A 113,477-nucleotide genomic window follows, 5' to 3' on the forward strand; every position below is an offset into this window, starting at 1 on the left:
GGCCAGCAGGAATGCCAGCACGTAGATCGGCCACAGCGACCGCGCGCCGAGAGCCAGGTAGGGCACGTACTCCAGCGCGTACACCAGACCTGTCTTGCAGCGCCGACCCGGTCAGGTCGAGCACGAGCAACGGCAGCGCGAGCCGGTATATCCAGGTGCCGAGGGAGGAGACGAGAAACCCGGTGAGCAGCAACCAGGACCTCGTCCCCATGGGCTACCCCTCAGTCAGAGCTCGTCTGATTTCCGGATCGTCGGGCACCAGCCGGGCCGCCCTGGCCAGGTCCTCGTGCGCTTCCGCCGGCCGGCCGCAGGCGCGCAGCGCCACCGCGCGGTTGAAGAGCAGCTCGGCGGACTCGTCGAACTTGAGCGCGCAGGTCAGGTCGGCGACGGCCGCCTCCAGGTCGCCCAGCGTGAAGGCCAGCTCGCCGCGCCCCGCCCAGGCGGCCGCCAGATCGGGCTTGAACCGCAGCGCGGCGTCGAACGCGGCGCGTGCCCGCTCCGGCCGCTCGGCGGCGGCCTCGATCTGGCCGAGCACGCACAGCAGATACGGGTTGTCCCGGTCGAGCGCCAGCCCGCTCCGCACGTCCTGCTCGGCGCGGTCGGCCTCGCCGAGCGCGATCAGCAGCCCGGACCTGTTGACGTAGGCCGGGGCGAAGTCCGGGTCCAGTTCGAGCGCGTAGTCCAGGTCCGCGAGGGCACCGTCGAGATCGCCCTGGGTGTACCTGATCTCGGCGCGGTTGTAGTACGGCTCGGGGAAGGGCGGGCTGAGCCGCATCGCGCTCTCGTAGTCGGCGAGCGCCTCCGCCGTCCTGCCCAGCTTGTGCAGCAGGTTGCCCCGGTCGAGGTAGTAGTCCGGGTAGCCGGGATCGGCCTCCACAGCGCGCGTGTAGTCGGCGAGCGCCGCCTCCGTCGTGCCCAGGAGCTGCGCCCGGTTGCCGAGCAGCACCAGCTTGTGGATCGGGTGCTCGCCGGGCAGGTCGCGCTCCGCCAGCTCGATGGCCTCCTCCACCAGGCGCAGCGCGGCGTCGAAGCGGCGCCGCCGTACCTCGACCAGAGCTTTGGTGTTGAGGTCGAACCCCAGGTGGAAGGCGCGCTCTCGGCGGTCGGGCAGCAGGCTCGTGATGGTGATCGCCTCGTTGATCCAGGCGAGCGCCTCGTCCGGGTCACGCCTGGCCGGGTCGTGGTGGCGCACAGAGAGAGTGGCGAGCGAGCAGGCGACGGTGGCGCGGTTCTTCGGCTCGGTGCCCTCGCGCCTGGCCAGGTGGTAGAGCTCGCAGGCCTCGTCCTCGCGCTCGATGGCCTCCAGCGCGCCCGCCGTCCTGTGCAGCAGCGTCCACCAGCGGTCCGGGTCGTCGTCGTGGCTGAGCCGGTCGAGCGCGTAAAGGCCGGCCTCGGCCATCGCGTGGTGGAAGCCCTCGTCGCGAAAGCGGTCGAAGTCGGCGACCGGTGGTCCCTGGCGCGGCGCGGCCACGCCAGGGACGATCGTCAACGCCGGAACCCTCCGCCTGAGCACCTCGATCAGCTCGACATCCGTCTGGTCCGCCGCGCCCAGGTTGTCGACGGTCAAAGTCAACGGAGCCGCCAGATGGTCGCGGACGAACTCCGCCAGCCCGTTGGCGATCCTGAGCGTGCGGCGAGCCCCGGGGATCAGGATGCGCTGCTCCCGCGGTAGCCGATCGGCCAGCGTGGTCCTCCGGAGGGGGACCACGCCGGCCAGCTGCGGCGCCGCGACCCTGATCTCGATGTCGTGCCTGGCGATCAGGTCCCCCGATGCCTCGGGGACCAGGAGGTCGAGCAGCCCGGCCGCCAGCGTGTACGGCCCGCGCAGGCGTCGGTCGGCGTCGAGGGTGATCCCGGTCACGCACTACCTTCCGTCACGGAGGGGGCCGGCGCCCTGTCCGAAGACGCCGGCCACTCATCTCAGCCCTTGTGCCTCGGCGCAGCAGCACCGGCCGGCTTGACGGTTCCAGGCTTGTGGACGACGACCTTCTTCATGCGTACCTCTTCGCTCATGGCGACGAAAAAGATCGCGAACGGACTGCGTTGCCGCCCGCGATCTAGATGACCGATTCATGTGAACACGGGTCAACCCAGAGATCAATAGCCGGACGGGTAACGGACAATTCCGCATAAATAAGGAAACGCTCCGCAGCAAGCCACGGAGCGCCCTAAACCTTCCTGTATCACTCGCCCAAGATCGCGTCCACGAAGACCTCGGGGTCGAAGGGGGCCAGATCGTCCGGGCCTTCGCCCAGGCCGGCCAGCTTGACCGGCACGCCCAGCTCCCGCTGGACCGAAATCACGATGCCGCCCTTGGCCGTCCCGTCCAGCTTGGTCAGCGCGATGCCCGTGATGTTCACCACTTCAGCGAACACCTGCGCCTGCCGCATGCCGTTCTGCCCGGTCGTCGCGTCGAGCACGAGCAGGACCTCGTCGACCGTGGCCTTCTTCTCGATGACCCGCTTGACCTTGCCCAGCTCGTCCATGAGCCCGGTCTTGGTGTGCAGCCGCCCAGCGGTGTCGACGATGACGACGTCGGCCTTCTCCTCGATGCCCTTCGCCGCCGCATCGAACGCCACCGACGCCGGGTCGCCGCCCTCAGGGCCGCGCACGACCTCGGCGCCCACCCGGTCGCCCCACGTCTGGAGCTGGTCGGCCGCCGCCGCCCTGAACGTGTCGGCCGCGCCGAGCACGACCTTCTTGCCGTCGCCGATCAGCGAGCGGGCCAGCTTGCCCGTCGTGGTGGTCTTGCCGGTGCCGTTGACGCCGACGACCAGCACCACGGCCGGCCGTTCGCCGTGCTTGTCGATGTGGAGGGTGCGGTCGAGGTCGGGGTTGACCTGGATGAGCAGCTGCTCGCGCAGGAGCTTGCGCACCTCCTCCGGCGTGCGGGTGCCCAGGACCTTGACCTTGGTGCGCAGCTCCTCGACCATCGCCCTGGTGGGGGCGACGCCGACGTCGGCGGTGATGAGGCTCTCCTCGATCTCGTCCCAGACGTCGTCGTCGAGGCGGTCGCGCGAGAGGAGTTCGAGCAGGCCCTTGCCGAGCGCGCTCTGGGAGCGGGCGAGCCTGGAGCGCAGCCGTACCATCCGGCCGGCGGAAGGCGGCGGGACCTCGATCTCGGGCTTGACGACGACCGGGGCAGGAGGTGGAACGGTGGTGGTCGCCCCACCCTCCGATTCATCGGCCCCCTGGGGCGCTGCCTCCTGACCGGGAAGCAGCGGCTCCTGGTCCGGGGGCGCGACCGGCGGGGCCGCCCTGCCTCCGGGCCGGAACAGGAAGAAGAGGCCGCCCGCCGCCAGCACGGCGACGACGACCACGATCACGATGATGGGAAGCAAGCTATCCACAAGATGTCAGTTTTCCAGATCATCCCGGGTGCTCAGGACTCAGACGCGCTCGCGCAACCGCTGGCTGACCACCTGGGTGACGCCGTCTCCCCGCATGGACACGCCGTAGAGGGCGTCGGCGATCTCCATCGTGCGCTTGTTGTGCGTGATGACGATCAGCTGCGAGCTCTGCCTGAGCTCCTCGAACAGGGTCAGCAGCCGCTGGGTGTTGGTGTCGTCGAGCGCCGCCTCGACCTCGTCCATGACATAGAACGGCGAGGGCCGTGCCTTGAAGATCGAGATCAGGAACGCCACGGCGGTCAGGGACCGCTCGCCGCCGGACAGCAGTGACAGCCGCTTGACCTTCTTGCCCGGCGGCCTGGCCTCGACCTCGATGCCGGTGGTCAGCATGTCGCTGGGGTCGGTGAGGATCAGCCTGCCGTCCCCGCCGGGGAAGACGCGGCTGAAGATCTGCTCGAACTCCCTGGCCACGTCCTCGTACGCGGCGGCGAACATCTGCTCGACCCGGTCGTCGACCTCCTTGACGACCTTGAGCAGCTCGGTGCGCGTCTTCTTGAGGTCCTCCAGCTGCGAGGTCAGGAACGCGTGCCGTTCCTCCAGCGCGGCGAACTCCTCCAGGGCGAGCGGGTTGACCTTGCCGAGCTGGGCCATCATCCGCTCGGCCGCCCTGGCCCGCTTCTCCTGCTCCTCGCGCACGAACGGGATCGGCGGGTCGCCGGGCACCGGCACCTGCGGGCCGTACTCCTCGATCAGGGTGTCCATCTCGACGCCGAACTCGTCCATGGCCCGCTGCTGGAGCTGCTCCAGACGCAGGCGCTGCTCGGTGCGGGCCACCTCGCTGCCGTGCACGCGGTTGACGAGCTTGTCGAGCTCGCCGCTCAGCTCGCGCACGCGGACGCGGACCTGCTTCAGCTCCGCGTCGATGGCGACCCTGGCCAGGTCGGCCTCGTCGCGCTCGCGCCTGGCAAGCTCGATGGAGGCGGCCAGCGCCCTGAGCACCTGCTTGGCGCCCTTGGCGACGGCCTCGGCGACCACGGCCTGCTTCCTGCGGCGTTCGCGCTGGGCTGCGGCGGTCATGCGCTCCTCGCGCTCGCGCTGGGCGGCGCGCATGAGCCCGTCGGCGCGGCCCGCGATGCCCTTGACCCGCTCCTCGGCGGTGCGCACCTGGAGCCTGGCGTCCATCTCGCTCTGCCTGGCCACGGCGGTGGTGCCGGCCAGCTCGTCGCGCAGCTCGGTGGTGGGCTCGGTCTCCAGCTCCTGGGAGTATTCGGCCTCGGCCAGCCGGATCTCGAGCTCGGCCAGCTCTTCGAGCCCTTCGGCCCGCGCCTCCTCGGCCGCCGTGACGCCGCCGCTCAGGCGGTCGGCCTCGTCGGCCGCCGCCTTGGCCGCGGCTCCCAGCTGGGCCAGGCGCTTGGCTGCCGCGGCGTTGCGCTGGTCGGCTTCGCGCTGGCGGCCTCTGACCTGGTCGAGTGCGCCCTGTGCCGAGCTGACCCCGGACTGTGCGGTGCCTGCGGCCGCCTGGGCCTCGGTCAGGCGTCCCTGAGCTGCCTCCAGGGAGGTTTGGGCGGCTTGCTCCGCCTCCAGTGCCTCTTCGAGTACGGTGGCCGTCTCTTCGGCCTTCTGACGGGTTTCTTCGAGTACGGCTATCGCCTCGTCGAGGGCGGCGCGCACCTGGAGCACGGAACTGCCGCCACCCGGCCCACCTGCTGCGGCCTGGAGCCCCACGAGGTCACCCTCGCGGGTGACCGCCCTGAGCCCTTCCTCCGCCACGGCCCGCGCTTCGGCCAGGTCAGCGACCACCACGACGTCAGCCAGGAGGTAGTCGACCGCGGAGCGCAGGTCATCGGGCACCGTCACGAGCTCGGCGGCCCACTGACCCGCCGCAAGGGGGCGCCGGGAAGCAGCACCCCGGCCACCTGCGATGACGAGGGTCGTGTGACCGGAGTCCGTCGTGCGGAGATGCTCCAGGGACTCCAAGGCGGCGTCGAGGGACTTGACGGCCACGGCCTCCGCGTAGGAGCCGAGCACCGCGGCGATCGCCGCCTCCGCGCCGGGCGTGACGGTCAGGTGGGCGGCCAGCGGCCCGAGCACGCCGGGCAGCGACGCGGCCAAGAGCGCCGCTCCGCCGTCCGCGCCCTTGGCGAGGCCGAGTTCGAGCGCCTCCTGCCGAGCCTGCAACGCCGCCACCGCGCGCTGCGCCTGCTGGTCGGCCGCGCGTGCCGTACCGACACCCGACTTGGCAGCCTGAAGGGCCGCGCGGGGGGCGGCCAGCGCGGCGGTCGCCGCCTCGACGGCGGCCCGCGCCTCGTCGGCGATCTCCCTCGCCTGCGCGACGGCCTCCTGCGCGACAGAAAGCTCCTCGGCCAGCGCGGGGTCGACCGCGGGCTCCTCGCTCTCCTGCAGCTCCAGCTCGTCCTGCGCGCGCAGCGCCCGCTCGCGGGCCTCGCTGACGGCGCGGTTGAGCCTGCCGATCTCCTCCTCCGCCGCCCTGGACCTGCTGCGCGCCGACTCGACCTGCCCGCGCATCCTGGCCAGGCCCTCGCGCCGGTCGGCTGCCGCGCGGGCCGCCATGGCCAGCCGCTGCTCCTCGGCGCGCAACGAGGTCTCTGCCTCCTCGCGCCGCGCGATGGCCGCGTCGAGCAGCTCCTGCGCGGTCTCCAGCTCGGCGCCGAGCATGAGCTCCTGCTCGCGCACCTCGGCCGCCTCGCGCTCCAGCTCCTCGGGGTCGCGCCCGCGGCGCTCGATGGAGGCGGCGTCGAGGGCGTGCCTGTGGCGTTCCGCCGCGAGGTGTTCGAGTCCGGTGATCCGTTCGCGCAGGGAGGAGAGCCGGAAGTAGGTCTCCTGAGCGGCGCTCAGGCGGGGCTGCGCCTCGGCCTCGGCCGTCTCCAGCAGCGCCTCGCGCTGCTGGCCCTCGGCCAGCTCGCTCTCCACGGCGGCCCGCCTGGACAGGATGGCCGCCTCGTCGGCCGCCTCGCGCTGCAGCGTGGCGCGCAGGATGCCGACGTCGTCGGCGAGCAGGCGCAGCTTGGCGTCGCGCAGGTCGGCCTGGATGACGGCGGCCTTGCGGGCGATCTCGGCCTGCCTGCCCAGGGGCTTGAGCTGGCGGCGCAGCTCGGTCGCGAGGTCCTGCACGCGGGTGAGGTTGGCCTGCATCGCGTCGAGCTTGCGAAGCGCCTTTTCCTTGCGCTTGCGGTGCTTGAGCACGCCCGCGGCCTCTTCGATGAAGGCGCGGCGGTCTTCAGGCCCGGCGTGCAGGACGGCGTCGAGCTGGCCCTGGCCGACGATGACGTGCATCTCGCGGCCGATGCCCGAGTCGGACAGCAGCTCCTGGATGTCGAGCAGGCGGCAGGTGTCGCCGTTGATGGCGTATTCGCTCTGCCCCGAGCGGAACATCAGGCGGCTGATCGTCACCTCGGTGTAGTCGATCGGCAGCGCGCCGTCGGAGTTGTCGATCGTCAGCGTCACCTCGGCGCGGCCCAGCGGCGCGCGGTTGGAGGTGCCGGCGAAGATGACGTCCTCCATCTTGCCGCCGCGCAGCGACTTGGCGCTGTGCTCGCCCATGACCCAGGCGAGGGCGTCGACGACGTTGGACTTGCCGGACCCGTTGGGGCCGACCACGCAGGTGATGCCGGGCTCGAAGCGCAGCGCCGTCGCCGAGGCGAAGGACTTGAAGCCGCGCAGGGTGAGGGTCTTCAGGTACAAGCCGCAAGCCCCCTTCTCCCTACCGACTGCGGGAAAGCCTACTGGTCCTCACTGCCCGCCGCTCGCGGGTGCATTACTGTGGCGCTCCATGCAAGGCACTACTCGCCGTAATCTCCTGATCGCAGGCGGTGTCGCGGTGCTGGGCGTGGGCGGACTGTTCGGCAAGGACGCCTACACCGCGGTCAGGTGCGGCACCATGCCGTCCCTGCCCGACGTCACCCCGGGCCTGGTACGGCAGAGCCGACTCGGCACCCGCCGGGTGCTGGTCGGCTACCCCACCGCCGAGGCGCGCAGGCTGCCGGTGACCGTACTCCTCCACGGGGCGGCGGGGAACGCGCGCACGCCGTTCGAGGTGTATGGGATCGCGGCATATCTGGCCGGTATGGGGTTCGCCGTCGCGTCGGTCGACGACTGGCCGGGCGCCGACCTGGCCGGCGACCTCATCCCCCACCTGGCCACGCTGGGCCTGAACACGGCGAGGGTCGGCCTGATGGGCTGGTCGATGGGCGGCGGCGGAGCGCTGAGACTGGCTGCCGCGCTGGGTCCCGATCGGGTGAGCGCCGTGTCAGCGACCTCTCCGGCGATCTCCGCGGCCGAGGCGCCGATGGGCGGGCTGGCCAGGCTGCCGGTGTGGTTGAGCTGCGGCGAGTCCGACCCGCTCGCGCCGGAGACCATCGCCATGCTCGCGAATCTGCGCCGTCGCGGCGCCACAGTCGAGGGCGGGATCTCCCCCGGCTGCCATGACGCCGCGTTCAGAAGGCGGATGCTTGCGAGTCAACTGTCCTTTATGAACAGGTACAAATAACAAGGGACGCCTCTCTGAGGCGTCCCTGGACGTTGCGGCCCGATCTCTCAGGTGAGAGCCGGCTCCCGCTCCTGCAGGCGATTGAATGCCTCATCACGGGTTTGTGCCGCTAGAGCGTCATTCTGGGCCTGGAGCCGGATGAGTTCTGCCTCCAGGTCACGGATCCGCTGCTGCAAACGCCGCATCTCCGAGACCATTCGAGGATCAGGACCGCCGACGTGGCCTAGTAGAGCCTTCGCCATGGTAAAGGGTCCTCCACGCTGAGTGACCAGACTGGTTCGCGCACTTCATATTCCGCGGGAGGGGTGCGCGTGGTACCTAACAAGAGTCGCACCGCCGGTGTGGGCGGTCAAGTCGAACGCACCGCATGGACCCACCCGTGGGCACTCTCGATATACAACTATACCCTATTTGGGTCGTTTACCGGAAGTCCCTTACCTCTCCACAAACTCCCGCAAACTACCTCGTGATTCGCTCCATCGTTCTACTACTCCAGTGACCCTGCCGGGCGTGTCGCAACCCCTGAGCAGGTCGAGGAGCTTGACGCAGGCCTCACGATCACCCTCCGCAACCACCTCGACGCGGCCGTCGTCCATGTTGCGCGCCCAGCCGACGAGCCCGAGCTCCAGCGCGCGGGCCCGCGTCCACCAGCGGAACCCCACCCCCTGCACGTGGCCGCGCACCCAGGCGGTCACCCGTACGGTCTCCATCACGCCGCCACGACGTGAAGGGAGTGGCGCTCCGCCGCCTCGTTGAACGCCCTGACGAGGGCCGTCTCCTCCGACTCCAGCCACGCGAGGCCGAGGATGGAGTCCGGCAGCCCGGTGACCGGCACGAAGACCACGTCGGGACGCGTCTGGCTGGCCGCGGTCGGCGTGCAGATCAGCATCGCGCCCCGGCCGAGCGCGACCTGGGTCAGGCCCTCCTGGCTGGTGGCGACCGTGCCCGCCTGCTCGATCGGGAGGCCGGACGGCGTCGTCGTGGGCGCGATGTGCTCGCGCCACCTGCGCGGGGCCGGGCCGTCCAGCCCGATCAGCGCGACGCCGGCGAGCTCCTCAGCGTCGATCACGCGCCGCCTGGCCAGCGGGTGGCGGGCGGGCAGGCCCAGCCGCATCGGGACCCGGTTGAGCTCGGCCCCCGTCACCACGCCGGGCTCCTCCACCGGCAGCAGCGTGAACACCAGGTCCACCTGGTGGGCGTGCAGCTTGCTGAACGGGTCGGACAGCGGGACCTCCACGAGCTCCACCTCGCAGCCCGGGTAGCGGTCCTCGAACCGCGTGACCGTGCCCGTGACGACGTCGGTCGGCGTGGCGAGGAAGCCGACCCGCAGCAGGCCGGTCACCTCCCTGGCCGCCGCCTTGGCGGTCACCACCGCCCTGGTCAGCCCGTCGTAGGCGGGGCGCAGGTCGGCCAGGAAGTGCTCGCCGAGCGCGGTGAGCCTGACCCGCCTGCTGGTCCGCTCCACGAGCTTGCCGCCGATCCTGGTCTCCAGGGAGCGCACGAGCTGGCTCACCCTGCCCGGCGACAGGTAGAGCCGCTCCGCCGTACGAGCGAAGTGCAGCTCCTCGCTCAGCACGACGAAGCACTCCAGTTCCTTGAACTCCATCCCGCCTCCATCGCTTAGCCCACCTAAACCAAGCCTTCAAACTTCGCCATTGTTCCGTATCCCCGCCGGGGACAAGGTGAGGCCCATGACGACATTGACTGTTGCGCCTGCTCAGGCGCGTTGGCTGGCGGTGACCTCGGTGGCCGTCGGCACCTTCGCCGTGGTGACCAGCGAGATGGTGCCCGTAGGCCTTTTGACATCCATCGCCGCCGATTTGCAGGTTTCTGATGGTACGGCGGGCCTCATGGTCTCCGTGCCCGGCCTGGTGGCCGCGATCTCCGCCCCGGTACTGGCGATCGCCACCCGGCGGCTGGACCGGCGCATACCCCTGCTGGCCATGATGGGCTTGCTGGTGCTGGCCAACGTGCTGTCCTCGGTCGCGCCGACCTACCCGGTGATGCTGGCGGCGCGGTTGCTGACCGGGGTGGCCATCGGCGGCTTCTGGGCGTTCGCCTCGGGGCTGGCGCCCCGGCTGGTCCCCCAGGGGGCGGTCGGGCGGGCCACCTCGGTGATCATGAGCGGGGTGTCCGTGGCGCTGGTGCTCGGCGTGCCCGCCAGCACGTTCCTGGCCTCCTCGCTGGGGTGGCGCGCGGTGTTCCTCATCGTGGCGGCCCTGGCGCTGGTGGTCTTCGCCGTCCTGTTCAGGGCGCTTCCCGCGATGGCGGGCGACGCGGCGGGCGGGGCGCGGGAGCCGTTGACGGGGCGGATCAAGCTGCTGCTCGCGGTCACCGTGCTGGTCATCACCGGGCACTTCTCCGCCTACACCTACCTGGCGCCGTTCCTGGAGCAGGTCTCCCAGGCGGGCCCCGCCCTCATCGGCACCGCGCTGCTGCTGTTCGGCGGCGCCGGCGTGATCGGCACCTTCGTCGGCAGCGGCATCACCGCCAGGCACCCGGGAGCGGCGCTGGTGGTCCGCGCGCTGCTGATCGGGCTGGCCGCGACCGCGCTCGCGCTGTCGGTGACGCCGCTGGTGCCGCTGGCGATCTGGGGCCTGGCCTACGGCGGCGTCGGGGTCGCCCTGCAGCTGTGGATCATGCAGTGGGGCGGGCGCGAGCTGGCCACGGCGGCGTTCGTCAGCGCCTTCAACGTCTCCGTCTCGCTCGGCTCGTTCCTGGGCGGCCGGGTCGTCGACGGGGTGTCGGCTTCTGCGGTGATGTGGGTGGGGGCGGGGCTCGCGCTGGTCAGCGCGGCTTTCGCTGGCATCGTGGGCAGGAGAAGGACGACCGGTTCATGAACGGGTCGCGTCTGATCGGCGTGCCGCAGCGGGAGCACGGCAGGTCGCGCCTGCCGTACGCCTCCAGCGAGCGGTCGAAGTAGCCGCTCTCGCCGTTGACGTTCACGTAGAGGCTGTCGAACGACGTGCCGCCCTGCTGCAGGGCCGAGGCCATCACCTCGCGGACCCCGGCCAGCAGCTCGGCGATCTTGGGCCTGGTCAGCGTGTTGGTCGGTCTGGCCCAGTGCAGCCTGGCCAGCCACAGCGCCTCGTCGGCGTAGATGTTTCCGACGCCGCTGATCAGCGACTGGTCGAGCAGCGCCCGCTTGACCTCGGTGTGCTTGGCCCTGAGCTTGGTCGCGAACACCTCGTCGTCGAAGGCGGGCTCGAACGGGTCGGGAGCGATGTGCGCGATCGGCGCGGGCACCCCGCCCACGAGCTCGGTGTACATCACGTGGCCGAACGTGCGCTGGTCGACGAAGCGCAGGTCGTTGCCGCCGTCGTCGAAGCGCAGCCGTACCCTCAGGTGCTTCTCCAGCGGGGAGTCCGGCGCGACGACCAGGAGCTGGCCGCTCATCCCCAGGTGCGCGAGCAACGCGTCGTCCTGGCCCAGGGGCAGCCACAGGTATTTGCCGCGGCGCGCCGTGGACACGATCGTGCGGTCCTTCAGCCGCGAGGTGAACTCGTCGGCTCCCGGCGCGTGGCGGCGGATGGCGCGCGGGTGCAGCACCTCGGCCGAGGCGATCGTCCGCCCGGCGACCCACTGTTCGAGGCCGCGGCGGACGACCTCGACCTCAGGAAGCTCGGGCATCTTGACTCTCGCGCTTGTCGCGCGCCGCCCTGATGCGGGTCCAGGCGGCCTCGGCGGCCTGCTGCTCCGCTTCCTTCTTGCTGCGTCCGTTGCCGGAACCGTACGACTCGCCGCCCACCCGCACGATGGCGGTGAAGGACTTGGCGTGGTCGGGGCCACTCTCGTCGACGTGGTATTCGGGCACGCCGAGCGCCTCGGCGGCGGTGAGCTCCTGCAGCGAGGTCTTCCAGTCGAGCCCGGCGCCGAGCGAGGCGCTCCGGGTGATCAGCGGGTCGAACAGCAGGTGGACGGTCCTGAACGCCTCGTCCAGGCCGCGGTCCACGTAGACGGCGCCGATGAGCGCTTCGAGGGTGTCGGCCAGGATCGACGACTTGTCGCGGCCGCCTGTGCCCTCCTCGCCCCTGCCCAGGCGCATGAACTTGCCCAGGCCCAGCGTGCGGGCCACGTCGGCGAGGGCGCGCATGTTGACCACCGCGGCGCGGAGCTTGGCCAGCTGGCCTTCCGGCAGGTCGGGGTGGTTGCGGTAGAGGGTGTCCGTGACCACGAGGCCCAGCACCGAGTCGCCGAGGAACTCCAGGCGCTCGTTGGTGGGCAGGCCACCGTTCTCGTACGCATAAGAGCGGTGAGTCAGCGCTCGCTCGAGAATGTCGGCGTCAAGCCTGACTTCGAGTACGCGCTCCAGCTCGTCTCTGGCGACCTCCACGGCCACCGGCTTGGGACCTGCGCCCACGTGCTTCCTCCTCGGACATCTTCACATGGCGCGATGGCTGCAAAGATGCCCGAAAACGTGGTGGGCGTCGGGGTCGTGCCCCGGCGTCCACCACGGCCGCGGGCGAACCGCCACCGCACGCATCTGAGACGGTAACGCCGACCGGGGCACTGTGGCACCCGATCGGCATCGCGTCAACTCAGTTACGACCCCGCCTATGATCCCCACCATCCGCTGAAGGGACCCCAGCCCCTTCTGAGAGCAACCTCTCAAAAGGACCTCAGCCCCACAGATGGGTGGGTTTCACGCGTTCAGCGGGGTGATTCTGCGTGGATCAGGCGGACGGCTCGATGACCTGGCGGCGGTTGTAGGTGCCGCAGGTCGGGCAGGCGATGTGCGACTGCTTGGGCGAACGGCACTGCGGGCAGCTCACCAGGGCGACAGCAGTCGTCTTCCACTGGGAGCGACGGGCGCGGGTGTTGCTCCGCGACATCTTTCGCTTCGGGACGGCCACGTCACTTCTCCTGATCGTTATCGTTCTCGGTAACCAGACCTTGCAACGACGCCCATCGAGCGTCGATCACCTCGTGCCGGTGGTCAGGGCCGGCGTCTGCCAGCCTGACTCCGCACTCCACGCACAGACCCGTGCAGTCTTCACTGCAGACCGGGCTCAACGGCAGTGCGAGCACCACCGCGTCGCGGAACGTCGGCTCGAGGTCGAGCAGCTCTCCGTCGAGCAGTGAATCATCCTCCGAGGCGTCCTCGTCGGAGTAGAAGAAAAGCTCCTGCAGGTTGACCTCGATCTCCGAGGTCAACGGCTCCAGGCAGCGCGCGCACTCGCCCGCGAGCGGGGAGTGTGCGGTGCCGCTGACGAGCACACCTTCCATCACTGCTTCGAGCCGGAGCTCCAGCTCGACTTCGGCGTCCTTGGGGACACCGATCATGTCGACGCCGATATCCGCCGGTGCCGTGAGGGACAGTTTCATCTGGCGCATCAAACCTGGCCGCCTGCCCAGGTCATGGGTGGAGATCACCCACGGGGCGCGGGGGTTGAGGTGCTGAGTCATCTGCTCTCGCTAGGCATGGCGAAACACTCGCCGTCGTACAAGGCCGAAATGAAAGAATACCAGGCGCTGGTCAGCCCCTGAGCCGCTCTATGAGCAGCTTGTGTACCAGATCGGGCACGAGACCCGAGACGTCGCCGCCGTACCGGGCGATTTCCTTGACCCGGCTCGACGACAGGAAAGAGTACTTGGGGTTGGTCGGCATGAAGAGCGTCTCGACCCCGGACAGCTGGAAGTTGAGCTGCGCCATCTGGAGTTCGTAGTCGAAGTCGCTGACGACCCTGATCCCCTTGACGATCGCGGGGATGTCGTTGGCCTTGCAGAAGTCGACGAGCAGGCCGTGGAACTTGGCCACGCGCACGTTCTCGTACTGCTTGGTCACGGTCGAGAGGGTGTCGATGCGTTCCTCGACCGTGAACAGGCTGCTCTTCTCGATGTTGATCAGGACGGCGACGACCACTTCGTCATACAGCCGGGCAGCCCGGCCGATGATGTCGAGGTGACCGTTCGTGATGGGGTCGAATGACCCCGGGCAGACAACGCGGCGCAAAACGCCTCCCCAGGTCTACGGGTTCCCGGCGGCGCGACCGTACCAAACGGACGCTTCGCCGTAGCGACGGACCCTCTCCTCAACGAATCCGGGGGGCCACACCAGGGCATTCCCCCTGGTTTCCCGCTCGAACGCGATGAGCGCATCCTCCGCCAGCCAGCCGTTGTCACGCAACGCCTCCAGGATGGAGTCGTCGGTGAGCGCGTAGGGCGGGTCGGCGAAGACGATGTCGTACGGCTGCGCCGGAGGCTTGGCCAGCACCCGCTCCACCCGATCCACCACGAGCTGGGCGCCGTCGAGCTTCAGGGCGTCGATGTTCGCCTTGATGGTCTTCGCGGCCTTCTGATCGGATTCGACCAGCAAGGCATGGGCGGCGCCGCGCGACAGCGCCTCCAGCCCGACGGCGCCGGAACCGGCGTAGAGATCCACCACCCGGGCGCCGTCCAGCCCGTGCAGCGACTCCAAGGTCGAGAAGATCCCTTCTCTTGCCCTGTCACTGGTAGGGCGCGTCCCCCGCCCCGGAGGGACGGCCAACCGCCGCCCACCCGCGCTCCCCGCGATGATCCGAGTCATGCAGGCCATTCTTACGCATGTCATCGCAGGTCAAGAGTGGACAAGTGTCGGCCTCAAGAGCGCAAGGGTGATTCCCTTCGGCGCTCGGGACCCGCAAGATGAGTTCTGCGGCCTTCGAGGTGACCCAGCTGGAGGCCGACCGGCGTGATCGTGAGCCCTTCCGCACGCCGGTTCCCTCGGCACCTGACCCGAGGGTGGGCCCAGCCGGGGACGGCATTCGGGGGGAGGCCGTCCCCGCGGCTGGGCCCGGGTCACCAACACACGGTGACCCGGGGGCAGACCCCCAAAACCCCTTCCTTGCCTGTACGGCGAGCCTTCCCATGTGCACCGCAACCATGGAACACACAACCGCCGAACGCCTTCCCAGTGGGCTTCCTTGAGGGCCTTTCCCACCGAGGGTCGAAAGCACTGGGCTTAAGGGTCCAAGCGCCCCAGGGCGTGAGGGCGTAGGGGCCTGAGGGTCCATGTGCTCGGGGTTTCAAGCGCCGGGTCGGCGAGGCGTGGTGCGGTGGAGCTCGGCGCAAAGCGTGCGGCGGGCAAGTGCGGGCGCGCGACCGGTCCGCGGGTGACGCTACCGGTGAAAGGCGCGACAACCCAATGGGGTCAGGTCTTCTCCAGGTAGTCAGCCTTCTCGTCCACCAGCAGCCGCACGATCTCAGCACGCAACGGCCGATAGTTCTCCAGCGAAGGATCCTCAGCCAGCAACGCAGCCGCCTCCCCCCGAGCCGTCTCGATCACATCCTCATCACGCAAGAGCTGCAACAACTTCAACGACGACTTCTTCCCCGACTGCGCCGCCCCCAGCACGTCGCCCTCACGCCGCTGCTCCAGGTCCACCCGCGACAGCTCGAACCCGTCCAACGTCGCCGCCACAGCGTCAAGACGCATCCGAGCAGCCGTCCCCTCAGGAAACTCGGTCACCAGCAAGCACAACCCCGGCAACCCACCCCGCCCCACCCGCCCACGCAACTGGTGCAGCTGCGACACACCAAATCGATCCGCATCCATGATGATCATCACCGACGAGTTGGGCACGTCCACCCCGACCTCGATCACCGTCGTCGCCACCAGCACGTCCACCTCCCCCCGAGTGAACGACCGCATGATCGCGTCCTTCTCCTCAGGCGCGAGCTTCCCGTGCAGCACAGCCACCCGCAGCCCGGCCAGCGGCCCGGACGCCAGCATCTCCGCCACCTCCAGCACCGCCAGCGGCGGCCTGCGCTCGTCGTCGGCGACGGTCAGGTCCCCCTCGTCCCCCTCCAGGTCCCCGATGCGCGGGCACACGATGTACGCCTGCCGCCCCAGCCCCACCTCCTCGCGCACCCGCTCCCACGTCCGCTCCAGGAAGTGCGGCTTCTCGGCGGCCGGCACCACGTGCGTGGTGATCGGCGCCCGCCCAGACGGCAGCTGCGACAGCGTCGAGACCTCCAGGTCCCCGAACACCGTCATCGCCACCGTGCGCGGGATGGGCGTGGCCGTCATCACCAGCACGTGCGGCCGCCCGCCCCCCGCCTTCTCCCGCAACGCGTCCCGCTGCTCGACGCCGAACCTGTGCTGCTCGTCGACCACGACCAGCCCCAGGTCGGCGAACTGCACGTGCTCCTGCAGCAGCGCGTGCGTGCCCACGACGATGCCCGCCGTACCTGAGGCGGCGTCGAGCAGGGCGGAGCGCCTGGCGGCCGTGTTCATGGATCCGGTCAGCAGCGAGACGGCCGTGCCGCCGAACATGCCGCCCTGCGCCAGGTCGCCGAGCATCGCGCTGATCGAGCGGTGGTGCTGCTGGGCGAGCACCTCGGTGGGAGCGAGCAGCGCCGCCTGCCCCCCGGCGTCGACGACCTGCAGCATCGCGCGCAGCGCCACCACGGTCTTGCCCGCGCCGACCTCGCCCTGGAGCAGCCGGTGCATCGGGTGGGAGAGCGCCAGGTCGGCCGCGATCTCCTCGCCGACGGCCGCCTGGCCCTCGGTCAGCGACCACGGCAGCCGCGCGTCGAAGTCGGTGAGCAGCCCGGACGACGCGCGCGGGCGCGGCTTGGCGGGCCAGGCCGCCGACGCGTTCCTGCGCTGCAGGAGCACGGCCTGCAGGACGAACGCCTCGTCGAACTTCAGCCGGTCGCGCGCCCGCTGCACGTCGGCGAAGTCCTTGGGCCGGTGGATGGCCACCAGCGCCTCGCCCAGGTCGGTCAGCCGGTGGCGGGAGCGCAGCGCGGCTGGCAGCGGGTCCTCCAGCGGGCCGAGCGTGTCGAGCACGACGCCGATCGCCCGCCTGATCGCCCACGGGGTGAGGTCCTTGCCCGCCGGATAGATCGGCACCGGCGCGGTCGCGAACTCCTCGGCAGAGGCCGCCTCGTCCTCGAACAGCTCGAACTCGGGGTGCGACATCTGCCAGCGCTTGGCGAACAGCCCGACCTTGCCCGCGAACATGCCGCGCTTGCCGGTCTTGAGGCGCGTCTCCGCCACGTGCGAGCCCCTGCCGAAGAACGACAGGTAGATCTTGTTGCGGTTGCCGTCGGTGACCTCGACCTCCAGCCAGGTGCCGCCCCTGTTGCGCATCGGTTTGCGCATGAGCCTGGACACCTCGCCGACCACCGTGACGTGCTCGTCGACCTCCAGCGCGTCGAGCGTGGTCAGCTCGCCGCGCTCGGCGTAGCGGCGCGGGTAGTGGCGCAGCAGGTCGCCGACCGTCTCCAGGCCGAGCACGCTGTGCAGCAACTTGGCGGTCTTGGGGTCCAGAGCCTTGGTCAAGGGCTCGTCGAAACGGCTCACGCCACCTAGTTCTACCGTGAAGGGCCGACAGGAATCACTCGACGCCGATGAGCAGCGGGTAACCGCCCTGCTCCCCTTCGTAGATCACGACCTCGAAGAAGGGCCCGAGGTGGTCGGCGATCTCGGCGGCCAGCCGTACAGGAGCGTCCTTGCCCGTGACCAGGGTGACCAGCTCGCCGCCGCCGGCCACCATCCGGTCCACTATCGAGAAGGCGACGTCGCGCAGCGACGAGCCGATCACCGCGACGTCGCCGCCGATCATGCCGAGCACGTCGCCGGGGTGGCACACGCCCGCGCTGGTGAACGCCTCCCTGTCCGCGACGGTGAGATGTCCGTACCTCGTGTGGCCCGCCGCGTCCGTCATCGCCACCACGTCGTCGTCGAAGCGCCGCAGCGGGTCGTGTACGGCGAGCGCGGCCAGCCCCTGCACCGTGGCGGCCGTGGGCAGGACGCTGACGACCACGCCCTCCTCGCGGGCGATCTCCGCGGCGGCCACGGCCACCGCGCGCACGGCGTCGTCGTTGGGCAGCACAGCCACCTCGCTGCCCGCGTGCCTGATCCCTTCGAGCAGCGCGGGCAGGCCGGGCGTCGTGCCCGGCTCCCTGCGCACCACCACCGCGCCGCACTCCTCGAACAGCGCGGCGATGCCGTCGCCCGCCGCCACCGCCACGATTCCCCTGCCGTCGGCCGCCCTGTGCGTGCGCTCGGGGGCCGCGAGGTAGGTGACCCTGATCCGGTGCGGCCGCCCCGCCCGCATGCCCGCCTCGATGGCCTGACCGGCCTCGTCGCAGTGCACGTGCACGTTCCACAGCCCGTCGCCGCCGACGACCACCAGCGAGTCGCCCATCGCGTCGAGCTCTTCCCTGAGCCGGTCCACAGCCGGATCCTCGGCGTCCAGCAGGTACATCACCTCGTAGCCCGCCCCCGCCTCCGTCATCGCGGCCACCTTGGAGGTCGGCGCGGGCACCTCGTACCGCTGGGTGTAGGAGTCGGTGATCACCGCCACGAGCGCGTCCAGGACGATCGCCAGCCCGGCGCCGCCCGCGTCGACGACCCCGCTGCGTGCCAGGACGTCGAGCTGCTCCGGGGTGCGGCGCAGCGCCGCACGCGCCGCACCGGCCGCCGACCTGGCGACCTCTTCGAGGTCGCCGTCCAGATCGTGTACGGCCAGAGCCGCGGCGGACAGCACGCTCAGCACGGTGCCCTCCACCGGCCTGGCCACCGCGCCCCTGGCCAGCTCGGCCGCCCTGACCAGCCCGGCGGCGAGGTCGTCCGAGGTGCGGAGCACCTCGGCCATGCCGCGCAACGCCTGGCTGACGATCACGCCGGAGTTGCCCCTGGCGCCGACCAGCGCGCCGTACGAGAGGGTCTGCCACATCACGGCAGCGTCGACGTGGTCGGGCAGGTCCTCCACGGCCTCGGCCGCGGAGAGGAGGGTCATGTGGAGGTTCGTCCCCGTGTCGCCGTCGGCGACGGGGAAGACGTTGAGCGCGTCGATCTCCGTCCTGGCCTTGCCGAGCGAGTCGGCCGCCAGCCGTACCCATCGACGGACGGCGGGCGGGTCGAACAGCTGCATGTGGGCTCCGGCTCTGCCTGGATGCGCTACCGTTGAAGTGGAGAATATCCCCATTTCACGGGCAGCAAAGCTGTCCGTTCGCGCCCACGGGTGCGGATCGGATATCCTCGTCTGGCTGGCCGGTTGTCCCGGCATGCCCTCCGCAGGAATCAGCTTCAGCGGACAGGGCTATATCGACTGTTTTAAGGAGCGATACCGTGGCTTCCGTCTGCGATGTCTGCCGTAAGGGCCCGACCTTCGGTAACAACGTGTCCCACTCGCACCGCCGTACCCGCCGTCGTTGGAACCCCAACATCCAGACGGTTCGCGCGGTCATCGGCGGCACGCCGAAGAAGATGAACGTGTGCACCTCGTGCATCAAGGCGGGCAAGGTCTCCCGCTAGTTCTCGACTTTTCGCGAAAGCCCGCCGCACTTCTTGCGCGGCGGGCTTTTGTGCTGCCTAATCTTGATCTCATGGCCACTCCCCTCAGCGTGGGCGCGACCCGCGGCCAGAAGATCTTCATCTCCGTGTTCGCCCTGGTCTTCGTCGCGATCCTCAGCGGCGCGATCTTCATTCTGACGACTTTCATCCTTCCCGGGTTCCTCGGAACCGAGACCGAGAGCGATTTCGGCCCTCCGTCGTGGCTGGTGTACGCGATCGGCGGGTTCTTCGCGCTGGTCTTCCTGACCATCGTGATCGTCTTCGTGACCGTCATCGTGGCCACCTTCCGCCACAAGGCCTCGCTCGACGGCAGCCGCCTCCAGGTGACCGGCGCCTACCGCACCCGCTCCGTCGACCTGGCCACCGCCCGCGCCTGGATCGGCACCCAGCCGGCCCCCGGCGGCGACGAGCCCCTGGCGGCCCGCCGCAGGATCCCCCTGCTGTACGCCCAGGACCAAGGCCGCCGCGTACGGCTGCGCCTGCACGACAACACCGGCTCGCTCCTGCCGCCGGACGAGCTCCTCGCCCTGGCCGCCGCGATGCCCGAGGGCCCCACGGCCGACCAGCTGCGCCACCTCGCCACGGACCCGACCGCCAGGCTCCTCTAACCCCGCCGGCGCCAGGCGTGGTCCACGGGCCCGATGCCGTCCCCCAGCGGGAAGCCGTGCGCGATCGCCCCGGTCACGTACTCCTTGGCCTTCCCCACCGCCTCGGGCAGCTCCAGCCCCAGCGCCAGGTACGAGGCGATCGCCGAGGCCAGCGTGCAGCCCGTGCCGTGGGCGTGCCGGTTGTCGTGGCGCTCCGCCCTGAAGACGTACTCGGCGCTGCCGTCCGTCAGCAGGTCGACCGGCTCGCCGGGCAGGTGGCCGCCCTTGATCAGCGCCCAGCGCGGCCCGAGCGCCAGAACGGCGTCGGCCGCCCTGCGCAGGTCGCCCTCGTCCTCGACCTTCACCGCGGTCAGCTGCTCCACCTCCCACAGGTTCGGCGTCACCACGGTGGCCACGGGCAGCAGCCGCGTCCTCAGCGTGTCGACCGCCTCGGGCGCGAGCAGCGAGTCGCCGTGCTTGGACACGCCCACCGGATCCACCACGATCGGCGCGCCGTACCGGGAAAGCACCTCGGCGACCACCTCGACGAGCACGGGCGAGGCCAGCATGCCCGTCTTGACCGCCTGCGCGCCGATGTCACCGAGCACCGAGTCGAGCTGCGCGCGCACGGCCTCCGGCGGCAGCTCCCAGTAGCCCTGCACGCCCAGCGAGTTCTGCGCCGTCACGGCGGCGATCACGCTCATCCCGTGGACGCCGAGGGCGAGCATGGTCTTCAGGTCCGCCTGGATGCCCGCGCCGCCGCCGGAGTCGGACCCGGCGACGGTAAGGACGCGTGGAGGGGTCAATGAGGTCATACGCCTCATTGAATCAGGCAGTGCCCCCCGACCAGTCCGCAGTTCTCCGGCTGCTGCGGCGCCCCCTTGGCGCTGATGTCCAGCGTCACGGCCTCGCCGCTGCGCACGGCCCCGCTGAGGTCGAGGATGAGCAGATCGCCGTCCTGGGTCCAGTCGGCGCCCTTCACGTCGTACACCTCGCCGCCCACGGGTACGGACAACGTCAGGCTGCGCAGCGTCTTCGCCGAGTCGTTGACCACCACGAGCTCGGCGGTGTATCCGGCGACGAGCTGCTTGGTGACGTCCAGCGTCACGCTCACCGACGGGCCGGCGGAACCTCCGCCCGACTGCGACTCGGTCGTCGGCGACGGCACGGGGTCGGTCGCCGAGCCGGTCGGCGGCACGGACACGTCGTCGTCGGTCAGCGTCTGCGGCTGGGTCTCCTCGGTGGTCGGGGTGTCCGACTGCGTGGGCGTGGGGTCGGGGTCGCTGGTCGGCTGCGCCTTCTTCTTGGTCTTGGTCGGCGTGGGGGTCGGCGTCGCGCTGCGCCTGGGCGCAGGTGCCGTGGCCGTGGCGGTGGGCGTGGGCGCCGCCGCGTCCGCCTCGGGGCTGGCGTCCTCTGTCGGATCCTCCGCCGGTTCCGTCTCCTCGGTCTCCGGGGTGACGCTGAGCGAGATCGACGGGTTCGCGACGCTCGGCGCGGGCGTCTCGCTGGAGGAGCTCATGATCTTCACACCGGCGACGGTGCCGCCGAGGACCACGGCCACCGCTGCCACGCCCAGCAGGGCGAGGCGGGTCCTGCCGCCGGACGTCGGCCGGTCGTTCCACTCGTCGCGGGGCGGGCGCTTGCGTCCCCTGCGCCTGCGTGACGGCGGCTCGCCGCCGTCACCGCCCAGGTCCTCCTGGCCCGACCAGCCGGACGCCAGGAAGCTGGTCTCGGCGTCGGCCCAGGCGGGCATGCGGCCCTCGACGACGGTCGGCTCGCCGTACACCTTGACGTCCCCCGGAGCGGGCGGATCGTCCTGGGGTGGGAGCGCGAAGGCGCCGGTCGTCTCCGGAATGTGCTGCTGTGGTGGTGGTGGGGCTCCGAACGGACCCTGCTGCTGCGGCGGCGCGGCCCACTGGCCCGTCGCCTCTATCTGGTCAGGTGGCAACGGCCAGCCAGGCTGTTCGGCCTCCCCCGCCGAGCCTGGCGCCCAGAACGCCCCTGTGGTGATCGGGTCCTGCGGTACTGCCCACGTCGCTGCGGGGTCGGTGGTGGACCTGAGGTCCTCCTCCTGAGGATCGTCAGACCAGAAATTCCCCCGTTGACGCTCGTTCTCGGATCCACCTGTGCCGTGGCGACCCATGGCTGCCCTTTCTGCCGGGTACAGCGGCCGCCCATCTTCATAACATCTTTAATACGCGTTTGTCACAACTTTCACGAGAGTATCTGCCGAATCAGCAGTAATCTCACCGAAAGTGATCCCACCCACCGGATTTGTACACACGCCCGCTGACCTGCACACCTTCGCCCTCGACAACGTCCCCGACAACGCGCCAATGCGCGGGCAGCCCGTCTTTTGTGGGAAATGTCGCAGCAAGCGAATGATCCTCCCCGCCGGACAGAACCCAGTCGAGTGGATCGGCGCCGAGCTCCTTCGCTGCCGCCAGGAGCGGCTCCCCCACGGCGAACGCGGCCGGGTCGAGGACGAGCCCCACCCCGCTGGCCTTCGCGATGTGGCCGAGGTCCTGGAGGAGCCCGTCGCTGACGTCCAGCATGGCCGTGGCCCCCAGCGCGGCCGCCTCAGGCCCCGAGGTGTACGGCGGGCGCGGCCTGCGATGCCCCTCCAGAGCCTCCTGGAACGCCTCGCCCGACACCCCGGCCTCGTGCAGCGCCCACCCGGCAGCCGCGTAGCCGAGCCTGCCGCTGACCGCCACCACGTCGCCTGGCCCCGCGCCCGAGCGGGTGACCGGGTCCCGGCCCTGCAGATCGCCCAGCGCGGTCACGCCGATGACGACCAGATCGCACCGGGTGATGTCGCCGCCCGCCACGCTCGCGCCGACGAGCGCGCATTCGTCGCGAAAGCCGTCCGTCAGTTCATCCAGCCACGAAACGGGCAGCGTGGGCGGCATCCCCAGCCCGACCACGATGGACGTCGGAACCGCGCCCATGGCGGCGATGTCGGCGAGGTTCTGCGCCGCTGCCTTGCGGCCGACGTCGTAGCCGCTGGACCAATCGCGGCGAAAGTGCCTACCCTCGATCAGCAGGTCCGTTGACACCACGACGCGCCCATCGGGTGCGCTGACCATCGCGGCATCGTCGCCCGGTCCGAGCAGAATGGTCGGCCCTTGCGGCAATCGCCCTGAAATACGAGCTACAACACCGAATTCGCCGAGATCTCCGACTGTGATGACGCACCTCCTGATGCACACAGGGTACGGTGGCCCTTCGGCGCTGATCCAATCGCCCGGGAGGACGCAATGGTGCAGGCCTACATCCTGATTCAGACCGAGGTCGGCAAGGCCGCGAGCGTGGCCCTGGAGATCGCGGCGATCGCCGGGGTCACCCAGGCGGAGGACGTGACGGGGCCCTACGACGTGATCGTCCGCGCGGAGGCACGCAACGTCGACGAGCTGGGCAAGCTGGTCGTGGCCCAGATTCAGGCGGTCGAGGGGATCACACGTACTCTTACGTGTCCCATCGTCCACATCTGAGAGTCCCGACATGCGCGTTGCCGTCCTGCTGCTGGCCGTCCTGACGCTCGCCGGGTGCTCCGGCGGAGCCGTACAGGTCGAGCCGCCCAAGCCGGACGGCGAGGCGGTGGCGATGTGCGACCGGCTGGCCGGGCTGCTGCCGCAGCGGCTCGACGGTGCCGACCGGGCGGAGACGTCCCCTAAGTCGGCCTATGTCGCCGTGTGGGGGGAGGCCGAGATCGCGGTGCGCTGCGGCGTGCGACGCCCGGCCAAGATGGCGGCCACCGACCAGCTGACGGAGATCGACGGGGTGGGCTGGTATCCGGACCCGGACAAGCCCACCCTCTTCACCGCCATCATGCCCAGTGGCTACGTGGAGGCCCTGATCTCCCGCACCCACGACGCCCCCAAGGTGCTGGTCGACCTCTCCACTCCTCTGGCAAAACTCCAATAACCCCCAATGCGAGACCCCCTCCATGAGGGGTGATCTCTCTTTGGGTTTGGTCTGTCGGTCAGCGGAGGCCGGGTGAGCGGCGGAGGGCCAGCTGGATGAGCCGGTCCACAAGCTGTGGGTAAGAAAGCCCCGTGGCCGCCCACAGCTGGGGAGCCACGGAGAGCGACGTGAACCCCGGCATGGTGTTGATCTCGTTGAAGACCAGCTCACCGGAAGGCGTGTAGAAGAAGTCGACCCGCGACAACCCCTCGCAGTCGAGCGCCTCGAACGCCCGCACCGCCATCGCCCGCAGCTCCTCCGCCTTCTCCTCAGGAATGTCCGCAGGCACGGACAACGACATCTGGTCCGGGTAGTACTTCGCCTCGAAGTCGAAGAACTCCTGCCCGCCCTCCACCTTCACCTCACCGGGCAGCGAAGCGGCAGGCGGCTCGTCCCCCAGCGACTCCAGCACCGCGCACTCGATCTCCCGCCCCGAGATCGCCGCCTCGATCAGCACCTTGGGATCGTGCGACCGCGCGAACTCCACCGCCGCCTCCAGCGAAGCCCGGTCGTGCGCCTTGGAGATGCCCTGCGACGACCCCGCCCGAGCCGGCTTGACGAACACCGGCCAGCCCAGCTCCTCGGCCTCCTTCAGCACCCGCTCCCGCTCCAGCCGCCAGTCGCGCTCCCGCACCACGACGTAACGCCCGATCGGCAGCCCTGCGGCCGCCATGACGGTCTTCATGTGCGCCTTGTCCATGCCGACCGCGCTGGCCAGCACCCCGGAGCCGACGTAACGCACCCCGGCCATCTCCAGCAGCCCCTGGATCGTCCCGTCCTCCGCGAACGGCCCGTGCATCACGGGAAAGACGGCGTCGACGGAACCCAGCTCGACCGGGATGGTGCCAGGCTCGAAGGCCACCAGCTCGCCCGACGGCAGCGCCAGCGAGGCGCCCGTGGTCTCCACGACGGGCAGCTCGCCGTCCTCGATCGAGAAGCGCTGACCCGAAGGAGCGAGCACCCACCTGCCGTCCTGGGCGATCCCGATGGGAATCACCTCGTAGGCGGACCTGTCGATCGCATCGAGCACGCTCCCCGCCCCCATGAGGGACACGGCGTGCTCCGAGTTGCGACCTCCGAAAACGACGGCGATACGCGGCTTGCTCATGAGGTCCGAATCTACCGGGAGAGCGCGTCAAGTGCGCGGTTGACATCCGCGATCAGGTCTTCCGCGTCTTCCAACCCCATCGTGAAGCGCACCTCGTCCCCCAGAACCGTGGCCCTGGTGCACGCGCCGCCCGGCGGTCCCTCCTTGATGAGGGTGAGCGCGCCGACGAGTCCCGGGTCGACCGGCGTCACGCTGACGCACGGCCCGAACCTGGTCCCCTCCGGCCCGGAGTCGAACTGCTGCCTGGCCAGCTGGTGCCCCGGATGGTCGGGCAGCCCCGGGTACCCGACCTTGCGCACGCCCGGGTGCCTGGCCAGCGCGGCGGCGAACACCATCGCGGTCGAGCACATCCGCCTGATCCGCAGCGGCAGCGTGTGCAGCCCGTCGCGCAGCCTGGGCACCTCGTCGCAGCAGAGCCCGGCGCCCAGGTCGGCGCCGATCTGCCGCAGCCTGCTGACCAGGTCGGGACGGCCCACCACCACGCCTCCCGCGCAGCCGCCGAGCAGCGCGCCGGAGTGCAGCACCAGGTCGGCGCCGTGTTCGAGCGGACGGCAGACGATCGGCGTGGCGAGCGTGGAGTCGACCACGAGCAGCGCCCCCGCCTGCCTGGCGATCCGGTAGAGGCTGCGGATGTCGGCGACCGTCATCCCCGGCTCCGACAGCGTCGGCACGAAGATGATCTTCGTGGTGGGGCGTACGGCCTGCCGTACCCTCTCCAGGTCGCCGAAGTCGACGAAGTCCGCGCTCACCCCGAAGCGGGGCAGGACGTTCCCGAGGACGCCGGGGGCGTTCGTCGGGGCCACCACGTGGGTGCCGCCGCGCAGGAACGTCATGAGGACCACGGCCAGCGCCGCCTCGCCCGAGGCGAACGCCTGCCCGGCCACGTCGTCCGGCTTGGCGGCGCCTTCGAGCGCGGCCACGGCGTCGGCGAAGCCCTCGCCCGGCAGGTGCGCCGAGCGGGTGTTCTCGCCCGCGCGCCTCACACCCCGTACCGTTCCGGCTTGGGGCTGCGCGACATGAGGAGCACGCCCGCCTCGGCCGGCGGCATGCCGTCGTGCACCACGCCCACGACGACCTCGGTGATCGGCATCTCGACGTCGTGCTTCCTGGCCAGCTCCAGCACCGACTCGCAGGACTTGACGCCCTCGGCGGTCTGCTTGGTGGCGGCGATCGTCTCCTCGAGGGTCATGCCGCGCCCCAGGTTCTCGCCGAAGGTGCGGTTCCTGGACAGCGGCGAGCTGCAGGTGGCCACCAGGTCGCCCATCCCGGCCAGCCCGGCGAAGGTGTGCGGGTCCGCGCCGAGCGCGGCGCCCAGGCGGGAGATCTCGGCCAGGCCGCGCGTCATCATCATCGCGGTGACGTTGTCGCCCATGCCCATCCCCACGGCCACGCCGACGGCCAGGGCGATCACGTTCTTGACCGCGCCGCCCAACTCCACGCCGACAACGTCGGGGTTGGTGTAGGGGCGGAACCAGGGCGGCAGGTGGCACGCCTCCTGGAGCCGCTCGCAGGTGTGCTCGTCAGGGCAGGCCACCACGGTCGCGGCTGGCTGGCCCATGGCGATCTCGCCCACCAGGTTGGGCCCGGACACCACGGCCACCCGGTCCTGGTGCACCTCGGCGACCTCGCAGATCACCTCGCTCATCCGCTTGGTGGTGCCGAGCTCGATCCCCTTCATCAGGCTGACCAGGACGGCGTCCTTCGGCAGGTACGGTTTCCACTTCGTCAGCTCGACGCGCAACGTCTGCGACGGCACGGCGAGCACCACGAAGTCGGCGCCGTCCAGCGCCCGCTCGGGATCGGTCGTCGCGCGCAGCGACTCGGGCAGCGCGATGCCCGGCAGGTAGTCGGGGTTCTCGTGCTCCTTGTCGATCGCCTCGACGATCTCCGCCCGCCTGCCCCACAGCGTGGTCTCCGTACCGGCCTTCGCCATGATCATGGCGAAGGCGGTGCCCCACGATCCCGAGCCGAATACCGCCGCCTTGGTCACTTGGCCTCCCACGGGGTCTCCGGCGCCTTCTCCCCGCGCAGCTCGGCGAGCTGGACGGTGATGGCGGCCATGATGTCGGCCGTCGCGTCGCGCAGCACAGGGCCGCGCACCGGCTGGCCGTCGTACTTGGACAGGTCGACCGGCGGGCCGACGCTCACCCTGAACGTCTTGCGCGGGAACAGCCTGGGCTTCTTCTCGCCGTAGGGCAGCAGCTCCTGCGCGCCCCAGTGGGCGACGGGGATCACCGTCGCGCCGCTCTCCAGCGCCAGCCGCGCGGCGCCCGTCTTGCCCGTCATGGGCCACAGCTTCGGGTCGCGGGTGACCGTACCCTCGGGGTAGAACAGGATGGCGGCGCCCTTGGCCAGCCGCTTCTCGGAGATCTGCAGCGACTTGATCGCCTCGGCGCTGCCCCGGTCGACCGGAATGGCCTGCAGGGCCCGTACGGCGGTGCCGAGGAACGGCACGCGGAACAACCCCGCCTTGGCCAGGATCGTCGGCCAGCGCCCGTTGTTGTACAGGAAGTGCGACAGCAGCACGGGATCGGTCCACGACAGGTGGTTCGCCGCGATGATCACGCCACCCTGGCGCGGGATGCGCTCACCGTGCCGCCAGTCCTTCTTGACCAGGAGTCGCGAGAGCGGCTTGACGATCACAACGGCGAAGGTTTCCCAGAAGCGGGACGGCCTGCCTGGGCGACTCATTGACTCCTCCAACACGTGCGTGGACGCGCCCCAAGTCTCCCGGTTGGCCACCAGGGGTGTCGAGGCACAATGCTTACCCTTTGGCATCCTCCCTCTCCTCGCGGAAGGGGAGCCCCCCGGTCACCCGTGAGGATTCCTGCTTCATCGTCAACTGCCCGCCGGGATGGCTCCCTTGAGGTCCTACGTCGGCTCCACAGGCGTTTTACCTGTCCGCCAGCCCGGCGGCCAGGATGTTGCTCGCGGCATTGACGTCTCGGTCGTGGCGCGCTCCACATACGCATACCCACTCCCTGACGTGCAGCGGCAGCTTCTGGTGCAGGCTGCCACACTTGCTACACAGTCTGGACGAGGGGAAGAAGCGGTCGACAACCACCAAGTCTCGCCCATACCAGGCAGCCTTGTACTCCAGCATCCCGCGTAGTGCACGCCACGACGCGTCCGAGATCGCCCGAGCCAGGCTGTGATTCCTGACCAGATTACGGATCGGCAGATCTTCCACGGCAATCACTTGGTTCTCGCGAACAAGCCGGGTCGTAACCTTGTGCAGGTGATCCCTCCGCCGATCGGCGATCCGCGCATGGACGCGGGCGACCTTCAACCGGGCCTTGGCCTGGTTGTTGCTGCCGTCGGACTTGCGAGCCAGACGTCGCCTGGCTCTGGCGAGCCTCAAGCGGTCGGCCCGCTCGTGCCGGGGATTGACGATCTTCTCTCCAGTGGAGAGCGTTGCCAGCGCCACCAGGCCGACATCGATCCCCACGTTGCGCCCGGTCGGCGGGAGACTGGCAATCTCCTCCTCGACCAGCAGCGACACGAACCAGCGACCGGCCGCGTCCCTGGACACGGTGACCGTGGACGGATCCGCGCCCTGAGGCAGCTCCCGCGTCCAGACCACGGACAGCGGAGCGTTCATCTTCGCCAGGGTGAGCTCGCCGTCACGGAAGCGGAACGCGGACCTGGTGTACTCCGCCGAGGCTCTCGACTTCCTCCGGGACTTGAACACGGGATACTTCGCGCGCTTGGCAAAGAAATTCGTGAAAGCGGCTTGCAGGTGCCGGAGCGCCTGCTGGAGCGGGACCGACGACACCTCGTTGAGGAAAGCCAGCTCGGGCATCTGCTTCCAGCCGGTGAGCTCCGCCGACGACTCGACGTAGGAAACCCGCCGCCCCTCCCGGGCATGCGCTTTGGTGCGCGATTCAAGAGCGCGGTTGTAGACGAGGCGCACACACCCGAACGTCCGGGTCAGCTCAGCGGTTTGATCCGGCGTCGGGTAGAAACGGTATTTGTAGGCCCGCTTCACGGTCTGCGCCACATCTCACATTTTACTGGAAGATCAGTTAAGAATTCGGCGGAAGTATCGTGAGCATCAGCTGGTCTCTGGTCATACCTGTGAAGACGCTGGTCGCGGCGAAGACGCGGCTGGCGGCCGCCACGGGGCCGCACCGGGCCGCGCTGGCCGTCGCGGTCGCCAGCGACACCGTCTCGGCGGCGCTGGCCTGCGCCTCCGTCGCCCGGGTCATCGTGGTGACCGCCGACCCGCTGGCCGCTGGACCGCTCGCGGCGCTGGGGGCGGACGTGGTGCACGACCCGGACAAGGGGCTGAACACGGCGCTGCGCACCGGAGCGGCCCATGCCGTACGGCTGGCACCCCAGGACGCCGTGGGGGCCCTCCAGGCCGATCTGCCCGCGTTGCGGCCCGAGGAGCTGGGGCGGGTGCTGGCGGCCGCGCTGGAGTACGACCAGTCGTTCGTGCCGGACGCGCAGGAGGTGGGGACGACCTTCTACGGGGTACGGCCCGGCATCCCGTTCGCGCCGGGCTTCGGCGGGGAGTCGCGCGCCAGGCACCTGGCGCGCGGGGCCAAGGAACTGGCGCCCGACGACGTCGACTCGGTCAGGCGCGACGTGGACACCCCGGACGACCTGCGCGCCGCGCTCGCCCTCGGCCTGGGCAGGCACACGGCGGCGGTCGTCAGCGAGCTACTCGGTCCAGATTTCTGATCGCACGGGACACGATGATCGGCAGGTGCGCGACCACCAGCAGCAGCAGCCCTGACACGAACACCGCACGGCCGCCGACCCACTCCCCCAGCGCCCCGCCCGCCAGCCCACCCAGGGGCAGGACGCTCCACATGAGGAAGCGCATGCTCGCGTTGACCCTGCCCAGCAGGTGTTCCGGCGCGGTGCGCTGGCGGTAGCTGAGCTGCGTGATGCCGAGCACCACGCTGGGTATCCCGGCCAGCAGCTGGAACACCGGGAACAGCAGGAGCCGCCACCCAGGCGCGGTCAGCGCAACGGGCAGGTAGAGCACCGCCGTCAGGACCGCCGAGCCGACCAGCGTGCGGCCCGTGCCGTACCTCGCCGTCATGCGCGGGACCACGGCCGCACCGACCAGCGCGCCGGCGAACGAGACCGAGATCATCAGCCCGTACACGCCGGGCGAGATCCCGAGCTCCTTGACCAGGTAGAGCGGCTGGCCGACGTTCCACACACCGTTCGCGAACTGGGTGACGGCGCCCAGCACCGCGATCGTGCGCAGCACCGGCTCGCCCGCCACGTACCTGATGCCCTCCATGACCTCCCTGCGCAGGTGCCTGTCCTGGCGCTCGGGCACGGTCTCCTGCGCGCCGATTCCGCGGATCAGCAGCCCGGAGACCAGGTAGCTCACCGCGTCCGCCAGGAGCGCGACCGGCGCGGTGACCAGCCCGACCAGCGCGCCGCCCAGCCCTGGTCCGGCCAGCGTCGCGACCGTGGTGGACGCCTGCACCACGCCGTTGCCGCGCTCCAGCTGGTCCCTGCCGACGACGGACGGCATGAAGCTCATGTGCGCCACGTCGAAGAAGACGGTCCCCGCGCCCACCACCACGGCCACGCCGTACAGCTGGGCCAGGGACAGCACGTGCAGCCAGGCGGCCACCGGGATCGTCAGCAGGGCCAGTCCACGGATCAGATCCGCCCAGACCAGGATGGGACGGCGGCGCATCCGGTCCACCCACACGCCCACCGGCAGCCCGATGACCAGGAACGCGACCATCTCCGCCGCGGTGAGCAGGCCGAGCTGGAAGGCGCCCGCGTTCAGCGCGAGCATCGCCGTCAGGGGCAGCGCCACCAGCGTGACCTGGGTGCCGAGCTGCGTGACCGCGTTGGCCGCTGCGAACCGGGTGAAATCTCGGGAGAAACGCATTTACGGGGTGATCCTGACCGTTCGGAGGAAGGGGTTGAGCACGTAGGGGAGGTTCGCGGCCGCGCTGCCGAAGCAGGCGAGCCAGAGCATCTGCTGGATGGTCAGCGCCTCGGCCACCAGCCCGCCGAGCACGCCGCCGACCGGCAGCGCGCCCCACATGAGGAAGCGCAGGCTGGCGTTCATGCGCCCGCGCAGGTGTTCCGGGCAGATCGCCTGGCGGTAGCTGCCCTGCGCCACCACCAGGACCAGCGTGACCAGAGAGAACAGCGCCATGCCGACCGGATAGAGCACCAGCCGCCAGCCAGGCCCGGTGCCCGCCGTGATCAGCGGGATGACCATGAGGAGTACGGCTGAGCCGTACAGGGCCATGCCGTTCCCGACCCTGGCCACCACCCGGGGCGCGAGGATCGCGCCGACCAGGCCGCCCGCGCCGGTCGCCGAGACGATCAGGCCGTAGGCTGCCGGGCTGACCCCCAGCTCGCGCACCAGGAGGAGGGGCTGGACGATCGCCCAGATGCCGTTGGTGAACATCACCGTCGCGCCGGCGATCGCGACCAGGCGGAGGACCGGGTGGCCCGTCACATAGCGCAGGCCCTCCATGACGCTGCCGCGCTCGGGGTTGGGCGTCTCGTGCGCTCTGACCCGGGAGAGCAGGACGGACGACAGGGCGTACGTGACCGCGTCGACCAGGATGGCGATCGGGGCGGTGAGCAGCTGGACCAGCCATCCCCCGACGCCGGGGCCGACGAGGGCGGCGAGGTTGCGGATGCTCTCGAGCACGCCCATGGAGCGGGCGAGATCGCCGAGGGGAACGGTGGCCAGGACGAGCGCCCTGGCGGCGTCGGCGACGACGAGAACCGGCCGCCTGCGCAGCCTGTCCACCCAGACGCCCACGGGCAGCCCGATCACCAGGAAGGCGGCCATCCCCGCTGCGCCGACCAGGCCCAGTTGCAGGGGGGGTGGCCCGCAGCTGAACCACCGCGAGCAGCGGAAGCGCCACCAGGGTGATCTGGGAACCGGACTGGCTGAGCGCATCGGCGACGACGAACCGTCTGAACACGGTCTTCGATCCTTGCGGGGGTGCTTTGACGGGGTCAAACCATTTACGCTGGTCGGTGTGCAGGCGACGGTGCGTAGTTTCGATCCGGTGACCCGGTCGGGGACGTTGTTCCTGGACGACGGGACGGTGCTGGACTTCCCGACGTCCGCCTTCGACGCGGGGCCTTTGCGACTGCTGCGGTCGGGGCAGCGCGTGAACCTCGGCCTCACGGGGGGCCAGGTCACTTACATCACCTTGTCCACCTTCCCCGTCCCCTGACCCCTCTCGACGACGGCGGGGCCCATCAGGAGAGCGCACCCCCTTCCCGCGGCCACACGAGGCATGTCGGCCCACGCCGGAGCCGCGCGCAGTAACCCAGCCCGCGATCAGCGATGCCGTGGCATGTAAGGCGGTCGTTGGCCCGGTCGGCGAGCGCCAAGAGCTCCTCAGCCGTCCTCGAAGGTGGCCAGCCCGAACAGGGCGCTCGCCTTGCATGCCCCGCGCGGACGGAAACTGCCAGAGGTGGCCAGCCCGTGCAGGACCAGGGGCGGGCGGGTGGGCGGGCGGAGGGCGGGCGGGCGGGGGCGATGGTGAGAGGGGAGGTGCAGGACGGGGGGTGGTGAGAGGGGGAGGTGGAGAAGCTGTTTGTGGGTTATGAGGGAAAAAGAAAGTCGCCCGGGCCCCTACGCAGCGGGTCCGGGCGACTTATTGGTGTTACTTCTTCTTCGAGGCCTTCTTGCCGCCGGCGTTCACCAGCTCCTTGAAGTCAGACCCGGGACGGAACTTGGGCGCCCAGCTCTCGGCGACCTTGATCTCGGCGCCGGTCGAAGGGTTCCTGGCCGTACGCGCAGGCTTGTGGACCATCTCGAACGCGCCGAAGCCCGTGATCGAGACCTTGTCTCCGCTCGCGACCGCCTTCTGAACGGCTTCGAGGATCGCGTTAACAGCCTCGGTGGCCGTCTTCTTGTCGCCCACCCGGTCCGCGATGGCGTCGACGAGTTCCCGCTTGTTCATCTAGCTTCCCCCTGATATGGCTCGGGGTTCCAGGACACAGACGTCAACGATGAGAAACCCCTTACGCGCTCGAAATTAAGCGGGATTGGCGGGGAACTCAATCACCAAGCGTGTTTTCGCGTGCGCGTGGCGTGTCGTCCAGGCCTTCGATGAACGTTTCCAGACGGCTCGCCGCCCGCTCTGGATCGCGTTTGGCGAGGTCGCAGATGGCCAGATAACGCCGCGCCAGCCGCCCCTTCTCCTCGGCGGAGAGGGGCAGCTCGCGGACGCGGCGGTGCGCTTCGCGCAACCGCAGGGCCAGCAGATCTTCTAGTCGGTCGTCGGCAGCCATGGCTGCCGACCATTCTCGTACGTGGCGACGTCGTCGGCGTGACGCAGGGTCAGTCCGATGTCGTCGAGGCCCTCCATGAGCCGCCAGCGGGTGTAGTCGTCGATCTCGAACCCGACGACCTCGCCGGCCCAGCGGACCTGGCGTTCTGCCAGGTCGACGGTGACTTCGAGGGACGGCTCCGCCTCGATGGCCGCCTGCAGCGCCTCGACCTTGTCCTCGGGCAGGACGACGGGCAGCAGGCCCATCTTGGTGGAGTTGTTGCGGAAGATGTCGCCGAAGCGGGCGGCGATCACGGTGCGGAAGCCGTACTGCTGCAGCGCCCATACGGCGTGCTCGCGCGAGGAGCCGGTGCCGAAGTCGGGCCCGGTCACCAGGATGGTGCCGCCCGCGTAGGCGGGGTCGTTGAGGACGAAGGCCGGGTCCTCGCGCCAGGCGGAGAACAGGCCCTTCTCGAAGCCGGTGCGGCTGACCTGCTTGAGCCAGACGGCCGGGATGATCTGGTCGGTGTCGACGTTGCTGCGGCGCAGCGGCACCGCCGTACCGGTGTGGGTGGTGAAAGCGTCCATGGGTTTCAGGTCCTTCTGTTGTCCTGCACACCTGCCGCCTCTCCCCGTAGGGAGAACCTCTCTGTACGGCGAGCCCCGGGAGGTTTCCGTCAGAAAAGGGGAGGTGAGGTGGGTGGGGTGGTCAGAGGTCGGCGGGTGCGGTGAGCCTGCCGGTTACGGCGGTCGCGGCGGCGACCTGCGGCGAGACCAGGTGGGTGCGCCCGCCCTTGCCCTGCCGTCCCTCGAAGTTGCGGTTCGAGGTCGAGGCGCTGCGCTCGCCGGGAGCGAGCGTGTCCGGGTTCATGCCCAGGCACATCGAGCACCCCGCCTCGCGCCACTCGGCACCGGCCGCCTTGAAGACCTCGTGCAGCCCCTCCTTCTCCGCCTCCAGCTTGACCAGCATCGAGCCGGGCACGATGAGCGTGCGCGTCTTGACCTGGCGTCCGCGCAGGATCTCGGCGGCCGCCCGCAGGTCCTCGATGCGCCCGTTGGTGCAGGAGCCGACGAAGACGGTGTCGACCTCGATCTCGTTCAGCGGCGTCCCGGCGGTCAGCCCCATGTAGTCCAGCGCGCGCTGGTCCTCGCCGCCGCGCGGCGCGGGCACGGCCGTGTTGAGCGGCGCGCCCTGGCCCGGGTTGGTGCCCCACGTGACGAACGGCGACAGCGTCGTGGCGTCGATCTCGACGACCTTGTCGAAGACGGCGTCGTCGTCGGTGCGCAGCGTCTCCCAGTAGGCGACGGCCTGGTCCCACGCGTCGCCGGTGGGGGCGTGCTGGCGGCCCTTGAGGTAGGCGAACGTGGTCTCGTCCGGGGCGATCAGGCCGGCGCGCGCGCCCGCCTCGATGGACATGTTGCAGACCGTCATCCGGCCCTCCATGGAGAGCTTGCGTATGGCCTCGCCGCGGTACTCGACGATGTAGCCCTGCCCGCCGCCGGTGCCGATCTTGGCGATGATGGCCAGGATCAGGTCCTTGGCGGTGACGCCGACCGGCAGTTCGCCGGAGACCTCGATGGCCATGGTCCTGGGGCGGTACGCCGGGAGCGTCTGCGTGGCCAGCACGTGCTCGACCTCGGACGTGCCGATGCCGAACGCGATGCCGCCGAACGCGCCGTGCGTGGAGGTGTGAGAATCGCCACACACGATGGTCATGCCGGGCTGCGTCAGGCCGAACTGCGGGCCGATGATGTGCACCACGCCCTGGCCGGCGTCGCCCATCGGATGCAGGCGGATGCCGAACTCGGCGGCGTTCTTGCGCAGCGTCTCGACCTGCGTCTTGGAGACCGGGTCCTTGATCGGGCCGAGCACGGTCGGGACGTTGTGGTCCTCGGTGGCGATGGTGAGGTCGGGCCGCCGCACGGCCCTGCCGGCGAGACGGAGACCGTCGAACGCCTGCGGGCTGGTCACCTCGTGAATGAGGTGAAGGTCGATGTAGAGCAGGTCAGGTTCGCCCTCGGCACGCCGCACGACGTGCTGTTCCCATACCTTCTCCGCGAGTGTGCGGCCCATTTCTCCTCCTTGAGAACCGCCGACTTGCTTTCTCATATGTCGAGACGGCAGTATCGGTGTATGGACAACTCTAGCGGAGTCGGAGTACTCGACAAGGCCGTTCTTGTACTCAATGCGCTCGAAGCGGGTCCCGCTTCGCTGGCCCAGCTCGTTCAGGCGACCGGATTGGCCCGCCCCACGGCCCACCGGCTGGCGGTCGCCCTGGAGCACCACAGGATCGTCTCTCGCGACACCCAGGGCAGGTTCGTCCTTGGTCCGCGTTTGAGCGAGTTGTCCACGGCGGCGGGTGAGGACAGGCTCCTGGCCGTCGCCGCCCCCGTGCTGACGCAGTTGCGCGATCTGACGGGAGAAAGCGCGCAACTCTACAGACGTCAGGGCGACGAGCGGGTCTGCGTGGCCGCTGCTGAGCGGTCGAGCGGGTTGCGGGACACCGTACCCGTGGGCGCCGCCCTGCCGATGACGGCGGGCTCCGCCGCCCAGATCCTGCTGGCCTGGGAGGAACCCGACCGCCTGCACAGGGGCCTGCGCGGGGCCAAGTTCACCGCGGCCACCCTGGCCTCCGTACGCCGCAGGGGCTGGGCGCACAGCGTGGGCGAGCGCGAGCAGGGTGTGGCGAGCGTTTCCGCACCGATCAGGGGCGCGGGCGGCAAGGTCATCGCCTCCGTCTCGGTCTCCGGCCCCATAGAGCGGCTCACCAGAACCCCTGGACGACTGCACGCTGTGCCCGTTATGGCGGCTGCTGAACGGATCACGGAGGCTATGCGCCGCTCGTCATGATCAGCAAACCCGCTGATTTGGGGAGGCGAGTGCCTCCCGGGCGCACTAGCCTGAGTGCGTGACAGATCGCATCGAGGTAGCCGCCACGGAGCTGCGTCCCCTGCTCCAAGAGTTCATCCTGTGGGCGCAGGAACACGCCCCCGGCAGCGACCCCGACCTCGTGGGGCCGGTGGCCCTGTGGCACAGGCTCTCCGCCTCCGACGACGTCGGCAGGTGGAGGCGCACCGACCTCCGTTCCGTGCTCCTGGAGCGCATGCCCCAGGCCGTCGAGGACCCTGACGCCGCGGCCGACGGGATGATCGGCGCGGTGAGGTCCTACCTGACGTTCCTGTCCGAGACGGAGCGGCTCACCAAGCGTTCCGACTCCCTCGACGAGCTGCTCGACGAGCTCGACGATCTGGAGGACGACTTCGTCGACGCGATGGAGGACCTCATCGACGAGGGCGATCTCGAGGACGAGGAGGGCGAGGAGGAGGACGAGACCGGCGACCTGGGCGACTTCGAGCCCTTCGCCGACGAGCTCGCCGATCTGCCCACGATCAGGCTGCGTCCCGACGCCGAGCTGGCGACGGCCGCGCGTGCCGTACCTCTCATCGCCAAGGCCCGTGACCTGGCCGTCTGGGTGGGCTCCGCCCGCTCGGTGGGCGAGGAGACGCTGCTGTCCGACCCCGAGGTCGAGGAGGCGCTGGCGATCGTCGGGCTGCCGAGGCCGCAGACGCAGCTTCCGCTCGGCCAGGCCGTACCCCAGCTCTGGAACATCTGGAACCTCGCGGTCGACCTCGAGTTCATCACCCCCGACGACCACGAGACGGTCAGCGTCGACGACGACACGGACGCGTGGCCGTTCGACGACGACGAGGACGTGCTCGACGCCTGGATGCTCGGCCTGCACTCGGTCGACTACGGCGACCCCGAGCTCGGCGACGAGGACCTCACGCTGGTCCTGGCCGGGCTCACCAGGGCGCTGCTGGTCAGGCTGCTGCTGGCGGACGGCTCGCGCGACCTCGACGAGCTGCGCGCCGAGCTGGCCGAGGCGGCCTCCGACCTCGACGAGCTGGGCGCCGACGCGTGGGCGGCGGCTGTCGACCACTACGGCGACCCGCTGGCCCCCGTCCTCGACTGGCTGGTCGGCTACAGCATGGTCACTGTTTCCGGCAGTACGGTCTCCCTCACGCCGCTGGGCACCGAGGGCGTGGTGCACCTGGTGGACGACGCCGACATCGAGGTGGACGCGCGTCCGGCGATCGAGTCGATGAGCGCGCACGACCTGCTCTCGCTCAGCGCCGAGCTGCCAGAGGACGAGGCGGACGCGGAGTTCGGCGCGTGGATGGAGCTGCGCGACCCGGCCAGGGCCGCCGAGGAGCTGCTCCAGGCGGCGGCTGAGGACGACAGCGACGCGCTCATCAGGGTGCAGGCGGCCAGCGTCGTCGGCACGCTGGGCGAGGCGGCGATCCCGGCGTGGCAGGCGGCGCTCAAGGAGCCGTCGCTGCGCCCCTACGCGGCCACGCACCTCACGCAGCTGGAGGTGGAGGACGCGCCGGAGCCGACGCAGGACGACACCCACTGGCTGATTCTCGACATGTGGACGATCTCTGCGGGTCTGGGCCGCGCCGAGTTCGTGAGCAGCCTGCGCGACGTCGGGCCCGACCTGCTCAACAACCTGCTTGAAGTGAGCTGGAAGATCCCGCACGCGCACATGGAGGAGCTGCTCGACCTGATCGCGCAGGTGCATCCGGACAAGCAGGTCGCCAAGGCGGCCAAGCGGGCGCTGTTCAAGGTGCGCTCGGCTTCCTAGCCTTGGGGGCTCGCCGCCCAGTGGGTGGCGAGCCCTTCTGCCCATCGGGCGTAGCCCTTGCTGGACGGGTGGAATCCGTCCTCGGCGAACATGTCGGGCTCCGGGGTCTCCATGGGGGTGTAGCGGTCCCCCGCGACCTTTCTGATCACCTGGTCGAGCGCGGCCGCGCGTCGGCCCATGACGGTGCGGAGCGGGCGGGGCAGCGACGGGAACTCCCCTACCGGAGGCATCCCGGCCACGAGCACCCTTTTCGCCGGGATCTTCTTCAGGACCTCGGTCAGGTCGCTCTCGAAGACCCGCAGCCTGGTGAGCTCCAGCAGGTCGTTGACCCCGAGCGCGACGACGACGAGGTCGGCGGGGTCGAGCAGCGCCACGAGCTCGTCGGCCACCCGCCTGGCCCGCGCCCCGGTCCGCGCCGCCACCTGCCACTCGACGGGCCTCTTCAGCCGCTGGGCCAGCTCTCTGGCGAGATGCCCGGCCAGGGCGTCGTCCTGCGTCGCCGCTCCCACGCCCGCCGCCGTGGACTCCCCCAGAACCCCGAGCCTGTACGGTTCCCCGTCCCCTTGGGTGACGCCGCGCCGCGATCCTGCCGCCTCGGGCAGCCGCGGGGTGCTCCGCCGCACCCTGAGCGCCTGGACGGCGAGCACGGGCGCGAGAGGAAGTGCGGCAAGAAGATTCACGACCGGGATCATAAACGCAAAAAGCCGCAATCAAATTGATCACGGCTTCTGAGAGAGGAAGGTGTAGTCCCGATCGGATTCGGACCGGTGCTGGCGCCTTGCCGAATGGATGACACGTGCGGCGTCCTGCGTTGCCGGAGGCGACGCACCTTGAAGGTGTAGTCCCGATCGGATTCGGACCGGTGCTGCCGCCTTGCCGAATGGGTGGCACGTGCGGCGTCCTGCGTTGCCGGAGGCGACGCACCTTGAAGGTGTAGTCCCGACCGGATTCGAACCGGCGCTACCGCCTTGAGAGGGCGGCGTCCTGGGCCACTAGACGACGGGACCTTCGATGCTCTATGACAGTGGTAGTCCCGACCGGATTCGAACCGGCGCTACCGCCTTGAGAGGGCGGCGTCCTGGGCCACTAGACGACGGGACCCTGTCACATGCGATCGTGCCGGATCTCCCCGGCAACGCAGGTAACTCTACCGCACCCCGAGGACCACAACCAAACCGCGGGATCAACCCCCGGAAATCAAAAAACGGATGTCTCAGAAAGACATCCGTTAAATGCTGGGGTACCAGGACTCGAACCTAGACTAACTGAACCAGAATCAGTCGTGCTGCCAATTACACCATACCCCACCGCACCGGACCCCTGAGGGTTCGTGTGGCGACGTCCGAAAGAATAGCCCAGCTTCGGGCCAGGACCAAAACGAATAGCGAACTGCCCCTCCGCGACGCGCGGCGCACGCGGGGACATGCCAAGCTGAAGGGGACAAACCACCATGTGAGGAGCCTGAGCGTTGGCCGAGAACCCGTTCTTCGCACCCAGCGGCCTGCCGTACCTGCTGCCGAATTTCGCGGAGATCCGCGAGGAGCACTACCTGCCGGCCTTCGAGCGCGGCATGGCCGAGCAACTCGCCGAGGTCGACGCCATCGCCGGCAACCCCGAGCCGCCGACTTTCGACAACACGATCGCCGCCCTCGAGCGCTCGGGCCAGGTGCTCAAGCGGGCCGCGACGGTCTTCTTCAACGTCGCCGCCTCGGACTCCACCGACGGCATGATGGCGATCGAGACCGAGATCTCCCCCAAGCTGACCAAGCAGCAAGACGAGGTCAAGCTCAACCGCGCGCTCTGGACCCGCATCAAGCAGGTCAACACCGGCGAGCCTGAAGAGGCGTGGCTGCTGGAGAAATACCGCGAGGACTTCATCAGCGCGGGCGCCGACCTGGGCGAGGCGGAGCAGGCCAGGTTGAAGGAGCTGAACGAGGAGCTGTCGAAGCTCTCCACCGAGTTCGGCCAGAACCTGCTGAAGGCCTCGACGGAGGAGGCGCTGGTCGTCGAGGACGCGGCCGAGCTGGACGGCCTCCCCGAGGAGCGGCTCGCGGCGATCGCCAAGGACGGCAAGTACGTCCTCCCGCTGCTGAACTTCACCAACCAGCCCGCGCTGGCACAGCTCACCAACAGGGAGACGCGCGCGAAGCTGTACAAGCTGAGCGTCGAGCGGGCCAGGCAGAACTTCCCGCTGGCCATCAGGATGGCCACGTTGCGCGCCGAGCGCGCCGCCCTGCTGGGCTTCCCCAACCATGCCGCCTACACGGTGGCCGACCAGACGGCGAAGAACGTCGACGCGGTCGAGGCGATGCTGGGCCAGCTCGTCGGCCCCGCCGTACGGAATGCCAAGAAGGAAGCCGAGGCGCTGGCCGAGCAGGCCGGGTTCCCGATCGAGCCCTGGGACTGGTCGTTCTACTCCGAGAAGGTGCGCAAGGCGCGTTACGACTTCGACGCCGACGCGCTGCGCCCCTACTTCGAGCTGAACCGGGTCTTCAAGGACGGCATCTTCTTCGCCGCCGGCAAGCTGTACGGCCTGAGCTTCACCGAGCGCCCCGACCTCAAGGGCTACCACCCCGACGTGACGGTCTTCGAGGTGTTCAACGAGGACGGCTCGGCCGTCGGCCTGTTCCTGCTCGACCCGTACGCCAGGCCCACCAAGCGCGGCGGCGCGTGGATGAACAACCTGGTCGACCAGTCGTTCCTGTTCGGCGAGAAGCCGGTCGTGATGAACAACCTCAACGTCACCAAGCCGGCCAGCGGGCCGACGCTGCTGACGTACGACGAGGTCAACACGGCTTTCCACGAGTTCGGCCACGCGCTGCACGGCCTGTTCTCCGACGTGCGCTACCCGCGGGTCTCGGGCACCAACGTGCCGCGCGACTTCGTCGAGTACCCGTCGCAGGTCAACGAGATGTGGACGACCTGGCCCGAGGTCCTGGCCAACTACGCCAAGCACGTCGAGACCGGCGAGCCGGTCCCGGTCGAGCTGGTGGAGAAGATGAAGGCGGCGGAGAAGTTCAACCAGGGCTTCGCCACCGTGGAGTACCTGGCCGCGACGCTGCTCGACTGGGCCTGGCACAAGCTGGCGGACGGCGAGGTCGTCGAGGACGCCGAGGCGTTCGAGGCGAAGGCGCTGGAGGACGCGCAGATCGCCTTCCCCCTGGTCCGCCCGCGCTACCGGACGAACTACTTCCAGCACATCTTCTCCGGCGGCTACAGCGCGGGCTACTACTCCTACATCTGGAGCGAGGTGCTCGACGCGGAGAGCGTGTTGTGGTTCGAGGAGAACGGCGGGCTCAAGCGGGAGAACGGTGACCACTTCCGCAAGGAACTGCTGTCGCGCGGCGGCAGCCTCGACCCGCTGACCGCGTTCCGCAACTTCCGCGGCCGCGACCCGCGCATCGAGCCGCTGCTGGAGCGCCGCGGTCTGAGCTAAAAAATCACCCCCCAGAGGTTAAAGCGGACATAAAGGTACGAGTATGCTCCTCAAGTCCTTTATGTCCGACCTCGGGGTGTGCGGTGTTCGTTCGATGGGGCAGCCTCGCGGTGGCTGCGACGCTTCTCGTGCCGGGGGCGGCTTTCGCCGAGGACGGTGAACCGCTGATCTCGTCGGTGGTGTCACCGAAGGTCATGGACAGCGGGCATCCACAGACGATCAGCGCGGCCGTACGCAGCGAGAGCCCCCAGGGCCTCGCCGAGGTGCGCCTCGACGTGCTCGGCGCCTCCGTGCCGATGCTGCGCGCGGCCGACGGCCGCTACAGCGCCGAGTTCACCGTCCCACCCGTGGCGGAGAAGACCGTCACCACGCCGACGATCACCGTCACCGACGGCAACGGCCAGACCGTCAGCGAGACGCTCGACGAGAGCACGGTCTGGCCCGCGCACGACCCCGTGGTGAAGGCCGTCACCCCGGCCGCCACCGAGGTCGAGCCGGGCGACCTGCTCCAGGTCGAGGCCCAGGTCTCCAGCGACAGCCACCTGGGCGTCCAGCGGGTGCTGGTCTTCGACGGCGCGCGCGGGGTGGGGCTGCTCAAGCCGTCCGACGGCGCGTTCGACGGCAAGGTCTACATCTCCGACGAGCAGAAGAGCGGGCCCCTGCACCTGACGGCCGTGGCCGAGGACGCCAACGGCAGGCGGTCGGCCGCGCTGCCGCTCGACCTCACCGTCGGCAAGGCCACCAGGCCGCGCATCCTGTCCTCGACGCTGACGCCGTACCGCGCCGCGCTGGCCGGGCAGCCGATCGAGCTCGACCTGCAGGCCGAGAGCGGGCCAGGGCTGAAGCGGGCGTGGCTGGACGTGGCGGACTCGCGCCCGGTGGAGCTGAGCCGTACGTCGGGGAACGCGCACCGCGGCGGCTACGAGGGCGTCTGGACGCCGCCGGGCGTCGGCGACTACACCGTCACCCTGACGGTCACCGACGTCAACGGCCGTACGGCGCAGCGCGACCTCACGCTCCGCGTCGTGGACCAGGTCAGCGCCAAGGTGTCCGACGTGTCGGGACCCGGCACGCTGACCGTCTCGCCCGGCTGGGCGATGCTGACGCTCACCGCGACCGCCAAGGGCGAGATCGACCGCGTGCTCGCGCAGTGCGGCGACACCCAGACCACGATGACGCGGGTGTCCGACCCCACCTTCAGGCAGACGATCAGCCTGCCGCCGGACATCTCGCCGGGCAAGCTCGACTGCGCCGTCCAGGCCATGGACACCGCCGGTCTCAGCTCGCCGCCCAAGCACGTGACGGTCAAGGTCAAGCGGCTGACGACGTTCAAGGAGCTGAAGCTCAAGGACGGCAGGCTGACCGGCTCGCTGTACGCGGTCGACGGGACGGGCGCGGCGTACGGTCACCTGAACGACGCCGAGGTGGAGCTGCTCTTCCGCAGGAACGGCTCCTCGACCTGGCATCACAGGTCGACCGTGGTCACCAGGGGGCACGGCGGGTTCAGCTTCAAGGCGAAGCGCAGGGGCGACTGGAAGGTCGTCTACCGGGGCTCCGCCGACTACACCCGGGTCAGCTCCCCGATCGTCTGACGCAGCCACTCCCGCTCCGCCGTACCGGTCGCCCTGGCGATCAGGAGCATCCCGCGCCTGAAGCGGTCGGTGACCTCCTCCGCCTTCACCGGCCGCTCGCCGTCGTAGAAGAAGCTCGCGGGCGCGTCCAGGAAGTCGAGCCTGCGCTGCAGCACCCGCACCTGGTCGGCCTCAGGCAGGGCGCTGAGGAACGTCAGCAGGGCGAAGAACTTCGTCTGGTCGCTGATCTCCAGCTCGGTCGGCTCGCGCAGCCGCCGCATCAGCTCCTCGCGCCCGGCGCCGGTGAGCGTCAGCACCTGCCTGCGCGCGGCTCCCGCGCCCTCCTCCTCGCGCCGGTCGACCAGGCCCCTGGCCTCCAGCCTGGCGATGGCCGGGTAGAGGGCGCCGTCGCTGACCTGGCGCAGGTGCCCGGTGAGCGCGGCCAGCCGCGCCTTGAGCTCGTACCCGTGCATCGGCTGCCGTTCGAGGAAGCCGAGGATCATCAGCGTGAGGTCGCCGCCACTTGCCATGGATGCATCGTATCGCTATACCTCTATTAGAGATAACTCGAATCGAGGTATTGAGATGCGTTTGATCCGCCTGGCGTTGCCGGTCTACGTCGAGCTGCTCACGGCCGTGGTCGCGGTGAGCGTCATCGACCTGCTGTGGGTGGCCGGGCTCGGCGAGCGCGCCATCGCGGCCGTGACCGTGGCGACGACGACCGAGTACCTGGCGCTCGGCCTGTTCCTCGGCGTGCAGACGGGGGTGACCGTCCTGGTCGGCAGGCGGGACGGCACCGCCCCCATCGCACCGGTGGTGCGGACCGGATGGGCGTTGTGGGCAGCTGTCAGCCTCGCCGTGGCTCTGCCGGGGGTGTTACTGCGCGAGCCGCTGGCCGCCCTCTTCGCCGCCGACGCGCCTACGGCCGGGCTGACCGCGGACTTCTACCTGATCTCGCTGGCCGGGCTGCCCGTCTTCTTCGCCCAGGGCCTGGTGGACGCGGTCGTCAAGGGCAAGGGCAACACGAAGATCCCGATGCGGAACGCGCTGATCTGCAACGTGCTGGTGATCGCGCTGGACCCGGTGTTCATCTACGGGCTGGACCTCGGCGTCCAGGGCGCCGCCCTGGCCACCGTCCTCGCCCGCGCCCTCACCCTGGCCGTCTCCTTGAAGACGTTGGTACGGCTGGCGCCCAGCGACGCGCCGGGCCTCGTGAAGGCGCGCGAGATCCTCCGCCCCGGGCTGCCCATGTCCGGAGATTTCCTGGCACGGGCGCTGGTCGGGATGGTGCTGGTCGACGTCGTCGCCGGGTTCGGCGTCGCGGCGCAGGCCGGGTACGGCATCGGGCTCAAGGTGATGCTGGCCGGCGTGATGGTGTTCTACGCGCTACGGCAGGCGTCGATGATCCAGACCGCGCGCTCGGAGGCGGCAGGATCGCCCGTGCTCATCGGCCTGGCTGCGGGCGCGCTGGTGGCCCTGGTGCTCAACCTCGTGGCCGAGCCGGTGACGGGCCTGTTCACCGGCTCACCTGAGGAGGCCGTGACCTTCCTCAGGTGGATGACGCTCTACCTCATCCCCTTCGGCGGCCTGATCGCCGGGGGCGGCGCGGCGCAGGCCTCGGGGCGGGGCGGGCGGTTGCTCGCCGCCACCCTTGCCGGCTTCGCCGTACAGCTGCCGCTCGCCTACGGCCTGAGCGCCTGGCTGGGGCTCACGGGCGTGTGGCTCGCCATGGCGGCGGGGGCGGGGCTCAGCCTCGCCCTCGCCCCACGGGCGGCGGTCAGCCTTCCAGGCGGGCCAGGGCGGCGCGCAGGCGGTCCTGGGCGCGCTCGCGACCGAGGACCTCGATGGACTCGAACAGCGGCAGCCCGACCGTCCGGCCGGTGATCGCGACGCGGATCGGGGCCTGGGCCTTGCCGAGCTTGAGCCCGTGGGCCGTGCCGACCTCCTCCAGCGCGGTCTTCAGCGACTCGGTGTCCCAGTTGACCAGGTCGAGCCGGTCGAGGTAGGCGCGCAGGACGTCGTTGGCGCCCGCCTTCATCGCCTTGTCCCACGAGGGCTGGTCGAACACGGGCTCGTCCAGGAACAGGAAGTCGACGTTCTGCCTGATCTCGCTCAGCACGCCGAGGCGCGTCTGGGCGAGCGGGGCGAGCTTGCTGAACGTCTCGGCGTCCCACGACGGGTCGAGGTAGGGCAGGCAGCGCTCCTCGAAGGTCTCCAGCGGCAGAGCCCTGATGTACTCGCCGTTGAAGGCCTTCAGCTTCTTCTCGTCGAAGAAGGCGTTGGAGGAGTTGACGTCCTCCAGTTTGAACAGCGGCACCATCTCGGCCCACGGCATGATCTCGCGGTCGTCACCGGGACCCCAGCCGAGCAGCATGAGGTAGTTGACCATCGCCTCGGCCAGGTAGCCCTCGGCGCGGTAGTCCTCCAGCGCGACCTTGTCGCGGCGCTTGGACAGCTTCTTGCGCTGCTCGTTGACGATCACCGGCAGGTGCGCCCAGACGGGCGGGTTGGCCCCGAGCGCGGGCCACAACATCTCCTGCCTGACCGCGTTGGGCAGGTGCTCCTCGCCGCGCGCGACGTGGGTGACGGCCTGCGTGATGTCGTCGACGGCGTTGGCCAGCACGTAGAGCGGCGAGCCGTCGGTGCGGGCGATGACGAAGTCTTCCTGCGCGTCGTTGGGGAACTCCACCCGGCCGCGCACCAGGTCGTCGACCACGGTGACGCCCTCGTCCGGCGTGCGGAAGCGCACGGCGCCCGAGGTCAGGCCCCGGTCGCGGCAGAAGCCGTCGTAGCCCTTGTGCTCGGAGCCCGTGCGGGCCACCAGCAGCTCGCGGGTGCAGTCGCAGTAGTAGGCCTTGCCGTCGGCGAGCAGCTTGGCCACCGCCTCGCGGTGCTGAGGCTCGTTGGCCGACTGGAAGTAGGGCCCTTCGAAGACCGGGTTGGTGCCGTTGATGCCGATCCAGTCGAGGGCGGAGATGATGCCTTCCGTCCACTCCGGCCGGTTGCGCGTGGCGTCGGTGTCCTCGATCCGCAGGATGAAACGGCCGCCGCTCTGCTCGGCCACCGCCCAGTTGAACAGGGCCGCGCGGGCGCTGCCCACGTGGAACATGCCTGTCGGGGACGGGGCGAAACGCACCCGTACTTCAGTCACGGGAGACCACCTTGTTCGTCAGGGTGCCGATGCCCTCGATGCCCACGCTGACCTCGTCACCGATCTCGAGCGGGCCCACGCCCGCCGGGGTGCCGGTCAGAATGACATCGCCGGGGATCAGCGTCATGACCGCGCTCACGTAGGAGACGAGCGCGGGGATGTCGTGGATGAGCTGGCTGGTGCGTGCGCTCTGCCTGATCTCGCCGTTGACCGCGGTCGTGAGCGCCAGGTCGCTCGGGTCGAGGTCGGTCTGGATCCAGGGACCGATCGGGCAGAACGTGTCGAAGCTCTTGGCCCGGGTGAACTGCACGTCCTTCTTCTGCAGGTCGCGGGCGGTGACGTCGTTGGCGCAGGTGTAGCCGAAGATGACGTCCTTGACCCGCTCGCGCGGCACCTCGCGGCACAGCCTGCCGATCACGATGGCCAGCTCGCCCTCGAAGTCGACCCGCTCCGACTGCCCGGTCGGGTACGCGATGGCCTCGCCGTGCCCGATGACGGACGTGGACGGCTTGAGGAAGATGAGCGGTTCTTCTGGCACCTCGTTGCCCAGCTCGCGCGCGTGTTCCGCGTAGTTTCTGCCGATGGCGACGACCTTGCTGGGCAGCATGGGAGCCACCAGCCGCACCTCGGCCAGCGGGAACCGGTCGCCGGTGAACTGCACCTGGCCGAACGGATGCCCGGCGATCGTGGAGATGAAATCATCCTCGACCACGCCGAAAGAGACGCCTTCGCCTGTGGAGAACCTCGCTATACGCACGTGACAAGGTTAGTGCCGTTCCGCCTGTGCCTCGAAGCGGTTATCCTCGCAGCGATCACTCCCGTTGACGGGAAGGGCCGCCCATGGAGCCATTGCGTCCTGGAGATCCGGGGCGGATCGGGGACCATCTGGTCGAGGGCCGGCTCGGCGCTGCCGGGATCGGGCAGGTCTTCCTGGCCAGGACGCCGCGCGGGTTGCCGGTGGCCATCACGCTCGCCGATCCGCACCTCGCAGGCGATCCCGCCTTCCGCTCCCGCTTCCGCCGCGACGTCGACCTGGCGCGCGCGGTCAGGGGCGCCTACGTCGCGAGCGTCGTCGACGCCGACACCGAGGCCCCGCTGCCGTGGCTGGCCGCCGTCTTCCTTCCCGGGCTGTCGTTGCACGACGCCGTCGGCGTGTACGGCCCGCTGCCCGCGCCCGCGGTCCGCACGCTGGGGGTGGGGCTGGCCGAGGCGCTGATCGCCGTCCACCGCGCGGGCACCGTACACGGGGAGCTGGGCCCGGCCACGGTCAGGCTGACCACCGACGGGCTGCGGGTGACCGATCTGGGCAGGACCGGCGGACCGTCGCACTACCTGCCGCCGGAACGGGTGCAGCGGGAGGTCGTCGAGCCGCCGGGCGACGTGTTCGCCCTCGGCGCCTGCCTGGCCTACGCGGCCACCGGGCGCGGGCCGTTCGGCGAGGGGGCCGCCCACGTCGTGCTCTACCGCATCGTGCACGAGGAGCCGCAGCTCGACGGCGTCGCCGACGCGGGGCTGCGCGACGTGCTCGCTGCCTGCCTGGCCAAGGACCTAGCGGACCGGCCGTCGCCGCAGGAGGTCATGGACCGGCTGGCGGCCGTGGAGATGCCGGACGGGCTGGCCTGGCTGCCGCAGGAGATGGCCGAGGGCATTTCCAGGTACGGCGCCGCCGTACCTCCTGCGCCCGCGCGGTCGTTACCGGCGCCCGCCCAGGAACGCGTCGAGGAGCCGAGGCGGTGGCGGGGGCTCGCGGTGGGCGGGGCCGCGGCGCTGGTGCTGGCGTTGATCGCGTCGGGCACGCATCCGTCGCTGTGGAGCGACGGCGAGACGTGCGCGGGCATCGGTGCGGCGATGTCCATCGACTACGACAGCGAACCGCCGCCGGTGATCTCCACGTCCCTGTCCAGCGCCCAGGAGATGGAGAAGCGGATGGCCGCGTTCGACGCCTGGCTCGCCCGTCGCAAGGATGCCAGGGACAGGGAGATCAAGGAGCGCGCCCTTCGCTACCAGGCGCTCGCCAAGGAGGCGGCCAACCCCGAGCTGGCGAACGCGCTCGGCACCATCGTCGCCTCCGGGCACGGGTGGGAAGTGGTGAACACGTACTGTGGCTGAGCTCACCCACGTCGATCTGCGCCGCTCACGCGTCGTCGCGGCGACCGCCGTCTGCGCCGTCGTCGGCCTCCTGCTCCTGCTCAGCCTGCTGGGGCGGCTGATCGGCCTGCGTACCGACCGCGACGCCAGGCAGTCGGAGGTCGCGGAGCTCGTCGCGCTGGTCGTGCGCTTCCCGCTGCCGCAGAACCTCACGCTGCCCAGGCTCCTGTGGGTCCTGGTGACCTTCGCCGCCATCGCGCTGATCCTCTACGGGTCGCTGACCGGGCTGCGCAGGTCGGTTCCCGCCAGGCAGGGCGCGCTGACGGTTTTCCTGCTCGGCTGGTGTTGTACGGCTCTGGCCGTCTTCGCGGGCGGCTACCTCTCGATGTGCGCGGACCGCCTCATGTGGCCGGGCCTGGAGTTCAGCTCGCAGGCCATCGGCTACCTGCTGCCCAGGAGCGGCGTGTGGGCGCTGGCCTTCGCCTGGGTCGGCGGGGTCGGCGCGGCCGTCGCCTACTCGGCCACCGCACGTAACGCAGCGCCCGTCCTCGCGGCGGACGGGCGCAGGGCCGCCGTGTCGGCGGGGCTCGCCGCCGCCGCGTTCGCGGTGCTGCTGGGGGTCTTCGGCAGCCTCGGCCACGCGCGGCTGCGCCTCGACCTCCCCGGCATGATCTACTTTCCCGACCCGGTCAGCGGCTCGTCCCCAGGAATCAGCTTCGTCCTGCTCGCCCTGATGATCATCATCGGCTTCGTGGCGCTGGCCCTCCTGCTCGGCGTCGCGCTGCGCAGGAGCGGCGTGGGCGGGGCGTTCGTGCTCGGCTGGGGGTTCGCCGTGCTCGTCGCCGGAGGCGTCGGGATCGTCCGCAACGTGGCGGTGCTGATCTGGGAGCTGGTCAAGGGGGAGAAGGACGCCCCGTTCTACTGGACGCAGCTCGGCGACGGCGCCGCCTTCGGGCTGCTGACCGGGTGGGTCGTGGGCCTGGTCGCGGCCGTGGTGATGTCCAGGAAGTGAAAAAGGGCCCCGCACCTTGCGGTGCGGGGCCCGATTCGTTTCTCTCGTGATTACTTAGAGAGGAACAACCTGCTCGGCCTGCGGGCCCTTGGGCCCACGGGTGGTCTCGAACGAGACGCGCTGGTTCTCCTCGAGGCTGCGGTAGCCGTTCGTGGCGATGGCCGAGTAGTGCACGAAGACATCGGCGCTACCGTCGTCCGGCGCGATGAACCCGAAGCCCTTTTCGGCGTTGAACCACTTAACGGTGCCTTCAGACAACTGCTTCTCCTTCTAGGGAGCCTCACCCGCCGCCAGGGTGGCGACAGGGGCTGCGCTGCGGACCTTACCCTGCATCCGCCGAACCAGTCCGGAGAAGCAAAAAAGCCCGCTGTCAAAAAACTTCCTGCGGGCGTTCACGTTGTGCAAAACGTACGCGGAAACTGCGACTGCAACTTCCACAGACTATCAAACCTGGTCCGAGAGGGAAACCGTCGCTAGGTTCTGGACCATGGAACGAATCTCGGCAGACCTCCTCATTCCTGGCGACGGCGACCCCGTACGGAACGCTGTAGTCCTGCTGGAAGCGGGCATCATCCGCTACGCGGGACCTGCCGAGGAGGCGCCTCCAGGCGGCGTCACGGAGACCAGGGCGGCCGTCGTCATGCCCGGACTTTGGGACTGCCATAACCACCTCTTGGGGTTGACTGACCTGGACACCTCACGGATCGCGACGGTGCCGATGCCGCTTCGCGCCGCCCGCTCGGTGCCCGATCTCCGTGCCGCGCTGGACGCCGGGGTGACCTCGATCCGTGAGGTCGGCGGGCTGGGGGTCTACCTCGCGCAGGCGGTCGCTGAGGGGTCCGTGGAGGGGCCGGCCATCTACGCCTCCGGCTCGATCTTGTCCGCTACGGGCGGACACGGCGACGTGCACGGGCTGCCGTTGCACTGGGTCGCCGACTTCGGGCACTCCGGTGGAGACTTCCGGCTGGCCGACGGGGCGGACGAGTGCATGCGTGCCGTACGCGAGCAGCTCAGGCGCAACGCCAAGGTGATCAAGGTGTGCGCGTCCGGCGGGGTGCTGTCGGAACTGGACCACCCGATCCACCAGCAGTTCACGGTCGCGGAGCTGAAGGCGATCGTGGAGGTCGCCGGGATGGCCGACCGGGTGGTGGCGGCGCACTGCCACGGCAAGCCGGGGCTGATGGCCGCGCTGGAGGCGGGGGTGCGGACGATCGAGCACGGGACCTACCTGGACGAGGAGGTCTGCGACGCGATGCGGGAGACGGACGCCGTGCTGGTGGCGACGCGCACGGTGATCGACGAGCTGATGACGGACGGGACGCTGCCCGCGCCGCTGATGGTGAAGCTGAAGGGGGTGGCTGAGGTGCACGCGGACGCGGTGGCGCTGGCGCACTCACGGGGGGTGACGCTGGCGATGGGCACCGACATCTTCGTGAGCGGGGCGGGGCGGCCGAACTCGTGGGGACGCAACGGCCGCGAACTCGCCCACCTGGTGGCGTGCGGTCTGACCCCCTTGGAGGCCATCAGGACGGCCACGGCCAACGGCCCGCTGACCCTGGGACCGCAGGGGCCGCGCAGCGGGGTGCTGGCGACGGGGTACGACGCGGACGTCATCACGGTGGCGGCGAACCCGCTGGACGACATCAACGTCCTCGCCGACCCCACGCGGATCACCGGCGTCTGGAAGGCGGGCAGGCGGGTGAAGGCCGCGTGAAGCGCCCTCTTACTGGCGCTCCTTTCTCCTGCCGCCCGGCTGCGGGCTCCCTCCCGAGGCCGCACGCCGAGCTCCGCAGATCGGCGTGCCCGAGGCTGCGGGTGTGAAAAAGGCCACGATCACCTGTGAGGTGTTCACACTCACCGACGTGGACATATCACCGGGGGCAGAGCGGCGCTCCCCTTATCAGCGCCGACGGGAGGGTCTTCGTGGCAGGAGCGGACCGCCTACAGGCTGACCAGCGACGTGCTCTCGGCGGGCCGCCGAGCAGGGGACGACCGCCACCGAGGTTGTCAGTACGCAGACGTGTGACTAAGGAGAATGTCATGGAATTTCAGGAAGTAGTGGACCGCCGCCGGATGGTGCGCAACTACGACCCCGACCGGCCGATCCCGCCCGAGGTGCGTGAGCGGATCCTGCAGAACGCCCTCCACGCCCCCTCCGCCGGGTTCTCCCAGGGCTGGGCCTTCCTGGTGCTCGACGAGCCAGGCGACGTGGCGACGTTCTGGAAGGTGTCGGACGGCGGTGAGGAGCAGGAGAACCCCTGGGGCGCCGGCCTGCGCCGCGCCCCCATGCTGATCATCCCGCTCTCCCACAAGCAGGCCTACCTCGACAGGTACGCCGAGGCGGACAAGGGCCTGACCGACAAGTCGGAGTCACACTGGCCCGTGCCGTACTGGGACATCGACACCGGCTTCGCCTCCCTCCTCATGTTGCTCACCGTGGTCGACGAGGGGCTGGCTGCCTGCTTCTTCGGCATCCCGCCCGGCGACCGCATGGACGCCTTCCGCCAGGCCTTCGGCGTTCCCGAGGACTACACCCCGATCGGCGTGATCAGCGTCGGCTACCGCGCCAAGGACGTGCCGTCGCCGTCGCTCAAGCGGGGCCGCCGCCCGGTCGAGGACGTCGTGCACCACGGCTCGTGGGGCAACCGGCTAGCGTGATCCCATGGCTGTCGTGAAGATCAACGTGCTGACCGTCCCCGCCGAGATGCGGGAGGAGCTGGAGAAGCGCTTCTCCGCGCGGGCGGGGATGGTCGACTCCGCCGACGGGTTCGAGTGGTTCGAGCTGCTGCGCCCGGAAGAGGGCACGGACCGCTACCTCGTCTACACCCGCTGGCGCAGCGAGGAGGACTTCCAGGCGTGGCAGACGGGCCGCGCCTTCCAGGCGGGCCACGGCGGCGGCCAGCGGCAGCCGGCCGCCTCCGGGTCCGAGCTGTGGTCCTTCGAGGTCGTCCAGAGCTCAGGTCCCAAGGCGGTCTAGCGGGTTGGCCGCGATGCGGTCGGCGATCCCGCTGCCCACGAACTGTCCCGCGAGGCTGGACGGCTTGCGCTCCCCCTGCTCGGTGATGCAGGCCGTGAACTCCTTGGCGATCTCCAGCCGCGGGTGGCGGGCGAGCACCTCGGTGCGCAGCGGCTCGGGGAGGTCCTCGGTGCGGCGGCCGGAGATGTCCATGCCGGTGGACAGTTCGAGCAGGTGCCCTTCGACGTCGAGTTCCAGGGGCACCTCGGCCCACATGTGCCGGACGATCACCTCGGCCGCCCGCACCCGCCGCTCCACCGGCCATCCGGCGCCCGCGCCGAAGACCCACGCCACGTGCCCGCCCGCCTCCTCGAAGGGCACGCTGTGGTTGTCGAAGTCGCGGCTGAGGCCCAGGTCGTGCAGCATCGCCGACACGTAGAGCAGCTCGGCGTCGAACCCGATCCCCCGCTCGGCCGCGTAGGCGGCCGCCCACAGGTAGGCGCGGATCGAGTGGTTGAGCAGCGAGGGCGTCTGGAAGGCCGTGGCGACCTCGAGGGAGGTACGGCAGGCCGCGGTGTCGGGGATCACGAGGTCGTCGAGTCTCATACTCCAAGCATGTCTGGAAATATGGGCACAGTGTGAATGGCTGGAAGGACAGCGGTCGATAGAATCCAGCCATGAGTTTCCGCACCGTGGCCGTCGTGTTGTTCGACGAGATCCCGCTGTTCGAGGCCTCGGTCCCGATCGCGGTGTTCGGCGAGGGCCGGGGTGAGTTGCCGGACTTCGAGGTCAGGGCGATCGCCGCGGAGGGCGGCCCGGTCAGGACGGACGTGGGGCTCTCGCTGGCCGCGCCGTACGGGCTGGACGCGGTCGAGGACGCCGACCTCGTGATCGTGCCGACGTGGCGCAGGCCGCCGGACGAGCGGCCGCCGCGGGCGGCGCTCGACGCGCTGGTGTCCGCGCACCGCAGGGGCGCCACGGTGGTGAGCCTGTGCCTGGGCACGTTCGTGCTGGCGGCGGCCGGGCTGCTGGACGGCCTGCCCGCGACCACGCACTGGCGTTACGCGCCTCTGCTGGCACGCACGTTCCCGCAGGTGGACGTGCGGCCGGACGTCCTCTACGTCGACGAGGGCAGGATCCTGACGAGCGCGGGCAGTGCGGGCGGCATCGACCTCTGCCTCCATCTCGTACGGCGGGCCTACGGCTCGAAGGCGGCCAACGACATCGCCAGAGGCATGGTCGTGCCCCCGCACCGGGCCGGGGGCCAGGCGCAGTACATCGACCACCCGGTCCCTGCACCGGTCTCCGGCGACCCGCTGAGCGAGGCGCTCGACTGGGCGGTCGCCCACCTGCACGAGGAGGTCACCGTCGACGCGCTGGCGAGCCGGGCGACGATGAGCCGCAGGACCTTCGACCGCCGCTTCCGCCAGGTCACCGGCACGACGCCCACGCAGTGGCTGCTGCACCAGCGCATCCTGGGGGCTCAGCGGCTGCTGGAGACGACGGACGAGCCGGTGGAGCGGGTGGCGCGCCGGGTGGGGTTCGCCTCGGCGGTGGCGCTGCGCCCGCACTTCCGCCGCCAGGTGGGCGTCTCCCCCGCCACCTACCGCGAGTCGTTTGGCGCGATTCTTTCGGTGCCTGGCTAGGACCGCTCTCACACCCCCAAAACCGGAAATGTCATGCTCTGGGGCATGAAGCGTGCATTGGTCGTTATCGACGTTCAGAACGAGTACTTCACCGGCAACCTGCCCATCGCCTACCCGCCGCGCGAGGAAAGCCTGGCCAGGATCGTCGACGCCATTGACGCCGCCAACGCGGCCGGCATCCCCGTGGTCATGGTGCAGCACAGCGCCCCGGCCGAGTCGCCGCTGTTCGGCAAGGGCGGGCACTCCTGGGAGCTGCACGAGGACGTCGCGGCCAAGCCGTACGACAAGCTGGTCGAGAAGACCCTCGCCTCCTCCTATGCCAGGACCGACCTCGGCGAGTGGCTGGACGGGCAGGGCGTGGACACGGTGAGCATCGTCGGCTACATGACCCAGAACTGCGACGAGTCCACCGCCCGCGACGCCTACCACCGCGGCCAGCGGGTCGAGTTCCTGTCCGACGCGACGGGCACGGTCGCGCTGCACAACGGCGCGGGCAGCCGCTCGGCGCAGGAGGTGCACGAGGGGGTGCTGGTGGTCATGCAGTCGAACTTCGCCGCCGTCGTCTCCACCGCCGACTGGATCGAGGCGGTCAAGGCCGAGAAGCCGCTGGACAAGCCGAGCATCTGGGCATCGACGCGCTAACGATGTAGCCGATCAACTTGACCGGTGGTTCGTGATCCGGACACGATGTCTCGCCGCCTCATCGTGCCCGGAAGGACCCTCGTGCGCCGCCTCGCGATCCCTCTCGCCCTTTTGCTGGTTTCAGGAGGGTTTGTCGCGCCCGCGCAGGCCGTCACGGTCAAGCGCACGAGCCAGTGCCAGGGCGACTGGATTCCCGGCACCCCGACCGCCGACGACGTGATGCGCGGCGAGTTGTCGCTGGTCGGGCTGCCCGCCGTGAAGATCGGCGAAAAGATCAACTGGAACGCGAGCCCGTACAGGAACCGCTCGTGGGAGTACGTCTTCCACTCGCTGCGCTGGATGGGCACGCTCGTGGTCGCCTACGAGAACTCCGGCCAGGAGCGTTACCTCGACCGGGCCAAGCAGATCGCCAAGGACTGGGCCGAGCACAACCGGCGCGGCGCGCGCGGCACCAAGCCGTACGTCTGGAAGGACCACCCGGTCTCCCTGCGCACGCAGGCGCTGGTCTGCCTCAGCATGCACGTCAAGGACGGCTGGCTGCGCGACAGCCTGAGCGAGCACGCCAAGCTCCTGTCCAACCCCGCCCTGTACAAGAAGGGCCACAACCACGGGATGGACCAGGACAACGCGCTGTTCGCGATCGGCTGCCGCTACGGCAACAAGAGCTGGCAGAACCTGGCGATCAAGCGGCTGACCGGCACCGTCAAGCTCGACGTCGACGCGCAGGGCGCGCTCAGGGAGCAGGCGCCGCGCTACGCCGTCTACGTGTACGACCGGCTGCAGGTCATCATGGCCAACATCAGCTCGTGCGGCCGCTCGGTGCCCGGCGACATACGCAAGCGTACGGAGTCGCTCAAGGACTTCATCGCCCACTCGACCATGCCCAACGGGTACATGGTTCCCCTCGGCGACGGCACCGCGGACACCGAGCCCAAGATGGACACCGGCACGCCGAGCAAGAAGTCGAAGGTCTACCGGGCCGGATACGTCTACGGCCGCAGCGCCTGGGGCAAGCCGGACGCCTCGTACTACTCCATCAGGTTCGGCCCCGGCATGAAGTACCACGGCCACGAGGACCACCTCGGCGTCACCTATTACGCGCAGGGCCGCGACATCCTCGTGGACGGCGGATTCCACTCCTACGAGCGCAGCTCCTACCGTTACTGGACGCTCTCCCCCTCCGCGCACAACGTGCCGACCGTCGTGGGCGAGCGTTTCCGCCCCCGTACGGCTTCGCAGCTCACCAAGTCCTCGTACGGCAAGGACCGCCAGGCCTACCGCCTCACCGACCGGGCGTACGGCGCCAGCCGTACCCGCTCGGTCCTCGTCAACCACGACCAGGACGTCATGGCCGTGCTCGACACCGCCTCGTCCGGCAAGAAGATCAGCAACCTGTGGCGCTTCGACTCGGCGCTCAAGGTCGTGTCGAACGGCGGCGGCCAGGTCGTGCTGGGCGACGGCAAGTTCAAGGTCACGCTGGTGCAGCTGGACATGCCGTCGTGCAAGCAGGTCGGCGGGCAGAAGATCGACCGGGGCGGCAAGCTCGGCTGGGTGTCCCCGTCTTACATGTCCAAGCGGCCCACCAACGTGGTCGTCTCGCCCGCCCGGTCGTCGCTGCTGACCGTGATCGTGCCGGGCACGGACGCGCCGAAGGTGTCGTGCGCGGGCGGCAAGGTGAGCGTGCAGGCCGCGCAGGGGCCGGTGACATTCTCCGCGAAGCTGCTGTAACAACCGGCGCCGCCGTACCACTACCTGGTGTGAAAGGTAGAACGGATGACGAGCAGCGGTTCACCCGCATGTACGACGAAAGCCGGCAGCGGGTCTGGGCCTATGCGGTCAGCCGGGCCGGGCGCCAGCTGGCCGACGAGGTGGTGAGCGAGACGTTCGCCATCGCGTGGCGGCGGCTCGACGACATTCCCGACCCGGCGTTGCCGTGGCTGCTGGTGGTGGCGCGCAACGTGTTGCGCGACAACATCCGCGCCTCGGCGCGCAGGGAGTCGCTCGGCGCAGAACTGCGGTCGTGGATCTCCGAGGACGTCGCGGACTCCGTGACAGAACGGCTCAGCGTGCTCAAGGCGCTGACCGCGCTGTCGGACGAGGACAGGGAGATCCTGATCCTGGTGGCCTGGCAGGGACTGTCGCCGCGCGAGGCGGCGCACGTCGTGGGCTGCTCGCAGGCGGCGTTCCGGGTACGGCTGCACCGGGCGCGCAAGCGGCTCACCCAGGCCATGGGGTCCGTCTCCTTTCCCAGGATGCTCAGCGAGGAGAGGTCATGAACCCCATCGATCAGCTTCGTGCGGCCCGTCCGGCCCATCTGGACACGCCGCTCGACCCGGCCACCCGTACCGCGGAACTCACCCACGCGATGGCGGGGCCGCGGCAGCGTCGTCGCCGTTCCGTCCGGCTCCCCGTCTGGGGGCTCGGTCTCGGCGGTGCCGCGGCAGCGGCGACAGCCGTCGCGGTCCTCGTCGCCGGCTCCCCGGCTCCACGGGCGCCCTCCGTCGCGCTGCCATCGCCGACGTTCCCTGCCTTCTCCGCCAGGACCGTGCTGCTCGCGGCGGCGGAGCGCGCCGAGCGCGCGCCCGCCGCCTCCGGCGACTGGTGGCACACCGTGGGCGTACGGAGAACGTTGTTCCAGGCGGTCGACGGCGACTACACGGTCATGGACCGGCAGCGCATCGAGTCCTGGACACCGTCCGCCACCGGCAAGGACCAGTGGAGCAGGACCCAGACGCTGGGCGCTGAACCGGTGGACAGAGCGGCCTGGGAACGGGCCGGGTCTCCGCGGGAGATCGTGGTGAAGGTCGACCGCAAGAAGCCCCTTCCCCTGTCGGTCGAGCCGGGCAAGGTGGACGTCGGGCACGCGCCGCTGGTGGACGGGGACAAGGTGTTCTGGCTGGGCAGGAACGTCACGATGGACGACCTGCGCGGCCTGCCCTCCTCCCCGGACGGGTTGAAGGCGTGGCTGCTCCGCTCGTACAAGGGCCACGACACCGAGTCCGACCGGCCCATGGGATCCGACAAGTGGCTGTTCGCCGTGACCGTCGGGTTGGTCATGGACATGCCGGTGACCCCGCGGGTGCGTGGCGCCGCCTTCCGCATGCTCGCCGACCTGGACACGATCAAGGTCACCCCGGACGTGGCGGACGCCGAGGGACGCCGGGGGACGGCGGTGGCCCTGGACGGCGAACGCCTGATCATCGACGAGGCGGCAGGCGTGCCGCTGGCCCAGGAATCCCCCAGGAGCTCGTACGTCGTCCTCGAATCCACCTGGACCGACACCCCGCCGTCACGCTGATGTGCCCCTGTCAGAATGCTGGCCATGAGAGATGAGGAACTGGCACGGGCCGCGACGCTGCGCGGCGAGGACCGCCACGAGGAGGCACGCTCCGTCTTGGCGGCCCTCGCCGAGCAGCACCCCGACGACGGCGAGGTGGCGCGGGCGGCGGCGTACGTGCATGACTACCTGGGCCTCGAGCACGAGGCTGTGCCTTATTACGAGCGTGCGTTGGAGCTGGGCTCGGAGGACCGGATCGGCGTGTTGACGGGTTTCGGCAGCACATTGCGCGTCATAGGCCGATATGCCGACGCACTGGCCATCTTCGACCAGGGCCTGACGGAGTTCCCCGGCGACCCGGCGTTGCGCGCGTTTCGCACGATGGCCCTACACAACCTCGGCCGCGACCGCGAGGCGATCAGTGGACTGCTGACCCTGGTGTCAGAGGGAGACCAGACCGGCGGGTACGCCAGGGCGATCGCGTACTACGCCGACAACCTCGACGAGGTGGTCAAACCCGCCTGAACCATCCGTCGAGTGCGGCTTTTGATGTCATTGATGTCCCGGGGTGGTCAAGTCGCGGGAATGACCGGACAACGCTGTGAAGTGGTGCGTTACGGTCACGGCTGCGGCTCCGGAGGATGGGCGGGTGGATGCGCGAGTGATGTCTGCGGCCGACGTCGAGGTGGCTGATCCCGACGCGCGGTGGCTCGCGGTCGTCATGCACATCGCGTTCTTCGTGCTGTTGTGCTCGTCGCTCACGCGCTATCTGATGATCCATCCCCGGGCGCCGGCCACCCCGTGGGTGATCGTTCTCGCGGTCGTGCTGGCACTACTCTACGTCCTCGGGCCGGTTCTCGGTGGTCGTAGCGCGGCGGCCAGGCTCTGGCTGGCGGGCGTCATCGGGGTGTGGCTCGCGCTCGTGATCCTCGCGCCGAGTTTCGGCTGGTGCGCCGTCTCGCTCTTCTACACCGGACTGCGGTCGCTGAGCACCCGGTCGGCGATCGTTCTCGTGGCGCTGCTCACTGCCTTCGTCGTGGCCGCGCAGGTCAAGCTGCGCATGCCGTACGGATTCGACCCGAACCTGATCTTCGGCACCCCGGCCGTGGCCGCCGTCGCGGCCGCCGTGTTCATCTACTCCAAGCGCCAGACCGCCCGCCTCGTCAGCACGCGGCGCGAACTCGCCGCCACGGAACGCCGCGAGGGCACGCTCGCCGAGCGCCAGCGGCTCTCCATGGAGATCCACGACACGCTGGCGCAGGGGCTGTCCAGCCAGCAGATGCTGCTCCAGGCGGCCGACCGGCTCTGGGACACTGATCCGGCGACCGCCCGCGGCCATGTCCGCGCCGCCGAGTTGATCGGCGACCACAACCTGGCCGAGTCGCGGCGCTTCATCCACGACCTCGCCCCGGCCGACCTCGCGAACGGCGTCAGCCTCAGCAACGCCCTGCGCACGCTTGCAGAACGGGAGACCGCCTTCGAGGTGCGCTTCCACGAGTACGGCACGCCGGCGGCTCTGCCGGAACGGGTGGAGTCGACGCTGGTGCGGATCGCGCAGGGGGCGCTCGCCAACGTCCGCGAACACGCCAACGCAGGCACCGCGACCCTGACGCTCAGCTATTTCGACGACCAGGTCGCGTTGGACATCGCCGACGACGGCCGGGGCTTCGAGCCTGGGGAGAGGTCGGGCGGGGAGCGGGGGCATGGGCTGCCTGGTATGCGAGCCCGCGTGCAACAACTCGACGGCACCCTCACCGTGGAGTCGGTGCTCGGCGAGGGCACGGTCGTTTCCGCCGCCATCCCCTTGCCCGCCCGCTTCTGACTCGCGGGGTTGAATGGCTGCATGGACGAGGCCAGGGCCAAGGTGCTCTTCTCGACGGCGAGGGTCGCCCGGCTCGGGACCGCGGACAGCGAGGGCGTCCCGCATCTGGTGCCGATCACCTTCGACGTGGACGGTGACGTCGTCTCGTTCGTGGTCGACCACAAGCCGAAGCGATCGACGGACCTGCGGCGGCTGCGGAACATCGTGGCGAACGACCGGGTCTGCCTGCTGGTCGACGAGTACGACGATGACTGGGCTCGGTTGTGGTGGGTCCGAGCCGACGGGCGGGCCGAGATCCACGAGAGTGGTCCGCGCCGAGACCGTGCCGTTGAGCGCCTTGGGATCCGGTACGCCCAATATCGCGAGAACCCACCGCAGGGACCTGCTGTGCTGATCACCGTGGAGTCGTGGAGCGGCTGGGCGTATGCCGCGTGAGAAGGCTCTCCGACTGAATACCTAGCCTCGTCCCGTAGTGACCGCGAGGTCCTGCTCAAACTGAAGTCCGGGGAAGCGGAGATCCGCTGCACTATCGGACATCCGGGTCCGCGGTTCCGACTGGGCGGGAGGGGCCTGAGACCTCGGGGGTCCGGGGGCCGGTAGGCCGCCCGGCTGGGGGTCTTGGGAGGGCTCGGCCCCCAAAGAAGGGGAGCCCGAGCCCTTATGGTCCTGGAGAGCTAGAGCTGGCGGCCGGCTTTCAGGAGGCCGTAGGTTACGGCTTGTTCGAGGGCCTGCCAGCTCGCCTCGATGATGTTCTCCGCCACCCCCACCGTCGCCCACTCGCTCGTGTCGTCGCTGGAGGTGATCAACACGCGGGTGATCGCCCCGGTCCCGTGGGTGCCTTCCAATATGCGGACCTTGTAGTCGATCAGCTCCAACCGTGCCAGCTCCGGATACAGCTTCTCCAATGCCAGCCGTACCGCCTTGTCCAACGCGTTGACCGGCCCGTTTCCCTCACCGGTGGCCACGATGCGTTCGCCCTTGGCGTGGAGTTTCACCGTCGCCTCGCTGACCATGTCGCCGCCCTTGGTGCGTTCGACGATCACCCGCCACGACTCCACCTCGAAATGCCGTCGGCGCTCGCCGGACACCGTGTCCCTGAGCAGGAGCTCGAAGGACGCGTCCGCCGCTTCGAAGGTGTAGCCCTTCGACTCCAGGTCCTTGACGCGTTCGACCAGTTCCTTGGTGGTGTCCGGGGTCAGGGAGTAGCCCAGTTCGCGGCCCTTCAGCTCTACCGAGGCCCTCCCTGCCATGTCGGAGACCAGCATGCGCATGTCGTTCCCGACGGCCGCCGGGTCGATGTGCTGGTAGAGGTTCGGGTCGACCTTGATGGCGCTGGCGTGCAACCCGGCCTTGTGCGCGAAAGCGGACGTCCCGACATAGGGGGCGTGCGAGTTCGGCGTGACGTTGGTGACCTCGGTGATCGCGTGCGCGATCCGGGTCATGTCGGCCAGCGCCTCCGGCGGCACGAGGTCGAAACCCCGCTTGAGCTGCAGGTTCGCGACCACGGTGAAGAGGTTGGCGTTGCCTGACCGCTCGCCGTACCCGTTGGCACAGCCCTGCACGTGGGTGGCCCCGGCGCGAACCGCGGCCAGGGTGTTGGCCACGGCGCAGCCGGTGTCGTCGTGGCAGTGGATGCCAATGCGGGCACTCGTCTCAGCGGCGGCGAAAACGACGTCGGCCAGCTCGTCGGGGAGCATCCCGCCGTTGGTGTCGCAGAGCGCGATGACGTCGGCTCCCGCTTCAGCCGCGGTACGGAGCACCTCCAGCGCGTAGGCTGGGTTGGACTTGTAGCCGTCGAAGAAGTGCTCGGCGTCGAGGAAGACTCGCTGTCCCTCCGCACGAAGATGAGAAACCGTATCGCGGATCATCGCGAGGTTCTCTGTGAGAGTCGTACGGAGGGCCAGCTCCACGTGCCGGTCGTGGCTCTTGGCGACAAGGGTCACGACCGGCGCGCCGGATTCGCGCAAAGCGGCTACCAACGGGTCGTCGGCTGCCTTCGCACCGGCTCGGCGGGTCGCACCGAACGCGGCGAGTTGCGCGTGCTTCAGGTCCAGCTCTGTTTGAGCACGCCTGAAGAACTCTGTGTCCTTGGGGTTGGCTCCTGGCCAGCCTCCTTCGATGAAACCGACGCCCAGGCCGTCCAGGTGGCGCGCGACAGCCAGCTTGTCGGCCACCGTGAGGTTGAGGCCTTCCTGCTGTGCGCCGTCGCGCAGCGTGGTGTCGTACACGTGGAAGCGGTCGTCAGCCATCTGGGATCTCCCATAGAAACGAAAAAGACCCCTCACGGACGTGAGAGGTCTGCGCGCTGGCGTTGTCCTTTGTCAGCCAGCGCGCCTGCAGATAATGAGCAGACCGTAGAACATGGTGCTTGCGAGTCTGCCACACGTATTCACCATCTGGCACATCGATCTCACGATTCGAGAAGCTTTCCGCCGACGGAGTCGATCGCCTTCTCCAGCGTGGCCGGGCTCCAGGCCAGGTCACCGAGGTCCATGTCGTTGAGCCTGACGGTCGGCGTGCCTTCGATCCTGATGGTCGCGGTGTCCTTCAGGTGGGACTCGGCCCGTTCCTGCGAGGTGACGCACCTGTCGAATCCCGGCGACTTCACCCCGGCCCGCTGCCCGGCGGCGACGAGCTCCTCGACGGTGAAGCCGGAGGCGGTGCCGTGCGGCGCGGGCTGGATGGCGTACAGCTCGTCGCGGTAGGCGAGCCAGCTCTCCACCGGCGCGCACCGGGCCGCCGCCGCGGCGCGGATGGAGTTGGAGCGCATGGGCTCGTCGCTGAAGATCGTCACCGGATGGAAGACGACCTTGACCCTGCCCTCTCCCGCCAGCCGTACCAGCGTGGTGTTGACCTTGCCGTGCAGCTCGTTGCACACGGGGCAGTCGAAGTCCTCGTAGAGGTCGAGGACGGGCTGGGTCACCCCTGGTACGGCCAGCACCAGCGAACCGTCGGGCTGCCTGGCCAGGCTCGCGCGCGCCGGACCCTGCTGCGCCTTGGCGGGAATGATCATGACGGACAGGAGTACGGCGAGCACCGCGACACCGGCCCCGAAGACGGTCATCCTGACCCGCCTGGCCTTGGCGCGCTCCTCCTCGAAGCTAACTTCCACGCCCGCGACACTACCGAAGATCCCTGGGAGGACAATGACAGGCATGAAGGCGACATACATCGACCCGGCTGTCGGGCAGTACATCCTGGACCACACCACACCGGCCGACGAGCTCCTCGACGAGCTGGCCGCGGAGACCCTCGCGGCGACGGGGTCGTCGGCCGGGATGCAGATCTCGCCCGAGCAGGGGCGCTTCCTGACGATGGTCACCCAGTTCGTACGGCCGGCGGTGGCGGTCGAGATCGGGACGTTCACCGGCTACTCGTCGCTGTCGATCGCGCGGGGGCTGGCGGGCGGGCGGCTGCACTGCTTCGACGTGAGCGAGGAGTGGACGTCGATCGCGCGGCGTTACTGGGAGAAGGCGGGGGTGTCCGACCGGGTCACGCTGACGATCGGGCCAGCGGTGGAGACGGTGGCGGGGTTCGACGGGGTGGTGGATCTGGCGTTCATCGACGCGGACAAGGTGAACTATCCGGCGTATTACGAGCTGGTGATGGCTCGGCTGCGGCCGGGCGGGTTGATCATGGTGGACAACACGCTGTGGGGCGGCAGCGTGGCCGACCCGGCGGACCGCGCGGCGACGACGATGCAGATCAGGGAGTTCAACGACCTGGTGATGGAGGACCCGCGCGTTACCACGACGCTGCTTCCCATTGCTGATGGGTTGACGATGATTCGAAAGAACTAGCGAAAGCTTTGCTCCGTCGACTACCTTACGTGGTGCCGCAAACACGTTGCGCTCGCCCGCCTGGAGGGGATGATGGAGCCATGGCCAAGGTGCTCGACCGACCCACGGAGTCGGAGATGGAAGCGGAACCACCAGAAGAGACGCCCACCATGCTGGAGGCGTATCGCGCGGTGTGCACCTACCTACCCGACCACCGCGTCGAGCTCGTCGACGGCCGGATCGTGGTGAACCCCGTGCCCACCGACGACCACAACGACATCGTCTCGTTCCTGATCCTGCTCATCGCCGGCACGGTGGCCGAGCGAGGCTGGCGCATCTGGACGAACATCAAGTGCTTTCTGGGCTCTCAGGAAGAGCGCTACATCCCCGACCTGGCCATCGTGCCGCGCGATCGCCGTATGTGGGGAAAGGACCACGTCTACGGCGACAGCACCCTGCTCGCCGTCGAGGTTGTGTCACCCAGCAGTGTTCACGACGACTACGTGATCAAGCCGGACAACTACGCCTGCGGTGGCGTTCCCCTCTACCTTCTGATCGACCCGATGAAGGGGATCGTCCGCCTCTACAGCAACCCGTCGAAGACCGGCTATCGGCAGCAGAACGAGGTTCCCTTCGGCGAAGCCCTGGAGCTGCCGGAGCCATGGAACCTGACCATGGACACCGGCGAGCTCGTCGAGCCGGAACCGTCAGCGGGCGAAGGCGAGTGAGGTTCCTGTAGCGATCACCGAGACCAGCACCACCACGACCACCACGCTCCCCAGCGGGCTGCGGCGTTTGGGCGGGGCGGCTATGACCACCGGGCGCCGCTGCGCCGGGGTCACGGTCGGGGTGGGGCGCGGGGTGGTGGGGGTCGCCGACGGGGTCGGGTGGTGCTGGATGAGCGGGATCGCCGCCGGGGTCCTGATCGGGCGGTGGTGGGTGGGGGTCGGCTTGGGAGCCGGGGGGCTCGGGGTCGGCTTCGCCGACGGGGTGGGCTTCGCCGAGGGGTAGGGCTTCGGGCTGGGGGCCACCGTCGGGGTCGGGGTCGGGGTGGGTTCCGGGGCGCACTCCTCGGGGCACGGGCAGCCGAGGTCGAGCCGGATGTGCACCAGCACCGTCACATCGAGGCAGATCAGTGGCAGAGGTCCAGCGGCCGCCATGGCGACGGGCGCACCGGCCACGGCGCAGAACAGGACCGCGAGAAGCGTGAGTGCTGCCCGCATGTCAGCCGCTGAACGAGATGCGCTGGAGCTCGGGCAGCACGTTGGCGAACGCGTCCGGCGTCACGGCCAGCGCCCCAGCGAACACGTGCGAGATGTCCATCGTCAGGAAGATGCCCACCCCCAGCAACCCGGCCATGAGCGTGAGCGGCGCCAGCGCCCACCCGCGCGGCCGCGCCCCGCCGAGCAGCGGGAGCACGACCACGGCGAGCCCGGTCAGCACGGTGATGACGATGAGGCCGGGCGGCGGGCTGGCCGCCGCGTCCATGGCCCGCTGCCGCCTGGCGGCGGAGATCTCGCTGAGGTGGCCGAGCACCGCGTCCTGCGCGTCCTTGGCCTGGTCGCCGTCCATGGCGAGGGCGGAGACGCCGCGCCGCATCTCCTCCAGGCGCGACCAGCCCTCGCCGGCCAGCCGCCCGTGCGCCATGAGCGGCCATTCCGTGGTCCGTACGAACTGCGCGTAGTCCCTGAGCCCGGCCTGCACGGTCTGCGCGGCCGGGGCGGGGAAGTCGGCGGCGGCCCAGGACGCCTCGGCGATCGCCTGGGTCTCGGAGTAGGTGTTGAGCCTGGCGGCGTCGGCCGTCGTCCAGGGGACGACGATCGCGATGGCGAAGGCGATCAGGAACAGCGCCGAAATGATCGACCCGGCGTGGGCGACGGTCGGCCCACCCGGATCGTTGTCGTCGGAGGTGCTCCTGAGCCGCCTGACCACCAGACTCGCCACAACCACCACGGCTACGGCGCAAGCGGCGGCGACAACATACGCGAACATGACCATCCCCCACGGACACAGACTGCACATTGAGAATTACTGAGTGTAGCCATGGGGAATGCTTTACGTCACGTAAAGGCAGCCACGATCTGTCCTGAGCGAGAGCCGAACAGGTCGGACCAGTCGGCGGTGACCATGAACAGCGTGTCGCCGCCCAGCGCGCAGGCGAAGCAGCCGCGGTCGAGTTCGATCGTCCGCAGCACCTCGCCGCCCTCCTTGACCAGGACGCACTGCTGGCCGGGCACGCTGCCGTACCAGATGTTGCCGTCGGGGTCGGCGCAGATGCCGTCGGGGGCGTCGTCGCCGAGGTCGGCCCAGACCCTGCGGTCGGCCAGCGTGCCGTCCTCCTGGATGGTGAAGGCGGTGAGGCAGCCGCCGTGCGACTCGGCGACGATCAGCGTGTCGCCGACGATGGCCATCCCGTTGGGAAAGGCCAGCCCGTCGGCGACCTGTACGGCCGAGCCGTCAGGACGGACGAGCGCGATGTACCCGGGAGCGGGCTCGCCGCCGGGGAAGTCGTAGGCGATGCAGTTCGCGTAGGCGTTGCCGTACGCGTCGGTGATGATCTCGTTCCACGGCGGCCTGGGCAGGTGGCCGAGGTCGGCGTGGGTGACCAGGGAGCCGTCCGGCTCCTGGCGCAGCACCTTGCCCTCCTGCCCCGAGATGACGAGCAGCCGCCCGTCGGGCAGCCAGTCGATGCAGAACGGCAGGCTGAACGGGACGCGCAGGACGACCTCGCTCTTGCCGTCGAGGTCGAGCGCGATGATCTCCTGCGCCATCCAGTCGCAGAACCAGAGCCGCCCCTCGTGCCAGCGGGGCGACTCACCCATCATCAGGCCGGTCATCAGAACACGCATGTCGGGACTCCTTGTCTTTTCCTGGTACGTAGAAACCAGGCGAGGAATCTCGACATGCGTGCTGAGGCGATTTCAGGAAATCTTGTGGATCCAGGCGTGCGGGTCGGGGCGGGAGCCGTACTGGATGCCGACGAGCTCCTCGCGGATCCTGAGCGTCACCGGGCCGGGGGTGCCGTCGCCGACGGTCCAGGCGCGGTCGGCGCCCTTGACCGAGCCCACCGGGGTGACCACCGCGGCGGTGCCGCAGGCGAAGACCTCGGTCAGCTCGCCGGACTCGCACGCCGACTGCCACTCGTCGGTGGTGATGAGCCGCTCTTCGGCCTCCAGGCCCAGGTCGGCGGCCAGCGACAGGATGGAGTCGCGGGTGATGCCGGGCAGCAGCGTGCCGGTCAGCGTCGGGGTGACGAGCTTGTTGCCGAAGACGAAGAACAGGTTCATCCCGCCCATCTCCTCGACGTAGCGGTGCTCGTGCGAGTCGAGCCAGACCACCTGGTCGCAGCCGTTCTCGACGGCCTCGCGCTGGGCGAGGAAGGCGGCCGCGTAGTTGCCGCCGCACTTGGCCGCGCCGGTGCCGCCGGGGGCGGCGCGGGTGTACTCGGTGGTGAGCCACACCGAGACGGGCTTGACGCCGCCGGAGAAGTAGGAGGCGGCGGGCGAGGCGATGACCATGTAGCGGTAGGTCTTGGACGGGTAGTTCACCCCGAGCCCGACCTGCGTGGCGATGATGAACGGGCGCAGGTAGAGGCTGTGGCCCTCGGTGGTCGGCACCCAGTCGCGGTCGGTCTGCACGAGCAGTTCGAGCGACTCGACGAACGTCTCCTCGGGCAGCTCGGGCATGGCCATGCGGTGACACGACTTGTTGAAGCGGGCCGCGTTGGCGTACGGGCGGAAGGTGACGATCGAGCCGTTCGTCTGGCGGTAGGCCTTCAGCCCCTCGAACAGCTCCTGCGCGTAGTGGAACACCGACGTGGCCGGGTCGAGGACGAGCGGTCCGTACGGCTCGAGCCTGGCGTCGTGCCAGCCGCGGCCCTCGGTGTAGTCGATCGAGATCATGTGATCGGTGAACGACTGCCCGAACCCGGGGTTGGCCAGTACTTGCTCGCGCTCCGCCGCGGTGCGCGCGTGGTCGGAATGCTGCACATCGAAGCCGAGCTTCATCACGAGATCCTTCTCTTTGTCGCGTGGTTTACCTAGGTCCATTCTGCGCCGGACCGGGTAACGGGAACTTACTGCATATATACGAAAAACGCCTGGCGGCTCGTTCTGAGCCACCAGGCGTTCGGGGAAGCGAGGCGGGTCAGGAGCCCCCGGATACTCGCGCGGTGATGTCGTCGCCGATCTCGTGCGTGGTGCGCGCGGCCCAGCCGGTCTGGCGTTCGATGATGTCGTCGGCCACGGCCTGCTCGACGCGGGCGGCCTCGGCGCTCATGCCCAGGTGGTCGAGGAGCATGGCGACCGACAGGATCGTCGCGGTCGGGTCGGCCTTGCCCTGCCCGGCGATGTCGGGCGCGCTGCCGTGAACCGGCTCGAACATGCTCGGCGAGGTGCGGTCAGGGTTGACGTTGCCGCTGGCCGCGAGACCGATGCCGCCGGCGATGGCGGCCCCGATGTCGGTGATGATGTCGCCGAACAGGTTGTCGGTGACGATCACGTCGAAGCGCTCTGGCTGGCTGACGAAGAACATCGAGGCCGCGTCGATGTGCTGGTAGTCGGTGGTGACCTCGGGGAACTCGGTCGCGACCCGGTTGACCGTACGCTGCCACAGGTCGCCGGCGAAGGTCAGCACGTTGGTCTTGTGGACCAGCGTGAGCTTCTTGCGCGGCCGCTCTGCCGCCTTCTTGAAGGCGTAGCGCACGACGCGCTCGACGCCGTAGGCGGTGTTGATCGACTCCTGGGTGGCCACCTCGTGGGGCGTGCCCTTGCGCAGGATGCCGCCGGTGCCCGCGTAGAGGGACTCCGTGCCCTCGCGGACGACGATCATGTCGATGTCCTCCGGCCTGGTGTCGGCCAGCGGGGTCTCGACGCCGGGGAACAGCTTGACCGGGCGCAGGTTGACGTAGTGGTCGAGCTCGAAGCGGATGCGCAGGAGCAGGTCGCGCTCCAGGACGCCGGGCGGCACGCTCGGGTCGCCGACAGCGCCGAGGAGGATCGCGTCGTAGCCGCGCAGCTCGTCAAGCACGGAGTCGGGCAGGGTCTCGCCGGTGCGGTTGTAGCGGGCGGCGCCGAGGTCGTAGTGGGTTTGCTCGGTCTTGATGCCGAGCGCCTCGATGACCTTCAGACCTTCTGCCACGACCTCGGTGCCGATCCCGTCTCCCGGGATGACGGCCAGGCGAATGTTGCTCGATTCCATGCGCGGTACCTTACCGGCCCATCTCGCCTGACGAACACCGCATCTCATTTTCCGGACAATCCCCTTTGCCCGATTTGCGGTGTTTTGACCATTTCGTTAGAGTCCTCAACGCCTAATCCACCGCTGCGGTGGAGCCGGGGACCCAATCTCCCCCGGGGCTAATCGGCTCCCCCGCCGTAGGGCCACTTCCAGGTCCGAGCCCGTCAGCTAACCCGGTCGGCCGTATGGAAGGAAATCCCCTGACCCCCATCGTCATGCTCGTCGCCGCCGGAACCCTCCTGGGCAACTCCCCCGATGCCACCACCATGACCGGCGCCGACATCAAGAAGGTCCAGGAAGCCCGCCAGCCGACGCCCGCCTGGAAAGAGGCGCTCGACTACGCCATGGACAAGCGCGGAACCCCGTACCTGTGGGGCGGCACCTCCGACAGCGGCTTCGACTGCTCCGGCCTGATGCTCAGGGCGTACGAGAAGGCCGGGATCGAGCTCCCCCGCACCGCTTCCGAGCAGTACTCTGCCTACTCCAAGAAGATCTCCTGGGACGAGCTCCGCCCCGGCGACCTGGTCTTCTTCAGCGGCCTCGGCCACGTCGGGATGATCTCCAAGCCCGGCTACATGGTGCACGCCCCGCACAGCGGCGACGTGGTCAAGGAGGAGAAGCTCAGCCAGTGGCGGCACGACGCCTTCGTCGGCGCCGTCAGGCCGGACCCGAAGGGCGTCAAGCTCTGGGCCGACCTGGTCAAGCAGCGCAAGCAGCCGCCACCGGCCACGCTCACCGCCTATCTCTGAAGATGAGGTCCCAGGCCCGCGCCCGCGCGTGGGCCACGGCGCCGATGAGCACGCCGCTGTCGCCGAGCGTGCTGGCCACCACCGTGGGACGCAGGGGGCCCAGCTCGGCGATGCGCCGCTCGATGGCCTCGCCGAGCAGGTCCAGGTTGCGTCCCACACCGCCGCTGAGCACGACCACCTCGGGGTCGAGCACGGCGGCCACCGCGACGATCAGTCCGCCGATGCGCCTGCCCTCGGCCTCGACGACGCCCAGCGCGACGGTGTCACCGGCCGCGGCGGCGGCGAAGACCTCCTTGGCCGTGTCCAGCTCCAGCCCGGCCGCGCGGGCCGCGCGGACCACGCCGGGCGCGGCGGCCACGACCTCGGTCGCGCCGTGCTCGAACGCCTCGTCGTCCGAGGGCTCCTCGGTGGCGGGCAGGTAGGACACCTCGCCCGCCGCTCCCCTGGCTCCGACGTACAGCTCGCCGTTCACCACGATGCCCATGCCGACGCCGGTGCCGATGCTGACCAGGGCGAAGTTGGCCTTGCCCCGGCCCTGGCCGTACACGTGCTCGCCGACGGCCGCCAGGTTGATGTCGTTCTCGATCACCAGGTCGGCGTCGAGCGAGGAGCGCAGCCGTTCAGCCAGGTCGGGCCCCGGCAGGTTGGGCGCGAACTCCAGCCTGCCCACCTTCGGGTCGTAGACGCCCGGACTCCCGACGACCACGCTGGTGATCGCCGACCATTCGAGCTCGGCCTCGGCCGCCGCCGCCCGCGCCAGCTCGCCGACCCTGGTCGCCAGCGCCGCAGAGCTGCGCGCGGTGTTGCGCGCGTCCTTGCGCCCCACCAGCGTGCCGCGCAGGTCCGCGACGACGACCCTGATCCAGTCGCGGCCGATGTCGATGCCCGCGACGTGGGCCGAGGCCGCGTTCATGTCGTAGAGCGCGGTCACCGGCCCAGGCCGTCCTGACACCTCGCCGACCAGGTGGACGAGTCCGTCCTCCTCCAGCCCCGCCAGCGCCGCCGAGACCGTGGGCTTGGACAGCCCGGTGATCTTGGCCAGGTCCGCTCTGGACGCGGGGCCGTGCTCATGCAGCTGGTCGAGCAGGCGTCGCTCGTTCATCACCCGCAGCAGCCGCGGATTGCCCAGCTCACCACGCACGGTCGCCCTCCCCCTCTTGTTATCTCGCAAAGGCTAGCCAATCCCCTTGATAGTAAATTACCTTTCTTACCAAACAAGGAGGGCAACCATGCGTCGAGAGTGGTTAGCGGTCGCCATTACGGCGGTCATGATGACGGCCGCCTGCGGTTCATCGGGGGGAACTGCTACGCAGTCCGCCCAGCCGAAGGAAGAGAAGAAGACCATCGCGCTGTTCCTGCCGGAGTCGAAGACGACCCGGTACGAGGCGTTCGACCGGCCGCTGTTCGAGGCCAAGGTCAAGGTGCTCTGCGCCGACTGCGAGATCCTGTACAGCAACGCCGACCAGGACGCGGCCAAGCAGCAGCAGCAGGTGGAGGCCGCGCTCACCCAGGGCGCCGACGTCCTGGTGCTCGACGCGGTCGACGCGGCGGCGGTGGCGCCCCTGGTCAACCAGGCCAAGCAGAAGAAGGTCCCGGTCATCGCCTACGACCGGCTGATCTCCGGCATCGACTACGAGTATTTCGTCTCCTTCAACAACGTCCGCGTGGGCGAGATGCAGGGCCAGGCCCTGCTCGACGCCATGAACGCCAAGGGCACGGCGGACAAGGGCGAGATCGTGATGATCCACGGCTCCCCCACCGACCCGAGCTCGGCCGACTACAAGAAGGGCGCCAAGAGCGTCCTGGACGGGAAGGTCAAGGTCGGCAGGGAGTTCGACACCCCCGACTGGAGCCCGGACAAGGCCCAGCAGGAGATGGAGCAGGCGATCACCGCCATCGGCCGCGACAAGATCGTGGGCGTGCTGTCGGCCAACGACGGCATGGCCGGCGGCGCGATCGCGGCGATGAAGCGGGCGGGCTACAAGGAGATGCCGCCGATCACCGGCCAGGACGCCGAGCTCGCTGCCGTCCAGCGCATCCTCACCGGCGAGCAGAACATGACCATCTACCTCGACATCAGGGCAGAGGCGGAGAAGTCCGCCGAGCTCGCGGTGGCGCTGGCCAAGGGCGAGAAGCCGACCGCGCCCACCAAGGCGAACAACGGCACGGCCGACATCCCGGCCTTCCTGCTCGACCCGATCGCCGTCACAGCGGACAAGATCAAGGACACGATCGTGAAGGACAAGTTCTACAAGGTCGAGGACATCTGCACGGCTGAGGTCAAGGAAGCCTGCGTGAAGGCGGGCATCCAGTAAATGATCTCAGCTTCCGGCATCACCAAGCGGTACGGCGCGGTCCAGGCTCTCGACGGCGCGAGCCTGGACCTGCGTTCCGGTGAGGTGGTCGCGCTCGTCGGAGACAACGGAGCGGGCAAGTCCACCCTGGTCAAGGCGATCTCAGGGGTGATCGTGCCCGACGAGGGCACGATCACCGTGGACGGCAACCCCGCCAGGATCGCCTCCCCGCACGACGCGCAGGCCCTCGGCTTCTCCACCGTCTACCAGGACCTCGCGCTCTGCGAGAACCTCGACGTGGTGGCCAACCTCTTCCTCGGCAGGGAGAAGGGCTGGCTGCGCCACATCCAGATGGAGCGTGCCACGCGCGAGCTGCTCGGGCAGCTCGACGTGCGCATCCGCGACATCAGAGTGCCCGTCTCGATGTTGTCGGGCGGGCAGCGGCAGTCCGTGGCCATCGCGAGGGCGCTCATCGGCGAACCCAAGCTGGTCATCCTGGACGAGCCGACCGCCGCCCTGGGGGTCGAGCAGACCGCGCAGGTGCTCGCCCTCATCGGACGGCTGCGCGAGCGCGGGCTCGCCGTGCTCGTCATCTCACACAACCTCGCCGACGTGCGCCAGGTGAGCGACCGCGTGGTCGTGCTCCGCCTGGGGCGCAACGCGGGAGAGTTCCGTACGGCTGACGCCTCGCAGGAGGCGATCGTCGCGGCGATCACGGGAGCATCCAGTGGCTGACACTCTTGTGCGCAAGCCGTACACCCCCAAGGTCGCGGTCGAGCGGCTGCGCCAGGGCGATCTGGGCGCGTGGCCGGTCGTCGGCGGGCTGATCGCGATCGCCATCGTGTTCAGCACGCTCAACGACCGGTTCCTGTCCCCGGAGAACCTCACCAACCTGGCCCTGCAGATGGCGGCGACCGGGACGATCTCGCTCGGCATCATCATGGTGCTGCTGCTCGGCGAGATCGACCTCTCGGCCGGGTCCGTCAGCGGCCTGTGCGCGGTCGTGATGACGATCCTGCACGTCAAGCAGGGGTGGAACCCGCTCCTCGCCATCCTGGCCGCGCTGGGCGTCGCCGCGCTCATCGGGTTGTTACACGGGCTGATGTTCACGAAACTCAGGATGCCGTCGTTCGTGGTGACGCTGGCCGGGCTGATGGGCTGGCTCGGGCTGCTGCTCTTCCTGCTGCGCGAGGGCGGCACGATCAACCTGCCGTTCACCGGGTTCGTCTCCAAGCTGAGCGACACCTGGCTGCCGTCCTGGCTGTCGTGGCTCATCGTGGCCGGGCTGACGCTGGCCCTGGCCGGGACCGGGTGGTGGAACAGGCGGGCTCGGCTGGCCGCTGGGCTGCCGGTGACGGCGCTCTGGTGGATGCTGGCGCGGGCCGGTGGGCTGTTCCTGGCGCTGGGAGCCGCTGTCGCCGTCATGTCGGCCGACCGCGGCGTGCCGCTGCTGCTGATCATCTTCGGGGCGCTCGTCGTCGGGTTCGACATCATCCTGCGGAACACCGCCTTCGGCCGCTGGATGCTCGCCGTCGGCGGGAACGTCGAGGCGGCCAGGCGGGCCGGCATCAACGTCACGCTCATCAGGATCAGCGCGTTCGTGCTGGCCTCGACGCTGGCCGGGTTCGGCGGCATCCTCGCGGCCTCGCGGCTCTCCGCGGTCAACCAGGGCTCCGGCGGCTCCGACATCCTGCTCATGGCGATCGCGGCCGCGGTCATCGGCGGCACCTCGCTGTTCGGCGGGCGCGGGCGCTCCTACGACGCGCTGCTCGGCGTCCTGGTGATCCAGTCGATCACCAGCGGGATGTTCCTGCTCAGCGTCGACTCCTCGGTGCGCTTCATGGTGACGGCGGCCGTGCTCGCGCTGGCCGTCGCGATCGACTCGCTGGCCAGGCGGGGCAGCCTCCGATGAGGGTCCTGGGGATCGACATCGGGGGCACCAAGATCGCCATCGGCCTGTCCGACGCCGACGGGCCGCTCCTCACCGAGCACGTGCGGATGGAGACGGGCGCCGACCCGCTGGCGACGGCGCTGGCCGCCGCCCGCGACCTCGACGGCTCACCGGCAGCGGTCGGTTTCTCCACGACCGGGGTGATCAGAGATGGTCGCGTACGGCTCGCGCCGAACGTACCCGGCTGGGAGGGGCTGGAGCTGCCCCGGCTGCTCCACGAGGCGTACGGCAGCACGCCGGTCGCCATCGACAACGACGTGAACGCGGCAGCGGCCGCCGAGCTGCGGTGGGGGGCGCTGCGCGGGGTCACCGACGGCATCTACCTCAACCTCGGCACCGGGCTGGCAGCGGCGCTCATCGTGGGCGGCAGGGTGATCTCCGGGGCGCACGGGGCGGCGGGCGAGATCGGCTACCTCCTGGTGGACCCGGGCGAGCCCGCCTTCGACGCCGGGCGGGCGCCGCTGGAGGAGCAGGTCTCCGGCAGCGGGCTGGCAGCGCGCGGCTCCGCCGTACTCGGACGTGAGGTGACGGCGGCGGAGCTGCTCGCGCACGCGTCGGCCACGACGCCCTCAGGGACGCGGGGCGGCGGGCTGCGCGGCCAGTCCGAGGCCTGGGAGGTGGTGGACGACGCGTTGGGCACGCTGGCCATGTCGGTGGCGAACCTGTGCGTGGTGCTCGACCCGTCGTGCCTGGTCGTGGGCGGCGGGATGATGGGCGCGGCGGAGCTGATCATCCCGCGGCTCGAGGCCGAGCTGCGGCGGGCCGTACCGTTCCCGCCCGAGGTCAGGGCGGCGCAGTTCACCGACGACGCACCGCTGCTGGGCGCGCTGGCGCTGGCTCGGACGGCGCTCTAGGTCGCGTCGCGGGCTGCCTGCCGTACGGCGGGCGGCCCGTCAGCGTTCGTCGGGGGCGCCGCCGTTGTCCCTGCGGTCCAGGGCCATCTGCAGGGCCTCGGCCGCCTGGTCCTCGTTCTCGTCTGCGCGGTTCCATGGGTACATCTCGTACATGACGTGACTCGTCTCGAATCGGCGTGTTATGAGGACTTGCCGGACTCCGGTCTCGAATCCAACCGGGCCTGATGTCGTGCGTTCCGGGTCACGGACCGGACGACCTGGGACTTACTGGCCGACGCGACGCCACACACCGTGGCGGGTAGTCGACCTGCCCTAACAGGCCCCGCCACGGCAGGTAATAAGTACGAGTACCTGGCGCATTTCCCAACACGTTACCTCGCCGTCTCGGAAAATTCGCCTCACTTCTCACATGCTGAGACGCAAAACGGCTGCCACGGGAACGATCCACGTGGCAGCCGCCTTCGAGCTCCTGGTGCCGCTAGTCCTCCAGGTCGACCGAGCGGCCGCTGTCCGCGCCGATCTCGGCGACGATCTGGTCGATCACCTCGGCCGGGATCGCCGAGTCGACGGTCAGCGCGATGAGCGCCTTGCCGCCCTTGACGTCCCGGGCCACCTGCATCGAGGCGATGTTGATCGCCTGCTCGCCGAGGATCTTGCCCACGACGCCGACGATGCCGGGACGGTCGGTGTAGGTGAGGAACGCCAGGTGGTCGGTCGGCTCGATCTCCATCTCGAAGCCGTTGACCTCGACGATCTTGGTGATCTGCCTGGAGCCCGACAGCGTGCCCGAGACCGACACCTGGCGGCCGTCGGCCAGCACGCCGCGCACGGTGACCAGGTTGCGCCAGTCGGGGCTGTCCTCGCTGGTGACCAGCTCGACGGTGACGCCGCGGTCCTTGGCGAGCAGCGGGGCGTTGACGTAGGTGACGGCGTCCTCCACGACGTCGGTGAAGACGCCCTTCAGCGCGGCCAGCTCCAGCACCCGGACGTCGTGGGCGGCGATCTCGCCGCGCACCTCCACGTCGAGCTTCGTGGCCGTCTCGCCGGCCAGCGCGGTGAACACGCGGCCCAGCTTCTCGGCCAGCGGCAGGCCCGGCTTGACGTCCTCGGCGACGGCGCCGCCCTGGACGTTCACCGCGTCGGGCACGAACTCACCGGCCAGCGCCAGCTTCACGCTGCGCGCGACCTGGGTGCCCGCCTTCTCCTGCGCCTCGTGCGTGGAGGCGCCCAGGTGCGGGGTGACGACGACCTGGTCGAGCTCGAACAGCGGGCTGTCGGTGCAGGGCTCCTTGGCGAACACGTCGATGCCCGCCCCGGCGACCCGGCCCTCCTTGATCGCGGAGTAGAGGGCGCCCTCGTCCACGATCCCGCCGCGCGCGACGTTGATGATCCGTACGGACGGCTTGACCTCGTGCAGCTCCTTGTCACCGATGAGACCCAGGGTCTCCTTGGACTTGGGCAGGTGCACGGTGATGAAGTCGGCCGTCCTGATGGCCTCGTCGAGGCTCACCAGCTTGACGCCCATCTGCGCGGCGCGGGCCGGCTGCAGGTAGGGGTCGTAGGCGATCAGCTCGACGCCGAACGGCTGGAGCCGCTGCGCGACGAGCTGGCCGATGCGGCCCAGGCCGAGGATGGCGACGACCTTCTCGTCGAGCTCGACGCCGGTGTACTTGGAGCGCTTCCACTCGCCGTCCTTGAGCGCGCCGTGGCCCTGGGCCACGTTGCGCGCGCTGGCCAGGATGAGGGCGATGGTGTGCTCGGCAGCGCTGGTGATGTTGGAGGTCGGGGCGTTGACGACCATCACGCCTGCCTTGGTGGCGGCTTCGACGTCGACGTTGTCGAGGCCTACGCCGGCTCGGGCGACGACACGCAGCTTGGGCGCCGCGGCCAGGGCCTCCGCATCCACCTGCGTGGCCGAGCGGACGATGAGCGCGTCCACGCCGGCGAGAGCGGGCAACAGCTGCGATCGGTCGGCGCCGTCGGTGTGACGGACCTCGAAGTCCGCGCCGAGGACGGCAAGGCCGGCCTCGGACAGCTCCTCTGCGACCAGGACGACGGGCTTGTTCACTGGTGGATCCTTAGGGGCATGCGACGGGCTGAGGGACACAGCGATGGGCCCCTCGGGATCCGTATGAGTCTATCCGCGCTTGTGAACGCATTCACGAGGGTCCCGGGATCTGAGACGGCCCCGCCCGAAACCTCAACCCTCATCTGACCTCCCTTTCCAGGATGACATGCGGGGGTGCCCCCAATAACTCCCACACTTGGCCACCCCACGCCCACCCCCGCGCTCACCCTGCCCCCTGACGCCCGCCCCCTTCGCCCTGCCCCGCCCGCCGTCCCCCGCGCCGTCGCCGCCCAGCCCCCGACACTCGCGCTTCTCCTCGGCCACCGTGCCTGGAGCCTGCCTGGCCCCTTGCTCACCATGTGACCCGCCACGCGCCTTCCGGCGGGCTCTTCATGAGCTGAGGTCCGCAGACGAGGGAACCTCACATGAGGCAATGAGCCCCGCGGCCAGTGGAGGCCCAGGCAGCCGATGGCCCGAAGCGGGGTGGCGGGGAGGTGTTTGAGGGGTTTGTGGGGGGTGCGGGAAGGGGGTGGGGGTACCCCGGTGGAAGCAAAGTCATCCACACTGCACCCATCTTTGTCTTGATCGAGAGATTTATTCGCTATTAGCCTGATAAGCCGTGGGCAACTACCTATGGTTCGTCATATGAGCATCGGGAACCCCGCTCTCGCGGATGTGCTCGTCCAGCACGGCAGCCCCCACCGCCTGCTGGCAGCCCTCGCCGATGGGGGAATCCTGGTGGCCGTGCGACCCGACCGGTCCGTGGTCCTGGGCACGACCCAGGCCGGCGACCGCGTGCTGCTCGGTTACACCGGGCCACAGACCTACGCGCGGCACCGTGGTAGCCACTCCCTCTCGGCCTGCGACGCCGACACGATCCTCGACATCCAGCGCGTCACCGGCGTGCGGGAGATCGTCATCAACGCGGCAGGACCCGCGGCCGCCGCCGTACCGATCGAGGACCTCCAGCGCTTCCTGCTGACCACCCGCACCGGACCCACCCCGGTCCTGTCCGGCGCCGTCCCCGCCGCCTATGCGACGGGCGCGATGGCGATGGTCTCCAGGGGTACGGCTGTCGCCCAGGCCGCCCCGCCCGTCGAGGCGCCGCCGCAGTCGTGGATCCCGGCGCCCCGCCCGCACCTGTCGGGCCCTATGCAGCAGGTGGACCCCGGTTACCGGCGGTGCGCGCACCCGATCCTCCCGGCGCTGAGGCAGGCGATCGCGCACCTGCTGATGGACTTCCCGCTGGTGCACCACGTGTGGATCTCGGAGGCCCGCACGGCCTCGGGGGCTCCCGGCATCATGCTCCACGTCAAGGTGCACATGTCGGCCGCCGAGGACGTCGTGCGCGACCTGCACCGGGGCGTCCGCGCCCGGCTGCCGCAGCTCGCCGCGAGCGAGGCCCCGATCCTCATGGCGAGGGTCGCGGACTCACGCAGCGAACGCCGCATGATCGAGATCGGCGCCCACGTCGTCTGCGCGGACGTCACCGACTAGCTCAGCGGCGGCGGGTGCCGGGAGGTGGAGGGCTCGCGAGGGCGGCGGTCGTCAGCGCGGCCAGCACCGGCAACCCCACGCAGACGGCGACGAGGAGCAGCCAGGGGACGCCGATCGTGGGCCACCCTGGCTCGGTGAACGGCGGAGCCGACATGTCCACGCTGACCCCGACCGGCTCCCACTCCGTGAACGGCCACGCGAACGCCGTACCGGTCACCAAACCCGCCACCGCACCCACCAGCGCCCCGAGCCCGGCGATGTAGCCCGCCTGAGCGCCCACCACGAGCCTGAGGGTCCCCCGCCGAGCGCCGACGGCCGCCATGGCCTCCAGGTCGGGTCGCAGGTCCGCCGCAGCGAGGCCCGTGGCCGCGAACGTCGCCCCGAGCACCAGCACCGCCGCGGCCCCCAGAACGGCCCACAGGTAGGGGATCCCCTGCGTCTGGTACCCGAGCTCCACCCGGACCGTGGCCCGCCCCGCAGCAGCCCGCAGGTCCCCCTGCAGGACCCTCGCCGCCCGCCGCGCCCCCTCCGGGTCGGCCACCCGGGAGGTGCCCGCGACATACAGCCGCCGCTCCGCCGTACGGAGTCCGGCAGCCTCCACCGCACCGGCGGGCAGCACACCCCCGCCCTGAGCCGGATCGGCCGCCACAGCCACCACGGCGGGCAACGTGATCGGCCCCACGGTCACCCGCCCCCCGCGCACCGCCCGCCCGTCGAACACCACGGCCTTCCCCGCGGCCAGCGCCGCGACGGCGACCGGATCCCGCCTCCCCTGGAGCAGTTCCAGCAGCGACGCGTCCCCGACGGGCAGCTCGTCCGCGGCGAAGCTCCTGCACCGATCGACGCAGGTCAACGGCTCCAACGCGAGCATGGCCGTCGCCTCGCGGCCTGCCACCACGGGCACCCCGGGAAGCGCGGCAGACACGGCGGAGCGCAACCGCGCCCACCCCGCGTCGTCCAGCCCACGCCCGCTGATCGACAGGGTTCCCAAGGGCACCGACGACACGTAGGACTCCCGGTAGTGCCGCTGGTTGCTGCTGATCGCCACCCCGGCGGCGATCGCCGAGGCCGTCGCCGCCGACACCGCCGCGACGGCGCAAGCCGTACGGACCCGATGACGGACAGCGTCCCGTACGGCCAGCCGCAGCGGGAGCCCCAGCCGCGCGGCGATCCGCCCGGAAACCCCCACCAGCCACGGCGTCAACGCCACGAGCCCGAGCTGCCCCAGCACAGCGGCAGCAAAGATCCACCTGAACCAGTCGAAAGACCATGTCCACCACAGCGCGCCCACAGCCACCGCGACCCCGGCGAGCAGCAGGAAGAGCCCCAACCCCGGCAACCAGCCACGCGGGCGGACCCGAAGCCCCAGCGCCGGGAGCAGTGCCGCGATCACCGCGCTGACCAGGCCGAGCACCACCATCCACCGCACCGAGGACCAGGGCACGTCGGGCGGTCCGATCGTGCCGGTCCACCGGGCGGCCAGGGGCGCGACCAGGAGCGCCGCCCCGATCCCGAGCGCTCCGGCGAGCGGCGCGGCCAGTCCGCCGAGGGTGAGGCCGTCGGCCAGCGCCACCATCCGGACATGCCGCGCGGAGCCGCCCTGGGCGGTGATCACGGCGAGCTCGTCGCGCCGCCCGCGGAACCCGACGGCGAATCCGGGCCCGGCCGTAAGTACGGTGACCAGCATCGCCATGACCGCCTCGGCCCCATCCATGATCACGGTCAGCGGGTCGACGTAGTCGGCCGTCAGCCAGGGGCCCGTGACCGGCTGGGGGAGCCACTGGGGCGAGGTGTTCGCGGTCATCGTGCCGGGCAGCGCGACGATCTCGCGGGTGTTGGGCTTGTTCGGGTGGTCGATCACGCCGACCACTCTCAGCCTGGCCCCCTGCCTGGTCTCCAGGACCTGGCGTCCGGAGAGCCGCGGCGTGACCACGACCTCCCCCTTGACCGAGGGCAGGCGCCCCGACGACAGGGTGCGCATGCCCCCTGTCGTCCGCAGGTCCACCTCCATGCCGTGGACCCGTTCGAACCCGTGGTCGAGCCGCACCTCGACCGCGCTCTCGGCGACCAGCGCGGGAGCCTCCTCCGACGGCGAGACCGCCAGGGTCGCCCGCAGCGTGAGCACACCGGTGATCAGGCAGATCGGCAGCCCGATCATCACCATGGTGAGCGCGCTGCGCCGCTTGGATCGCAGGAGTCCGCGTCGCGAGAGGCGAAGCGCGGGGGTGATCCACATCTCGCGGAGACTAGCTCACGCCAGCCGCCTGGTCAGCCGGACGCGGATCGGGAGCAACCCACCCACCAGGGCGGCGAGCAGCGGCAGGCCGACGGCCACGGCGAGCGCGAACCCCCAGGGCACCGACACGGCGTGCTCCCGCGGATCCATGGCGTACGGCCAGGCCAACGCCACCCCGGTGACCGTACCCGCCACCACGCCCACCAGCGCCCCCAGCCCGGCGATGTACCCGGCCTGGGTGGCGAGCACGAGCCGCCGCGTCAGCGCGGGCGCGCCGATCGCGGCCAGCGCGGCCTGTTCCGGGCGCAGGTCGGCGGCCGCGAGCCTGGTGGCGACCAGCGTCCCGCCCACCACCAGCACCAGCGCGCCGACCAGCATGATCAGCAGAGGGAGCGGGGCGTTGGGATCGTAGCCGTCCTCCACGTAGAGGTCGGCCCCGCTGGCGGCCCCGACCAGGTCGCGTTCAAACCTGAGGGGCTCGGCCGGGACGGCCGCCGCGTACAGGCGCCGGTTCACGATCTTGAGCCCTGCCTGCTCCAACCCCTGGCGCGCGAGTACGGCGCCGCCCTGGTGGGGGTCGGCCGACGGCGCGTAGACCGCCGGCACGCTGAACGACGGGGGGCTGTCCCCCTCTCCGAGCGCGGACACGCTCAGCATGAGCCGCCCGTTCCGCACCAGTTCCTGGTCGAACACCACCGCCCTGCCGCCGGCGAGCGCTGCGGCGGCAACTGGATCGTCGCGCCCCTGGACCAGCCTGAGCAGCGACGGGTCGCCGATGGGCAGGTCGGCGCCGTTCCGCCCGTAGCTGTTGTCGTGGTAGCCGCGCAGGTTCTCCGTGGTGAGGCCGAGCATGAGCTGCCTGCCGCGGGCGTCGGTCGCCGCGCCTGCCTCGACCGTGCGCGCGGGCAGCCGCTCGGCCACCAGCTTCCTGACCCTGTCCCAGCCCGCGTCGTCGGCACCGCGCGCGCCGACCATCGTGGTGCCTGCGGGAAGTCCCGGGTAGTAGGCGTCACGGGCGGCCACGTCGTTGCTGTTCACGCTGATGGCGATGGCCAGGACCGTGGTCGTGGTGGCCATGACGGCCGCCGCGGCGGAAGCCGTACGGATGCGGTGTCGTGCCGCGTCGCGGACGGACAGCCGCATCGGGAGGGGAAGACGGGCGGCGAGCCGCCCCGAGGTCTTGACCAGCCAGGGCATGAGCGCGACCAGGCCGAGCTGGATGAGTACGGCTGCCGCGAGCACCCACGCGTCGTCCTCGCGCAGCGCGAGGTAGGTCGCGGCGAGCCCGGCCACCGCCAGCGCCAGCCCCATGCGCGGCCGCCCCGCCCTGGCATGGATCTCCGGCGTACGGCCGGCCAGGACGAGCGCCGCCGGCTGCCTGCCCGCCTGGACGGCGGGGACGAGCGCCGCGAGCAACCCGCTGACCAGCCCGAGGGCGGCCACGCCGAGCACGTAGAGCCAGGGCACCTCGACCGGCCCGAGCATCCCGCCCAACCGCCCGGCGACGGGCGAGCCGGCGATCCCGAGCACGACGCCGAGCACGGTCGCGAGCACGGCGGCAGAGCCGCCCAGGATGAGCCCGTCGGCCAGCACGACGGTACGCAGGTGGGACGGCGAGGCGCCGTGCGCGGCGAGCATCGCCAGCTCCCTGCGCCTGCGCCTGAGCCCCACGGCGAAGGCGGGCCCGGCCAGCAGGACCGTCTCCAGGACGGCCATGACCACCCCGGTGGCGACGGCGACGACGAGTTCCCGATGGCTGATCGCCATCCTCCAGGGGACGGCGCCCGGCGGGTCGTTGATCACCGCCCTTGACACGACGCGAAGGCCCGATTTGTTGATCCTCTGCACGGCCTCCCAGGTGACCGGGGCCGCCGTGTCGGCGAGCCAGCCGGTGCCGCGGTCCTCCTGGCGCGCCGGGAGCAGGACGCCTGGCATGCCGGTGACCTCCAGGACGGAGGTCATGTGGGGGTGCCTGTAGACACCGACCACGCGCACCTGGCGCGGCTCGCGGGTGACCTTGATCGTGTCGCCGACCCCGACGCCGCGCTCCGCCAGCCCCTCGGACACCATCACCTCGCCGGGCGAGGCCGGGAAGGCGCCGCTGACCAGGGTGCGGATCCCCCGGGTGAGCGGGTCGCGCACGTCCAGCTCGACGGCGCCGACCTCGTCGTAACCGTCCTTCAGCCACGCCTCGGCGAAGCCCACGTTGTAGGGCAGCACGCGCCGCGCGCCGAGCAGCTTCGCCACCTGCTCCCCCGTGAGCGGGGCGCCTGACCGCCGCTCTCCCGACGAGTAGCCGTTGGCGTCGGGATCCTGCTCGATCGGGCCCTGGGTACCCGTGGTGAACACCGCGGCCTCCGCGACGGCACCGAGGTTTCCGCCGAGCGCCTCGCGGCTGTTGACGTCGACGGTCGCCATGATCGTCATGGCACAGGTGATGACCAGGACCGGCAGGCCGATCATGGCCATGACGAGCGCGCTGCGGCCCTTCGCCCGCCGGATGTCGCGCCACGACAGGCGCAGTAGCGCCCTCATCTGGCACTCTCCAGCGGCGTGTCCGTCGAGTCCGCCACCTGCCCGTCGCGCAGGAACACCACCCGGTCCGCCCACGCGGCGTAGCGCGGCTCGTGGGTGACGAGCAGCACGGCGGCCCCCGCGTCCGCCCTGGCGCGCAGGATCTGCAGGATCTCGTCGCCCGTCCTGGTGTCGAGCGCCCCCGTGGGCTCGTCGGCGAGCAACAACCGCCGCTCCCCCACCAGCGCCCGCGCGATGGCCACGCGCTGGCGCTGCCCGCCGGACACCTCTTCGGGGAACCGTTCCGCCATGTGCTCCATGCCCACCTCGGCCAGCACCGCCAGGGCCTCGGCCCGCGCCTGCCCCGAACGCACGCCGTCGAGCTCGCGCGGCAGCATGACGTTCTCCACGGCGGTCAGCGACGGGATGAGGTTGAGGTCCTGGAAGACGTAGCCGACGCTTCTGCGCCGCAGCGCCGCCAGGTCCTTCACCCCGGCCAGGTCCTGGCCTTCGACGAGTACGGTGCCCGTGGTGGCCAGGTCGAGCCCGCCGGCCAGGTTGAGCAGGGTCGACTTGCCCGACCCCGACGGCCCCATGACCGCGACCAGCTCGCCCGCGGCCGCCTCCAGGTTCACCCCGCGCAGCGCGTGCACGGCTGCCGCCCCCTCGTCGTGCACCCTTCCGACCTCGCTCAGCCGGACAACAGTCATTGAAGAGCCTCCTTGAGTACGGCTTCGCAGTGGTCCAGCCACCGCTGCTCGGCCTCGGCCTGGAAGATCATGGAATCGAGCACGAGCCGCTGCCCCGTCGCGCCTTCCGCAGCGCGCTTGGCCCGGGTGAGCTCCTGCAGCGTGCGCATGGTCGCGGTGCGCTGCGTCCTGACGACCGCCTCGACCCCGTCGTACCTGGCGGCGATGGCCATCGCGAGCTTGATGACGAGCTCGTCCCGGGGCCGGTCGGACTGGGCGACGGGGGTGCTGAACCATCGCTCCATCTCGGCCCGACCGGCCTCGGTGATCGTGTAGACGACCCGGCCCTGGTCATCCGCCTCTCCCGGCGCGACGAGACCGTCGCGTTCCATGCGGGAGAGCGTCGTGTAGACCTGGCCGATGTTGAGCGGCCAGGTCGCCCCCGTGGACGACTCGAACTCGGACCTCAGCTGGTAGCCGTAGTGCGGTCCGCGGCTCAGAAGGGCCAGGAGCCCGTGCCTGATCGACATGAATACTGAGTATGCATACGCAGTATGCTGAAGGCAAGAGATCCCCGTATTCTGGACACGGAACACAGTTCCGCCCGATACTCGGGAGATGAGCTCGACGCAACCCCCATTTCGCGCCTCCGATGGGGAACGTGATCGCGCGATCGGCGAGCTCCGCGACCGCGCCGTCGAGGGAAGGCTGTCCCACGACACCTTCCTGGGCCGGGTGGACCAGGCGTTAAGGGCTCGCAACCGCTACGAGCTGGACGAGCTCGTCGCCGATCTGCCCCCGCCTGCCACGTTCCGGCAACGCCTGACCGACATGGTGGCCTCGGTCTCCGACTTCACGACCCGCCTGCAGTCGGCGTGGCGCAGGCCGCGCCTGCCGAGGCTGGCGCTGCCCGACGACAGCAGGCTCCGCTACGTCGTGGGCCGCGGCTCGGCCTGCGACCTGGTCCTGTCCGACCTGACGGTCTCCCGCGTGCACGCCGAGCTGCGCCGCGAGGGCGACGGCGGCTGGATGCTCGTCGACCTCGGCTCGCTCAACGGCACCAGGCTGAACGGCTGGCGCCTCGTCGGCCCGGCCCGGGTCAGGTCGGGCGACGAGATCTCCTTCGGCGACTGCGGCTTCCTGGTCAGCTCCGGCCAGCCATCACTTCCGCGTTGAGCTGGTAGCGCCGGGTCAGCACGATCGCCACGGCGATGAACAGGGCGGGCAGCAGCGTGCCGCCGAACAGCACCGCCTGCAGCGCCGAGTCCGACTGCTCGATGCGCGTCTTGGCGTCCGACTCCACGAACCCGGCAGCGCCGAGCACCCAGCTCAGCACCAGCGCGCCGAACGCGAACACCACGGTCTCGCACGCCGTCCACAGCCCGGTGAACACCCCGGCCCTGCGCTTGCCCGTGGTCATCGCATCGTGGGCGATCACGTCGGACATCATCGAGAACTGCAGCAGCTGGATCCCGGCGTAACCGACGCCGACGAAGAACACGCACACGTGCGCGTAGATCGAGCCGAACTGCGGCGTGAGCGCCATCCCCGCCGCGCCTGACATGAACAGCACCGACGCCAGGACCATCGCGCCGCGCTTGTCCAGCCGCTTGGCCAGCCACACCCATAGCGGCATCGTCAGCAGGATCGGCCCGACCAGGCAGGCGAAGAGCGTGGTGGTGGCGTCCGGGTTCCCGAGCGTGTAGGTGGCGAAGTAGGGCGCTCCGGCCAGCATCGTGCCCGCGGCGAACATCTGCGCGCAGCTGAACCCGAGCAGGATCAGGAAGTGCTTGTTGGTCCGCGCCACGGCCAGCTGGGCCTTGATGGACGGCTCCGCCTCCGCGTGGCTCACGACCGGGGCCTTGGCCGTACCGAAGAAGGTGCCCAGCATGGCGGCGAGCAGGATGGTCCCGATGACGATGCCCATCAGCCGGTAGCCGCCCGAGCCGTTGGCGATGATCGGGGCGACCGCGCCGGAGAGCAGGATCGAGACGCCCAGGAAGATCATCCGCCACTGCAGCAGCGACGAGCGCTCGTGGTAGTCGTCGGTCATCTCCGGCGGCATCGCCTTGTACGGCACCTCGAAGAAGGCGAAAGCCGTAGCCGTGAGGAAGAAGAAGAACCCCACATACAGCGCGGCGGGCACGCCGGTCAGCGGCGGTCCGGCGAACGTCAGCGCGAACGTCAGCGGCAATGTCAGCGCGCCGAGCAGCAACCACGGGCGTCTGGCGCCGAATCTGGATACCGTGCGGTCCGAGCGCTGCCCGACCCACGGGTTGATGATCATGTCCCAGACCTTGGGCAGGAACACCACGAGCCCGGCCAGCCAGGCGGGTACGGCCAGCTGATTGGTCATGTAGAAGAGGAGGAGCAGCCCGGGGACCGTGGAGAAGGTGCCCGTGCAGAACGATCCGATGCCGTAACCGACCCGCACGCTGCGCGGCACGGTGGCGAGGGCTGTGGCCATTGCCACATTACAGCCGAACGAGCGTCCGTTCGGTACCTAAAGATACGGAAATTTGCGGATTACAGCCCGGCGCGCCCGGCTCATGATCCGATGGAGAACCCCCAGCCCCATTTGGAGACCCACATGCGGCGCACCTCTGCCTCTCTCGTCGCGGGCGCGCTGGTCGCGACCCTGGCGTGGGCGTCCAGCCCCACGTCGCCGGCGACCGCCCTCGACCCTTCACCTGGCGTGGCCGACCTCGTCCAGGACATCAACCAGATACTCGGCGACTCCCGCCTGACCGTCGGCCGCGCGGCGGTCGTGGTCAAGAGCGCGGCCAACGGCGAGGAGCTCTACGCCACCGACGCGGGCAAGCTCATGACGCCCGCCTCGAACACCAAGCTGTTCACCTCGGCCGCGGCCGCCGAGACGCTCGGCCTCGACTACCGCTTCGACACCAGCGTGCTGGCCGGTGGCCGTCGCGTGGGGTCCGCCCTGACCGGCGACCTCGTCCTGCGCGGCACCGGCGACCCGACCATGCTCGCGGCCGACTACGACGCCCTCGCCGCGAAGGTGGCCGACGCGGGTGTCAAGCTCGTCACCGGCAAGCTGGTCGCCGACGACACCTGGTTCGACTCCGTACGACTGGGCCAGGACTGGGCCTGGGACGACGAGACCGCCTACTACGCGGCGCAGATCTCCGCGCTCACCGCCTCCCCCGACACCGACTACGACGCCGGATCGGTGATCGTCTCGGTGGCCGCCGACGGCGACAAGGTCAAGGTGACCACCACGCCGGAGACCGACTACTTGAAGATCGTGAACAAGGCGACCGTGGGCGCGGAGACCGACGTTCTCATCGAGCGCCAGCACAGCACCAACACGGTCGTCATCACCGGCACCGTGGCCGACCCCTACGACGAGTGGGTCGCCGTCGACAACCCGACCGCCTACAGCGCCTCCCTGTTCCGCAAGGCGCTGACCAAGCACGGCGTGCGCGTCCTCGGCCCCACGGTCACCGGCGCTGCCCCGGCGAACGCCACCGAGCTGACCAAGCACCAGTCGATGCCGCTGAGCCAGCTGCTCGTGCCGTTCCTCAAGCTGAGCAACAACATGCACGCCGAGATCCTCACCAAGGCCATGGGCCGCAAGGTCTCCGGGCAGGGCACGTGGTCGGCCGGGCTCAAGGTGACCAGCGACTTCGCGGCCGCCAACGGCGTCAAGGTGCTCAACCTGCGCGACGGCTCCGGCCTCTCGCGCCGCGACGGCGTCACGCCCACCTCGATCACGCAGCTGCTGCTCGCGGTGCGCGGCAAGCCGTGGTACCAGACCTGGTACGACGCGCTGCCGATCGCGGGCAACGCCGACCGCTTCACCGGCGGCACGCTGCGCAACCGCATGCGCAACACCCCGGCGGCGAACAACGTGCACGCGAAGACGGGGTCGCTGACGAGCGTGACGTCGCTGTCCGGCTACGTCACCAGCGCGGACGGCGAGCCGCTGGTCTTCTCGATCCTCCTCAACCAGTACCTCTCGGGCTCGCCGAAGGACATCGAGGACAAGATCGCTGTACGGCTCGCGAAGTTCAGCCGGGCCAACCCGGACAACACGGTCCAGCTCCGGTCGGAAACTCCGGCCGCCGACTCGCCGGACCTCGAGTGCTCGTGGCTCAAGCCAGCAGAGTGCTGATTTCCCATTGACGGGAGCCCGGTCACCGATGGTGGCCGGGTTCTTTTCATTATCGTGTGAAGTACGCCACAACAACCGTTCTCTTAACCGTCCGTTCTCTCAGCACCCCCGTCCCTATAGGTAGGTTTCTTTACTGTAGGACGCGGGATGCCTGAGAAACAGGGGGTTCGTGGCGTGTCATCCACCATGGTCGCCGCACGGACAGAAAAGCAGAATTTCCTTCCACAGCCACCAACTGATTCCGAAATATCGCTCTATTTTGGGCCCCAGCGCCGTTGGGTGTTGCTTGCGATCCCCTTATCGTTAACCTTTACCGCTGGAACATTGTTCTTATTCTCCTTGCGCCATCCGATTCTCATCCCCTTTCTCGTGGCGTTGGTCGCGAACCTCACCGGCTGGCTGCTCTCCTTCGTGGACGGCCAGCGCCAGCGCTCCACCACCTGGGAATCACACCTGTTGCTGGTCCGGTCGTGGCGGCCGCGTGCCGTACCGGCTGTCGACGTCTTCCTGCCGACGCTGGGCGAACCCCTGGACGTGCTGCGCAACACCTTCGTCCACGTGGCCGCCATGGAGTGGAACGGTCCGCTCACCACCTGGGTCCTGGACGACGCCGCCCGGCCGGAAGTCGCCGATCTTGCTGATGAGTACGGCTTCCGCTACGACTCGCGCCCCGACCGCGGCCACCTGAAGAAGGCGGGCAACCTCAACCACGGGCTCGGCCTCAGCGACGCGCCGCTGATCGCCGTCTTCGACGCCGACTTCTGCCCGCGGCCCGACTTCCTCCACCACCTGGTCCCCTACCTGGAGGACCCGCAGGTCGCGATCGCGCAGTCGCCGCAGTTCTTCGACACCGAGCCGGACATGCCGTGGGTGCAGCGCACGGCGGGCGCGGCGCAGGAACTGTTCTACCGCTGGCTGCAGCCCTCGCGCGACGCGGACGGCGGCGCCATCTGCGTCGGCAGCAACGTCGTCTACCGGCGCGAGGCGCTGGACAAGATCGACGGCTTCCCCAAGATCGACCACAGCGAGGACATCTACACGAGCGTCGCGCTGATGCGGCACGGGCTGCGCACCAAGTACGTGCCCGTCCTACTGGCCAAGGGGCTGTCGCCGGACAACGTGAGCTCCTACGTCGCCCAGCAGTACCGCTGGGCGATGGGGTGCCTGAGCCTGCTGTTCAGCCGCGACTTCCACACCACGCCGATGCCCTGGCGGGTGCGGGTCTCCTACTGGAGCGGGTTCCTGTCCTACTTCGTGTCCGCGATCAACATCGCGGCGATCCCGCTGCCTGGGCTGATCATGCTGTTCGGGTATCCGGGGGACGTCCGGGCCTGGCACATGATCCCGTTCATCGGGCCGCTGTGGGTCTCGCTCGTGCTGCTGCCCGCGGTCTCGGTGGGGCGCTACCGGTTCGAGGTGTTCCGGGCGCAGACGCTCTACGCGTACTGCCATCTGTTCGCGATCTGGCACGCCGTACGCAACCAGGTCGCCGCGTGGGAGCCCAGCGGCGCAGGGCAGGCGCGCTCGCGACTGGTCCGCACCGTGAGCCGGATCGCGCTCGCCTGGCTGGCCCTCACCACCGCCGCGACCTGGGCGGGCATCGCCTGGCGCGCACCCCAGTACGGCTGGGACCACTACTGGGCGCTCACCGCGTTCGCCGTGGCCAGCACCTACATCGCCGTTCCGCTGATCCGCGATCTCTGGAGATCACTCCGATGAACCACCGACTGCGCTGGCCCGAGGCTCTGGCCATTACCGCGCTGCTGCTGTTCGCCGCCGTCCTCGCCTCCGGCTGGGCCGTACTCCCGCCCCTGGCGCCATGAGCGGGTGGGCGCACCGGGACGACATCGAGGGGCTGCGCGCGGTCGCGGTCCTGCTCGTGCTGGGGTTCCACGCGGCCGTTCCCGGGCTGGGGGGCGGGTTCGTCGGCGTGGACGTCTTCTTCGTGATCTCCGGGTTCCTCATCACCGGGCTGATCCTGCGCGACCTCGGCCAGGGGCGCTTCTCCCTGGCGGACTTCTACGCCAGGCGGGCCAGGCGCATCCTGCCCGCGGCGGGTGTGGTGCTGGTCGTGACGGCTGTCGCGGGATGGGTGTTGCTTCCCGGCGTGCGGCTGCAGGACCTGGCGGGCGACGTGCTCACCGCTGCCCTTTACATCGCCAACTGGCGGTTCATCGGGCAGCAGACCGACTACCTCGCCGCTGAGCGGGATCCCAGCCCGCTGCTGCATTACTGGTCGCTGGCGGTGGAGGAGCAGTTCTACCTGGTGTGGGCGCCGTTGGCATTGCTGGCGTTCTGGGTGGCTGGGCGTCGGCTCGTGGGTGTGCTGGCGGTGGTGCTGACCGGTGGGTCGCTCGCGCTCTGCCTCACGTGGGACGGCCCTGCCGCCTATCTGGCCTCGCCGTCCCGCGCGTGGCAGTTCGGCGTGGGCGCCCTGGCCGCCCTGGCCACACCCCACGTAACCCGCCTCTTCACCGACAAACCCCCAGCCCTCACTCCACCACGCTCTGAAACCCCATCCCTCACCTCACCCCGCCCAGGAACGCCAGCCCTCACTTCCCCAATCGGGACATTGCCCCGATTTCTCGCGGCCCTGCTCGGAACGGCAGGCGTGGTGGCCCTCGCCTGGTCCCTGCCCCTCGGCGAGACCGCCTACCCAGGCCCCGAGGCACTCGCCCCGACACTCGGAACCGCAGCGATCATCCTGTTCCGCTCCCCCATCTCCACCCTGCTCTCCCTGCCATGGCTGCGCTTCCTGGGCAAACTCTCCTTCTCCTGGTACCTCTGGCACTGGCCGGTTCTCGTACTCACCGAAGCCGCACTCGGCCAGCAACCATGGCCGATCAAGGCCGCACTGGCCCTGGCCTCGGTGCTGCCCTCCTGGCTGACCCTCCACCTGATCGAGAATCCGGTACGGCTCTCGCCAGTCGTGTCCGCCCGCCCACGCAGCGGCCTGGCCGTGGGCACCGCCGCCATGATCATCCCGGTGACCGCAGCACTGCTGCTGGGCCGCGCCGCCGTACCCGACCAGACGACCACCGTCACGGTCGCCGCCACCGCCCCCACCGTGAACGCGGCCGCGGCCAGAACCGACTACCCACCATCACAGGGCTGCGAGGTCGCCCTGACCGCCACCATCAGCCCACCCTGCCTCTTCACCCCCACCCCCACCTACGGCCGCTCCGCAGAAACCGGCACCGGGACCAACCCGGGGACCGGGACGGACACCGGCACCGGGACCAGGACCAGCACCGGAACGGATTCTGGCACCGGAACGGACGCCAGCGCGGGGACGGACGCTAGCACCGGGACGAGCACAAGGACCGGGACCACCCCTGGCAGCGAGCGAATCGTGCTGATCGGCGACTCCCACGCAGGACAGTGGTTCACCATGGCCAGACGCATAGCCCAGCGACGCGGCTGGACGCTGGAGATGCTGACCAAACCAGGCTGCCCCCTACCAACCCTCACCGTCATCGACCCCAGGCTGGGCCGCGAATACCACGAATGCGACACGTGGCGCGAGAACACCCTGCGACGCCTGGAATCCGAGCCCGCACCCCGCCTGATCCTCTTCACCTCACTGGACACCTACGCCGACCCCGCAACCACAACCAAGGCCTGGGCAACAACCCTCGAACGCCTCGGCCGCATAGGCCCCCCGCTCGTATACCTCCGCGACACCCCCATGCCCGGCCTGGACATCCCAGCCTGCCTGTCCACCAAACCAGCCGCCCAGTGCACCTTCCCCCGCACCCAGCGAGAAGACCCGCTGTCCAAGACGAGCCGCCCAAGAATCTGGCACATCCAGGCCAACGACGTACTCTGCCCAGCCACCACCCCCACCTGCCCCGCAGAACTGGACGGTGTGGTTCTCTACCGCGACGACTCCCACCTCACCAACACAGCGGTAGAACGCCTGGCCCCCAGGCTGGAACAGGACCTCGAAGACCTCGACCTGATCCCCACGGTCCTATGAGGCGCGTCCTGCTAAGCCTCCTCCTGCTCCTCTCCACCGCCGGATGCGGCGGTGGAGGTGGAGGGGGTTGGCACGAGGTGTTCCGCGACGACTTCACCGGCACAGGCAAGATCTCATCCAACTGGCTACACGACCTCGGCACCTGCTACCCGGGATGCCCGGCACCCCAGTGGGGCACAGGCGAGATAGAGACAATGACCGACGCCTTGGACAACGTGGCCCTGGACGGCCGCGGCCACCTGGCCATCACCCCACAATTACGCAACGGCCAGTGGACGTCAGGAAGAATCGAAACCCGCCGCGCCGACTTCACCATCCCACCGGGAGGAACGCTCCGCGTAGAGGCCCGCATAGCCCTGCCCGCCGTGAACCCCCGAACCGGCGCCGGCTACTGGCCCGCCTTCTGGATGCTCGGCAGCAAGCTCCGCGACGGTTACACCGGCTGGCCAGCCGTAGGCGAGATCGACATCCTGGAAGCAGTGAACGGCAGACCATCGGTGCTGGCCGCCATGCACTGCGGCGTGACACCCGGCGGCCCCTGCCAGGAACCACAGGGCCTCAGCTCAGGCGAACACCCCTGCCCCAACTGCCACGGCACCTTCCACACCTACGCCGTAGAGATGACCGAAGCCAGGACCACATGGTTCCTGGACAACAAGCCGTATTTCTCCCTGAACCGCAGCCTGCCAGGCGCTTTCTTCCTGATCCTCAACGTAGCGATCGGCGGCGGCTTCCCCACCGCCTTCGGCGGAGGCCCAACCGACGCAACACTCCCCGGCCAGCCCATGCTCATCGACCACGTAACCGTCCAAACAAAGCCCCAACCATAACGCCAACCCCCACCACCCCCACCGCCCGCGCCCCCGAAGAAGGAGGCGCCCACAAGACCGCCCCATACACGCACCCACCCGAGAGGACGCCCACCCTCCCGCAGAGGTGGCCAACCCCGTCGAGAGGGGCCAGCCACCAACGGCGACTGCGCCCACCCACGCGCGCAACCCACCCGAGCGGGCGCCCGCCCACTCGCGAGATCCACCCCGAGCGGGCGCCCGCCCGCTCTCTGCGCGCAAGCGGCCCACCACAAGCGGGCACTCGCCCACCCCGCGGCCGACCTCCCAAGAAGAGACCCACCGCCAACAGCGGCTGCACCACTCACCCACGCGCGCAACCCACCCCGAATGGGCGCCCGCCCACTCGCCCACTCGCGAGATCCCCCCGAGCGGGCGCCCGCCCACTACACGGCCAACCTCCTCAGAAGAGGCCGCAAGTCTCGCGGGAGGGGGCCACCCGCGACAGCGCCCTTCCACCCGAGAACGGCTACCCACCGAGAGGAGGCATGCCCCGACGAAGGCGGTCGTGTGGGAGAGGTGAGGAAGTTGGACGCTTGAGGGGTGGGATGCGTTTACCGAGGTCGGTGGGTTGATTGTTACGAATGGGACACATGGAGCTCCAGATATCGGGAGATTTCTAGAGACATGTCCCATCTGCGCACACCAGAATGCGGGTTCGAAGCAGCGTCTAACCCCCTTTCGGAGGACATCGTGCGCAGACAGCTCCAGGCACTCGCCTGCCTAGGGAGTCTGGCGGCATTGAGCACTCCCGTCGCCACCGCTCACGCGGAGACCGCCGCACAGCAACGAGCGTGCCGCGTCGTCGCCGCCGCCCCCTACATCGACGCCAAGGGCATGATCCGCGGCGCGGGCGCCAGAAGCGGCTGCGACGAATCCACAAGACTGCGCGTAAGGATCAAGCAGGCGGTCAGCGGCCCCGACCGCACGCTGAAGAGCGGCTCCAGGCTCGTGACCAACGGCCGGATCGTCGTCGGCGTCCCCTGCACCAACGACGGCCGCGTCTACTACGTGGTGGCGCTCGACTACCAGGGGGCGGTCAAGCGGTCCAAGGCGGTACGGCTGGCCTGCGGCACCACCCCCACCCCGACCCCCACGCCAACGACCAGCACCTCGGCACCCACGCCGACCCCGACGCCCACGACCCCGGGTGGCGGTGGCACAGCGGTGGAGGACGAGGTCGTCAAGCTCACCAACGAGGCCAGGACGGCGAACGGCTGCAAGGCGCTCACCCACGACCCGCAGCTACGCGCCGCCGCCGAGGGACACTCGGCGGACATGGCCGCGAAGGGCTACTTCAGCCACACCTCCCAGGACGGCCGCAACCCCGGCGACCGCATCAAGGCGGCGGGCTTCTCCCCGGTGCGGACGTGGGGCGAGAACATCGCGATGGGCCAGAGGACGGCCGAGTCGGTGGTGCAGGGGTGGCTCAACAGCCCTGGACACCGCGCCAACATCATGAACTGCGCCTTCACCCACATCGGCGTCGGCCACGACCCCAAGGGCCCCCACTGGACCCAGGTCTTCGCCGCCCACTGACCCGCGAACGCGAGGGTCGTGAGGGCCACCCACGTAGGCCAGAGGCTGGTGGATGGTCCCCCGGCCTCGGGCCCTCCGGAGGTTGGCGAATGGTCTCCCAGCCTCTGACCCTCCGGAGGCTGGCAGATGGTGGGTTAGCAGCCGACCCGCCATCCATCAGACCCAGACCTCTGCTCTCCAGCCACCGACCTCCATCCATCCACCGAAGGGACCACCCTCCCCGACACCCCTCATCCACCCCAGAAACGCCCATGAGACCGGCCATACACCCTCCGTGGACTGGTCACTGGGCCTGGGAGCGCCGGGCCCTCCCCGCGCGGCCCTCGTGCCGCGCCGGTCCCCACCGCCCACCCGGCGCTCCCCTGGGCGGGCCCGTCCGCAGCCCCCGCACGCGCCGCCGACGGGCCCGCCCACCTTCCCGCGAACCCCTTGGGAGATGGGCTGTGGCATACGAGCGCTGGCGTAGTGGACGGGCTTGCAGTGAGTGGCGAGCACCCCTGAGTGAGCGCGTGGGGCGTAGCAGGCGGGCTCGTCGCCCCTGGGTAGCGAGTGGGCGAGTGTGAGTGGGGTATCACAGGCGACGTTGCGGAGGGCGTAGCTGTGTAGGTGAGGAGTGTTCCCTGGAAGATCAGGGCGGCCACGGTCGGCCGGTGGGCGGTACGGCGGCCTGCCGTACAGGAAGAGCCGTGCAGGAAGCTCACGAGAGCTTTCCTGTACGGCCTGCCCGGGAGGGTGTTACGAGTGGGTGGCCAAGGGTGGGGTGGAGTGGGCGCCGTCTTCGAAGGCGGTCTGGAAGGCGGCCTCCCCCAGCGCCGCCACCGTGCGGGTGGTGATGCGGTTGACGTCCGTGCGTTCCGCCGGTGGCAAGGGCATGCCCACCGAGTCCCTGCAAGCCGCCGCCGCCCCCAGCAGCCGGGCAGCGCGGGTGGGTTCGCCGGCCAGTGACTCCGCCCCCGCCAACCCCTCCAACGCCAACGCGATAGCTCTGGGGTCGCCGGTCGAGCCCGCCAGCTCGTACCCCTCCAGGTGCAACGCCAGCGCCGCCGCCGCGTCACCCCGCAGCTCGGCGATGAAGCCCAGCTCGGCCATCACCAGCGCCGTCCCCATCTCCCCGTCGATCTTCAGGAGCCACTCCATCCACGACCGCAGCCGCGTCTCCGCCTCGTCCAGCCGCCCCTGCCGCCTGGCCGACAGGGCGAGGCCGATGTCGGCGAAGTGCTCCGCGTAAAGGTCACCCTGCTGGACGGCCAGCTCCCGAGCCCGCTCGTGCAGCTCGTCGGCGCGCGCCCAGTCGCCGGTCAGCAACGCGATACGGCCCAGCCCGGACAACCCGCGCGACACCTCGGGCCACAGTTCGAGCTCCTCCGCGACCTGCAACGCCTGCGTGTGCAGGTCGTCCGCGCGCCGGTAGTCGGCGGAGATCTCGGCGAGCGCCGCCAGCTGGCTGGTCGTCTGGAACAGCCCGGCACGGTCGCCGAGCTCCTGGAAGAGCGCGGCGCCGCGTTCGCTGTCGCGTTTCACGGCCGCGAAGTCGCCCCTGACCATGGCGTGGGAGGCGCGCATGCTGAGCGCGGCCGCGGTGCCCCATCGATCGCCGATGTCCTCGAAGGTGGCCAGCGCGTCCGCCAGCAGCGCCCCGGTCGCGCCGAGCTCGCCCTGGCCCCACTGCGCGAAGCCGAGGAACCACTCCATGCGCGCCACCCGCCCCCGCTCGCCGGACTCCCTGAGTAGGCGCAACGCCTCCATGCCCTTGACGCCCTGCTGCGGGCAGCCCCTGAGCTTGATCGTCAGCCCGGCGTGCCACACCATCGCCTCAGCCCTGGCGGCGGTCGGCGCGGCGCCGGGGATGGACAGGGCGAGGTCGAGCGCGCGCCGCCCCTCGTCGAAGCGGCCACGCAGCGTCCAGTACCAGGCCAGGGCGTTGACCAGGCGCAACGCCTCCTCCGCCGCGAGGTAGTGCACGGCGGTGTCGAGGGCGGAGCGCAGGTTGGCGCTCTCGGCGTCGAGCGCCGACAGCCAGGCGCGCTGGCCGTGACCGCGCAGGTGGGTCTCGGCCTCCTCGGCGAACGCGACGTAGTGGGCGAGGTGGCGCCGCCGCATCAGATCGGCCTCACCCGCCTCCTCCAGCCGCTCGGCGCTGTAGGCGGCCACGGACTCGAGCAGCCGGTAACGCAACCCGCTCGGCGGAAGGGCGACACTCTGGGGAGCGGGAACGAAGCCCCCGGTACGGCTCGCCACGGTGACCACGAGGGAGCGGTCCACCAGGCGGGCCAGGGCGTCGAGCACGTCATAGGGCTCCACGTCGTGCCCGGAGCACAACGCCTCAGCCGTCTCCAGCGTGCACCCGTCGCAGTGCACCGACATCCGGCGCAACACCACCCGCTCCGCGTCCGACAGCAGCTCCCAGCTCCAGTCGATCATGGCGCGCAACGTCTGCTGCCGCACCGGCGCGTCCCGCCGCCCTGCCCCCAGCAACCGGAACCTGTCGTCGAGCCGGTCGAGCAGCTGGGCTGGGCTGAGCACCCGTATCCGCGCCGCCGCCAGCTCCAGCGCCAGCGGAATCCCGTCCAGCCGGACGCAGATCGCCGCCACGTCGGCGGCGTTGCCCTCGTCGACCACGAAGCTGGGCGCGGCCGCCCGAGCACGGGCCGCGAAGAGCTGCACAGCGCTGGAGGACGCGACGTCCACAGAGGAACCTGCGACGCCGTGAAGGGCCGCTGAGCCGGGCAGGTCGAGCGGCGGCACCGGCCGCAGCACCTCGCCCGTCATGTTGAGCGGCTCGCGGCTGGTGGCCAGGATGGTCACGTGCGGCGATGACTTCAACAGCTCCTGGACCAGAGTCCCCACCGGATCCATGAGGTGCTCGCAGTTGTCGAGGATCAGCAGCAGCCGCCGGTCGCCCACGGCGTCCATGAGGCGGCAGCCCTCCCCGGGGTGGTGCGTGACGTCGTCGCGCACGCCGAGCGCGCTGGTCATCGCGTCGTAGACGGCCATGACGGACGGCTGGTCGATCGCGGCCAGCTCGACCAGCCAGACCCCGTCGGGATGGTCGGCGGCGACGGCCGCGCCCGCTTCGAGCGCCAGCCGCGTCTTGCCGACGCCGCCCGGCCCGGTGAGCGTGACCAGCCGGTGGTCGCCGAGCAGCGCGGTGACCTCGGCCAGCGCGCCGTCCCTGCCGATGAGCTCGGAGACCGGGCCAGGCAGGTTGCCGCGCGACCGCTCCTCCGGGGCCAGCGCCGGGTCCTGAGCAAGGATCGCGCCGTGCAGGGCGACCAGCTCGGGGCCCGGATCGAGGCCGAGCTCGTCGCGCAGCCTGTCGCGCAGCTCGGCATAGCTGTCGAGGGCCTCGCTCTGCCGCCCGGCCCGGTAGAGGGCGCGCAGGTGGACGGCGCGCAGCCGTTCGCGCAAGGGGTGCTCGGTCACGACGTCGGCCAGCTCGGCCGCGAGCGCGCCGTGCTCGCCCAGCTCAAGGCGGACCTCGGCGTGCTCTTCGAGCGCGACGAGGCGCTGCTCCTCCAGCCGCGCGATCACCGGCCTGGCGAAGTCGAAGTCGGCGAACTCGGCCAGCGCAGGCCCGCGCCACAGCGCCAGCGCGTCGGACAGCAGCCCCGCCCTGGTCGCCAGGTCGGTGCTCTGCCTGGCCGCGGCAAGCAGCTCGGCGAAGCGGTCGGCGTCGGAGGAGCCCGCGAGCCGGTAGGCGGGCGCCTGGAACGCCAGCAGGTCTCTGCCACCAGGCTCGGCGTCGGCCAGCGCCCTGCGGAGCTGGGAGACCTTCACCCGGAGCGCCGCCTCCGGCTTGCCCGGCGGCCGCTCGCCCCACACGTCGTCGATCAGGCGGTCGGCGGTGGCCGGACGCCCCTCCTGCACGACCAGCGCGGCCAGCAGCGCACGCACCTTCGCCTCGGGGACCGTGACCTGCCTTCCGTCCGCCGCCCAGAGGACCAGGGGACCGAGCACACCGAATCGCATACGGACAAGCTAGTCGAGGCCACCGACAAGATTTCGCCGCGGTCATAACTCTGCCCAAACTCCCCCATAACTCCCCCTCGGGGGGGTGAACGCCATGACAGACGTAAGCGTGATCGGACTCGGCTCGATGGGCAGCCAGCTGGCGAGGACCCTGCTCGGCGCGGGCCTCCAGGTGACCGTGTGGAACCGTACGGCGGGCAAAGCCCCCAAGAACGCCACGGAGGCGGCCACCGCCACCGAGGCCGTAATGGCCAGCCCTTTGGTGATCTTCTGCGTCCTCGACTACGCCGCCGTCGACGCGTTGCTGGCCGAGGCGGGCGAAGCCGTACAGGGACGGACGATCCTGAACCTCACGAACGGCAGGCCAGTCGAGGCTCGCCGTACGGCGGAGCAGGTCGGCAAGAACGGCGCCGAATATCTGGACGGCGGGATCATGGCCGTGCCGCCGATGATCGGCAACCCCGGCGCCCTGATCCTCTACAGCGGCCCCGAGAAGGTGCTGGACGGGCACCGGGCCACTCTTGAGCACCTCGCGGCGGTCAGGTACGTCGGTGAGGACCCCGGTCTGGCCGCCTTGCACGACCTTGCCCTGCTGGGCGGCATGTACGGCATGTTCGGCGGCTTCTTCCAGGCGGTCGCCATGGTCGGCCCGAAGGGCGCCACCGCCTTCACCCAGGAGCTGCTCGTCCCTTGGGTCACCGCGATGATCGGCCTGCTGCCCGGCCTCGCCACCTCCATCGAGACCGGCGACTTCACCTCCCAGGACGCGAACGCCGAGGTCAACAGGGCCTCCCTCGCCAACATCCTGCTCGCGAGCAAGGAGCAGGGGACGGAGACCGACCTCCTCGCCCCCATGCTCCGCGCCTTCGAACGCCTCGTCGCCCAGGGCCGCGGCGCGGACGACCTGTCCGCCGCGATCGACACGATCTAAGCCCCGAGCGCCCACCCCCAAGGAATCAGGAAATGTCGCACACCTCACGGTGGTGGGCGCTCCCCGTGCTGCTCACCGCCGCTTTTGTCACCACTCTCGACTTCTTCATCGCCAATGTCGCCCTTCCCGCCATCCGGCTGGACCTGGGGGCGAGCGAGGGCGAGACCCAGCTCGTCATCGCCGGGTACGGCCTGGCCTACGCGGCCGGTGTGATCATCGCGGGCCGCCTCGGCGACGTACACGGCCCGCGCCGGATCTTCCTGGCCGGACTCGCCCTGTTCACCCTGGCCTCGGCCGCGTGCGGCGCCGCCCCCTCACCGTCACTCCTGATCGCCGCCCGCATCGTGCAGGGCGCGGCCGCGGCGCTCATGGCGCCGCAGGTGCTCACCCTGCTCGGCGCGCTCTACCAGGGAACGGACCGGGTCAAGGCCTTCAGCTGGTACGGCACGGCCGTCGGCCTGGCGGGCATCGCCGGGCAGGTGGTCGGCGGTCTCCTGATGGCCGCCGACCTCGCGGGCTCGGGGTGGCGCGCCTGCTTCCTCATCAACCTCCCCCTCGGCGCTGCGGGCCTCCTCCTGGGTGCCCGGCTCCTCCCCGCCGATGGCAGGACAACCAAGGGCCGCGTGGACGCTCCCAGCGCGCTGCTGATCGCGACCGCGCTGGTGGCCGTGGTGCTGCCGCTCACCCAGGGCAGGGAGCAGGGCTGGCCGCTGTGGTCGTGGCTGAGCCTGGTGGCGGGGGCGGGGCTGATGGGGGCGTTCGTCAGCCGCCAGCGCCTGTTGCGGCGGGTCGGCGGCGAGCCGCTCCTGGACATGCGGGTGTTCGAACGGCGTGGCTTCGTGCCTGGGCTGGTGGCGGTGGCGCTGCTGTTCGGCAGCTCGTCGGCGCTGTCGTTCGTGCTGGCGCTCCACCTGCAGGACGCCATGGGCCTCACCCCGCTGCACTCTGGCGCGATCTTCACGGCTCTGAACGCGGGGTTCTTCACCGCCTCGCTCCTGGCTCGTCGTGCGAAGACGGAAACCCCCATCGCCGGGGCGATCGCCCTGGCGGGCGGGTTCCTCCTGATCAGCCTTACGGCGGAGCCGACGCAGCTCATCCCCGGCCTGTTCCTGGCGGGTGCGGGCATGGGGCTGACGATGTCGCCGCTGCTGTCGATGGTCATGGCCCACGGGTCGGGCGACGCGGCGGGCGTCCTGGGGACGGTGCAGGAGGCCGGTGGGGTGGCGGGCGTGACGGTGGCAGGCATGATCTTCTTCGCCGGTGGCCTGGGCGTGACGCTGGCCGTACTCACCGGCGCGGCCCTGGCCATCGCCCTGCTCACCTACCGCATCACCCCGGAGACGCAGCCCGCAGACACCAGGCGCGCGTAAAGGCGCCCAGCCCCGGCCTGCCGTACCCCCAAAGAAAGGCCCGCCCCTAGCCCGAGGGAGCACGCGTGGTGAAGGAGAGGCAGGCGCACGAACGACGGCGGGCGCCGCAAAGATGCGACGCCCGCCCCGTGAACCGAAGAATCAGTTCTTCAGCCAGCTCATCATCGGCCGCAGCGTGGCGCCCGTCTTCTCGATCGGGTGCTCAGCCAGCTCTTCGCGGTACTTGCTGAACTCCTTCTGCCCGCCGTCGAACTCCTCGACCAGCTGCCGGGCGAAGGTGCCGTCCTGGATCTCCCCGAGGATGCGCTTCATCTCCGCCTTCGCCTCCGGGTTCACGACGCGCGGCCCGCGGGTGTAGCCGCCGTACTCAGCGGTGTCCGACACCGACCAGTACATCTTCGAGATCCCGCCCTCGTACATGAGGTCGACGATCAGCTTCATCTCGTGCAGGCACTCGAAGTAGGCGACCTCCGGCTGGTACCCAGCCTCGATCAGCGTCTCGAACCCCGCCTTGATCAGCTCCGACACCCCACCGCACAGAACGGCCTGCTCACCGAACAGGTCCGTCTCGGTCTCCTCGGTGAACGTCGTCTTGAGCGCACCGGCGCGCGTGCCGCCGATGCCCTTGGCGTACGAGAGAGCCAGGTCGAACGCCTTGCCAGAGGCGTCCTTCTCGACCGCGACCAGACACGGCACGCCGCGCCCGGCCTGGTACTGACGGCGGACCAGGTGGCCGGGCCCCTTGGGCGCGACCATGGCGACGTCGACGCCCTCGGGCGCCTCGATGAGCCCGTAGCGGATGTTCAGCCCGTGGCCGAAGAAGAGCGCGTCGCCCTCGACCAGGTTGGGCTTGACGTGGTCCGCGTAGAGGTGGCGCTGGATGTGGTCCGGCGCCAGGATCATCGTGAGGTCGGCCTCCTCGACGGCCTCGGACGGGGTGAGCACCCGCAGGCCGTCGTTCTCGGCCTTCTCACGGCTCTTCGACCCCTCGGGCAGGCCGACGCGCACGTCGACGCCGGAGTCGCGCAGCGACAGGGCGTGGGCGTGGCCCTGGCTGCCGTAGCCAAGCACGGCCACGTGGCGACCCTGGATGATCGACAGGTCAGCCTGGTCGTCGTAGAAGATCTCAGTCACTTGAGGAAAACCTTTCAGGCGGTACGGTCCAGTGCCCTGAGGGACCGGTCGGTGATGGAGCGGGCGCCGCGGCCGATGGCCACCATGCCCGATTGGACAAGCTCTTTGATGCCGAACGGCTCTAGGACCTTCACGAAGGCTTCGAGCTTGTCCGGCGTGCCGGTGACCTCGATGGTCACCGCGTCCGACGCGACGTCGACGCAGCGCGCCCTGAACAGCGAGACGAGTTCGAGGACGTGGGAGCGGCTGTCGGCGTCGGCCTTGACCTTGATCAGCATCAGCTCGCGCTGCACCGACTGCGTCGGGTCGAGCTCGACGATCTTGAGTACGTTGATGAGCTTGTTGAGCTGCTTGGTGACCTGCTCCAGAGGCAGCGAGTCGACGTTGACGACGATGGTCATCCGGGAGATGTCGTCGTGCTCCGTCGGCCCGACGGCGAGGGCGTCGATGTTGAACCCCCGCCTGCTGAACAGCGCGGACACCCTGGCCAGGACACCCGGCTTGTTCTCGACAAGCACCGACAAGGTGTGCTTACTCATCGTCACTCCACTTCGGCGCCATGTCCCGGGCGATCTTGATGTCGTCGTTGCTGGTGCCCGCCGCGACCATCGGCCAGACCATGGCGTCGGCGTGGACCACGAAGTCGACGACCACGGGGCGGTCGTTGATCTCCATGGCCTCCTTGATGACGGCGTCCACGTCTTCCGCGCGCTCGCACCGCAGACCCGCACAACCATAGGCTTCCGCGAGCTTGACGAAGTCGGGAATCCGGGTCGCGGTCTTCAGGTCGGTGTTGGAGTAGCGCTTGTCGTAGAACAGCGTCTGCCACTGCCTGACCATGCCGAGGTTACCGTTGTTGATAACCGCGATCTTGATGGGCACGCCCTCGATGGCGCAGGTCGCCAGCTCCTGGTTGGTCATCTGGAAGCAGCCGTCGCCGTCGATGGCCCAGACCGTGCTCTCCGGCCTGCCCATCTTGGCGCCCATGGCGGCGGGAACGGCGAAGCCCATGGTGCCGAGCCCGCCGGAGTTGATGAACGTGCCCGGGTTCTCGTAGTCGACGAACTGGGCCGCCCACATCTGGTGCTGTCCGACCCCGGCCACGTAGTAGGCGTCGGGCCCGACGATGGCGCTGAGCCGCTGCATGACGTACTGCGGGGCCAGCGTGCCGTCCTCGAACTCCTCGAAGCCGAGGGGGTAGGTCTCCTTGATGCCGTTGAGCAGGTTCCACCACTCGGCGTAGTCGCCCTTGGCGTCGATCGCGGCGATGAGCTCCCTGATGACCTCCTTGCAGTCGCCCACGATGGGGACGTCCGCGTGGCGGTTCTTGGAGATCTCGGCCGGGTCGATGTCCGCGTGGACGATCTTGGCGTTCGGCGCGAACGTGGACAGCTGGCCGGTGACGCGGTCGTCGAACCGCACCCCCAGGCCGATGAGCAGGTCGGACTTCTGCAGCGCGCCGACGGCCGAGACGCTGCCGTGCATGCCGGGCATGCCCATGTGCTGCGGGTGGCTGTCGGGGAAGGTGCCCCGCGCCATCAGCGTGGTGACGACCGGGATGCCGGTCAGTTCAGCCAGTTCGAGCAGCTCGGCGGAGGCGCGGGCCTTGTGGACCCCGCCGCCGACGTAGAGCACGGGGCGCTTGGCCTCCAGGATCAGCTTGGCCGCCTCGCGGATCTGCTTGGAGTGCGGCCTGGTCACCGGGCGGTAGCCGGGCAGCTGCATGGTCGGCGGCCAGCTGAAGGTGGTGTCGGCCTGCAGCGCGTCCTTGGAGATGTCGACCAGGACCGGCCCTGGACGCCCGGTCGAGGCGATGTGGAAGGCCTCGAGGATCGTCCGCGGGATGTCGTCGGCGTTGGTCACCAGGAAGTTGTGCTTGGTGATCGGCATGGTGATGCCGGAAATATCAGCTTCCTGGAAAGCGTCCGTGCCGATGGCCGCACTGGCCACCTGGCCGGTGATGGCCACGATCGGCACCGAGTCCATGTAGGCGTCGGCGATGGGGGTCACCAGGTTCGTCGCGCCGGGACCGCTCGTGGCCATGCACACCCCGACCCGGCCCGTGGCCTGGGCATAGCCCTCGGCGGCGTGGCCGGCGCCCTGCTCGTGCCGTACAAGCACGTGCCTGACCTTGGCGGAGTCGTAGAGGGGATCGTAGGCGGGCAGGATCGCTCCGCCGGGGATCCCGAACACGGTGTCGACCCCGACCTGCTCCAGCGCCCTGACGAGGGACTGTGCACCTGTCATGCGTTCGGTCATCGGCTCGTTCCTTGATACGAGAGGACATAAAAAATGCCCCTCTCCCGCAGAGTGCGGGACCGGGGCGGCGCGCAGGTCGTAGTGCTTCGCTATCGGCCTGCGCGCCGGCGAAGTACTACGAGAATCTCACTGCGAAGCATGGCCTCACCATAGCCGCTTTTCCCGGTCCAGTGTCAACTTGGTGGGACGCATGTCTCACATGGCGGACTGGAGACTGGTGCGCATCAGTGAGTCGACGCCCCGCGCCGCCATCGGTCTGGCGACCAGGAACCCCTGCCCACGCGTGCATCCCATCTCCCTGAGCAGCTCGAGCTGCTCAGGCCGCTCGATGCCCTCGGCGACCACGATGAGACCCAGATCATGCCCGAGGCGCACGATCGTCCTGGTGAGCAGCGTCAGCGTCTCGTCGCGGCCGAGCCCCGACACGAACGACGGATCGATCTTGATCATGTCGACCGGGAGCTGCCTGAGGAACGCGAGCGAGGCGTAGCCGGTGCCGAAGTCGTCGATGGCCAGCCGTACGCCGAGGGCACGCAGCTCCGACAGGCGGCTGATCGTCTCCTCGGCGTCCTCGACCAGCATCTCCTCGATGACCTCTAACGTCAGCGCCGAGGCGGGCAGCCCGCTCTCCTCCAGCGCCTGGGAGACGGTCTCGACGAACCTGGGCGCGGTGATCTGCCTGGCCGACAGGTTGAGCGACAGCCCGATGTCCCACGAGGAGGCGCGCCACGCGGCGACCTCGCGGCACGCCTCGCGCAGGATCCACTCGCTCAGCGGCACGATCAGCCCGGTGTCCTCGGCCGGCCCGAGGAACTGGTCGGGCGGCACGAACACCGAGCCGCGCCACCAGCGCACCAGCGCCTCGACCGCGGTCACCCGCGAGGTGGCCAGGTCGACCACCGGTTGGTACTCGATCGCGAACTGGTTCTCCATCAGCGCGCGCTGCAGGTCGGCTGCCAGCTCCAGCCTGCGCACCACGTCGGCGTGCATGTGGGCGGCGAACACCTCGACCCGGCGCCCGCCCAGCTCCTTGGCCCTGGCCATGGCCACGTCGGCGTTGCGCAGCAGGTCGGCGGAGGGCACGCCCTCCTCGGCGAAGGCCACCCCGACGCTGGCGGTCAGCGCGATGTCGCGGTCGGCGACGCGGAACGGCTCCTGCGAGACCGCCCGCACCAGTCGCTCTGCCAGGTCGACGGCCGACTGCGCCTCGGTCTCGACGAGCACGGCGAACTCGTCGCCGCCCCAGCGGGCCAGCGTGTCGTCCGACCGTACGGCTCCGCGCAGGCGTCGCGCGGCCTGGCCCAGGAGGTAGTCGCCGCTGGCGTGGCCCACCGAGTCGTTGACCGAGGTGAAACCGTCGAGGTCGAGGAAGATCACCGCGGTACGGCCGGACACTCGGCCCTCCATGACCTCCCGGGTGCGCTCCTCGAAGTAGGCGCGGTTGGGCAGCCCGGTGACGCCGTCGTGGAAGGTCAGGTGCACCACCTGGTTGCGCAGCGCCTCCTGGTCGCTCACGTCGCGCGTGGTGACCAGCAGCAGCTCCTCGCCGCCCACGTGGCGGGTGGCGACCGACTCCGTGGGCCGCCAGGTGCCGTCGGAGGCGCGGACGCGGCAGGCGACGAGGCAGGCGCCGGGCTCGACGCCGTCCTCGTCGGCGACCAGCGCGCTCAGCGCGGCCTGGATGCCCGGGACGTCCTCAGGGTGGATGTAGTCGAAGATCGAGGCGCCGACGACGTCGGACTGGCGGTAGCCGTACACCTCTTCGACGCCCTGGCCGATCTCGTGCACCAGGCCCTCGTAGTCGCAGATCAGCACCACGTCGCCGGTGCTCTCCGCCAGCTCCCTGAGCTGCTTGTCGCCGAGGGCGACCAGGTGGCGCATCCGCGCGTTGGCGGTGAGCAGCGCGAACAGCCGAACGATGAGGATCAGCACCACGGACGCCGCGACCACGACGACGCCGGAGACCGGCGAGCGGTCGCGGCCGCCCGCCACGTGCGCGAGCAGCACTATCGTCGCCGCGCCCACCAGGGCCAGCGGCAGCAGGGCGAGCAGGTTGGCGACGCCGCCGCCCGCGTCCGGCCTGGAGTCCTCGGCGTCCGCCTCGACCACCCGGCCGGTGCGCCCGCTCCAGGGGACGGCGGCCAGCAGCAGGAGGGCGACGGGCGCCAGCGCCATGCTCCAGGCGGGCGGCTCGCCGCCGCCGAGCCTGGACACGGCGGAGGCCAGCTCGCCGACGGTCGTGGCGACCAGGGCGCCGACCCCGGCCAGGCCGATCGGCCAGGACGTCGACCTGCCCATGATCACGGCGGGGGCCACCGCGCAGGTGACCAGCAGGCAGATCATCGGCGGCAGCAGCGTGAAGGTGAAGACGGGCGACTCGGCCACGTCGGCGTAGACGTCGCGGAGCACGACCACCCAGCCGATGATGAACAGCGCGGCCGTGCACAGGTAGGCGTCGACCAGCCTGCGCAGCACGGCGCGCGCCGTGAGCTGCCGCCTGGCGGTCATGAGCGCGCCGGCCGCGAGCACCACGACGCCGACGAGCACCAGCAGGTCGACGAAGTTGACCACGAAGCCCGAACTCTCCGCGAGCGGGCGCAGCCCGGCCCCGGTGGCCCACACCAGCGCGCCACCGGCCAGCCACCGGGCGCCGACGGCCCCCGGGCGGTGCGCGGTCATGGCGCGTGAGGCCATCAGCAGCGAGAAGGCGGCGACCAGCGCGGTGATGACGCCCGCGATCGTCCCGATGACCAGGGAGCGGCCCCCGGCCGCGAGCGCGGCGGCGAGGCCTGCCACGCCCACCGCCGCAGCGGCTGCCAGCGGCGCTCGTGGATCACGCCAGCGGATCAATGTCGTTGCCCATCCCGTCGACTCTGCGTCACGTGACCGGCCCATCGACGACTGGTCACATCGCCAGTGTGTGCGGTCCCGGGTGCGGGGGTGGTGACAACGCCGATGTCGTCACCGATCTGATAACCACACAGACCGAATTCTCCGAGAAACTCCTTGACTGCGAGTCATGCGTTGCGGTCGCGGAACCCTCGGTAGTCGACAACCGTACGCACCGAAGGTCACGGGCCAGCCACGTTCCGGATTCTCTTAATAGGCGTCGGAGATGACGTTCTTGAGCGGCTCGCCTGCGAGGTAACGCAAAAGCTGCGAGCGCATCAGCTTGAGCGTGCGCCGCATGGAGGCGGGCGTGCTCCCCGCGACGTGCGGGGTGATGAAGACGCCCGGGGCGCTCCACAGCGGGTGGTCGGCGGGCAGCGGCTCGGGGTCGGTCACGTCGAGCGCGGCGCGCAGCCTGCCCGTCTTCAGCTCGGCGACGAGCGCGTCGGTGTCCACGACCGGGCCGCGCGCCGCGTTGACGAGCAGCGCGCCGTCCTTCATCCGCGCCATGAACCCCGCGTCCACCATCCCGGCCGTCGCCGGGGTCGCGGGCACCAGGAGCACCACGACGTCGGCGGACGGCAGCAGGCCCGGCAGCTCCTCCATGGCGTGCACGCCGTCGCGCGCGCTCCTGGCCACCCTGACCACGTCCACCTCGAACCCCTCGAGCCTGCGCTCCAGCGCCGCGCCGATGGAGCCGTAGCCGACGATCAGCACCGTGGAGTCGGCCAGGACGCCGGTGTGGCGGTAGGTCCACTCCCCGCGCCGCTGCGCGTCCACGAAGGCCGGGAAGTCGCGCAGCACCGCGACCATCGCGCCGACCGCCCACTCGGCCGTTCCCGCGTCGTGCACGCCGCGCGCGTTGCAGAGCACCGCCTGCGCTGGCATGTGCGGCCGGTACGGTTCCACTCCCGCCGTGACGGTCTGCACCAGGCGCAGGGAGGTCATCGCCGCCAGCGTGCCTGGCACGTCCGCCACGGTGAGCAGCGGCGGGATCCACACCTCGACCTCGCCGATCCCCTCGGGCACCGGACCGGTGCCGTCGAAAACGGCGCATTCCACCCTCGGCAGGTCGGACAACACATCGGCGACGGCCTGTGAAGGCACCCAGATCTTCATGCGCAGAACCTTACGGGCGTGGTGCTTGTATGGGACGTATGAGGTTGCTATGGATCATCCCACTCCTGGCCATGGCCGCGTGCTCTGCGGCGGCCCCTCAGACGGCGGAGAGGAGCGCCGACCTCGCGACAGGGCTGGCAGTGCCGTGGGGCATCGCCTTCACCGGCGCGGGCGACGCCCTGGTGACCGAGCGCGACACCACCAGGCTCCTGCGCGTGGCCAAGGACGGCAAGGTCACCGAGCTCGGCGAGGTGGACGGCGTCCGCCCCGACGGCGAGGGCGGGCTGATGGGCGTGGCCGTCAAGGGCGACCTCGTCTTCCTCTACTTCACCGCAGGGAGCGACAACAGGGTCGTCAGGTACCGGCTGGCCGGCGACCGGCTCACCGAGGCGAAGGTGCTGGTCCAGGGCATACCGAAGGGCGGCATCCACAACGGCGGCCGCCTGGCGTTCGGCCCCGACGGCTTCCTGTACGCCTCGACCGGCGAGACGGGCCAGCGCGGCCTCGCCCAGGACAAGGCGTCGCTCGGCGGCAAGATCCTGCGCATGACCACGGACGGCCAGCCGGCCCCGGGCAACCCGTTCGGCACCCTGGTCTACAGCTACGGCCACCGCAACGTGCAGGGCCTGGCCTGGGACGGCAAGGGCACGATGTACGCCACGGAGTTCGGCCAGAACACCTACGACGAGGTCAACCAGATCAAGGCGGGAGGCAACTACGGCTGGCCCGAGGTCGAGGGCGTCGGGCACGATCCGAAGTACATCGACCCGCTGGTCACCTGGGACACCAGCGAGGCCTCCCCCTCGGGGCTGGCCTTCGCGAACGGCTCGCTCTGGGTGGCCGCGCTGCGCGGACAGCGCCTGTGGCAGGTGCCGCTCGGCGGCGGCGAGCCCGTCGGGCACTACGACGGCGTGTACGGCAGGCTGCGCGCGATCGCGACAGCGCCGGACGGTTCCCTCTGGGTGGGCACCAGCAACAAGGACGGCAGAGGTTCGCCGCGCGACGGCGACGACCGGATCCTCCGCGTCACTCCTTGACCGAGCAGCTTCTCTGCATCTGCGGCTTGTAGGTGGCGGTCAGCTTCTCGTCCCGCTTGACCTCCTTGCCGTCCTTGTAGAACGCCCTGGTCACGTCGATGGTGAAGCCGGGCTGGCCGGTGGTGGGCGCGCATCCCGGGCCGGTGACGGTCTGCCGCTCGAACGGGACGATGTTCTTGCGCCCGGTGGAGAGCGCCTCGACCTTGTCGTACCGCTTGGTGCTCCACAGGGTGACGGTCACGGACGTCGAGGTGGAGGCGGTCTTGATCAGCACGCCGTACGGGGAGTCGTTGCGCCACTTGAGGTCGATGCTCGGGTAGAGCAGCCCGGCGTCGCGCCCGTCCGGGTAGCGGACCATGTGGTAGTCCTGCGTCGTGTGGTCGATGTCCTCGAACCCGCCGAAGTAGGCGGCGTTGTACATCGTGGTGGCGAACTGCCCGGTGCCGCCGCCGACGCGGTCGACGATCCGCCCGGCGACGACCTGGGCGGCCTCGACGTAGCCCGCCTCCCTGGTCGGCCTGCCGACCACCTCGTTGACCGAGAACGTCTCCCCAGGCTTGACCAGGTATCCGTCGAAGCGCTCGGCCATCACCCTGATGTTGGTCACCCTGGGCAGGCAGCAGTCGAAGCTGGTGGTGAACGAGCCGACCTGCTCCTTGACGCCGAGCTGGGTGAGGTCCCTCTCGGTGATCTCCGGCTTCACCACGGCGAGCCCGACCGGGATCGTGCGGCTGCCGCCCGAGGTCACCAGCTCCTCCACGTCGCGGGCGAGCTTCCTGTCGTCCACTCCCCTGCCGCGCGCCGCCGGCACGACGACGGGCTTGCCGCCGACGACGTCGAGGGTGGCGTCGCGCGGGGCCTGGGCCGCGTCGATCAGCGAGCCCTCGATCCCGGCCAGCGCCTTCCTGGCGTCGAACTCGGGGTGCAGCCAGCCCTTGTCGTCGGCGACGAAGGAGAGGTTGGCCGCGATCGTGGCGACGGGGAGCTGTGCCTGCCTGGTCCCCATGGTGAGCACGATGGGAGCGGACAGCGCCTTGCCCGCCTGTGCGGCCACCTGGTTGACGACGGCGGGCTGGGTCTTGGCCTTGACCTGCTGCAGCGGCAGCGTGATCGCGCCCGTCGAGTGCAGGAACGCGTCGGCGATCGCCGTGGCGGCCGCGGCGCGGTCGAGCTGCACGCCGTCGCGCGGCGCCACGGCCACGGGCTCCAGCCCCTTGAAGTAGACGCTTCCCTCGCGAGGCGCCTTGTCGACCTCCTCCGCGAGGGCCTCGACGGTCGCGTCGAGCTGCGCGGAGTCGACGGTGAGCTTGGGGGTGAGCTGGGTGGTGCCGGTGAGCCCGCGCCACACCTCCATCGGGGTGGGGAAGCCGCTGGGCGCCTGGTCGATGGTGGCCACGACGTCGAGGTCGAGCCCCACCTCGTCCGGCCGGATGGTCTCCTTGTTGCCGCCGACGTCGACGACCAGCGGTTGCTCGATCTTGGTGGAGATCTCGGCGCGCACCTTCTCGGCCGCCTGGGTGACGGTCAGGCCGCCGATGTCGACCTCGCCGACCCTGGTGCCGCGCAGGACGGAGCCCGACATGAAGATGGCCGGGACGACGTAGGCGAGGACGGCGAGCGCGAGCAGGACGAGGCCTAATCTGGGCAGCGCGCGGCCGCGCCGTTCAGGCTCGCGGTCGAGCACGATCTCCGGCGGGTGCACGATGCCGAAGACGGGCGCGGGCGGGGCGGGCGGGTCGTGGCCCTGGTCCTCCGCCATCGGCCACGGCTGCGGCGGCGGTGCGACGGGCGGGAGCGCGACGGGGGGCTGCAGGGAGGCGACGGGCTGCTCGGGAGGGCCGAAGATGTCGGGAGACACGCCTGCGGGCAGACCTGCGATCCTCGGCCGCTTGCCCTTCTTCGACATGGGAAGCGGCACCGAGGCGAACGGGTCCGTCGGTGAATCGATCGGTCCGGCGTTCTTCACGCCTCAATCTCCTCGCGCTCCACAGCCTCTCCCTCAGGCAACAGTAAGGCACGACCTTCATCCGATCCACCGATAGCGATGTTCCGGTCGTCCGGCTGTGCCATACCTTGGGCGGAGTTCTGCCTTTCCGTCCGCACACAGGTGTTCCAGGTAGCGGCGGGCGCTTACCCGGGACAGGCCCGTCGCCTCGGCCGCCTCGACCGCGGACAGGTCCGATTCGGCGTTCTTGAGCGCTTCGGCGACCAGGGCGCACGTGGCCGCCGACAGGCCCTTGGGCAGCGCGGTCTGGTGCTTGGCCACGCCGAACAGGCGGTCCACGTCGTCCTGGCGCACCTGCGCGCCCATCGAGGTGAGCTGCCTGCGGGTGTCGGCGTACTGCGCGAGCCGTTCCGCCAGGGCAGCCGCGGTGAACGGTTTGATCAGGTAGTTGACCGCGCCCGCCCGCATGGCCTCCCTGACCGTGGGCACGTCGCGGGCGGCGCTGATCATGAGCACGTCGACGTGGTTGAGGGACTTGAGGACGTCGAGGCCGGACATGTCGGGCAGGTAGATGTCGAGCAGGACCAGGTCGGGGCGGTGTTCGGCTACCGCCTTCACCGCGTCGGCGCCGTTGTGGGCCGTGGCGACCACCTGAAATCCAGGGATCCGGGCGACATATCCGGCGTGGATGCGGGCCACCATGAAGTCGTCGTCGACGACCAGGACGCGGATCATGGCAGCAGCGCCGTGAAGACCGCGCCGCTGGAGTTGTGCACGCGCACCCAGCCGCCCCTGCGCAGGCACGCCTGCCGTGTGAGCGCCAGGCCGAGCCCGCGCGGGCCGGACTGCGCCGCCTTGGTGGTGAAGCCCTCCCTGAAGACCTCCTCGGCCAGCTCGGGCGTGATGCCCGGCCCCGAGTCGCCCACCCTGACCCGCAGCCCGTCCGCCTCGCTGCGCACCGACACCTCGATCGTCCCCGGCGCGCCGTCGAGGGCGTCGATCGCGTTGGCCACCAGGTTGCCCACGACGAGCACGGCGTCCTCCGGATCCTTCAGCGAGGTGACGTGGGTGTCGTCGGCCAGCACCAGCTCGGCGCCGTGCTCGGCCGCCTCGGCCGACTTGGCCAGCAGCAGCGCCGCCAGGGTGGGGTCGGCGACGCGCTCCCTGATGCCCGTCGCGTAGGTGCCGCGGGTCGTCCTGGTGATGAAGCCGATGGCGGCGTCGTGCTCGCCCAGCTCCAGCAGGCCGACCACCGTGTGCATGCGGTTGGCGAACTCGTGCGCCTGGGCGCGGAGCGCGCCCGTGGTGCTGCTGGCGTCGTCGAGCTCGCGGGCCAGCCGTACGAGCTCGGTCCTGTCCCTGAGCGTGATGACCCAGCCGCGGTGCTGGCCGCGCACGGCGACCGGGGTGCGGTTGAGCACCAGCACCCGGTCGCGGTGCAGCACCACCCGGTCCTCGCCCGGGTCGGCGCCGCCGAGCACGTCGCGCAGGCGGTCGGAGACGGGCATGTCGTCCAGGTGCTCGCCCACCTCGCCCAGCAGCTCCCTGGCGGCGTCGTTGATCAGGGTGACACGCCCGGTCAGGTCGAGGGCGAGCACGCCCTCCTTGACGCCGTGCAGCACGCCCTCGCGCTGCTCCAGGAGCTCGGCGATCTCGCGCGGCTCCAGGCCGAACGTCTGCCTGCGCACCCTGGCGGTGATCAGCGCGGCCAGTGCGCACCCGGCGAACAGGACGGCCGACGCCGTCCACACCAGGGGCGGCAGGGCCAGGCCGAGCTGCCCGGTGACCGTCTCTTCGAGCACGCCGACGGAGGCCAGGCCGATGATCGCGCCGAACTCGTCTCGTATGGGCGCCTTGCCCCTGACCGTGGTGCCGATCGTGCCCGTCTCGGTGCCGACCCACGTCCTGCCCGTCTCCAGGACCGTGCTGCCGTCGGTGGACAGGCGCTTGCCGATGAGCGCGGCGTTCGGGTGGGCGTACCTCGTCTGGTCGCGGTTGGCGATCACCACGTAGTCGGCGCCCGTGGCGTGCTGGACCCCGAGGGCGAGCGGCTGCAGGACCGTCTCGGGGTGCTCGTCGTCGAAGGCGGCGCGCACCTGCGGCATCCCGGCCACCGACTGGGCGATCGCCAGGGCGCGCTGCTGGTAGCGGAAGTCGAGCTGCTTGCGCGTGTGCTGCAGCCACACCCCCGCCGTGCCACCGACGGCGAGCAGCACGATCACCATCTGCAACACGAAGAGCTGGGTGCCGAGTCTCACCATTCGCATGGAAGCAGCACGAGGTCACACGACCATTACGACCTTTATGACGCCAATCACATTAAGCCTCGACTGGCGGGCGAGCGGGCCTCACGATCCAGTGCACATCACTGTGCGTTCATTGGAGTACCCATGCGTATCCGGACCATCGCCGTGGCCCTCGCCGTCACAGCGGCCCTGTCCGCCTGCGGGGGCGGCGGCGGCACGACCGCGGCCTCGTCGTTGCGGATCATGGCCCCAGCCGCGCCCGGTGGCGGCTGGGACACGACCTCGCGTACGGCGGCGCAGGCCTTCACCTCCGTCGACGCCAAGCGCAAGGTCGAGGTGTTCAACGTCGAGGGGGCGGGCGGCACCATCGGCCTGGCCCAGCTCGCCGGCGAGAAGGGCAACGGCAACCTGCTCATGACCATGGGCCTGGTCATGGTCGGCGCGATCGAGCAGAACAAGTCGAAGGTCACGCTGGCGCAGACGACGCCGATCGCCAAGCTGACCGAGGAGTACGAGATCGTCGTGGTTCCGGCGGCCTCGCCGTTCAAGAGCCTCGCCGACCTCGTGGCCGCCTGGAAGGCCGACCCGGCCAAGGTCTCCATCGCGGGCGGTTCAGCGGGCGGCACCGACCACATCACCGCCGGGCTCATGGCCAAGGCTGCGGGCGTCGACCCCAAGGCGATCAACTACGTGCCCGGCTCGGGCGGCGGCGACGCGCTGCAGCTCCTGCTCGGCAACAAGGCCTCGATCGGCATCTCCGGCGTCGGCGAGTTCGCCGAGCACGTGAAGTCCGGCAAGCTGCGCGCCCTCGGCGTCACCTCGCCCGCCAAGCTGCCCAACGTCGACGCGCCGACCGTCAAGGAGGGCGGCCTCGACGTCGAGATCGCCAACTGGCGCGGCTTCGTCGCTCCCCCCGGGCTCAGCGACG

General features: G+C 70.0%; 101 protein-coding genes, 3 tRNA genes, 1 pseudogene and 1 riboswitch (2 of these 106 running past the window's edge). Of the genes and pseudogenes, 44 read left to right on the forward strand and 61 right to left on the reverse strand.

Annotated features, from left to right (window positions below; genetic code table 11):
* The 4 genes from ACIBG8_RS40460 to smc all read right to left on the reverse strand — a co-directional run.
* Positions 1 to 84: the 5' portion of a hypothetical protein gene (locus ACIBG8_RS40460; protein ID WP_397348517.1), read on the reverse strand. The gene continues 687 nt to the left of window position 1, outside the view; only the first 84 of its 771 coding nucleotides appear in the window; the start codon lies at positions 82 to 84; its stop codon lies off the left edge, out of view.
* Between the two features lie 130 nt (positions 85 to 214).
* Positions 215 to 1,861, reverse strand: a complete 1,647-nt coding sequence (locus ACIBG8_RS40465; protein ID WP_397348518.1) for a tetratricopeptide repeat protein — start codon at positions 1,859 to 1,861, stop codon at positions 215 to 217.
* Positions 1,862 to 2,183: 322 nt separating this feature from the next.
* Positions 2,184 to 3,350 carry a signal recognition particle-docking protein FtsY gene (gene ftsY, locus ACIBG8_RS40470; RefSeq protein ID WP_397348519.1) on the reverse strand — a complete coding sequence of 389 codons (1,167 nt, stop codon included), beginning with the start codon at positions 3,348 to 3,350 and terminating at the stop codon, positions 2,184 to 2,186.
* Positions 3,351 to 3,389: 39 nt separating this feature from the next.
* Positions 3,390 to 7,052, reverse strand: coding sequence for a chromosome segregation protein SMC (gene smc, locus ACIBG8_RS40475; RefSeq protein WP_397348520.1), 3,663 nt, complete (start codon positions 7,050 to 7,052; stop codon positions 3,390 to 3,392).
* An 88-nt stretch (positions 7,053 to 7,140) separates the two neighbouring features.
* On the opposite strand from smc, the gene ACIBG8_RS40480 reads away from it, so the two are divergent.
* On the forward strand, positions 7,141 to 7,857 hold the full coding sequence (locus ACIBG8_RS40480; RefSeq protein ID WP_397348521.1) for an alpha/beta hydrolase-fold protein: 717 nt from the start codon (positions 7,141 to 7,143) through the stop codon (positions 7,855 to 7,857).
* Positions 7,858 to 7,904: 47 nt separating this feature from the next.
* Here ACIBG8_RS40480 and ACIBG8_RS40485 read toward each other — a convergent pair whose 3' ends face one another.
* From ACIBG8_RS40485 to ACIBG8_RS40495, 3 genes are all read right to left on the reverse strand, one after another.
* The gene (locus tag ACIBG8_RS40485) at positions 7,905 to 8,099 is read right to left on the reverse strand and encodes a hypothetical protein (RefSeq protein WP_397348522.1); all 195 of its coding nucleotides are present in this window, start codon (positions 8,097 to 8,099) and stop codon (positions 7,905 to 7,907) included.
* A gap of 192 nt (positions 8,100 to 8,291) precedes the next feature.
* The gene (locus ACIBG8_RS40490) at positions 8,292 to 8,567 is read right to left on the reverse strand and encodes an acylphosphatase (RefSeq protein ID WP_397348873.1); all 276 of its coding nucleotides are present in this window, start codon (positions 8,565 to 8,567) and stop codon (positions 8,292 to 8,294) included.
* On the reverse strand, positions 8,567 to 9,463 hold the full coding sequence (locus tag ACIBG8_RS40495; RefSeq protein ID WP_397348523.1) for a LysR family transcriptional regulator: 897 nt from the start codon (positions 9,461 to 9,463) through the stop codon (positions 8,567 to 8,569). The genes ACIBG8_RS40490 and ACIBG8_RS40495 overlap by 1 nt, the downstream gene beginning before the upstream one ends.
* 85 nt (positions 9,464 to 9,548) lie before the next feature.
* Here ACIBG8_RS40495 and ACIBG8_RS40500 point away from each other — a divergent pair, with 85 nt between their 5' ends.
* On the forward strand, positions 9,549 to 10,697 hold the full coding sequence (locus ACIBG8_RS40500) for an MFS transporter (RefSeq protein WP_397348524.1): 1,149 nt from the start codon (positions 9,549 to 9,551) through the stop codon (positions 10,695 to 10,697).
* On the opposite strand, the gene mutM is transcribed toward ACIBG8_RS40500, so the two are convergent.
* From mutM to ACIBG8_RS40540, 8 genes are all read right to left on the reverse strand, one after another.
* Positions 10,645 to 11,487 carry a bifunctional DNA-formamidopyrimidine glycosylase/DNA-(apurinic or apyrimidinic site) lyase gene (mutM, locus tag ACIBG8_RS40505; RefSeq protein WP_397348525.1) on the reverse strand — a complete coding sequence of 281 codons (843 nt, stop codon included), beginning with the start codon at positions 11,485 to 11,487 and terminating at the stop codon, positions 10,645 to 10,647. The genes ACIBG8_RS40500 and mutM overlap by 53 nt on opposite strands.
* Positions 11,471 to 12,196, reverse strand: coding sequence for a ribonuclease III (gene rnc / locus ACIBG8_RS40510; RefSeq protein WP_397348874.1), 726 nt, complete (start codon positions 12,194 to 12,196; stop codon positions 11,471 to 11,473). Before rnc ends, mutM begins: the two co-directional genes overlap by 17 nt.
* A gap of 334 nt (positions 12,197 to 12,530) precedes the next feature.
* A complete protein-coding gene (gene rpmF / locus ACIBG8_RS40515) occupies positions 12,531 to 12,710 on the reverse strand; it encodes a 50S ribosomal protein L32 (protein WP_397348526.1) in 180 nt (59 codons plus the stop codon).
* 1 nt (position 12,711) lies between these two features.
* The gene (locus ACIBG8_RS40520; RefSeq protein WP_397348527.1) at positions 12,712 to 13,263 is read right to left on the reverse strand and encodes a YceD family protein; all 552 of its coding nucleotides are present in this window, start codon (positions 13,261 to 13,263) and stop codon (positions 12,712 to 12,714) included.
* 70 nt (positions 13,264 to 13,333) lie between these two features.
* Complete coding sequence (gene coaD / locus ACIBG8_RS40525) at positions 13,334 to 13,810, reverse strand: pantetheine-phosphate adenylyltransferase (protein WP_397348528.1); 477 nt, start codon at positions 13,808 to 13,810, stop codon at positions 13,334 to 13,336.
* Between the two features lie 15 nt (positions 13,811 to 13,825).
* The gene (rsmD, locus tag ACIBG8_RS40530; protein ID WP_397348529.1) at positions 13,826 to 14,383 is read right to left on the reverse strand and encodes a 16S rRNA (guanine(966)-N(2))-methyltransferase RsmD; all 558 of its coding nucleotides are present in this window, start codon (positions 14,381 to 14,383) and stop codon (positions 13,826 to 13,828) included.
* Between the two features lie 603 nt (positions 14,384 to 14,986).
* Positions 14,987 to 17,146: an ATP-dependent DNA helicase RecG gene (gene recG / locus ACIBG8_RS40535; protein ID WP_397348530.1), complete on the reverse strand. Its 2,160-nt coding sequence runs from the start codon at positions 17,144 to 17,146 to the stop codon at positions 14,987 to 14,989.
* A gap of 34 nt (positions 17,147 to 17,180) precedes the next feature.
* On the reverse strand, positions 17,181 to 18,722 hold the full coding sequence (locus ACIBG8_RS40540; protein WP_397348531.1) for a DAK2 domain-containing protein: 1,542 nt from the start codon (positions 18,720 to 18,722) through the stop codon (positions 17,181 to 17,183).
* Positions 18,723 to 18,919: 197 nt separating this feature from the next.
* Between ACIBG8_RS40540 and rpmB the strand changes: the two genes are divergently transcribed.
* Both rpmB and ACIBG8_RS40550 read left to right on the forward strand, forming a co-directional pair.
* Positions 18,920 to 19,105 carry a 50S ribosomal protein L28 gene (rpmB, locus tag ACIBG8_RS40545; RefSeq protein ID WP_397348532.1) on the forward strand — a complete coding sequence of 62 codons (186 nt, stop codon included), beginning with the start codon at positions 18,920 to 18,922 and terminating at the stop codon, positions 19,103 to 19,105.
* 71 nt (positions 19,106 to 19,176) lie between these two features.
* Positions 19,177 to 19,752 (forward strand): hypothetical protein, encoded by a 576-nt coding sequence (locus ACIBG8_RS40550; RefSeq protein ID WP_397348533.1) that lies wholly within the window; start codon positions 19,177 to 19,179, stop codon positions 19,750 to 19,752.
* Here ACIBG8_RS40550 and thiD read toward each other — a convergent pair.
* The 3 genes from thiD to ACIBG8_RS40565 form a co-directional block, all read right to left on the reverse strand.
* Positions 19,749 to 20,555, reverse strand: coding sequence for a bifunctional hydroxymethylpyrimidine kinase/phosphomethylpyrimidine kinase (gene thiD, locus ACIBG8_RS40555; RefSeq protein ID WP_397348534.1), 807 nt, complete (start codon positions 20,553 to 20,555; stop codon positions 19,749 to 19,751). The two genes, ACIBG8_RS40550 and thiD, sit on opposite strands and share 4 nt — an antisense overlap.
* A complete protein-coding gene (locus ACIBG8_RS40560; protein ID WP_397348535.1) occupies positions 20,552 to 21,679 on the reverse strand; it encodes a hypothetical protein in 1,128 nt (375 codons plus the stop codon). The genes thiD and ACIBG8_RS40560 overlap by 4 nt, the downstream gene beginning before the upstream one ends.
* A gap of 298 nt (positions 21,680 to 21,977) precedes the next feature.
* The gene (locus ACIBG8_RS40565; protein ID WP_397348875.1) at positions 21,978 to 22,934 is read right to left on the reverse strand and encodes a thiamine-phosphate kinase; all 957 of its coding nucleotides are present in this window, start codon (positions 22,932 to 22,934) and stop codon (positions 21,978 to 21,980) included.
* A 54-nt stretch (positions 22,935 to 22,988) separates the two neighbouring features.
* Between ACIBG8_RS40565 and ACIBG8_RS40570 the strand changes: the two genes are divergently transcribed.
* Together ACIBG8_RS40570 and ACIBG8_RS40575 are read left to right on the forward strand one after the other, a co-directional pair.
* The gene (locus tag ACIBG8_RS40570) at positions 22,989 to 23,222 is read left to right on the forward strand and encodes an Lrp/AsnC family transcriptional regulator (RefSeq protein ID WP_397348536.1); all 234 of its coding nucleotides are present in this window, start codon (positions 22,989 to 22,991) and stop codon (positions 23,220 to 23,222) included.
* Between the two features lie 10 nt (positions 23,223 to 23,232).
* Positions 23,233 to 23,655, forward strand: a complete 423-nt coding sequence (locus ACIBG8_RS40575) for a DUF3515 family protein (protein ID WP_397348537.1) — start codon at positions 23,233 to 23,235, stop codon at positions 23,653 to 23,655.
* Between the two features lie 58 nt (positions 23,656 to 23,713).
* Here ACIBG8_RS40575 and ACIBG8_RS40580 read toward each other — a convergent pair whose 3' ends face one another.
* From ACIBG8_RS40580 to ACIBG8_RS40600, 5 genes and pseudogenes are all read right to left on the reverse strand, one after another.
* Positions 23,714 to 24,802, reverse strand: a complete 1,089-nt coding sequence (locus ACIBG8_RS40580; RefSeq protein ID WP_397348538.1) for a D-alanine--D-alanine ligase family protein — start codon at positions 24,800 to 24,802, stop codon at positions 23,714 to 23,716.
* A gap of 11 nt (positions 24,803 to 24,813) precedes the next feature.
* On the reverse strand, positions 24,814 to 25,785 hold the full coding sequence (locus tag ACIBG8_RS40585) for an aminotransferase class V-fold PLP-dependent enzyme (RefSeq protein WP_397348539.1): 972 nt from the start codon (positions 25,783 to 25,785) through the stop codon (positions 24,814 to 24,816).
* Positions 25,782 to 26,792 (reverse strand): NAD(P)H-dependent glycerol-3-phosphate dehydrogenase, encoded by a 1,011-nt coding sequence (locus ACIBG8_RS40590; RefSeq protein ID WP_397348540.1) that lies wholly within the window; start codon positions 26,790 to 26,792, stop codon positions 25,782 to 25,784. The genes ACIBG8_RS40585 and ACIBG8_RS40590 overlap by 4 nt, the downstream gene beginning before the upstream one ends.
* Positions 26,789 to 27,493: a lysophospholipid acyltransferase family protein gene (locus ACIBG8_RS40595; protein WP_397348541.1), complete on the reverse strand. Its 705-nt coding sequence runs from the start codon at positions 27,491 to 27,493 to the stop codon at positions 26,789 to 26,791. The genes ACIBG8_RS40590 and ACIBG8_RS40595 overlap by 4 nt, the downstream gene beginning before the upstream one ends.
* Before the next feature lie 73 nt (positions 27,494 to 27,566).
* A pseudogene (locus ACIBG8_RS40600) lies at positions 27,567 to 28,802 on the reverse strand (RNA-guided endonuclease InsQ/TnpB family protein).
* A gap of 77 nt (positions 28,803 to 28,879) precedes the next feature.
* On the opposite strand from ACIBG8_RS40600, the gene cofC reads away from it, so the two are divergent.
* Positions 28,880 to 29,488: a 2-phospho-L-lactate guanylyltransferase gene (gene cofC, locus ACIBG8_RS40605; protein WP_397348542.1), complete on the forward strand. Its 609-nt coding sequence runs from the start codon at positions 28,880 to 28,882 to the stop codon at positions 29,486 to 29,488.
* On the opposite strand, the gene ACIBG8_RS40610 is transcribed toward cofC, so the two are convergent.
* Both ACIBG8_RS40610 and ACIBG8_RS40615 read right to left on the reverse strand, forming a co-directional pair.
* The gene (locus ACIBG8_RS40610; RefSeq protein ID WP_397348543.1) at positions 29,460 to 30,671 is read right to left on the reverse strand and encodes an MFS transporter; all 1,212 of its coding nucleotides are present in this window, start codon (positions 30,669 to 30,671) and stop codon (positions 29,460 to 29,462) included. The two genes, cofC and ACIBG8_RS40610, sit on opposite strands and share 29 nt — an antisense overlap.
* Positions 30,672 to 31,595 carry an MFS transporter gene (locus tag ACIBG8_RS40615; RefSeq protein ID WP_397348544.1) on the reverse strand — a complete coding sequence of 308 codons (924 nt, stop codon included), beginning with the start codon at positions 31,593 to 31,595 and terminating at the stop codon, positions 30,672 to 30,674.
* Positions 31,596 to 31,788: 193 nt separating this feature from the next.
* Between ACIBG8_RS40615 and ACIBG8_RS40620 the strand changes: the two genes are divergently transcribed.
* Complete coding sequence (locus tag ACIBG8_RS40620; RefSeq protein WP_397348545.1) at positions 31,789 to 31,989, forward strand: hypothetical protein; 201 nt, start codon at positions 31,789 to 31,791, stop codon at positions 31,987 to 31,989.
* 435 nt (positions 31,990 to 32,424) lie between these two features.
* Here ACIBG8_RS40620 and ACIBG8_RS40625 read toward each other — a convergent pair whose 3' ends face one another.
* The 4 genes from ACIBG8_RS40625 to leuC form a co-directional block, all read right to left on the reverse strand.
* A complete protein-coding gene (locus ACIBG8_RS40625) occupies positions 32,425 to 32,724 on the reverse strand; it encodes an HU family DNA-binding protein (RefSeq protein ID WP_397348546.1) in 300 nt (99 codons plus the stop codon).
* Between the two features lie 97 nt (positions 32,725 to 32,821).
* Positions 32,822 to 33,055, reverse strand: a complete 234-nt coding sequence (locus ACIBG8_RS40630) for a hypothetical protein (RefSeq protein WP_397348547.1) — start codon at positions 33,053 to 33,055, stop codon at positions 32,822 to 32,824.
* A complete protein-coding gene (leuD, locus tag ACIBG8_RS40635; protein WP_397348548.1) occupies positions 33,034 to 33,621 on the reverse strand; it encodes a 3-isopropylmalate dehydratase small subunit in 588 nt (195 codons plus the stop codon). Before leuD ends, ACIBG8_RS40630 begins: the two co-directional genes overlap by 22 nt.
* Positions 33,622 to 33,742: 121 nt before the next feature.
* Positions 33,743 to 35,107, reverse strand: coding sequence for a 3-isopropylmalate dehydratase large subunit (leuC, locus tag ACIBG8_RS40640; protein WP_397348549.1), 1,365 nt, complete (start codon positions 35,105 to 35,107; stop codon positions 33,743 to 33,745).
* A gap of 60 nt (positions 35,108 to 35,167) precedes the next feature.
* On the opposite strand from leuC, the gene ACIBG8_RS40645 reads away from it, so the two are divergent.
* Both ACIBG8_RS40645 and ACIBG8_RS40650 read left to right on the forward strand, forming a co-directional pair.
* Positions 35,168 to 35,884, forward strand: a complete 717-nt coding sequence (locus ACIBG8_RS40645; protein ID WP_397348550.1) for an IclR family transcriptional regulator — start codon at positions 35,168 to 35,170, stop codon at positions 35,882 to 35,884.
* 58 nt (positions 35,885 to 35,942) lie between these two features.
* Positions 35,943 to 37,679, forward strand: a complete 1,737-nt coding sequence (locus ACIBG8_RS40650) for a hypothetical protein (RefSeq protein WP_397348551.1) — start codon at positions 35,943 to 35,945, stop codon at positions 37,677 to 37,679.
* Here the strand turns inward: ACIBG8_RS40650 and ACIBG8_RS40655 are convergent.
* The 4 genes from ACIBG8_RS40655 to ACIBG8_RS40670 all read right to left on the reverse strand — a co-directional run bounded on the left by ACIBG8_RS40655 (position 37,676) and on the right by ACIBG8_RS40670 (position 38,986).
* Positions 37,676 to 38,359, reverse strand: coding sequence for an SGNH/GDSL hydrolase family protein (locus ACIBG8_RS40655; RefSeq protein WP_397348552.1), 684 nt, complete (start codon positions 38,357 to 38,359; stop codon positions 37,676 to 37,678). The genes ACIBG8_RS40650 and ACIBG8_RS40655 overlap by 4 nt on opposite strands.
* 254 nt (positions 38,360 to 38,613) lie before the next feature.
* Positions 38,614 to 38,686 (reverse strand) — tRNA-Glu (locus tag ACIBG8_RS40660).
* Between the two features lie 18 nt (positions 38,687 to 38,704).
* Positions 38,705 to 38,780: transfer RNA gene (locus tag ACIBG8_RS40665), tRNA-Glu, on the reverse strand.
* Between the two features lie 134 nt (positions 38,781 to 38,914).
* Positions 38,915 to 38,986, reverse strand: a tRNA-Gln gene (locus tag ACIBG8_RS40670).
* 161 nt (positions 38,987 to 39,147) lie between these two features.
* Between ACIBG8_RS40670 and ACIBG8_RS40675 the strand changes: the two genes are divergently transcribed.
* Positions 39,148 to 41,115 carry a M3 family metallopeptidase gene (locus tag ACIBG8_RS40675; protein ID WP_397348553.1) on the forward strand — a complete coding sequence of 656 codons (1,968 nt, stop codon included), beginning with the start codon at positions 39,148 to 39,150 and terminating at the stop codon, positions 41,113 to 41,115.
* Positions 41,116 to 41,198: 83 nt separating this feature from the next.
* Positions 41,199 to 42,707, forward strand: coding sequence for a hypothetical protein (locus ACIBG8_RS40680; protein ID WP_397348554.1), 1,509 nt, complete (start codon positions 41,199 to 41,201; stop codon positions 42,705 to 42,707).
* On the opposite strand, the gene ACIBG8_RS40685 is transcribed toward ACIBG8_RS40680, so the two are convergent.
* Entirely contained in the window at positions 42,677 to 43,216 is a 540-nt protein-coding gene (locus ACIBG8_RS40685) for a PadR family transcriptional regulator (RefSeq protein WP_397348555.1), read from the reverse strand. The two genes, ACIBG8_RS40680 and ACIBG8_RS40685, sit on opposite strands and share 31 nt — an antisense overlap.
* Positions 43,217 to 43,271: 55 nt before the next feature.
* On the opposite strand from ACIBG8_RS40685, the gene ACIBG8_RS40690 reads away from it, so the two are divergent.
* Positions 43,272 to 44,570, forward strand: coding sequence for an MATE family efflux transporter (locus ACIBG8_RS40690; RefSeq protein WP_397348556.1), 1,299 nt, complete (start codon positions 43,272 to 43,274; stop codon positions 44,568 to 44,570).
* Here the strand turns inward: ACIBG8_RS40690 and gltX are convergent.
* Positions 44,464 to 45,837 (reverse strand): glutamate--tRNA ligase, encoded by a 1,374-nt coding sequence (gene gltX, locus ACIBG8_RS40695; protein ID WP_397348557.1) that lies wholly within the window; start codon positions 45,835 to 45,837, stop codon positions 44,464 to 44,466. The genes ACIBG8_RS40690 and gltX overlap by 107 nt on opposite strands.
* Positions 45,830 to 46,594, reverse strand: a complete 765-nt coding sequence (locus ACIBG8_RS40700) for a fumarylacetoacetate hydrolase family protein (protein ID WP_397348558.1) — start codon at positions 46,592 to 46,594, stop codon at positions 45,830 to 45,832. The genes gltX and ACIBG8_RS40700 overlap by 8 nt, the downstream gene beginning before the upstream one ends.
* An 83-nt stretch (positions 46,595 to 46,677) precedes the next feature.
* Between ACIBG8_RS40700 and ACIBG8_RS40705 the strand changes: the two genes are divergently transcribed.
* Positions 46,678 to 47,946, forward strand: coding sequence for a serine/threonine protein kinase (locus ACIBG8_RS40705; protein ID WP_397348559.1), 1,269 nt, complete (start codon positions 46,678 to 46,680; stop codon positions 47,944 to 47,946).
* Entirely contained in the window at positions 47,939 to 48,937 is a 999-nt protein-coding gene (locus ACIBG8_RS40710; RefSeq protein ID WP_397348560.1) for a hypothetical protein, read from the forward strand. The genes ACIBG8_RS40705 and ACIBG8_RS40710 overlap by 8 nt, the downstream gene beginning before the upstream one ends.
* A gap of 54 nt (positions 48,938 to 48,991) precedes the next feature.
* Here the strand turns inward: ACIBG8_RS40710 and ACIBG8_RS40715 are convergent, their stop codons facing one another.
* Positions 48,992 to 49,195, reverse strand: coding sequence for a cold-shock protein (locus tag ACIBG8_RS40715; RefSeq protein ID WP_358061494.1), 204 nt, complete (start codon positions 49,193 to 49,195; stop codon positions 48,992 to 48,994).
* Between the two features lie 229 nt (positions 49,196 to 49,424).
* Between ACIBG8_RS40715 and ACIBG8_RS40720 the strand changes: the two genes are divergently transcribed.
* The 3 genes from ACIBG8_RS40720 to ACIBG8_RS40730 all read left to right on the forward strand — a co-directional run bounded on the left by ACIBG8_RS40720 (position 49,425) and on the right by ACIBG8_RS40730 (position 51,914).
* Entirely contained in the window at positions 49,425 to 50,651 is a 1,227-nt protein-coding gene (locus tag ACIBG8_RS40720; RefSeq protein WP_397348561.1) for an amidohydrolase family protein, read from the forward strand.
* 326 nt (positions 50,652 to 50,977) lie between these two features.
* On the forward strand, positions 50,978 to 51,595 hold the full coding sequence (locus ACIBG8_RS40725; RefSeq protein ID WP_397348562.1) for a nitroreductase family protein: 618 nt from the start codon (positions 50,978 to 50,980) through the stop codon (positions 51,593 to 51,595).
* A gap of 4 nt (positions 51,596 to 51,599) precedes the next feature.
* The gene (locus tag ACIBG8_RS40730) at positions 51,600 to 51,914 is read left to right on the forward strand and encodes an antibiotic biosynthesis monooxygenase family protein (RefSeq protein ID WP_397348563.1); all 315 of its coding nucleotides are present in this window, start codon (positions 51,600 to 51,602) and stop codon (positions 51,912 to 51,914) included.
* Here the strand turns inward: ACIBG8_RS40730 and ACIBG8_RS40735 are convergent.
* On the reverse strand, positions 51,894 to 52,499 hold the full coding sequence (locus tag ACIBG8_RS40735) for an HD domain-containing protein (RefSeq protein ID WP_397348564.1): 606 nt from the start codon (positions 52,497 to 52,499) through the stop codon (positions 51,894 to 51,896). The genes ACIBG8_RS40730 and ACIBG8_RS40735 overlap by 21 nt on opposite strands.
* Positions 52,500 to 52,570: 71 nt before the next feature.
* On the opposite strand from ACIBG8_RS40735, the gene ACIBG8_RS40740 reads away from it, so the two are divergent.
* The 8 genes from ACIBG8_RS40740 (at position 52,571) to ACIBG8_RS40775 (ending at position 59,715) form a co-directional block, all read left to right on the forward strand.
* The gene (locus ACIBG8_RS40740) at positions 52,571 to 53,539 is read left to right on the forward strand and encodes a GlxA family transcriptional regulator (RefSeq protein WP_397348565.1); all 969 of its coding nucleotides are present in this window, start codon (positions 52,571 to 52,573) and stop codon (positions 53,537 to 53,539) included.
* 45 nt (positions 53,540 to 53,584) lie between these two features.
* Positions 53,585 to 54,181, forward strand: a complete 597-nt coding sequence (locus ACIBG8_RS40745) for a cysteine hydrolase family protein (RefSeq protein ID WP_397348566.1) — start codon at positions 53,585 to 53,587, stop codon at positions 54,179 to 54,181.
* A 24-nt stretch (positions 54,182 to 54,205) separates the two neighbouring features.
* Entirely contained in the window at positions 54,206 to 55,909 is a 1,704-nt protein-coding gene (locus ACIBG8_RS40750; RefSeq protein WP_397348567.1) for a heparinase II/III family protein, read from the forward strand.
* A gap of 29 nt (positions 55,910 to 55,938) precedes the next feature.
* Positions 55,939 to 56,457, forward strand: coding sequence for an RNA polymerase sigma factor (locus ACIBG8_RS40755; RefSeq protein WP_397348568.1), 519 nt, complete (start codon positions 55,939 to 55,941; stop codon positions 56,455 to 56,457).
* Positions 56,454 to 57,479, forward strand: coding sequence for a CU044_5270 family protein (locus ACIBG8_RS40760; protein ID WP_397348569.1), 1,026 nt, complete (start codon positions 56,454 to 56,456; stop codon positions 57,477 to 57,479). The genes ACIBG8_RS40755 and ACIBG8_RS40760 overlap by 4 nt, the downstream gene beginning before the upstream one ends.
* A gap of 24 nt (positions 57,480 to 57,503) precedes the next feature.
* Complete coding sequence (locus ACIBG8_RS40765) at positions 57,504 to 57,983, forward strand: tetratricopeptide repeat protein (RefSeq protein WP_397348570.1); 480 nt, start codon at positions 57,504 to 57,506, stop codon at positions 57,981 to 57,983.
* Positions 57,984 to 58,107: 124 nt separating this feature from the next.
* On the forward strand, positions 58,108 to 59,280 hold the full coding sequence (locus ACIBG8_RS40770) for a histidine kinase (RefSeq protein WP_397348571.1): 1,173 nt from the start codon (positions 58,108 to 58,110) through the stop codon (positions 59,278 to 59,280).
* Between the two features lie 21 nt (positions 59,281 to 59,301).
* A complete protein-coding gene (locus tag ACIBG8_RS40775; protein ID WP_397348572.1) occupies positions 59,302 to 59,715 on the forward strand; it encodes a TIGR03668 family PPOX class F420-dependent oxidoreductase in 414 nt (137 codons plus the stop codon).
* 239 nt (positions 59,716 to 59,954) lie between these two features.
* Here ACIBG8_RS40775 and cimA read toward each other — a convergent pair whose 3' ends face one another.
* Complete coding sequence (gene cimA, locus ACIBG8_RS40780) at positions 59,955 to 61,529, reverse strand: citramalate synthase (protein WP_397348573.1); 1,575 nt, start codon at positions 61,527 to 61,529, stop codon at positions 59,955 to 59,957.
* Positions 61,530 to 61,690: 161 nt separating this feature from the next.
* Positions 61,691 to 62,392 carry a DsbA family protein gene (locus ACIBG8_RS40785; protein ID WP_397348574.1) on the reverse strand — a complete coding sequence of 234 codons (702 nt, stop codon included), beginning with the start codon at positions 62,390 to 62,392 and terminating at the stop codon, positions 61,691 to 61,693.
* A gap of 43 nt (positions 62,393 to 62,435) precedes the next feature.
* On the opposite strand from ACIBG8_RS40785, the gene ACIBG8_RS40790 reads away from it, so the two are divergent.
* Positions 62,436 to 63,080 (forward strand): O-methyltransferase, encoded by a 645-nt coding sequence (locus tag ACIBG8_RS40790; protein ID WP_397348575.1) that lies wholly within the window; start codon positions 62,436 to 62,438, stop codon positions 63,078 to 63,080.
* Between the two features lie 80 nt (positions 63,081 to 63,160).
* Positions 63,161 to 63,787, forward strand: a complete 627-nt coding sequence (locus ACIBG8_RS40795; RefSeq protein WP_397348576.1) for a Uma2 family endonuclease — start codon at positions 63,161 to 63,163, stop codon at positions 63,785 to 63,787.
* On the opposite strand, the gene ACIBG8_RS40800 is transcribed toward ACIBG8_RS40795, so the two are convergent.
* The 5 genes from ACIBG8_RS40800 to ACIBG8_RS40820 form a co-directional block, all read right to left on the reverse strand.
* Positions 63,767 to 64,282 (reverse strand): hypothetical protein, encoded by a 516-nt coding sequence (locus tag ACIBG8_RS40800; protein ID WP_397348577.1) that lies wholly within the window; start codon positions 64,280 to 64,282, stop codon positions 63,767 to 63,769. The genes ACIBG8_RS40795 and ACIBG8_RS40800 overlap by 21 nt on opposite strands.
* 1 nt (position 64,283) lies before the next feature.
* The gene (locus ACIBG8_RS40805; protein WP_397348578.1) at positions 64,284 to 65,051 is read right to left on the reverse strand and encodes a hypothetical protein; all 768 of its coding nucleotides are present in this window, start codon (positions 65,049 to 65,051) and stop codon (positions 64,284 to 64,286) included.
* 68 nt (positions 65,052 to 65,119) lie between these two features.
* Positions 65,120 to 65,908 (reverse strand): SMP-30/gluconolactonase/LRE family protein, encoded by a 789-nt coding sequence (locus ACIBG8_RS40810; protein WP_397348579.1) that lies wholly within the window; start codon positions 65,906 to 65,908, stop codon positions 65,120 to 65,122.
* Between the two features lie 72 nt (positions 65,909 to 65,980).
* Positions 65,981 to 67,066: a branched-chain amino acid aminotransferase gene (locus tag ACIBG8_RS40815; RefSeq protein ID WP_397348580.1), complete on the reverse strand. Its 1,086-nt coding sequence runs from the start codon at positions 67,064 to 67,066 to the stop codon at positions 65,981 to 65,983.
* 139 nt (positions 67,067 to 67,205) lie between these two features.
* Positions 67,206 to 68,258, reverse strand: coding sequence for a 3-isopropylmalate dehydrogenase (locus ACIBG8_RS40820; RefSeq protein ID WP_397348581.1), 1,053 nt, complete (start codon positions 68,256 to 68,258; stop codon positions 67,206 to 67,208).
* A 99-nt stretch (positions 68,259 to 68,357) separates the two neighbouring features.
* Positions 68,358 to 68,495, forward strand: a riboswitch (cyclic di-AMP (ydaO/yuaA leader).
* Between ACIBG8_RS40820 and ACIBG8_RS40825 the strand changes: the two genes are divergently transcribed.
* Positions 68,483 to 69,046, forward strand: coding sequence for a C40 family peptidase (locus tag ACIBG8_RS40825; RefSeq protein ID WP_397348582.1), 564 nt, complete (start codon positions 68,483 to 68,485; stop codon positions 69,044 to 69,046). (Overlaps the previous riboswitch by 13 nt.)
* Here ACIBG8_RS40825 and ACIBG8_RS40830 read toward each other — a convergent pair.
* Complete coding sequence (locus tag ACIBG8_RS40830; protein WP_397348583.1) at positions 69,030 to 70,187, reverse strand: ROK family protein; 1,158 nt, start codon at positions 70,185 to 70,187, stop codon at positions 69,030 to 69,032. The two genes, ACIBG8_RS40825 and ACIBG8_RS40830, sit on opposite strands and share 17 nt — an antisense overlap.
* An 88-nt stretch (positions 70,188 to 70,275) precedes the next feature.
* On the opposite strand from ACIBG8_RS40830, the gene ACIBG8_RS40835 reads away from it, so the two are divergent.
* From ACIBG8_RS40835 to ACIBG8_RS40850, 4 genes are read left to right on the forward strand one after another with little or no spacing between them, the layout of a single operon-like run.
* Positions 70,276 to 71,361 (forward strand): sugar ABC transporter substrate-binding protein, encoded by a 1,086-nt coding sequence (locus ACIBG8_RS40835; RefSeq protein WP_397348584.1) that lies wholly within the window; start codon positions 70,276 to 70,278, stop codon positions 71,359 to 71,361.
* Positions 71,362 to 72,075, forward strand: a complete 714-nt coding sequence (locus ACIBG8_RS40840) for an ATP-binding cassette domain-containing protein (protein ID WP_397348585.1) — start codon at positions 71,362 to 71,364, stop codon at positions 72,073 to 72,075.
* Positions 72,068 to 73,252 carry a sugar ABC transporter permease gene (locus ACIBG8_RS40845; RefSeq protein ID WP_397348586.1) on the forward strand — a complete coding sequence of 395 codons (1,185 nt, stop codon included), beginning with the start codon at positions 72,068 to 72,070 and terminating at the stop codon, positions 73,250 to 73,252. The genes ACIBG8_RS40840 and ACIBG8_RS40845 overlap by 8 nt, the downstream gene beginning before the upstream one ends.
* On the forward strand, positions 73,249 to 74,145 hold the full coding sequence (locus ACIBG8_RS40850) for an ROK family protein (RefSeq protein WP_397348587.1): 897 nt from the start codon (positions 73,249 to 73,251) through the stop codon (positions 74,143 to 74,145). The genes ACIBG8_RS40845 and ACIBG8_RS40850 overlap by 4 nt, the downstream gene beginning before the upstream one ends.
* Before the next feature lie 478 nt (positions 74,146 to 74,623).
* Here the strand turns inward: ACIBG8_RS40850 and serA are convergent, their stop codons facing one another.
* Entirely contained in the window at positions 74,624 to 76,213 is a 1,590-nt protein-coding gene (gene serA, locus ACIBG8_RS40855; protein ID WP_397348588.1) for a phosphoglycerate dehydrogenase, read from the reverse strand.
* 645 nt (positions 76,214 to 76,858) lie between these two features.
* Here serA and ACIBG8_RS40860 point away from each other — a divergent pair.
* Positions 76,859 to 77,710 carry a hypothetical protein gene (locus ACIBG8_RS40860; protein ID WP_397348589.1) on the forward strand — a complete coding sequence of 284 codons (852 nt, stop codon included), beginning with the start codon at positions 76,859 to 76,861 and terminating at the stop codon, positions 77,708 to 77,710.
* Between the two features lies 1 nt (position 77,711).
* Here the strand turns inward: ACIBG8_RS40860 and ACIBG8_RS40865 are convergent, their stop codons facing one another.
* Genes ACIBG8_RS40865 through ACIBG8_RS40880 form a run of 4 tightly spaced genes read right to left on the reverse strand, consistent with a single transcriptional unit; the run spans position 77,712 to position 83,679 of the window.
* Positions 77,712 to 79,946, reverse strand: coding sequence for an ABC transporter permease (locus ACIBG8_RS40865; protein WP_397348590.1), 2,235 nt, complete (start codon positions 79,944 to 79,946; stop codon positions 77,712 to 77,714).
* Between the two features lie 15 nt (positions 79,947 to 79,961).
* The gene (locus ACIBG8_RS40870; protein ID WP_397348591.1) at positions 79,962 to 82,481 is read right to left on the reverse strand and encodes an FtsX-like permease family protein; all 2,520 of its coding nucleotides are present in this window, start codon (positions 82,479 to 82,481) and stop codon (positions 79,962 to 79,964) included.
* Entirely contained in the window at positions 82,478 to 83,170 is a 693-nt protein-coding gene (locus ACIBG8_RS40875) for an ABC transporter ATP-binding protein (protein WP_397348592.1), read from the reverse strand. Before ACIBG8_RS40875 ends, ACIBG8_RS40870 begins: the two co-directional genes overlap by 4 nt.
* A complete protein-coding gene (locus ACIBG8_RS40880; protein ID WP_397348593.1) occupies positions 83,167 to 83,679 on the reverse strand; it encodes a PadR family transcriptional regulator in 513 nt (170 codons plus the stop codon). The genes ACIBG8_RS40875 and ACIBG8_RS40880 overlap by 4 nt, the downstream gene beginning before the upstream one ends.
* 88 nt (positions 83,680 to 83,767) lie before the next feature.
* On the opposite strand from ACIBG8_RS40880, the gene ACIBG8_RS40885 reads away from it, so the two are divergent.
* Positions 83,768 to 84,325, forward strand: coding sequence for an FHA domain-containing protein (locus ACIBG8_RS40885; RefSeq protein ID WP_397348594.1), 558 nt, complete (start codon positions 83,768 to 83,770; stop codon positions 84,323 to 84,325).
* Here the strand turns inward: ACIBG8_RS40885 and ACIBG8_RS40890 are convergent.
* Positions 84,294 to 85,616, reverse strand: a complete 1,323-nt coding sequence (locus ACIBG8_RS40890) for an MFS transporter (protein ID WP_397348595.1) — start codon at positions 85,614 to 85,616, stop codon at positions 84,294 to 84,296. The two genes, ACIBG8_RS40885 and ACIBG8_RS40890, sit on opposite strands and share 32 nt — an antisense overlap.
* Positions 85,617 to 85,739: 123 nt before the next feature.
* Between ACIBG8_RS40890 and dacB the strand changes: the two genes are divergently transcribed.
* From dacB to ACIBG8_RS40915, 5 genes are all read left to right on the forward strand, one after another.
* Positions 85,740 to 87,284 (forward strand): D-alanyl-D-alanine carboxypeptidase/D-alanyl-D-alanine-endopeptidase, encoded by a 1,545-nt coding sequence (gene dacB, locus ACIBG8_RS40895; RefSeq protein WP_397348596.1) that lies wholly within the window; start codon positions 85,740 to 85,742, stop codon positions 87,282 to 87,284.
* A gap of 369 nt (positions 87,285 to 87,653) precedes the next feature.
* Positions 87,654 to 89,003, forward strand: coding sequence for a glycosyltransferase (locus ACIBG8_RS40900; protein WP_397348597.1), 1,350 nt, complete (start codon positions 87,654 to 87,656; stop codon positions 89,001 to 89,003).
* A 100-nt stretch (positions 89,004 to 89,103) separates the two neighbouring features.
* Positions 89,104 to 91,263 carry an acyltransferase family protein gene (locus ACIBG8_RS40905; protein WP_397348598.1) on the forward strand — a complete coding sequence of 720 codons (2,160 nt, stop codon included), beginning with the start codon at positions 89,104 to 89,106 and terminating at the stop codon, positions 91,261 to 91,263.
* 194 nt (positions 91,264 to 91,457) lie between these two features.
* On the forward strand, positions 91,458 to 92,093 hold the full coding sequence (locus ACIBG8_RS40910; RefSeq protein WP_397348599.1) for a family 16 glycosylhydrolase: 636 nt from the start codon (positions 91,458 to 91,460) through the stop codon (positions 92,091 to 92,093).
* Positions 92,094 to 92,852: 759 nt separating this feature from the next.
* On the forward strand, positions 92,853 to 93,650 hold the full coding sequence (locus ACIBG8_RS40915; RefSeq protein WP_397348600.1) for a CAP domain-containing protein: 798 nt from the start codon (positions 92,853 to 92,855) through the stop codon (positions 93,648 to 93,650).
* Positions 93,651 to 94,385: 735 nt separating this feature from the next.
* Here the strand turns inward: ACIBG8_RS40915 and ACIBG8_RS40920 are convergent.
* On the reverse strand, positions 94,386 to 97,619 hold the full coding sequence (locus ACIBG8_RS40920) for a BTAD domain-containing putative transcriptional regulator (RefSeq protein ID WP_397348601.1): 3,234 nt from the start codon (positions 97,617 to 97,619) through the stop codon (positions 94,386 to 94,388).
* Between the two features lie 94 nt (positions 97,620 to 97,713).
* On the opposite strand from ACIBG8_RS40920, the gene ACIBG8_RS40925 reads away from it, so the two are divergent.
* A complete protein-coding gene (locus ACIBG8_RS40925; protein ID WP_397348602.1) occupies positions 97,714 to 98,550 on the forward strand; it encodes an NAD(P)-binding domain-containing protein in 837 nt (278 codons plus the stop codon).
* Between the two features lie 32 nt (positions 98,551 to 98,582).
* Positions 98,583 to 99,920 carry an MFS transporter gene (locus tag ACIBG8_RS40930; RefSeq protein WP_397348603.1) on the forward strand — a complete coding sequence of 446 codons (1,338 nt, stop codon included), beginning with the start codon at positions 98,583 to 98,585 and terminating at the stop codon, positions 99,918 to 99,920.
* Positions 99,921 to 100,061: 141 nt separating this feature from the next.
* Here ACIBG8_RS40930 and ilvC read toward each other — a convergent pair whose 3' ends face one another.
* The 5 genes from ilvC to ACIBG8_RS40955 all read right to left on the reverse strand — a co-directional run bounded on the left by ilvC (position 100,062) and on the right by ACIBG8_RS40955 (position 107,321).
* A complete protein-coding gene (gene ilvC, locus ACIBG8_RS40935) occupies positions 100,062 to 101,045 on the reverse strand; it encodes a ketol-acid reductoisomerase (protein WP_397348876.1) in 984 nt (327 codons plus the stop codon).
* 23 nt (positions 101,046 to 101,068) lie between these two features.
* The gene (ilvN, locus tag ACIBG8_RS40940; RefSeq protein WP_397348604.1) at positions 101,069 to 101,593 is read right to left on the reverse strand and encodes an acetolactate synthase small subunit; all 525 of its coding nucleotides are present in this window, start codon (positions 101,591 to 101,593) and stop codon (positions 101,069 to 101,071) included.
* Positions 101,586 to 103,313: an acetolactate synthase large subunit gene (locus ACIBG8_RS40945; RefSeq protein WP_397348605.1), complete on the reverse strand. Its 1,728-nt coding sequence runs from the start codon at positions 103,311 to 103,313 to the stop codon at positions 101,586 to 101,588. The genes ilvN and ACIBG8_RS40945 overlap by 8 nt, the downstream gene beginning before the upstream one ends.
* A 195-nt stretch (positions 103,314 to 103,508) precedes the next feature.
* Positions 103,509 to 106,163, reverse strand: a complete 2,655-nt coding sequence (locus ACIBG8_RS40950; RefSeq protein WP_397348606.1) for a putative bifunctional diguanylate cyclase/phosphodiesterase — start codon at positions 106,161 to 106,163, stop codon at positions 103,509 to 103,511.
* 249 nt (positions 106,164 to 106,412) lie between these two features.
* Positions 106,413 to 107,321, reverse strand: coding sequence for a 2-hydroxyacid dehydrogenase (locus ACIBG8_RS40955; RefSeq protein WP_397348607.1), 909 nt, complete (start codon positions 107,319 to 107,321; stop codon positions 106,413 to 106,415).
* A gap of 29 nt (positions 107,322 to 107,350) precedes the next feature.
* Here ACIBG8_RS40955 and ACIBG8_RS40960 point away from each other — a divergent pair, with 29 nt between their 5' ends.
* Positions 107,351 to 108,358 (forward strand): PQQ-dependent sugar dehydrogenase, encoded by a 1,008-nt coding sequence (locus tag ACIBG8_RS40960; protein ID WP_397348608.1) that lies wholly within the window; start codon positions 107,351 to 107,353, stop codon positions 108,356 to 108,358.
* On the opposite strand, the gene ACIBG8_RS40965 is transcribed toward ACIBG8_RS40960, so the two are convergent.
* The 3 genes from ACIBG8_RS40965 to ACIBG8_RS40975 are packed head-to-tail and all read right to left on the reverse strand — an operon-like array spanning position 108,348 to position 112,570.
* Positions 108,348 to 110,324, reverse strand: a complete 1,977-nt coding sequence (locus ACIBG8_RS40965) for a VanW family protein (protein ID WP_397348609.1) — start codon at positions 110,322 to 110,324, stop codon at positions 108,348 to 108,350. The two genes, ACIBG8_RS40960 and ACIBG8_RS40965, sit on opposite strands and share 11 nt — an antisense overlap.
* Positions 110,325 to 110,381: 57 nt before the next feature.
* Entirely contained in the window at positions 110,382 to 111,038 is a 657-nt protein-coding gene (locus ACIBG8_RS40970) for a response regulator (RefSeq protein WP_397348610.1), read from the reverse strand.
* Positions 111,035 to 112,570 carry an ATP-binding protein gene (locus ACIBG8_RS40975; protein ID WP_397348611.1) on the reverse strand — a complete coding sequence of 512 codons (1,536 nt, stop codon included), beginning with the start codon at positions 112,568 to 112,570 and terminating at the stop codon, positions 111,035 to 111,037. The genes ACIBG8_RS40970 and ACIBG8_RS40975 overlap by 4 nt, the downstream gene beginning before the upstream one ends.
* Positions 112,571 to 112,693: 123 nt before the next feature.
* On the opposite strand from ACIBG8_RS40975, the gene ACIBG8_RS40980 reads away from it, so the two are divergent.
* Positions 112,694 to 113,477 carry the 5' portion of a Bug family tripartite tricarboxylate transporter substrate binding protein gene (locus tag ACIBG8_RS40980; RefSeq protein WP_397348612.1) on the forward strand. Its footprint extends 182 nt past the window's final position, so 784 of the gene's 966 nt are visible here — the first part of the coding sequence; the start codon lies at positions 112,694 to 112,696; the stop codon falls past the right edge of the window.

Origin of the sequence: Nonomuraea sp. NPDC050556 (assembly GCF_044457355.1) — a bacterium.
Taxonomy (GTDB): domain Bacteria; phylum Actinomycetota; class Actinomycetes; order Streptosporangiales; family Streptosporangiaceae; genus Nonomuraea.

Bases quoted from the DNA above. Each gene is read 5' to 3' on its own strand.
- ACIBG8_RS40905 (WP_397348598.1), top strand. From the start codon at position 89,104: ATGAGCGGGTGGGCGCACCGGGACGACATCGAGGGGCTGCGCGCGGTC.
- ACIBG8_RS40975 (WP_397348611.1), bottom strand. From the start codon at position 112,570: ATGCGAATGGTGAGACTCGGCACCCAGCTCTTCGTGTTGCAGATGGTG.
- cimA (WP_397348573.1), bottom strand. From the start codon at position 61,529: ATGGCTGACGACCGCTTCCACGTGTACGACACCACGCTGCGCGACGGC.
- ACIBG8_RS40810 (WP_397348579.1), bottom strand. From the start codon at position 65,908: ATGCGTGTTCTGATGACCGGCCTGATGATGGGTGAGTCGCCCCGCTGG.
- ACIBG8_RS40495 (WP_397348523.1), bottom strand. From the start codon at position 9,463: ATGGAGTTCAAGGAACTGGAGTGCTTCGTCGTGCTGAGCGAGGAGCTG.
- ACIBG8_RS40800 (WP_397348577.1), bottom strand. From the start codon at position 64,282: ATGCGGGCAGCACTCACGCTTCTCGCGGTCCTGTTCTGCGCCGTGGCC.
- ACIBG8_RS40920 (WP_397348601.1), bottom strand. From the start codon at position 97,619: ATGCGATTCGGTGTGCTCGGTCCCCTGGTCCTCTGGGCGGCGGACGGA.
- ACIBG8_RS40865 (WP_397348590.1), bottom strand. From the start codon at position 79,946: ATGTGGATCACCCCCGCGCTTCGCCTCTCGCGACGCGGACTCCTGCGA.
- ACIBG8_RS40960 (WP_397348608.1), top strand. From the start codon at position 107,351: ATGGGACGTATGAGGTTGCTATGGATCATCCCACTCCTGGCCATGGCC.
- ACIBG8_RS40790 (WP_397348575.1), top strand. From the start codon at position 62,436: ATGAAGGCGACATACATCGACCCGGCTGTCGGGCAGTACATCCTGGAC.
- ACIBG8_RS40885 (WP_397348594.1), top strand. From the start codon at position 83,768: ATGAGCTCGACGCAACCCCCATTTCGCGCCTCCGATGGGGAACGTGAT.
- ACIBG8_RS40720 (WP_397348561.1), top strand. From the start codon at position 49,425: ATGGAACGAATCTCGGCAGACCTCCTCATTCCTGGCGACGGCGACCCC.
- ACIBG8_RS40480 (WP_397348521.1), top strand. From the start codon at position 7,141: ATGCAAGGCACTACTCGCCGTAATCTCCTGATCGCAGGCGGTGTCGCG.
- mutM (WP_397348525.1), bottom strand. From the start codon at position 11,487: ATGCCCGAGCTTCCTGAGGTCGAGGTCGTCCGCCGCGGCCTCGAACAG.
- ACIBG8_RS40500 (WP_397348524.1), top strand. From the start codon at position 9,549: ATGACGACATTGACTGTTGCGCCTGCTCAGGCGCGTTGGCTGGCGGTG.
- ACIBG8_RS40955 (WP_397348607.1), bottom strand. From the start codon at position 107,321: ATGAAGATCTGGGTGCCTTCACAGGCCGTCGCCGATGTGTTGTCCGAC.
- ACIBG8_RS40945 (WP_397348605.1), bottom strand. From the start codon at position 103,313: ATGACCGAACGCATGACAGGTGCACAGTCCCTCGTCAGGGCGCTGGAG.
- ilvN (WP_397348604.1), bottom strand. From the start codon at position 101,593: ATGAGTAAGCACACCTTGTCGGTGCTTGTCGAGAACAAGCCGGGTGTC.
- ACIBG8_RS40630 (WP_397348547.1), bottom strand. From the start codon at position 33,055: ATGGCTGCCGACGACCGACTAGAAGATCTGCTGGCCCTGCGGTTGCGC.
- ACIBG8_RS40825 (WP_397348582.1), top strand. From the start codon at position 68,483: ATGGAAGGAAATCCCCTGACCCCCATCGTCATGCTCGTCGCCGCCGGA.
- ACIBG8_RS40970 (WP_397348610.1), bottom strand. From the start codon at position 111,038: ATGATCCGCGTCCTGGTCGTCGACGACGACTTCATGGTGGCCCGCATC.
- ACIBG8_RS40805 (WP_397348578.1), bottom strand. From the start codon at position 65,051: ATGTTCGCGTATGTTGTCGCCGCCGCTTGCGCCGTAGCCGTGGTGGTT.
- ACIBG8_RS40615 (WP_397348544.1), bottom strand. From the start codon at position 31,595: ATGGCCGCCTTCCTGGTGATCGGGCTGCCCGTGGGCGTCTGGGTGGAC.
- ACIBG8_RS40890 (WP_397348595.1), bottom strand. From the start codon at position 85,616: ATGGCCACAGCCCTCGCCACCGTGCCGCGCAGCGTGCGGGTCGGTTAC.
- ACIBG8_RS40930 (WP_397348603.1), top strand. From the start codon at position 98,583: ATGTCGCACACCTCACGGTGGTGGGCGCTCCCCGTGCTGCTCACCGCC.
- ACIBG8_RS40740 (WP_397348565.1), top strand. From the start codon at position 52,571: ATGAGTTTCCGCACCGTGGCCGTCGTGTTGTTCGACGAGATCCCGCTG.
- ACIBG8_RS40880 (WP_397348593.1), bottom strand. From the start codon at position 83,679: ATGTCGATCAGGCACGGGCTCCTGGCCCTTCTGAGCCGCGGACCGCAC.
- ACIBG8_RS40730 (WP_397348563.1), top strand. From the start codon at position 51,600: ATGGCTGTCGTGAAGATCAACGTGCTGACCGTCCCCGCCGAGATGCGG.
- dacB (WP_397348596.1), top strand. From the start codon at position 85,740: ATGCGGCGCACCTCTGCCTCTCTCGTCGCGGGCGCGCTGGTCGCGACC.
- ACIBG8_RS40870 (WP_397348591.1), bottom strand. From the start codon at position 82,481: ATGAGGGCGCTACTGCGCCTGTCGTGGCGCGACATCCGGCGGGCGAAG.
- ACIBG8_RS40875 (WP_397348592.1), bottom strand. From the start codon at position 83,170: ATGACTGTTGTCCGGCTGAGCGAGGTCGGAAGGGTGCACGACGAGGGG.
- ACIBG8_RS40745 (WP_397348566.1), top strand. From the start codon at position 53,585: ATGAAGCGTGCATTGGTCGTTATCGACGTTCAGAACGAGTACTTCACC.
- ACIBG8_RS40760 (WP_397348569.1), top strand. From the start codon at position 56,454: ATGAACCCCATCGATCAGCTTCGTGCGGCCCGTCCGGCCCATCTGGAC.
- ACIBG8_RS40485 (WP_397348522.1), bottom strand. From the start codon at position 8,099: ATGGCGAAGGCTCTACTAGGCCACGTCGGCGGTCCTGATCCTCGAATG.
- leuC (WP_397348549.1), bottom strand. From the start codon at position 35,107: ATGGGCCGCACACTCGCGGAGAAGGTATGGGAACAGCACGTCGTGCGG.
- ACIBG8_RS40835 (WP_397348584.1), top strand. From the start codon at position 70,276: ATGCGTCGAGAGTGGTTAGCGGTCGCCATTACGGCGGTCATGATGACG.
- ACIBG8_RS40815 (WP_397348580.1), bottom strand. From the start codon at position 67,066: ATGAAGCTCGGCTTCGATGTGCAGCATTCCGACCACGCGCGCACCGCG.
- leuD (WP_397348548.1), bottom strand. From the start codon at position 33,621: ATGGACGCTTTCACCACCCACACCGGTACGGCGGTGCCGCTGCGCCGC.
- ACIBG8_RS40625 (WP_397348546.1), bottom strand. From the start codon at position 32,724: ATGAACAAGCGGGAACTCGTCGACGCCATCGCGGACCGGGTGGGCGAC.
- ACIBG8_RS40820 (WP_397348581.1), bottom strand. From the start codon at position 68,258: ATGGAATCGAGCAACATTCGCCTGGCCGTCATCCCGGGAGACGGGATC.
- ACIBG8_RS40645 (WP_397348550.1), top strand. From the start codon at position 35,168: ATGGACAACTCTAGCGGAGTCGGAGTACTCGACAAGGCCGTTCTTGTA.
- ACIBG8_RS40795 (WP_397348576.1), top strand. From the start codon at position 63,161: ATGGCCAAGGTGCTCGACCGACCCACGGAGTCGGAGATGGAAGCGGAA.
- ACIBG8_RS40910 (WP_397348599.1), top strand. From the start codon at position 91,458: ATGACCGACGCCTTGGACAACGTGGCCCTGGACGGCCGCGGCCACCTG.
- ACIBG8_RS40775 (WP_397348572.1), top strand. From the start codon at position 59,302: ATGGACGAGGCCAGGGCCAAGGTGCTCTTCTCGACGGCGAGGGTCGCC.
- ACIBG8_RS40725 (WP_397348562.1), top strand. From the start codon at position 50,978: ATGGAATTTCAGGAAGTAGTGGACCGCCGCCGGATGGTGCGCAACTAC.
- ACIBG8_RS40850 (WP_397348587.1), top strand. From the start codon at position 73,249: ATGAGGGTCCTGGGGATCGACATCGGGGGCACCAAGATCGCCATCGGC.
- ACIBG8_RS40580 (WP_397348538.1), bottom strand. From the start codon at position 24,802: ATGAGCAAGCCGCGTATCGCCGTCGTTTTCGGAGGTCGCAACTCGGAG.
- ACIBG8_RS40690 (WP_397348556.1), top strand. From the start codon at position 43,272: ATGCGTTTGATCCGCCTGGCGTTGCCGGTCTACGTCGAGCTGCTCACG.
- ACIBG8_RS40570 (WP_397348536.1), top strand. From the start codon at position 22,989: ATGGTGCAGGCCTACATCCTGATTCAGACCGAGGTCGGCAAGGCCGCG.
- ACIBG8_RS40575 (WP_397348537.1), top strand. From the start codon at position 23,233: ATGCGCGTTGCCGTCCTGCTGCTGGCCGTCCTGACGCTCGCCGGGTGC.
- ACIBG8_RS40610 (WP_397348543.1), bottom strand. From the start codon at position 30,671: ATGCGTTTCTCCCGAGATTTCACCCGGTTCGCAGCGGCCAACGCGGTC.
- ACIBG8_RS40735 (WP_397348564.1), bottom strand. From the start codon at position 52,499: ATGAGACTCGACGACCTCGTGATCCCCGACACCGCGGCCTGCCGTACC.
- ACIBG8_RS40705 (WP_397348559.1), top strand. From the start codon at position 46,678: ATGGAGCCATTGCGTCCTGGAGATCCGGGGCGGATCGGGGACCATCTG.
- rsmD (WP_397348529.1), bottom strand. From the start codon at position 14,383: ATGACTCGGATCATCGCGGGGAGCGCGGGTGGGCGGCGGTTGGCCGTC.
- ACIBG8_RS40840 (WP_397348585.1), top strand. From the start codon at position 71,362: ATGATCTCAGCTTCCGGCATCACCAAGCGGTACGGCGCGGTCCAGGCT.
- ACIBG8_RS40860 (WP_397348589.1), top strand. From the start codon at position 76,859: ATGAGCATCGGGAACCCCGCTCTCGCGGATGTGCTCGTCCAGCACGGC.
- ACIBG8_RS40925 (WP_397348602.1), top strand. From the start codon at position 97,714: ATGACAGACGTAAGCGTGATCGGACTCGGCTCGATGGGCAGCCAGCTG.
- ACIBG8_RS40765 (WP_397348570.1), top strand. From the start codon at position 57,504: ATGAGAGATGAGGAACTGGCACGGGCCGCGACGCTGCGCGGCGAGGAC.
- ACIBG8_RS40540 (WP_397348531.1), bottom strand. From the start codon at position 18,722: ATGCAGCTGTTCGACCCGCCCGCCGTCCGTCGATGGGTACGGCTGGCG.
- thiD (WP_397348534.1), bottom strand. From the start codon at position 20,555: ATGAGGCGTATGACCTCATTGACCCCTCCACGCGTCCTTACCGTCGCC.
- ACIBG8_RS40520 (WP_397348527.1), bottom strand. From the start codon at position 13,263: ATGACTCAGCACCTCAACCCCCGCGCCCCGTGGGTGATCTCCACCCAT.
- ACIBG8_RS40490 (WP_397348873.1), bottom strand. From the start codon at position 8,567: ATGGAGACCGTACGGGTGACCGCCTGGGTGCGCGGCCACGTGCAGGGG.
- ACIBG8_RS40595 (WP_397348541.1), bottom strand. From the start codon at position 27,493: ATGAGTCGCCCAGGCAGGCCGTCCCGCTTCTGGGAAACCTTCGCCGTT.
- ACIBG8_RS40685 (WP_397348555.1), bottom strand. From the start codon at position 43,216: ATGGCAAGTGGCGGCGACCTCACGCTGATGATCCTCGGCTTCCTCGAA.
- ACIBG8_RS40550 (WP_397348533.1), top strand. From the start codon at position 19,177: ATGGCCACTCCCCTCAGCGTGGGCGCGACCCGCGGCCAGAAGATCTTC.